Origin of the sequence: Ornithinibacillus proteolyticus (genome assembly GCF_039581225.1) — a bacterium.
GTDB lineage: Bacteria > Bacillota > Bacilli > Bacillales > Amphibacillaceae > Ornithinibacillus > Ornithinibacillus massiliensis.
In genome coordinates, this window is sequence record NZ_JBCPXV010000003.1 from 1 (window position 1) to 113,931 (window position 113,931).

The window sequence follows — 113,931 nt, forward strand, 5'->3', positions numbered from 1 at the left end:
CACTTCTTAAATCATTCCCATTTAAATATACTTTACGTCCTACATAATCAATCTCTAGCATGTCACCAGCAATAAAGTTATAGTTTAGTAGGATATAAAGTCCGTTTGATGATTCCAGTGTAAATCTCGACTGCGGTACAGTAAAATTCACTCTTACTTTCCATGGGGTTTCAGTTTGACCTGTGATTACATGCGATGTTACTTCTGTTGTTATGGGTTGTTGTTTTGTTTGTCCCCTTTTAGCTGACTCTGGGATGATAAATCTTATCATGCCATAACCATGAGTAACAATTTCATCCGGATTAAAACTTCCATCGACAATGGCCATGTAGCGCCTGTCTCTTTCATCATCAAAGATTAATTCTTCTACATTCTCTGTTAATAACCAACTAGATAAATCCTCTGCGTGTTTTCTTAATTCAGAGGTACTATCTGCTGAAACCTCAACAGATACTTCTTCTACCCTAACCCCTCTTTTCACCCGCCTTAGCTTGGAGCCGGTTTTTCTCTTTTCGGTCAAAACAAGGTTTCTAGGAGCCCAGTAAGTTCTTCTACGGTGCGTAACCATGAGATAATCTTTCCTTAACCCTCTAAATGTGAGGCTCTGACCCATAATCTATCACCTCTTTACTAGATTTTTTCTGTGTTTATCTCGTTTTTGCTTTTTTGTTACATGAGGTTCGACAAGTGACCCAACTTTGTGTGAATCCATTAAAATACTAATATCCTTACCCTCACGTATACCCTCGGCAACCTCTTCCAATAGCCTTATCACTTGTGACCAGTGTTCCCCATTTCCTTGAGGTTTTAGCACACCAGACTCAATAATTCGCCATAGATTTGCTTGTTGCCCCTTAGTAAGTACCATCTCATCTCTGAGGAGTCGTACATCAATTTCGTTATGCAGCGGTAAAGACTCAAGCTGATTAATATGCAAGTCCGGTGTACCGCCAGTGTGTAGTTTAGGTTTTTCAACAATTCCACCCGTGTGATAAGACGGAAGTGGAGTCGCACCTCTTAGATGTGGAGGAGGCGTTGTTCCATTCCAAATTATCGATACATTTTTATTTATAGGCCTAGACATCTGTTCGTTCATACTAGACGTACTACGAGTAATATCTAGTATTTGATTTTCTACACCTTTCAATCTTTCAATCTTTGTATCGATAGCCTTTTTTGCCTCTTTGTACTCATCCGTATTTTTCCTCGCTGCGTCTGTGTTTTCAATAAGACGATCCCGTTCTTCTCTCAAAGCTTTTAGTTCATCTTGTACAACAGCAAGTCCTTGTCCTCTTTCGGCAGTGAGTCCTTCTTGTTTTAACAGGATATCGATCATCTGAAAACGAATTTCCTCGTAACCCTGAATTTCTTCACGAATTTGAGCTAACTCCGTGTCGTTACCTTGAATTTTAGTTGCTTGATCGGCTATTTGTTGCTCATTTTTATCTAACAGCCTTTCTGCTTCTTTAACAATCGACCGCTGATTTTGAATTTCAACCTCATGATACAGCTGTTTGTTCGCAAGCATACCCTCAAGTTTTTCTTCTTCCCTTGTAACACCCTGCTGCAATTCGACTCTTTTATCTTGCAACTCATTCAGCTTATTCAGTGCTTTCTGTTGATCGTTTATTATCTTTGCTTCTTTTTCCAGTGTTTCTTTATACTCGACCTCTGTAGCCAGTCTTGTAAGTTCAAGATCCGTATAAAGTGATTCTAACTTCTCTTTACTGTAATTCTTTAATGCATCTGTAGAGCCGATAATGGCATTACCTTGATCCGTGATTTTACTTGTCGCTTCCGGCATTACCTTTACTAGGTCATTGTTAAGCTCAACCATACGATCAAGCTCACCATTCTGAAAGCCTGACCTTTTCTCTAGTTCAGCCATTTCGTCTTTAATCGCAGCAATGACCTCTGGGTCACTTGTTTTCTGCAATTCAGTCTGTAAGTCTATATATCTAGCAAACTCGTCATTCGTTAACCTAGACATCATTTGTAGATTATCAAACTCACTTATAGTAGCATCTAAAGACTCTAGCTCATCAAATTCTTGTGATAAACGTTCTATTTTCGATTGCAGATCTTCGGTGCTAAACGCAGCTCCTGCCAGGGCTCCTCCTAGTAAAGATACTCCTGTAATTAACCATCCAGCAGGACCCATTGATAGCATCAAACCACGAATTGCTAATACCAGTTTCCCGATTGTCGTGATAGTTAGTGCAATAGCAGCCGTTGTTCCAGCAAAGGCTAGTCCTGATTTGATAGTTGAAGAATCTAATTCTGTGATTGTTCTAACGACCTCTATACCGGTTTCAACTATATCTTTAAAGATAGGTAAAAACTCGTTTCCAATTTTAATACCAAGCTCTTCCATCGCAGACTGGAATTCTTTAAAAGAGCCAATTAAGGTATCGTTCTGTACTGCAGCGATTCTTTCTGCAGTACCTGCTGAATTCTCTAATTCCTTCGTATAATCTCGTAAGCCATCTTCTCCAACTTTTAGTAAGGCAAGGAAACCTGCCGCTGCCTCCGTTCCAACAAGCTGAGCTGCTGTTTGTGTTCTTTGAGCTTCTTCCATCCCTTCCATTTTCTCAGAGATGTGACCAATTAACTCTGGAAAGGACTTCATCTTGCCATCAGCATCAGTAACCTCTATTTTCAGTCTTTCCATCGCTTTAGCTGTTTGCCCTGTCGGATTAGCCAGCGATAACAAAGCAGCACGTAAGACGGTACCCGATTGACTACCTTGTATACCTGCATCACTCAAACGCCCAATCGCCGCAGCTGTCTCTTCTATAGACAATCCTAAGCTGGACGCAACGGGAGCCACGTACTTCATCCCTTGAGCAAGCATTGGTAAATCCGTGTTTGCCGTAGTCATCGTTTTTACGAGCACATCTACAGCCTGATTTGTGTTATCAGCTGATATACCGAAACCAGTCATGATATTTGACACTAAGTCTGCAGACTCTGCTAAACCAATTTGACCGGCAGCTGCAGCGTTTAAAACAGAGGGTAATGCAGCTATTTGTTGGTTAACATCAAATCCGGCCATAGCAAGATAGGATAAAGCGTCACTCGCCTGACTAGCACTAAATACGGTAGTTGCACCTGCACCACGAGCCGCATTTTCTAATAGCTTAAACTCTTCGCCGGTAGCTCCAGAAATAGCTTTAACTCGTGCCATTGATTGTTCAAAATCCATAGCAACTTTCGCGCTTGATCCAATACCTGCTACAACTGCCGTACCAACTGCAAGGGAGGCTTTTTGTATAGCATCAAAATCACTTTTCATCTGTTTAGCCGATAGACGTGTGCTTTTCATATCTTCACGAGCTTCGTTCATTTTCCGTTTAAATTCGTCATTACTTAAAACTAAACGTGCTCTTATTTCTCCACCTTTTGCTGCCATACGTATTACCCCCCTCTCGTTCGATTAGCGCCTTGATTCGTCATCAAACGAAGCGCCTCGAGCTTCTGACGATCTAGTTTGTTCTGCTCCGTTTTGTTTTCTTCTTCAAGAATCTTCGTTAAATTACGAACTAAGTTGTGATAATCTTCTTCTTCCATCACTCGATTGTTCGATGCAATTGATAATTGTAGTTGCATAAAGTAATCAGCTAATTGCTCTTTACGCTTTTTTTCAATTAACTTCGGAATGTCTACCATGTAGTACTCCGTTTCCAAAACCCGTTGACTTACTCCAAGTACAGAGCTAACTTCTGTTAAAAAATCATCTAATGACAAAGAGCCTTCTTCCTTTTTTACTCTCTCTTGGGAAGAAGGCTCTTTACGTTTTTTACTGTCGTATCTAATCTATTAAGCTTTACAGTGCGTTGTAGGTATTCGAGCAGTTCGTCTAAACCTACATTTTTACGGATATAGTCAACTTCTATGTCTGTTAATACAGACACAATTTCTACCACTTCGTCTAACGCAAGATTAAGCGCCTCGACGATATAGGCATAAAAGTCACTTTTAGGTGCAGACATTACTTGAACGACTAATCCTGGAATCATGTCCACTTTACTAAAAAGCTTTTTCCACTTTTCAGGTGTAAGCTTTGGAATCTCTACACGTTTTTTATTCAAATACATTTCGTTCTTATTTGTTTTCAATAGATCTCTTAACAAGTATTTCACCCCACAAAAAATAGGACGTCCCGAAAGACGTCCATAATATTAAGATCCTGTTGATTCTACAAAATCGTCACCCATTACGTATAACAAACCCTCTTGTGATAAATCCGGATAAGCGACAAAAGTAACATTCGTTACTCGCTCGTTATCACTGTTATACGTATAGTTTGGATCTGCAATCGCACCAGCAAGTGGAATAGTAATCCAATCGTCAGGAGTAGCATCAGGATCCGTTGGTTTGATAACCAATGGCTTAGCATTTTTCAACATGTCGTACCCAGCACCAGAATATACTTTCAATTTCTTCTTACCTGTAGTTATATCCTCTATCAATTTACTACCAGGCATAACTGCAGCAAGTCTTTTCAAGTCATGTAATGCAAAAGGTACTGTCGCTTGTGCAGTAGAGCCTTTTACGATGGACTTAACCACAGTATCTCCATGTTGATCAACTGTAGTGTCTTGCTTCGTAGTTGTAGCTGAAAAGACGATTCCGCCTTTCGTTATGTCAAAGATAACCTGGTCAGCACCTTCTCCATACTCTACAATTGCAGGGCCAATAGGTACGTTAATTCCTTGAGTCATCTTCATTCCTCCTCTTCAAATTAAAAAAGTCCGTCATCTAGGACGGACAACACAATCGAAATTCATCGAAAATATAATTCTATTATTCTCATCTTCACCAATCATCAAGGGATCGCTACTCATTGCCCGAATAATGACAATAGAGTCATCCCCTATTTTTACATTTTTTAAATTGGTTAACGCTTTATGAATAGCGTAGGCACGTTCCTCACATTCTTGATCATCAACGCCCCGAACCCGAACTTGGAATGACGGCTGTCTTTTTCCAGTCCATTGATCCGGTGGAAAACCGCCTGTAAGTTTCACAGCTGAACAGTTGTCGGGAGCATTACTACTAACAGGAAATCGGTTGGAGTAATATTCTCCTGGAACAATAGACTTGATAAAGTTCTTTAACTCATTTACTCTCATTTTCCATCCATCACCCCTGCTATCCCGTCTGCTAACCATTTAATATATTTTTCCGATTCGCCTTTTAATGGGCGTTCCAAATATTTATTGCCAACCTCATATCCATCTGTACCAGGACTCTTTGCTGATTGTTCACCAAGTTCATAATCCATCTCGTGCGTCCATAACGCATAATTAAATCGACCCTTACTAGACGATTCACTTGCACTAAAAGCAACTTCTCCTACTACTCCAGTTCCTTCAACCTTTACTGTTTTCTCCATTGTTTTTCTCAACACAGAGGACTTAATTGGAGCGATTTCGCTGGATATACGACCTAAGTCATCTACTGCATCACCCATAGATTTTTTCTCTCCATCAATAACGTTTAGCTCTTTAACAGATAAATGACTTAAAAAATCAGAGTCATCAAATTCAAAACTCATATGAAAACCTCCGTTAAGATAGGCTTCCCACTTAGATGACGTCTTACGTTAATCTTTTTTGGTTTCCCTTTTATCGTTTCGTTGAGCTCATTCGTATAGGAGATAGTGTCTTCATACCGGACATCCTGAAGCTTGTCTAATAGAATTTTAGCTTTGGCCACAACCTCTTTTGACGTTACATTAGAGCTTGCACGATACTCTACTAAGAATGTACCTTCATCTACACGTGCCTTATGTTCAATAATTTGATCGGGTATAGTTTTACCATAGTCATTAATTGTTTCTCCACGTTCAATGATGATATCTTGTTTCATTGGTACTACTGGCATAAACTATCTCACCGACCTTCCGATACGTCGCCTTCGAAGGTCAATCCCGTTTTCTTCACCGATTAACTCGAAAACTTCATCTGGTATTAATGACGCTAAAGGAGTACCGCTAGATTTTACGTTGTTTTCTTTAAACGTAAATGAAGCCACACCTGTAATCGCATATCCAGCTACACCTTGCTGCTGATAGCGATTAGTATCGTTAAACACGATAGCTAACCATGCAGCAAAGTAATAAACCGCACTGTCCGGGATGGTATACCGCTTGAATCTTCTTTTCAGGGTAGTTTCTGCAGCATTTAAAATACGTTGCTTTTTGCTGTCATCAGATTCTTGCCAATCCTCAATATCGATAATATGAGCTTCGATATACTCGTCTGCAGCTGGGGTTGTAATCATAAAGACAACCCCTTATTCCTCAAGGTTGTCTTTTGGTTATTGGTTATCGTTATCGTCTTCCTCGATGTTCTTCTCCTCGTTGTTTGCCTCCTTAGAAGTAAACTCCTCTTGTTTACCTTCATCATCTTCAGAGGTAGATTCACCATTAATTAAGGCAATCAATTCATCCCTAGTTAACTTACTAAATCCAGATAGCTTTAACCCTTTAGCTTTTTCCTTTAACTCTGCAACTGTCATATCTTCGATCGGCTTTTCTGCTTCTACCTCTATTGCTTCTGCAACTTCTGAGATATCAGCATATTTATAATCATTTATTAACACATTACGGATATTAAGATCGTCTGTATACCCGATACCTTTAGCAAATGCTACGCCCTCCGTTACCCCATTGTACTGTGGGTTAGGTGTTTGAATTTTATAGACCATTAAAATTACCTCCCTAAATTATAAAGAGGGTGTTAAAATAACACCCTCAATGAAAGTCTTAAGCCCCTGTTGGTTCTGTAGATTCTTGTAATACCACAGCTTTGTTAAAGTCTGTAAGTAATTCTTCTTTTGTACGTTTACGAACACCTTTTAATCGTGCAGCAGCTCGTGGGTGGAATACAGCTAATCCGTTATACCATTCAATACGAGTACGGAATACAGGTTTTTCATCAATTTCACCTAAATCACGGACGTCAATGCCTCCGTTTTGTAGCCCAGAAGTATACTCTTCCTCGCCAAATTTCACAGCATATAGGGATGCTGTTTGATCGTTCGTACCCTGAGTCTCGTTGAATCCTAAAATAGGTAAACCTTGAGCATTATCTTCAATAGGACGGATAGGAATTCCACCATAAGTCATTACTTTACGACCGTAAGCGTCATAACTACCTTCATCATAACCGTGGTGCCCTTGAATCAATGCTTTAATCTCACGACGCATGGATTTAGAACAGAAAATAACATCCGGTTCTCCTTCGACAGAATCGATAAGTTCATCTAACATCATGATTGTGAGCTTATCGCCATCTTCACCTGCTGGAATAACTTGATCACCTGTTAAACGTTTTTTCAAACCATCAAAAGCTTTAGCGTTAGTTCCAATGTCCCCATTGAAGAAGTAATCAGTCCAAGTTAAAGCAAGGGACTTAACCTTCATTCTGGTTTGAATAGCACGTTGATCATTTACGTTACCACGTGTTTGAACGATAAAACGGTCCACGTCAACGTCTCCACCAGCAATTACAAGGCCTTCAGATTGTTGATTCACTACGCCAGTGCTTTCTTCGTATGCTTCGTTAACTCCACGGAATCCTACACCTGGTAATGTTTGTTCTTGATTGTACTTGTAAGAGTTACCTGCAATTTCCATAAACGGTAGTAACTCTAAAACTGCACTGTTACGTGCATATAGTTCAATAACCCCACGTTGTAATGTATCTGTAGACAATTTTGCTGCTTCTGGTAATGTTAATGCCATAATTTCATTTCTCCTCTATTAATTATTTTTTACTTTTTACTTCCATAACCCGCTGCTAATAATTGCATTGGATTCATATCTTCAAAGTTTGTTTTACTTGTAGATGGGTTTGTAAGCCCACCAACAGGGTCATCTGATTTCTTTGTACCAAATAACCCTTTTGTCTCTGCCTTTGTAATCCAATCCAGTTTTTGTTCCGGACTTAAGTTATCCGGAATTAAATCGTGAAACTCTTCAGGAATACTCTCTAATTTTGTGTTGAGCATGTTAGTAATAATTCCTTCTAAGGTCTCAGCACGAGTTTTAGTAGATTCAAAATCTTGTTTGTAGGTTTGCAATTGCTCATTTGCTTGTTCGTAAAGCGATTGATATTCGCCTTGCTGCTCTTTCTCTTTACGTTCTTCCTCTTTTTTCTCCTCTAAAAGTTGATCCAATTGTTCTTTTACAGACTTATAATTGTTGTTAACCTCATCAAACCTGGACTTTGGAATCATGATGTCATCCGGTTTTGGGTCAACTGATGGATCCTGTTTCGGCGGATCAGCCGGAGGGTCTGCAGGTGGGTCTTGTGGGTCACCTGGGTCTGCAAAGAACTGTAGATCCAATGGTAAAAGTCTTGGTGATTTAGAGACTTCTTTGTCCCTAGCAAATAAGCCCAGAATTAATGCTTTTAGATAAACAAATAATATTTTCATTTTGTTTCCTCCCGATTTTCGTGTTTTACGAGCAACGCCTCGAAATTTTGACAATAAAAAACAAGCCTGTTTAACGTCTAGTGCTCAAAGACGAAGATTAATCTTTTATATTTTTGTAATCCTTGAAACATACTAAATTGGGCGTAACAGTTACAAATTCATCGTTACCTGCAGTAATCGTAATTCCTTTCGTCCCCTTAATTTCTTTTCCATCAACAAATAATCTAAAGGCACGACCATCCTCACTATAAAATACTACTTTACTAGTTTCGACTAAATTTTCATCCAATTTTAGGATTCCTCCCTCCTGCGGCAATAGCCTCATTACCTCGTTCCGCTTGTTCTTGAGCGTGTTTGAGTACTGACTGCGGTAATTTACTTAAATCTCGTAACGTATTAACCTGATGTTTACAACGTACATGAAAAATCTGTTTAGTAGCTTTTAATTGATCAATTGTAGGATAGTCTCCTGGAGCATTATCTACAAGTTTCACTATTCTACCTTCGTGATATCTACAGGCATCTGTTGCACCATGACTTGATATGACTCCGTAGACAGCCCCTCTACTAATCGATTCATTAATGTTTGCTTCAAAGTAAGCTTGATTCATTTTTTCTAAAGTAATAGTTTCCACATACGTTTCAGGTTTCCATTTGCGACCTGCTGCATCAATAATTCCAGTGTTTACGAGACCTTCCATCTCTTTATACATGCGATTAAGTGCCTCTCTTTTAATCGTCCGGACACCCATAACTCCTTGTGTATACTGTTCTCGCATGGTTTCGGAAAATATACGACGTAATCCGGCTTTCGTCTTTCGATCCATGTTCTGTGTTACATTTGCTAAATCCTGATAAGTATCCTGGACTGCAGCTCGTACCATCTCACGATTGATTTTATTAAAATTGACTATTTTCTCAGCTTCTTGAAGCGTGTCTACTACTCCAAGGGTAAGAAATGAACGAGCAACTCCTTTTCTAGCAGACTCCGGGATATTTTGTTTTACCCATTCCTCTGAGCTTTTGTCTAAGTCTACAATGATATCTGCTATATCAGATAATGCAGCTCGAGCGTTAGCACCGTAAAGGGAAGTTACTTCGCGCCTTTCAATCTCTCTCATAATATCCTCGGCTGCTCTTTTATACTGTTTTACAAGTATCGCAACATTAATATCAAAGTTAGGACTACTAGGATTACGCATCAACAATTACCTCTCGATTGAAAACCTCAGAGTCAACAAAACCATCGGCTTTTTCTTCATCGCGTATACGCTGAATTTCTTTCTCAGCTTGCTCTTCCGTCAGCTTGTAGTCTTCCATGAGGATAGACTTAAGTGATTTGGTCGGTTTACCACCAGAACGAATTTGAGCAACAGTTGCTTTTTCCATCTCATCATCTGCTAGTCTCTCATTGAACAGGACTCTAGGGTTCTCTACTACCTTGTAATCGACTTTATCTGCTTTTGCATGTTCTAGCATTTGAGCAATAATAAGCACCTGTTTTAATCCAACTTCAAAATACTGCCGTTTCCGTTTGATTTTTAAGAGTAAACTGTTCATACGTTGCTTGATTCCGGATCCGGAAGAACCACTTGTACCAGAATTATCCTTACCCAGTACAACAGGAGGAATTTCTGCAGCCATTAACAAGTAATCTAATAGTTTGTCTAATTCTTTGAACGCTGCTTCCAGTTGTCCATTCCAGGTAATATACTTCGGTTCAGCGTCGCCTTTTTCATACTCAAATATCTTATCTCGAGCTGTATGGAAAATAGGATTTCCATGTTCATCTTCCCCAAGAGAACCCAACGGAACCGCCATTGCAGGGTCTGAGTGCTTATCTAAAATTTCCGCAATTAAAGAAAGGCGCATGTTTATCTCATCAAAAATACTGTGATGTTCAGATAGATCGTCAATCCCTTCCCAACTATCGTCAATCGCAAAGTTCGGGACATGTACCACAAGAGAGAAAGGTACGTGAGTCTCTGTTTCTTTGAATGAGTCTATTACTTCCGCGTAAATTCTGTACTGCAGGATGTTCCCTTCTGTATCTAGCTTTGTCGGATTCATTCGGTACTCTCTATTCACGATTTTACCTGGATAATGGGATTCAACCTTTAGAATAAATTCCTGCTTATTAGTATTTGGAACCTCAACTGGAAAAGCAATATGATAAATAAAAATGTTCTTCGCATCACCTGGTAACGTCTCAGGGAATACATATTCCGGATTTTGCGCTTCGATAAAGACACGGAAAGGATCCAATTTCTTATCTATCATCCCGTTCCATCGTTGACCCCAACGAATCTTGTAAAAGGCATCTCCACGGAAAGCATTTCCTAACGCAGATTCATAGTTTGTAATGTTCATATTGTTTTGTGACCCAAAACGTTCTAAAGCTTTTTGTTCATTGGAATTTTCCTGGACACCCGCATCAAAAGAAGCAGGTTCTCCAAATAAAAAATCAGCACTCTTTTTACAGATAAGTGCGGGAAGATTTGCTGTAATGTACAACAGATTTTTTTGATCCTTACTTAGATGATTTCGTTTTTTCTGAAATACATCATAGTGGAATCCTTTAAACAATTTTTTATTATCCCGATACCGCTGAATACGTTCTGCATGATCCGGGTGCGGATAATACTGTCCAATTTGAAATAACGTCATACCTCTCACCTCCTATACACCTGCAGGTTTTTTCCTATACGTCCTACGAGTTCTACGAGCCCCACCCGACAGATTAACCGCACCTGCTAATGCATCAGGTAAGTCATCATGTGAGGCTGTTGGGAACTCTTCTAATTGACTAATAAGTAATTTATGTTGTTTCCTAAAACGCAAAAAACCACTCTCAACGAGTGGTTCCATATTCTCAATACGTTTTTCCTTATTCTTCTCGGAGTGAGAAGATACGGCCTTGATGATTGTTCCGTAAATACGTTCTTTCATCAATCTAGACTTAATTTGGTTATATTGGTCATGACCTACACCGATAGTTTCTACACCAAACATTTTATGACCAAATTGTTCTATTTTCTTGATAACCATATCTTGTGCTTCTTTTATCGGACACTTTTTAGCCCAAGCATCCACAATAAACATTGCACCAGTGACTCGATTACGGGCAATAGTTACAATCGCATTGTAATCTGTACGTTTTGATTTACCTGTTGCAACGTCCCAAAAGCCATAATAATCTAATGGTAACGGCCTACCAGTTGAATCTACTAAGTCTTCGTCAGTGAAGTAATAAAAGTTATCCGGATTAAACGTCATAGACTCTTCATCTCGAGGGACGTTTTGCATTTCCGTGTTAAATGCTTTTGAACCGTTGTCCCATTTCCAAAGCATTAGCTCGAAAATAGGTTTCGCCTCTGGCCACAACACAACGGCACCCTTGTCCATCTCTTCTTTGTGAGCTTGATAAAAGGCCGTTGCTCTTTCCAAACGCTCTTCTTTTTCCAAATTGATGTCTTTGTAAATCGACTCACATTGTTCCCAAAGATCCATACGCTCCGGTTCTTCAATCAACGCTTTGTATAAGCGAGATTTAAAATCTGAACGATTATGAATAACGTCATTGAGTAACGATTCTCGATGTACGATAGTCCCCATGTAGATATACGCGGTACGCTTCCCCATCGGACCGCCCAAGGCCATGACAATCTGTGTAAACCAGTCTTTTAACTTGGCACGTGCTTCAGCTGTTGAAGCATTACCTCCAGGACGAGAATCTTCCAAATCATCCGCAATAACCAAGTCAGGACGTTTTCCATTCCAGTTCCTGCCTCGTAGGGCTTGACCTGTAGACGCAGCTTGAACCAGTGTTAGCTGTTTCTCATGACTTGGTGCCCCTTCTTCATTCGGTTCTGCAGCAATGAATTCATTATCATTATCCTTGATGTTCATTTGTTGTTTCGGATGTAGTAAAGGTCCAAAATCTTCACGTAGTTTTCTGTTAGTTTTCAGCTGTCCGGATATCCAGTCTAAGTTCGATTTTGCTACCGTAGGAGTCTCTGAAATCATAATTATATAGTTTCTAAGTCTATAAACAACTTCTCTTAAAGGCTCCGCTCGAGACAAGTAAGTTGACTTCGCATGTGAACGAGGTGCAGCTGTCGCGTCCTTCGCATTCTTTTCAAACTGCGAAATTTCATCCATCCTAGAGCATATCTCTTTGTGAAAATCAGGTGCTTGTTCTGCAGATTCAACGTCAAAATCTTCCCAATTCCCCTGATTTCCTGGATTGTAACGTTCCGAGAAATACTCGATCGAGAAGTACAATAAATCAACTTCACCTCTATGAATTCGCTCGAGCCTCTCAAGCTCTTTTATATAATTGTCTAATTCGATGGTTTCATCATACGTAAGGTTGTCAGCATCTAACATGACATCAATTATTTCTTTCGTCGTGTTAATTAATTCCTGCCTCTCCTCGCGCGTTAACCATTTATTGTTCACCCATGCCATAACATCAGTCCTGGTTCAATAGAACTCTGACAGGACCCTCTACGGAATACGTAGTAGGAACATCCCCTGTTAGAATTTCAAGCACTATTTCTTGATGAGGGTCAATGATAAATTCCTTAACACCTTCACGCTTCACTAGTTCCTCATGTAATTCCTTTGTTGAGTATACAGATAAAGAAGGTTCTACCCCGATACCATGCTCCTTCTTAATTTCATCTATCGTAACCTGTAATTCGTGGCTATATTCTCCATCGTGATTCACAGACCGCAGTGTTTCTAAATACTTGTTCAGTTTTTCAACTCGATTCATGTTTTACCTCCTCATACAAAAAGGACACCCAAATGGGTGCCCTTATAATTTAAATTTTGATTTTAGTCTTGCTGCTACTCTATTACGTTTTTTCTCTAGCTCGTCATAGCGTTCAAATGCCTCTTCTATCTCTTTTAGATCTTTTAATTGTCTAATTTTCGAATAGGCTTGCTTTGTCTCCCGTATTAACTTTCGAAGTTCGTCATTCTCAACAAGTGTGGTGTATTTCGTTTTGCAGCTTGGACAGGAAAAGTAATGAATGGTTACCTCTCCTTCTAGTCCGTCTTTCTTTTTCGTTTTTAGGATTTTCTTGATTTTAAATTCTTTGCTGCAATTATCGCACCTTACCTTCTTTAAATTCATTCGATTTACTCCTTTTTAACACGATTTTCGAAAGTCCAAACGTTTTTTCGATACGCGGATTTAAGATGCACTAGATTCCGCCCTATTTTGGGGGTGCCCCCCGGGGGTGGGGGTTCTGCTAATCTTCGACCCTTTCCCGTTTATGCAAAATTCTCGGGAAATAAATTGTCAGACAACTGTTGAAACACTTGATAAATCAACAATGTATAAAATCTTGCATATTTCATAAAATAAGACATTCTAAAAACGTTGATTTAACAATGTTTATAAATTCAATTAACTTCCCAAAAGAAACATTATGTCAACTAAAATTGAATACTCTATGCAGCTATATGCATAATGCGGGTATCGGTATTCGACCCATGCACCCCAAAATTTTTACCCCGGTCTCCATTAGAGGTTGGCAGTGGGTGAAATTATACATTTGTGTAACAGTGTAAACAACATACCACCAAACCCTACTTATTTATAAGGCAAAAAAGACTATACTACTCAGATGAGTTACCATTTCTTTTCTTGTATGCAGCTATGCGTTCTTGCATAGCATCAATATCCGTAGCAGTCTCCAGCTTATCACTCACATTCACAGCATCTGTCAGCATGTCATTCATTTGAAGAACTAGTTTAGCCATTGCTGCGTTATGATCCTCTGTTACTGCTGCAACCATAGCCTCAGTAACTTCAGGTAACTTATTCCTTGTATTCCGTATAATACGTTTTTTCAATTCCTTATCAAACAAACGGTCATCTAACCAGTTATATAATGTTTTTCGGGTTACTCCACATTCATCTGCAATCTGCTGCATGGTTTTGCCGCCGCGTTTAGGCAGGGCCAAGTAATTTATTGCAATATAATGTTCCGCGCCTAGTCTTGTTAATGCCAATATTGACCACTCCCTTCTAAATAGAAAAAGGACCAGGAAATTATCTCCCCAGTCCTTTACGTACACTTGTTCCAATCTACCATAATTTTACCTTTTTGCTGATAAATAGTCAAGAACGAATTTTATCTAGTAATTTTCTAACACCAATCATACTTCCATTTAACTCATCGTGTATTAAATCCACAGCTTGTCTACAGTTATAATCATACTGATTTCTAGTAATCCCAATGATCTTTAAAGTTTTATTTCTTGGTACTCTATAGATCCACCGCGCCTTACAACAAGCTTTAATCTCATCTGGTAGATCCTCGATAGCTTTATCTAACATCACTTTATTTAGCTGACTCATTCGAATTCCGTCATATTCCTTAGGACCACTGTTACCAGGAATCGCATCTATCGGCTTGTCTCCTGCAGCTAGTGATTCATAATTCTCCAACCAATATCGAATTGCTTTTTTACTGACATACCCTTCCAGTCTCATAAAGCATCATCTCCAAAAGCAAAATTCCTTAAATAACTCTTATATACTATTAATAAATAATAGTATTAATAATAAATATATATAATAATAATATTTATTTATAATATATATATATATTTATATATAGTAATAGTAATTTATTAGGGGGGTTAAAAATTATTAAAGACATTACTAGCTGTAAATTTTAAAATTTAACCCCCCTCTAAAAAAATCGTAATTATATATTTTTTCTTCCAGCAGCTGTAACCTCGAAATTCGTCACTCACCGATAGTAAATACAACACCATTTTCATCCGGAGTAAGGGTAATTTCAATTTCAACACCCCTATATGGTAATACAATCACATAGTACGATCCTGTTAGCCTGTATTTTTCTTCCCGTACAAACATTGGTTCATCTATTAGATCCCCAGTTCTCTTTTTAATTACACCCATACCAATTATCTCTAATGCTTCTAGTGGTCCTACTTTGTACCGGTGTATTACTTGGTTTATTAATACGTCTGATGTGTTTCTTGTTAGTAAATACCCTCTCACACGTAAGCGGCCTTTTTCTAAATATATGTTGCTATCTTTTACCTTGTTGTTTAATTGATTCACAAAAGTATTGTTATCTCTTATCAATTTCGCACGTGCAGCGTAAGGTAATACACACGCTGTGTACCATTTCTTGAAATCCGGATGACTCCTATCTTTTATCGCGTCTATGATGTGCGTAGGACGTTTTCCGTTAAACTGTAAGCCTACCGTTTGTTGTCTGGACGAGAATACTTGAACCTTAACATTATTGCTGTTACTTTTACGGAATATAGCGTTCAGCTCGTCTGCATCTTTCCCATTGTCTACTAAAATCACTACATAAGATACGTCATTCATTGTTTTCAGCTCCTATCCTGGATAAACAATCCCATTTACCTTGTAGTCATTTTCATGACCCTTAAGTATAAGGTCTACATGCGTTTTTTCCTTTTCTGTCATTCTATCCTCGTATATTACGCTTCCCTTATCTGCAAAGAGAGGATCCAGTTCCCCTTCCTCTACTGGCAGAAAACTGATATGGTCTTCATCTACCTTGAAAATCATAAAATTTCGATACACGTACATCAACTGAAGAACATCCCCATCAAGTAAAACAGTTGTATCAACAAACATATAGTTATTATTAGGATTGTATTTCATAGGCTATAGCTTCCCTTCTGTTGGAATAGGACGTTCTCCATGTTCGAATCTTGCTTGTCGTGCTTTGTTATATGCATTTACTAAACGGGGTGTCGCTGTGTTATATGTTTTATCTCCGTTCATGTACTCTTCATGCCCCTTACAACTACATTCTAACCTTGCTGCCCTTCCATCGAATTCACAGCCTATCTTTCCGCAGAAAGGACATTCACAAAATACATACGGGTGGTCTCTTCCTTGAAGTCCAGTTATTATGTCCCCTTTATAGTCACTCGTATAAGCAAAAGTATTGCCGTCATCATAGGTAGGTGTTCCGTCTGAAAAATACCATACGTCTATATTTTCTGGGTCAATGTACGGTATATTCCCTACAACGAAAACTGAGCTTCCTGTTCTTTCCGCTAGAAGGCTAGCTTTTATATCCTCTTCTTCTGTAATGTCATTACCTTTTACTTCGACCCACAGATTCAAATCTGGAAGCCAGAAGTCAGGTAAATAATATAACGTTTTCCCCATCCACTTTTTCCTTAAATCTTGCCAGTCCTCTTGAGACTCAAATAGATCACTATCTTTTTCAGTAAGGAGTAACTCAAATCCTTCTGGCTCATACTCCCACTTTATACCTAAAGAATCAAAGAAAACCGCCCAACGTGCTTCGAGTCTTGACCTAAACCGGTAACCTTTGTAAATCGTCTCGATAGCTTTAATTGTCAATATAAATCACATCCTTGGTTTATAATGAAGCACTCTAAAATATCTGTATTAAGCGCAGCAAGTATAACACCATCTTTACCATAAAAAATAACAAAACCGTTTATGTTATTTTCCATAAGTTCAACCTTAACAACATTATCTAAAAGAAGCAGTTCCTCTATACCCTTAGCTTTTATCGCGTAACTCTTCATGCTCCATTCTCCTTTCGATACGCTCTCTTCAACTCCCGAACCTCGTCCCTCTCATAAAGAGCTTCGACCTTATGCAGATAACTCTGCTTCAGATATACTGCAGCTTGAAATAACTCGTGCTGATATCCGAATGAAAAGGATCCGTACTTATGAATCTTTCTTTCTACTATCTTCACACGACATTCATAGTACTTTCTTCTTAGTTTCGACAATAGAGATAGTTTGACGACTCGTTTAATCGATTCTTCGTGATACACGTTACGACCTACTTGTTTAGGCATTGGTATCACCTTTAATAGCTTGACGCGCTTTAAACCCTCTATCGATATCTACATTAGATTTTTTTAGACCTGAATCCTTGCCATAATCAACTTCTCTATCATGGTTTTCTGGGTCTGCATAAAACTCTAGCACTTGTTTATAGCGTTGATTTTTTGCTCTTAACTTTTCATTGGCTTTAAATAATTGTTCTTTTGTCCAAGGAATATTACTCACTCTCTTCCCCTCCTTCTAGGGCTTGACGCGCTATTAACTTTGCTACTCGTACGTCTGTTTCAATAACTTCTTCTAGCGCTTGTTTGTAGCGTCTGTTTTCTATCTCTAACTTCGCCATAGACTTTCCACAATTCTCTAAGTTTACAATGTGTTCTTGATTTTCTTCTGCTTGTTGAATTAACCACCTACGTTGAGATGCATCTTCCTCAAACTCTGCTAAATCCTCGCTTGGTACCATTCCATCATGCATTTCCACCCATTCGCGGTATTCAATCTTAGCCTTTTCCAACCTCTCCTGATTAGTCACGTGAATCACTCCCTAGAAATTCTAAATTGTGTTATAATTATTTGTAGTTATTCTTTATCCCAGGCCCCGCTCCCAAGGGCTACTCAGGCTCACACCCTAGCAAAAATAGTTAAGAAGGGAGCTGGTATGATGAAAAATCTACTTAAATGGGTAAAAGCTATCAAATTAAACCTACTAATTGTTACTGTTGTGTTTGAGAGACCAAATTCAGATACCATTGCTAGGGTGTCTGGGAAAGAGAATAGCTTATATCCTTCCATGTTTACCTGAACTGTTCATTAAGCTCCTTGAATAACCTTAATAGCTTTATCAAGTGGTATTTTTTTAAGATAGCATTGATAACCTAACTCCAAAGTGTAGACTGTGCCTTCACTTAAGTGGTTTTCACTTTGAATTTCTTCAATTGACTTACCTCTTTCTCTCATTTTTAAATATTTTTCAATCGGCATTAAAATTCCTCACCTTTCTTATTGCACTTTGTCTCATAGCCTCACCAAGCACAAAGATCATTCTGACATTCGACACACAAATATATATCTTTAACTAGACGAGCCTTATCCTTCCCACAACGATCACAGCATGTTTTCTCTTGTGTCTTTTTACCCACTACCTCATCCCCTAAAAGTAATGATTTGAATCACTTTCAATTTTGACTTTCATTGCTCGTATTTTAGCTAACGTTTGCTTTAATTCTTGTTCCGACTTACCTTCTGTTTCCATGTACCCTTCTTTATGCAGCTGTTCTATTACGTGATTTTCTACTAGATTTAGTTCCGATACTTTCACAGTCTCACCCCTCTATTGCAACAGCGTACATGCTTTTTCCCTGGTCAATTCGTGAAAGTCGTTCTTCGGATGCATACTTGTGAATCGTACTAACTCGGACATCTAAAAATGCTGCACACTCTATGGCTGTTCCGACAAAAAGAAGTTCGTCACCCTTATATAATGCATATTCCACCTTATCCCGTTTTCTACGAATCTTTTGGGTCGAAGCACGTTCTTTGCTCCAACCCAAGCTAACTCGTTTATAGAATAAACCTGCAGGGATTCCGTTTTCCTCTGCTTGTCTAACCCACTTACTATCATAATTCCTTATGGGTTCCGTAATTGCTCTTTCGATTGGCCACTTTTCCTTGCGTACACGACCGTTTACTCTCTCCCGAGGGATTCCGTTTTTAGCGGCTATATCATATTGCTCAGGTGTAATATAAATGTTCAACTAGATCACCTTCTGTTGTTTCCATATCGACGTACCCAACAATAGTGTTTTGTCCCCAGTTACCGCGTCTATTGCGTTTTTGCATGGTATATTCGACCTTACTTCCGACAAAAGTAAATTGTGTACAGCGCCAACGATTCGACAGATTGAATTTGCTTCGTCCTAGTTCGGTAAAGATATTCGCTAGCGTTTTATCATGGAGTGTGATTGTGTTCATGCCTCATAACCTCACTTTCCTTGCGGATCATAAACATAACGTTTTCCATCTACCATCAGTACTGATGGTACCCCTTTTCTGTGCTTCACGACTTCCACTTCAGCTATTCGTGTTCTGTTATTCGATTGATAGTCATACTCGTTTACTACCATTTCGATTAGCTCTAATCGTTCTGCAGCTGGTAAATGATCTTGTTTTAACAGAAATTGAACATGATAGAGTTTCTGTTCTAGATTAGTGTCATTCATGTTGTTCACTTTCTTTGTTGTTTAAAATAATGTACTCAGGTTTATCTGGTACCACATAAGGGAAAGTGACAGGAACATTACTTTCTCGGCTGGAATACCATGTCTCGCCTCCGTCATCCGAAAATACCTTTCCATACAAGTAGTGAGCAGTAGAGTTGTCAAAGTTCTCTCTAAAAACTGCGTAGCAACGTTTGTTTTGCTGAGTATTGTCACTTCCGTAAGATTCTCCCCATTCGTCATCTTCACCTGTTAATGGAGTAATCGGCTTCCAATCTAATAATCTTTTGATAAGATTTAATGCGTAACTAGCACTGAATCCGCTATGACCTTGCTCGGAAAATACTTTTACAATCTCGAGAATGTCTTTGTTAATTTCGAGCTGCATTTCATCCCCATTTTCAACTAAACGATTTAATTCCTTTTCAGCCCAATTTACTAAATTACTCATTTTCAACATCCTTCCTTTTCATGTTATAAACTTGAACATACGCTCCGATTGACGCAATAAATAGGACACTTAAAAAAGTAAAAACTGTGATAATAACTCCCATTAGATATACTCCTTTACTTGATATAATGCTGTAGGTCTGGCCGTTCTCTCATCCGATAGGTCCTTTTACCCTGTAATTCGATTCTCGAACGGACACTTCCGAGTATCTTACTGATTGTTTTTTCATTCGGTTTTGGTTGATTAATAAACTCTTTTACAATCTCTAATATCTCAAGCTCGTTTTTGAGTTCCCGTCTCTTCTTCCGGAGGATTTTTAGTTCGTTCACCATTTTCACCCTAGCTACAGCATCCAAAGTCCCTAACTCAATTACGTGCATGATATCTTGAATTTCATTGTTAATCTTTGTTAAATAGTCATTAGTTAAGCCATATCGCTTTGGACAATCGACAAAGATATTTCGAACATGTATTAAGGATTCTTCAATCTCTTTCATCGGCTCACTTCCTCGAACACAGCGGTAGGGATGTGTTGAAGCTTGGTATAGGCTGTTGATATATCAAATAGTTCTAATTTACCTGTAGCTGGCCCGTCCTTGTATGAAATTACTAGTTTCCAATCAACTAGCTTTTCTGTATAATGTGCACGCTTTAGCTTTTTGATGAAAGCCGTATAAAGTTTGTAATTAATCACGATATGATCAATTCGAACGGGAGTACATTTGGTGAATGAATACTTTTCTACAAGTTTCTCAGCTTCTGCTACCTTCTTAGACAGAACCGAGTTCCCCTTATATTCTTTTTTCACAAAGCGAACGTTATCTTGCTGTTGTTTCTTATAATGATCCATTTCTTTTCGTAATTCTGGTAAACTACCTCTGATGATGGTTAACATGATTAATACCTCCTAACTGGTAGAATGATAACTTGCAAGTTTGCACCTTCTAGTAAAATAGGACGTACACCTGAGTAGATTTTTAAAGTGATAGTTTCACAATCTGCAGCTTGAAATAACTTCACAGCGTCGAATAGGTACTTTGCATTTAGTAAGAGTGGAACCTCGAATTTTATGTCCTGTTTTATTGCGATTTGAACCTCATTAGAATCAAACAAGATAACATCTTCTGTTAAATCGATAAGTGGAATTTTGGTTACCAGTTTTCCTATTGAATACATAATATCTGCTATTTTATACAGGTCTTTTACGTTCATTCGTATTTCCTGTTTCGGTTCATTGTATGGAAGCAGTCTATCCACTTCCGGATAACGTCCTTCTACTAATTTTCCTGTTGGATTAAGAACTGCTCCGTCTGTTCTACTGTGTACTCCATTTGCAATATACAACCGGTGACTGTCTGTTACTGCGAGTCGACCATCTTCATAATGCTTAATCCCTTTTAAAACAGGTCGTTGTTCGGACGCATTCTTCGTAACAACTGCTGCGTGCTTCATAAAATCGTTATACGTAATCAAATGTCTACCCCTTTCCTCCGGAGGAATTCTTTTGCTGGTTCTGTTAGCTTGTAATAAAAGATGTTGTCATCATCACGAGATTCTTGTTCTAGCAACTGTGCATTTACTAGTTGACCTAACCAGTTCTCTATCTGCACCGCAGGTATCCCCCCTCCTGCAGACGCTATGGCCCGCAGGAGGGCTTCACTACCTTTCATCTTTGCTAGATTCCTTTTGAAGTTCGTCTTTCAAGATATCCCGAAAACAATCTTCACAGAAACTACTTCTCCAGTGCCGAGCAGATCGTTTTCCGCACTCGATACAAATTTTAGTCTCGTTCATTCGTGTTCACCCCCGCCGTAACAAAATAGTTTCCCCAGCTGTCTCGATGTGGAAATCCTTCTTTTGTTGCGGGAATCTTCTGAATCTCTTCGTCGCACGAATGACATATAACGTATTGATAATCCTCTGGTAGATATCGTGTTCCTTTGTTACCACACTCCGGACATTGATATCTTGTTTTATAGTGTTTTTCACCATCAATAACCTTGATGCCTGTTCTCCAATGGTCTGGTTCATCCTGACTTACTTTTGCTATATCTCTGATTGGGAAGGAAGTAGTACCACCTGAACTAAGTAATGGTAAACGCCTTGGCCTTGATGGTGCCTTTTCCTCCTTTTTCCTATCGTCTGATTCACTTATTGGCGCAGATGACAAAGGAACTTGTTGGTAAACAGCTTCTTTAGGTTCTGTTGCGAGTAGTTTTATTAGCTTACTAGATGTAGAGCTGTTTTGCGTTTCGTGTGCATTATTTTCAGGCTGCAAGAAGCTTAGATTGTTTCGAGTGAGAAAATCGTATAAAGCAGCACTTAATCGATCGACGAAGTCCTCTTTGTTGTGTTTCACCATTCCATATTCTTCAAGGATTCCGTGAGTTATTTCATGTATAAGTACCTTGATCAATTTTTCTTCACTTAATTTGCCAGATACTTCGATTAGCTGTTCATCATACCGAATTTGGCCTTGAAGAATTTCTGTTCGATTTTCTTCAATCCATCCTTTTACAACTTTTATTTCATAAGGAATATTTCCTATTAGTAACGTTTTAGGTATCATGCTTCCACCTCCCGTTTAGTCTCTGAACCAGTAAATATCTTCCGACAATAGATCAACATATAAACCCTCAGAATAAGAATCCCACCCCATAATTCCATTCCAGTGAGCAGGGGCTATAAAACGGTCTATACCGTCAGGAACTACCCATAGCTCATTCTCATCATTTATCCGTGTTATTTTAGCTGGTTGATTTTGGTACCAAATTTTTCGTCCGATAGCATTTTCTTTCCATTTTCGTTCTGCAAGCCATAGAGGGCATTCTTCTAAAAGTTTAACTAGAAGGTATTGTGCTTTAGCTAGTCCATAATCTAGGTATCTTGCTGGAACCCGATAGAAATTCTTACCGTTACGCGTAATCCAACAATTTCCATTTGCTTCGACAGACTTTTCACCCCACTTGTTTTTAGTGTAATTAACTCTATCGAATATGACTCCCCATGTTGGTGCATCTCCATTAAACTCTATTAGATTGTAGTAACTAGGATTTGCACCTGCGGGACAAGCCCAGTAACAATTCTCTCCGAACTTACCGCCAATGGTATGGATGTAACCATCTACACGATAAACATCATAAGGTACACCTTTTATTTCTAGATCCCAACCAACTGGGTTCTTTAATTTAGATAGGTCTGTGTTTTCATCAATTAATTTAATTTGAGCCATCTTTATTCCTCCTCTATAATCCAAACTGCACGTTCTTGCCTACCCCATGCAGTAGCATCTGATAGACTCTCCATATAAATATCAAGTTTCATCCCTGTAATTGCTCCGCCACGATCTTCTACGATGTATGTACCTTCTAGCCCTTCAATTTTGACTTTTGTACCAGAAGGGAGAACGTCCCAATCTGCAGCAATCGTTCTACCTTCTTCTACGTAAGTCCCAGACGCTGTTTTGCCATAATCGGGATGTCCGGGGTGTTTCCCAGTGCTCTCAACCCCTGCTGTATAAGCTGTGATAGTAAACTCTCCTAAATAGGTATCATTCTGAACTACTTGGGAACTGACTTTTGTTTCTTCAGCTTCCATGTAGACTTCTTCGTACAAGGAGATGTCTGCCCCATCGTAGCCTACACATAGAGGCAACAAGCTGATTAATAATGCTATAAAATTCATAATCTACTCCTATCTAACTACCAATTTTTAAAACAAGATTCATAGAGTGATTGTTGGTAGTTTGATAGACTACCCTTTTTCTTACCTTGTTCCAAAACCACTTCTAAATCTGTTCTGTACGGATTTACACAGAAGTACAACATTAATGGATTGTACTCTGCTTCCTCGTCCTGTAAGTCTTTGGGTTTTACTGCAATCACGCCTACAGGCTTTCCAGGTAAATGCTTATACTTACCCTTGGGTGTCATGGAAGCGTGAATGATAGACATTCGAATCGGTGAGTCAATACTAATTCCCTTTGGCATCAGAGTTACCCCCTCTACGCTTGCTACGAATAGAAGCTACCCAACTAATAGCAACTGCAGCTGTTTGGATTAACTCTTTTTCAATATCATCTGCATCAGAATTCTTATAGGCCTCACTACCGACTTGTAATGCTTGGCATACTTCTCCAAACTCTTCACCTAAAATAGGAAGCCACCCATGGTTCGAATGACGTTGTACACCATACAAACTTCTTTGTCGTACTAGTTCATCCTTTACGTCTGCAATAACATGATCTGCGATTGCTATATCTACTGCTACTTCTTTAATTGCTTTTGAACTATAGGCTACCTGTTCTTCACTCACGCTTACTGCTCCTCTCGTTGTTCTCGTTGTTCTCGTTGTTCTCGTTGTTCTCGTTGTTCACGTTCTTTTAGCCAATCCTCGATATCCATCTTGTCGCCCCAGGTGTATCCAACACTTTCTTCCGCAATAATTGGGACAGGAAAGTTTTTAATGGGTGGCTGTTGCATGATATTTTTAATAACGTCACGAGCCTTAAGTACTAATTCTGGGTCGTCATCCATTTCAAAAATAATCTCATCATGAATCTGTGCAATCATGTCCACGGATCCGTGTGCAATTAGTTGAAAATCACCATCGACAGAAATTCCGTTCCGTTTGTAGTACGTCCCCCAACCAATTTGGTCATAGACAAGACTCTGACTTCGTTTCATGATATCCGCTGCGCTGCCTTGAATAGGTGTATTTCCTGCACGTCTTTCGTCCTTTTGACGTTCGTAACGATTAGGTCCATTTATCTCTGGCAACAATCGTTTATAGCCGTAAATCGTCTCTGCGTAGCCTTTTTCCCTAGCTTCTAGTACAATCTCACGTTGATATCTCGAGATACCTGGATACGTTTCTTTAACAGCTCGTACTACTTCTGCACACTCGTCCAACGTTTTGCGAATTCCGTAGTCAACTTTAAACGTTGTTTGGAGACTATGTTCAGTTCCCATGTATGTGATACCAAAGTTACCTGCTTTTGCGTTTCGTCGCTCTTCTTTGGTCACATCGTTAGGCTCTTTACCTGTTAACGTGACAGCTGTACGTTTGTGCATGTCACCGCCCGTATTGAACAATTCAATCATGGTCTCGTCTTTTGATCTCCACGATAGAATCCGTAATTCAAATCCTGCGAAATCTATCAAAAACAAAACCTTGCCAGGACTTGCCTGATAAAACCTCCTTATTTTAAGTGTGTCCTTATCCGGTCGTGGAACATTCTGAGCGTTCGGACTAAAACTGTTACATCTTCCTGTGTCCGTAAATGTGCTGTATCCCGAATGAATTCGTTGACTGACAGAATTCAGATACTTTTCACGACCGACGATGTGTGAACTAACAAGTGTCGTATATTTTTGAATCAATCCCATTTGCTCAAGAAGTTTTATCCCAGCTTCTTTATAGGGGTGATCTTCACGTTTCTTAATTCGAATAGCGCCACGTTCTTCTTTTGACAAATGAGGATCATTTTCTTCATCGATCTCTTGCCAATTTTCGGGTAATTTAACATTCAAGTATTTTTCTTCTGATAAGTCTAAAAGCTTGTTCTCGAGCATAAACTTAATATCAATTAATGCTTCCTTGTCCAGGGATGGGCCCGTCTTACCCATACCTGCTGTTGGTAACTTCATCTTGTTAAAGAGAACGTTCTTAACGTCATTCGTCTTTCCTGTTTTACCTGGATTCACATCAATTCCAGTAGCTTCTTTAATGATTCGTTTTATCTCATCTGCCGCGTTTGCCTGCGCTTGAATTGCCTCTTCATACTTCTGTTTGGCCAAGTCTTTGTTCCAGCGCATACCCCAATATTCCATAATTCCTATTGCCCTCATAAACGGCATTTCCACATGATGTAACCATTTATCATAACCAGGAATTTGTTCTGCTATTGGTTTCCAGTACAAGTAATGCTGCAGGCCATAATCCGCATCCTCTGCAGAGTAGACAAGTCCTTCTTTAGATGAAGCGTCTATCTCATCAAAGAAGTTGACGCCTTTTTCTTCTAGCAATTTACTAAAGTCTTGCATAGTGACTCCAAATATTCGTTTTGTAGCAGGTTTTAAGCCCCAACCACTTGCGGGCTTATGTGGATTTTTAAGTCGTCCTGGTGCTATGATTTGCATACAACGTACCCACATCATGAGTGGATCTGCTACAGGTCCTAAAATGTACCGCTCATACTTTGCTGCGTACTTCGTCTCAAAGGCAAGGTTTACAGCGATTTTAAGCATGTCTTTGTTTGTTAAGATGTATTTATCCATCAAGTCTAAAACTGCCTCACGTGCCTCATATCTGGTTAGATGAGAGGCGATATTCTTACCTTCTTTGTGACTAATTGGTACGACAATCGCCTCATGTGGTTCAGCTGAGAAGGACACGGTACAAATTTCGCCTTTCCAAGGGTCAAGTGGTGTTCTAAGGAATTCTTCCTTTAATTCCTTGTATTCTTTCTCATATTTTTTTAGAAAAGCTGTTTGTTTTTTGTACGTGATTTTTTCTTCTTCAGTTAGCTTTTTTAAATCCTTATCATCGAACCATTCAAGTTCTCTTTTAAACCAAGAAATAGCACCCTCTAATTCTTCCAATTTACGTTCATAATAAGCTCTCGTTTCTTCACTAGGAGCAGTCTCCCAGTCAAAAGAACAGTAACCCGTTTCCTGGCATTTCTTGAGATATTCTTCTAATTCTTCTAGCTGCAGAACCGCTCTATAATTCTTCGCCTGTTGTGTAGGGACCTTGCCCCAATCAATATTGAATTCACCTGGCTTCGGTTTTTCAGCTAGTACATTAGCTACATTTCTAGTAGTCTCTTGCTTTGCAGCTGGTTTCTCTTTCTTAGATTCTGATTTTTTAGGAGCTCGTGCGAGTGGACGACTTGTCCCAAACATGTTACTTAACCTCATTTACTCCCCTACTTTCTTTTCCTGTCGGTAATTTTATTCATCAGATCAGCTATGACTATTCCTGTCTTTGTTAATTCCGCATCACCTTGAATTAAACTATTTCTATTCATCGTTAGTAGTTGCCTGTTAGATACTAGAATTAGATTTTCGAGTGTAATGTTCTCCTTGTTTCCATCTGCAAAAATAAGTTTATAACCTCGTGGTACAGGACCATTTACTTCCTCCCAAAGGATCTTGTGTTTATGTCTCCATCGTTTATTCCAAGGACCATCTTCTTGAACCTTCACTAATAAATAGCCATCATTATCAACACGTTCTGATCCAACTGGTTTATAATTAGCGGGCTTTTGTCCTTTTTTAAACGACGTTTTATTACCTCCGACATTGTGCAGCCCTTTCGTTCCTTTATTAGGTGGAGTCAATCCTTCTGAACCTTTTAATCCACTGGATAAACCATGATTTCTCTTCCAGTTTTTCATCTGCAATGCAGTGATAGATAAGTTAAACTTCTCATTAACTAAGTCAGCTAGTTCCTGGTTGCGTAATCCTTTGACATGCTTCTGAATAAATTCTTTTTGTTCCTTCGTGAATAACCCTTCGTCATCCTTAACTCTTCTCTTTGGAACATTGCTTTTTATCTTGTGCCTAGATTTATAAGACCTAATATATTCAGCTGTGTAACTAGTACCAAACTTCTTATTGACTAGTTGAGCAATCTCGTCATTGTATTTTCCTGGTGCTACCTCACAGATAAATTCATGTATTTCTTTTATCATTTTTCACCCGTAAGTAGTCTAGGCACTTTCGTGTCAGCATTCATAGGGTCTTCACGTAGTTTTACCGCATCAAGAACTAGTGCACCATTTTCTATTATTTTGGAAGCAACTTGAGATACTGCCCTTGCCCTGTCAATCTCTTCTTCTAGCTTTTCACCTTCCAAATCCTCGTCATTTAATCGTTCAAGTTGTGCAAATAAATGATTATTTAGATCCTCTAGTGTATTTCTCATGCGTAAACCTCCCTACACTTTTTAAAGATTGAATTAATTTGGTACCAAACACTAGCACTAGAGATACGCTTCTTTGCAGCTATTTCTGTTTGAGTGAATCCATTTAAATACGCTGTTAGCATTTCTGATTTATGTTCCGGTAGTTGATCTAACACTTCACGAACTAAGATTCTTTTCATAGCCTCTTCTGAAATAGAGCTGTTGCTATCGATAAAACTAATTAGTTCATCATCTTCATCTAGCTGTCTATTTAAACTAGTAATCTCTTTTATTTGAGAAGTATGTCTGTTGTATTTCGATTTAAATTTGTTATGGAAACTTAGAATCTCCATGTCCATATATTTGGTGGCCATTCCAAGGAATGGTGTCTTGCCATGGCTTAAATCGTAATCTTGATATGCCTTCCACAATGCGATAGAGACTGTCTGAAATAGATCATCATACTCGTAAGTGTTGGCCCATGACTGAATCTTCTTATGCATCAATCGGTTATATTTATGAAAAACTTCCTCAAAGGAAAGTTCTAAGATTTCATTCCCATGAATGATTTTCTTTTTGGTATCCACATTCTTTGACCTCCTTCTTATTCATCTTCTACAATCCAACCATTCAGTCTGGCGTATTTATATTTTCTAGAATACCTGCGCTTCCATTCACCCCAATCTTTTCGTGTTTGTCCACTACACAATGGTCCACTGTATTGATTTTGTCTGCGTAATTTATCTCTTTCTAAGATTTCAGCAACCCATTTAGGGACTACAGGTTTATATATCTCTTCACTCATACATAACACCTACCAGATTAGTAATAGTCATCATCTTCTAACTCATCAAACACACCTTGTTGCATAGCAAACGCTATATAAGCGTTAAATCTAGGGGTCTTTCTATAACCGCCAGATGTATTTATAATCATCCTCATTCGTGTAAGCTGATTGATTATAGCCTTCGCTTCGTCCTTTTCAATAGACAACATTGCTTCAATATCACTCAGTCTTAAATAACGTTGTTGAGCGAACAGTTTGATAAACTCGAAGAACTTATTTTCGCCTTTCAATGTGTCTACCTTTTTCAAGTCAGTAGTAATTCGTTCGTAGCGTTCTTGTGTCATATCCTCTTCTTTAATCGCAAGTCGAGAATAGTAATTCAACCCACAACCAGGCGCGTTGTATAACGCTTTTAGATATTCATAGATATAAGTCACATGTCCTGGTAAAACTCTGATACGTTCCCCGGACTCGTCAATCGAATGTGTTAGAGCTGCAAGAGAAACTGCAAGTCGTGCTACTTTGTTACGTTGATCACTCGGACTTACGAGTGGAATGTCATTCGCTTTTCCATAAATCTTACTGAGTGATGTTGATACAGAAAGAATCTCTTGTAATGCGTCATCTGTGAAAAGAACATCTTCCGGTTTTCTACTCCAAGCGAATAAGATATTATTTTTAAGTGCTTCGCTATCCACGATGGATGGGAACGTTGATAATTCTCGGTTGTACAGTTCCGGATCTACATCTGCAGCTCGCATAAAGATAGCGAAGTCAAATCGACGAATATCTTCGTTGTTAAAAATGTCTTTTAAGCTTTCTACCCCTTGGGAATAGTCTGCGATACGTTTACCTTTTGGAACGTTTCCGGAAAGAATAGCACGTACTCTGCATGGTGTCTCAGCTGTTACTGCTCGTTTTACTTCCAATCGTCCATCACTTCGAGCAAGAGTCATTTCTCCGTATTCTTCTTTCGTAATTCCTGTATCCTCATCAATCCAAATCAGCTCTTTATCTGCTAATGGCCAAGCGCCCCAAACAATGTACCAAGCGCCTCCTGTTCCCGACTGCTCCATCTTGTACGTTAATCCTGTACGAGAAGTTGATTCTGCATTCACTCGATTACCTAGACCTGCAAACTTCTGTAGGTTTTCTAAAAGCTCACTTTTACCAGTACCCGTATCTCCGACGATTTTTAATTCGAGCCACCCTCTAATTGGATCGTTGGCCCACGGAACTTTGAATCTTAATACACTGTGATATGTCAATAAGGCACCAAGTAATGTGTCATCACGCTCAACGATTTTCGTAACGTTGTAAGTGAGGTCATCACAGATAGCAGATAGTTTTTCATTGATTGCTTCCGGACTATAATCCGATGGTTGAAATACAGTTAACTGATCCTTGATTTCATCCGTATATTCAAACTTCTCCACTACGTCTTGAAGTGGTTTTGCCTGTTTAATCATCAACGTACTTTCTTGATTCTTAGGATGTGGGACCACATAGCCTGTAATTTCGTAATATTTATTTTCCTCTAAGTTGCTTTCACCAATTGAATATATCCGTCTAAGTACGTATCTACCTTCTTGTTCGTCCTCTGAATCTTCGTTTTCTGCCATTGGAATGACGAGTAACTCCTCTACGTTTGTTGTCTCGAGCACTTCGTAGCTGTAACCCTTACATTTCCGAATGAAGCTTACTGTGTCTTTTAGGATCCCTTTGATGTTGTCATCACCGACACCTGACATTTGAATTAGCTCTCTATCTTTTACCGTTAATGTTTTGATGTATGAACTATTCGGCATGTGATGAAGCGTACATCCCTTCTTCTTACAAGCGTCTAAGCCCCAACAGGTGTATTCAATTTGTTGCGGAACAATGTAAGGCGAACTACGTTTTCCGACTACCATGACACGTGTTTTGACTAACTTATTCGTGTACTTTGCTTCTCCCGTTTGTGACAAATGAAGTGACTCAATTTCATGTTCGTCTTCTTCGTCTTTCTGATACTTGAGGAGATCCATGGCATACGCTGCTCGTTTTTCCTTGTTCAAAACAGACAGAATAGCAGCTGTACTAAATCGGTACTCATTTTCCTTAGAAAAAATAGCGTCTACCACGCTTCGTGTATTCGCTACTCGTTGTTGTTTTTGATAATTACTACTTGCGGAAGTGTGTTGAACAACCCAATCCTCTAGTACATCTAATGTCTCTTGTTTGTTGTATCCTGCTTCTTTGTAATAACAAGCAAGCTGTACGGTTGCCTGGTTACGACCACCTTCAGATGACCATCCGTTTTCTAACAAATCTTTAATTGCTGCAGGTGGTTTATCCTTTTGAAACTTAAATTCCTCTTGTTCGTACTGATTAACAGTTGCTGCAGCTTCCAGGTATTCTTCCTGTTTATGTCGAAAGAACTTAGCTGATTCTCGTCGTAAGTTAGATTCTTTTTTCCGATCTTGATTTGAAAATAGCACTTCATCCTCACGTCTAGGTTGTTCTGCTAATGCCTTAATTTCTTCTAAGGATTGGTTTTTTAGCTCACTAATACTTAACTCAATCTTATGAAGTCTCGTCTTATGATGAATGCTATTTGGAAGGCGAATCATGCGTTTCTCGGTATATACAACTAGGTCTAACGATTTTAGATCCAATCTGTGAATAAGGTACCCAGCGATATGCTTGAATATTTTGTGTAGATCATTCCTAGGCACAATCCCTAAAGCTTCTGAGTTTATTAAAATGTGAAATCCTTTGCTCCCGGAGAAGTACACCCAAATGTCTGATTCCTTTAAATCTAGTTCGTTCATAAAGAAATCAATCAGTTTTACTGCATCTGCCTGGCTTACTTGTGGGTCCGGTTCGTAATCCAGGTCAAAGTATAGGGGAGCCATAAATGACTCGCCCTTTACTTTTTTTGGATTTGCAAAACGTTGAACAGTAGAGAAGCAGTTAAAGTTTATTGCCTCTTCTTGTTGAAACGTTTTGACTTTGGTTGTTTCAATCCTACGCCATGGAATCGGCTTACCCTTATCGTTGGAATACCAGGCATCTACGTATTTATAATCTGCTATTGTTAACTCTTCTTTTTGCTTGGCCATGCTACTTGATGCCTCCTGACATTCTTATTACTCGGTTACTCGGTTACGATTCCATAGTCTGCAGGGTTGAATACGCCTACTGGTTCACAGTCAATTCCTAACCAACTTTGTGCAGCGTTAGTACGAGACTTTCTTTCAACTGACTTCAAACGAGTGACGATATTGTTTACTGCAGTACGTGGTGGAATTCCGACTCTCTTGTATTTTCCTTGGTAAACACGCATCGCCCATTTACCGAATAGAATCGTGTCTGTTGGACTAAATGACAACAGGTAAATCTGTGGGAAGTCATCCGGCTTTAAGGAATCAACTGGAATGACAGATGCCATATAACGTAAGCGAATATCGTCATAGGTATAACGTTCTTGCGCATCGGGATTCAATTTGAAGTACTCCGCTAGTGCTTCTATCGCATCTTCTTGCTTTGCTTCAGCAACGATCAATTGACCTTCTTCTGGAGTATCATCTGCTCCCCATAGAGACCAACGTTGTTCCCCATATCCGATAACAACGTCAATGGAATCACCGAATGAAACTTCCTCATCTTCTTTCTCCACGAAGTTACCTTTTTTGTTAACTGTTAACCAATCTCCCATACGGACAAAATCAAAGTCCATACCTTGGTTCGCTTCCAGGAAACCTTGCTTTGTTTCTTCTAAAATTGCTGTGATATAAGACTTATTCGTTGCAGCAACTTCATTCTTTTGAGTAGTAGCTACTTCGTTCTTAACTTCTTCTTGTTTAACTTCCTCTGTATTTTCAACCGTTTCATTTACGTTTTGATTTTCAGTAGTCATATTTTGTATCTCCTCTTCATAGTTATTAGATAAATAGATTTGTTTTGGACAAGAAGTCTGCAATCTCGTCCTGATCCCTACGTGGTTTGGCTTTTAACTTAATCCCTAATCGCTTGTATACTTTCCTACGACTGTAGTATTGCGAGTTAAGGACACCCACTTTATGGTCTACATAGTCGAACCACGTAGCTTGTTTATTAGGGTTGTTTGGATCCCGACGCATGATACGACCAATCTCTTGTTCTACTGCAGATCCATTTTTACTTTTACCGTCATCCCCACGCTTAGGCATCACCATGTGACCAACCGTTAGGTGAGGCATGTCGAGTCCCTCTCGAGCGAGCTGTGTAGCAAAGAGAACATCAATCTCTTTGTTGTTCGCTTTCTCCATAATCTCTTCACGCTGCTTTTTTGATACTTGCCACGCTTTGAATTCTTCTTCGGTGTAATTTTCAACTTTGTAGCGCATTCCTGCAGCTGATTTCTTTTCCTCTAGAATCAAATCCTCCGGAGGACGTTTGGTTACCCACTTAGTTCGAGTGATACCTCCGTGTACTACAGCTGATTTAAAAGGTTTACTATACTTATTTTGGTAAATCATTCTGCATAGTGACTCTAAGAGATAGCAGTAACGTACACTTTCACCGATAACTATTGCTGGACCAAGATGTATGTTTTCTACGATGTTGTTTGCTATTAACATTGCGCGGTCTTCATCTGCTATTAATCGCTGCAGTAGTTCGGAATAATCTAGATCATCCCCACCAGCATCCACGCTATCAATCGCATTTCTATCGGATGCATACTCGTAATCGAAGTTCGTATAAACAAATTCAACTTTCGGGAGAATTAAACTACCTTCGTCATACAAATTATCCCTACTAACTTGGTGAACCAATGGACCAACTCCGCGATACATATACATGTCTAGACCGTCTTTTCTGTTTGGTGTGGCCGTTAAACCAATCATGTTCTTTGCTTTGAATAACCCCGCTGTATCAACAAATTGAGTACTAGGGAAGTGATGTGCCTCATCAATTACGACAGTTCCGACAAATTCATTCATAGCCTCAATTAGGTGAGGGTTCGCCTGTAAGGTTTGAACAGTAGCAACAATGAGTTTCCCGTCTCCCCAATCTTGTTTTCCTCCACCAAATTGACCAATCTTCCCGACACCTGTTAAGAGCTTCTCAGCATTCTTTTTTGTTTGATTTAATAAGTCAACCGTGTGCGTTAACCAGACTGCAGATACTCCCTTTTCAAAGATGTAACGGAGTCCCATAACCGTCTTTCCGGATCCTGCAGGAGCAACTCCAATTCCATTGTTATTCTGTAACATATTAACCATTGGTTTCTGGTAATCTCGTAGAATGAAAGATTCATTCCATAGACCAAAGTCTACTTCTTTTCCTTCTGTTTGTTTCCTTATAACCTTGGTTTCTGAGCCTTTAATCAAAAGGAGAATCTCATTTAAGTACCCTCGCGGAACGACCAAATCCTCACGATCATAGATAAACAACTCTAGGTTTGGTGGAATACCCCAGGCGCGTTTCCCCATTCGTTTTGCCTTTTCATAAGCTGGGTTTTTATAGGTTAATGCTTTGGTTATCACTGCCTTTATAGGAGTTGGTGCACCTTGTATTCGTATGTTATTGCTTATAATGATTTGCAATGTAAGTTGTTCACCTCCTGAAGGTCATAAATATCGTTCTGTCTTGGTAGATAAAGTGTCGAAATAGCTCCCTCTTGTAACTCTTTTAAGTCGATATAGAGCCGATCCTTACGCTGCATATATTGCAGAGCTGTTGTGAGTCGGAATACGTATGTTTCATCTAACGTTTTTTTAGGGTTGTGGAAGCTTACAAACACCAAACCAAGATTTCTCTCAATTACCTGGTCAAAATCTACCAAACCTTGTAGCTGATTTGTCCGAAGAAAGCTAAGATAAAATCTTTGTCCCTCTGTTCTTTTCAACTCAGCTAATATATTTATTTTTTCAGTAAGAATGATTCTATCCGCTGGACGTGACCCCCCTGGACCGTCTTTGATGTGAATAGTCCAGACATTCGGTACAAATCTTAAGCTTTCAAGGATCTCTTCCTGGAAATCATGACCACGTTGTCTTCGTTCTCGCTGCTTATTGTTTAATGCTTGTTGTTTAGGATTCAACTACAGCACTCCTATCTTAAGAACTGAAGTAAGCTAGCTTGCACATTAGCGCGTGATTTGATTAAATCTGCACTGAGCTTCGCTTCTTCCCAACGATCCTTCGCCTTAAAAATATCTATCTCGATAGCCTTAAGCTCTGATTCAAAATTTGCGAGTGTACTTCTACCCTCTCGACTTACGTACTTGCGGTACATATCACGTAGTTTGTCATTTGATAAAGTTACTTTCTTGCCATCTACAACTGCATGATTACCATCAAGTTGCATAAACGCCTCTGCTTCTGTTAACTCAATAGCTGTTTTAACTTGCTCAATTTGTCTAACTAAATTACGTTTTTCTCCGTAGGCTTCTTCTACAGCTTTCCCAGCATCTGCTACATCCTGAAGAGCACTTTCAATATAGCCAACCGTGTCCTCAATCTTTTCTGGTTGCACTAAACTGTCATAACCTGCGGGTACTTTTCGATTCAGATTCTTAATGAGAAGTTGCTCTGCGGCTTTTAATACATTGTCTTTTCCATGATCGTCTATTAAACTTTTAATCTCGTTTTCTAGCAATTGAATTCCTCCTAATCTTCTAAGAAAAATATTTTTTCAACTTGCCAGGTGACTGGTTCACCTTCTGCATGAAATGTCGGGAAACGAGATGAAACAAATTCTTTCATCTGTTCTTCCGTAGGGTAGTTATCAAATAATCTACTTTGAAAAATCCCTAGGATGACAATTCGATATTTAAAACGAACGACACCTTGCCTCATACTTTTAGCTCATCCCTAGCTTCAGCAATCTTATCCAGGGCAATCTTTACTACTTCTGGTTTATAACCTTCTTTTTCAGCAATTGCCTCGACAATCGCATTTACATCTACTAATGCTTGTTCTCCACCTGATCCTTTAATTAATGTAGAGAACTCTTCCATGGCATATGCACGTTTTTGTTCTGCTTCAATCTTGCTCCTGTCGAGTACTTCATCTCCTGCTTTTGCAGACTGTAAAGGTATTAACTCAATGTCCTTTAAGGTGTTGTTTTCTACCTTGATAAGAGCAACCTCTACAGTCCTTTCAATCTCCGACTCACTTGCTGAAAGTCTGCAGATTGCACCGCAGTTTAAGAATGTCTTTCCGTCTGCTCGATCATATCGTCCAAACCCTACATGATCATGGCCACAAAGTACGAGGTCGGCTTTCGTCTTTACACTTCCGACATACGTGTATCGGTCAAAGACTTTCGGGTCATGGTCTAAGAGCATTCCGTGTGCTGTATGAATTTTGAATCCTTTATACGGATTACCTGGACTATAACCGTAACCGTCTTTATCGATTTCGTGATTGTACGGCATGAAACTTAGTGATACAGCATTTTGTGAGTCCTTATCGTCTATCAAGAAGATATTCTCATTAGGGTCATTAATAACATTCAGCTGAGGAACAATAAGCTCTAATATTCTTAAGCTTGTCCTGTTGTATGTATCTAAGTTGTATGAATAAATGTCATGATTCCCGGCTGTTGTGTATATTGGAACTGGACTCTCTTTGAACACTTCTGCAAATTCTAGAAGTACTCCGTTTGTTACCTCCGGACGGTCGAAAATATCTCCGGCACAAATTAACGCTGTAACACTTTTGTATTTTGCTAGAGCAAAAATTTCCCTTAACTTTGCTTTTAGTGCTTCTGGATAACTGTCTTTCCTGTTTCGTGGATTCGTACCTCGGATGTGTACGTCTCCGAAATAAAGAAGTTTTATTGTAAACACCCCTAATCTGTATAAGGTTCTCGAATCTTGACTGTATAAACGCTACCGTCGTGATTCGGTCTGCATAAATCTAATTTGTTTTCCCACCATTTATCACCTACATGGAACCGCTCGCGTATTGCAGACTTAATCTCTTCTTCCGACATCCCTGCGAGTTCCGTAGGTCGAACTAAGTAGGTTTTAATGGTATCTTGATATGGTCCTGATTGAACCGAAATACCTTCCACTTCCAACCGATTCCATCCTATATGACAGAGACCTTACTCTGTCCTTTGTGTTGAGAAACGCCTAAACTATAATCCGCTACTTCCGCAAGACTAGCGTTATGTGTGATCAAAACGATTTGTCTGTTAAACTGTTCACTATATTGTTTTAAGAAGTAGGCTACATTTGGTGCATACTCCTGTGACACGTGTTTCCCTACCTCGTCCAGGAACATAGTACCTTGCACTCCACTAAGTTCAGCGACTGCTAGTTTAAGAGATAACGAAACTACATCTGCAACCCCACCGCCTCGGTCGTAATCTGGTGGCTTTAACTGCGTAACGACTCCTTCCGACTCAAGATAATATTCTGCAACAGGCTGATTCGCTTTTACAGCTATTTCAATCTTGAAGCTGTAGTCCTTTCCGAATACGACTGATAAGGCACTCGTTACAATTTCCTCGATTCTTGATTTCGCCTGTTGTCTAGCAAACTCAGATGTAGCTTGTAACAGAATTTGAACCAGGTCATATTCTAATAATTGTTTGTCAGCTATCTTTTTTCGGTTATCCGCTTCTTCTAGTTGTTTATGGAGAAGGTCTCGTTCAGCTAATTTTTTGGTGATTTTCTGATCCGCATCTCGGATGTCTGCTTTGATTTTCATGAGTTGATACATGAGACACCCTCCTTAAATTTCCCGTGGAATCAACCGTTCGACCTTTGTTAGATCCTCTTGGATTTTATATTCCAATTTTGAAATTTCATCACTGATTGTTTCCGAAGAAACCCCCGCAGCTGTCATCTTTTCTTCAACTTCTTTTAGCTGTTGTTCAGCGTTCGCTTTCTGAGTTTCAGCCACCGTCTTAGCGTTTTCCGCTTTTCGTAAGTTTGCTTTTGCAACTTCAATACGATTTTTAATTTCCGTCATTTATCGTTTCCTCCTCATTTATTGAATAATGTTTTGGATGATACTGAAGCGCTAGTTCAATACGATGCTTGTTCCCTTTACTATCCTCAAAGTAGTGGTACATTTTTACATCAATTCCACATGTTGTACAATGTGCGACTCCATGCTGTATACCCCACTCCACAATTAATCGATTTTCACATTGCCAGCATTTCCCTTCCGGCTTTACAAAGTCTTTTAGGTATGTGTTGAGTTTTTTCTTTGTAATACCTTGTGGAATGTTCTGTAAATCATCTGCAGTAGCTACTGGAAGTTTTTGCGCTTCTTCTAAACGTTTACGTGCTTCTTCTTTGTTCATATCTGCCCTCCTAGTGCGTGTGACTTTCTGATAAAGGTTGCTCGCATAGAGGGCAAATGCCTCCTGTTTCTTCCCAGGCTTGCTGTAATTGTTTGCTAAATCCTTCTACAGATTGGACAGCTCGGTTTAACTGAATAGAAGTACTGTCATAGGTTGCCTTGATGTAGGAAAAAGCACTTTGTAAATTATTGAGTTCAGTGAGTCGTTCAGCTTTCTTATCCATGTCTGTTAGGATTTCCTCCACAGCTTCAATTGATTTGAAGTTCTCCAGTCTAGACTCTGCGTTTCGAACATTGATAAACGCCTGGTTATATTCAGCTTTCAATGTACGTAATTCTATTAATCTACCTAAATTGCGTTCTGATTCTGTTAGCCCTTCTGCAGCTGTATCAATTTCTCTTGTTACCTGCTGAACATCCGTTGCCCTCTTTACGTCATTTGTATATTTCTGGTATGATTGACGTAATATATTTAGTAAGGACAGCCTCTCTTCACAGCTAGAGACACTTTCAACAAGATTTGAGGCTTCTGGAAGTCCCTCAAACTTCCATAATTCCTGGTCCAGCTGATTGATTCGTTCCTGCAAGCGATGGCCGTCGCTATAAAATTGCAGTAGCATATCATATCGTTGCTGGGCCTTTTCTATATTTTGTAAATCAACTTCTAAAGCTGGTACATGAGCTAATCGATCTATCGTTAAAACATAGTTTGTAACTCTCTCCCTAGCTAATTCATATAGATGCTTGTACTCTTTAAGATTTTCGAACTTATCATTCGAAACCTCGACCTGTTCTAGAAGCATTTCCGCGGTCTCAAGCATTTGTTTTGCGTCATCGATACCCTGGTACTCTAGTAAACTACCGGTAATACGCTCCATATCTTTCTCTGCCTGTGTTCTAAGCTGTCTTGCAGCGTATGTATCCTTAGACACTCCTTTAATTGCCAGGTCTACGCTTTCTGTGCCTGCTAACTTCCCAAGTACCTTTGCTCCAGCTGAAGCTGTTTCACTGATTAAGAATGGCGCATCTAACTGAAATGAAAAATTTAAAGCTGACTCGAAATCTCCAAAGCTATGTTTCTCAATTCCTAGTAATTTCTTAACCTCTAGGGGTACTTCTGATTTTTCAAAGACGCTACCTTCATCATCTGGATCCAGTTGAACAACATAAGTTGTTTTTCCTTTTCGTCGTGTTTTAGTAATAACAGCGTTATTCGCTAAAGTGATTTTGACTTCTGCTTCTCCTACAGCTTCATTTAGAAAAGATTCTCCTTGAGGATCATTAAATGCTACCCAACGTACTGCCCGAATGATTGCTGTCTTTCCTGCGTCACTAGGACCAGTAACAACATTTAAACCTTGTCCTAAATTAAATACGCTGTTAACGTGCGACTGGAAACCTTTTAAACTGACTTGTGTGATCATTAACTTTGTTCACCTTCTTCCCTTATGGTTACGTGTTTAGAGTTAAAGCGTTCGTAACCTTTACCAAACCATTCCTTGAATGATTTAACTCCACCGCCATTATATTGTGGTTGGAAAGTTGTTTTATTCTTACGAGCTTCTGCACGTCTTTCCTTGCGTGATTTCATCATCTTTCTCACCCCCTCTCAAGTACTCAGTACCCCCGAAGTCCCTCGCATTACTTACTTCGCGATACAGCTTCATTTCCTCCGGATAAGCTCGTTTAAAAGCTGCTATTCTTTCTGGACCAACCAAAGGAATTTCAAATGTCGATTCCATATCTGTGAGTAATGCAGCTAATCGAACGCTCTTGATATTGCGACTACTTGAAGAATTAATAATTTCTTCAAAACGCTGTTTAAATAAATTTAGTGTGTTTAATTCAGCTACTACGTTTGACATTCTGATTCACCTCTTTTCTTTTTTCTATGAGTCTAGGTACGGAGGTGCGCATAAAGAACTTTGCCATTTCAAGTTTTGTAGATTCGCTAATGTTAACTTCTTTAGTTGATTTGTTCATCAGCTGCATCCTCCTCCTCTTCTTGTTGCTCATCAACATAAAACAAATACTCAATGCTTAAATGTGGGAAGAATTTTTGTTTTATTTTGTATGCTTCATCAAAATAGAACCTGGATTTTCCGTTAAGCTTGTCTAACACTGTTGCATAACGCAGCTTTAAAAACCGCGCTAATTCTGCTTTTGTGACACCATGCCTAACCATTTCCGCATTCAAATTATCATACATAAGTCCACCTCCTAAAACGCAATTGCGTATGTGTTGGTTTTTAGTATAAACGCAATTTCGTACTGAGTCAATAAGATTTCAAAAAAATAATTCGCAACTTCGTATATTTTTTTGTTTACAAACGCAATTGAATATTGTAAGATTGTCTTGTATACGGAAAAGCGTATATTATGTCATTTTTTGGAAGGAGGGAAAATGAGATGAAAAAAGCTAAAATAATAGAACAACTTATTAAAGAACGTGGGTCAGTTAAAGAATTTGCTGATCGTATAGGTATGGCTCCTACTACGCTTCACTCTATGTTAAAACGGGGTGTGAGCAAGGCATCTGTCGATAATGTGATAAAAGTATGCCGAGGGTTAGGGATTACAGTTGAAGATTTAGAAGTAATGGCTAACACAACTTTAAGCGATGACTCAAATGAAGATCTTCAAATTAAAGAGTCATCTGGTTTATATGTACTTAATAATACGAATCATAATTCAGAAGTTATGTTACCTCTATTTGGTAGTATCGCAGCTGGAGCTCTAGCAAGAGTTGAGGGTATTACAGAAGATGAGCTTGATTATATCAAGATTCCCAAAAGCTTTTTAGGTAAATACGAAAATAGTAAAAATCTATTTGCCATGAAAGTAAATGGCGAAAGTATGAACCTATTGATACCGAATGGGTCTTATGTTGTAGCAAAAGCCATTGAAAATTCGGAGCTAAAAGATGATGATATTGTTATTTATAGTCATGATGGAGACTACAGTATGAAGCGTTTCCGTAGAGATAATGAAGACCAGGTACTTATCTTCAGTCCGGAGTCATCTGATAAAAAATTCCGTGATATTGTAATACCTTTCTCAACACAGAACGACTTAAAAATACATGGAAAAGTTATATTTTATTCAGTAGCTCTAGATTAATGTTTAACTTACATTGATTTCTTGGCCAGGAAATTAATAGAGGGTGACTATTTTTAGTCACCCTAATTCTTATGTAGGAGGTCTCACTATGGTCAACAACAACAAGATTATAGCAATCTATATACGTGTATCAACTCATGAACAAGCGAAAGAAGGTTATTCCATCGCAGCTCAAAAAGAACGATTAACTGCTTACTGTAAAGCACAAGGATGGGATGATTATAAATTCTATATTGATGAGGGTGTATCAGCAAAAGATACTAACCGTCCTGAATTAAATAAATTATTCGAAGATATGCGTGACGGAAAAATAAATATGATTCTAGTTTATAGATTAGACCGATTTACCCGTAGAGTTATCGATCTCCATAAAATGCTTGAAGAGATGAAAAAATACAATTGTGCCTTTAAATCAGCAACGGAAATCTATGATACCTCCAGTGCAATGGGTCGAATGTTCATAACGATTGTCGCAGCCTTAGCTCAGTGGGAAGCAGAAAACCTCTCTGAAAGAATCAAAATGGCCTTAGAAGAAAAAGTTTCTAGCGGAGAACGTGTGGGTGGTATTCCCTATGGATTCGATCTAGATGAAAATGAAAAACTCGTTAAAAACGAAAAAGCCAAAATAGTTTTAGACATGGTTGAAAAAATAAAGTCAGGTATGTCAGCGACAGCAGTAGCTGATTTTTTAAGTAAAACAAATAAAGACAAGCCTGTTTGGAGGGCTTCAGCAGTTTTACGAATACTACAAAATCCTGCTCTCTATGGTGCAACTAGATGGAATGATAAAGTATATGAAAATACCCATGAAGGGATTATATCAAAGGAAGAATATCTTAAACTGCAAACGATCCTAAAAGATCGTAGTAAACATCATAGGAGAGAAATAAAAAGCATCCATTTATTCCAGGGAGTTCTAGCGTGCCCTAGCTGTGGAAGATATTTGTCCGTAAACAGGTTTATTAACAAAAGAAAAGATGGAAGTCAGTATCAAGGTGCGGTTTATCGCTGTCAACCTTGCGAAAAAGAAGGAACTTTTAATAAACGTATTGGTGAAAATCATTTCTTGAAGGCGTTATATAGGTTCATGGAAGATGTAGAACTCGAACAAATCGAACAATTAGAGCCCACTAACAATCAAAATAAGGACGAACCTATATTTATACAGCAGTTGAGGGAAATTGAAAGGAAAAGGGAAAAGTACCAGAGGGCATGGGCTAGCGACCTTATGACAGATGACGAATTCTCAAGATTGATGGAGGAAACAAGACGTCCATACGAAGAACTCAAAAGAAAGGCTGAAGAATACACTCCAGCTACTCCTCTTGACATGGAAGAGATAAAAGATGTGGTAATCAATTTTAATACTAACTTTAAAATACTGACACAAGAAGAGAAAAAAACATTTATCGCTATGTTCTTTCGAAAAATACATTTTGAAATTCACCCACAGCCACCATTAAGACCTGATAAACACAAAAAAGGAAAGGATCTTATCGTAATTACAAAAATTGATTTTTACTAATTGTGTTTATATACCGTTACCAACCGGGAGCGGGAAAACGACAACATTATATGCATTACTAGAGTCCGCTTTAAAGGATGAATCCTTCCAGACCATTACACTTGAAGACCCAATTGAGAAAAATATCCAAGACATTTTACAAGTACAAGTAAATGAAAAAGCAGGTATTACATACCAAACAGGACTGAAAGCCGCACTACGTCATGATCCAGATATTATCATGGTTGGAGAAATTCGAGATAGGGAAACAGCTAAATTTGCCTTTGAAGCATCCTTAACAGGACACTTAGTGCTGAGTACCATTCATGCTAAGAATACCCAAGGGACAATTCATCGTTTACTCGAAATGGGGATAACCCCTTCTGAATTAGAACAATCGCTAATTGGGATTGCGTCGATTCAGTTATTATCCATATTAACGTGTAACCCAACACAAAAACGCGCAGCTATCTTAGAAATATTAAATGGAGACTTATTAAGTCAGGTTATCCATGGCAAAGTAATCAATCTTCATGAGTCTAAGCATTCATTTGAATATCTACGAAGGAAGGCTTATATCTATGGATTTATCTCTAAAGATACCTTTGAGACGTTTTAATAAGAAGCTAAATATAGCTACTCAATTAACCTTTTTAAAACGATTATCCAGAGCATTAACCAATGGGTACCCATTATTAGCAGCATTAGAAACATTAAAATGGGACAAGAACTTATATCACCTAGCAGAAGATATCATCTACCATATCAAACGTGGCTACACCTTAGATCAATCACTAGAAAAACTCTCTTTTCATCCCATTATCACGTCTTATCTCTTTTTCGCAAAGGAACATGGGGATTTAGATGCCAGTATAACGAAATGTCTTGCTATCTTTGAAAAGAGAATCCATCACCTGAAAAAATTCACCCAAGTGATCCGTTATCCAATTATACTGCTAATTGTATTTTCGATTGCATTTTTGTTTATTCAACATTCTGTTGTACCGAATCTCCTTACGCTATTTCAGCAACATGAACAAGATTCGTTTATTATTCATTCGGCCATTGGATTGTCTTCCCTGCTATACTATAGCACCATCCTAATTCTAATAGCTCTATTCATCATGTATTGGATTTGGAAACGAATAAAAGCTACTATACCTATTGGGCTACAAATAAAGATTTATCGTTCTATCCCCTTGTACCGAAGCTATTTAACATTAAATACTTCCTTCTTATTTGCAACTCATGTGGAATCCCTGTTAAAAACCGGACTACCAATAAAGGATGTCCTTACGATTCTTTCCAAACAAGAAAAACTGCCATTGCTTTCCTATTATGCAACGCAATTAACCAATGGTCTCAATCATGGTGTACCTATTTCACAGCTTATGACTGAGCTAACATTCATCAGCCCACAACTTGCCTCGATATTTCAACAGAATAGCAATGCGGATACTTTAGAGAAAGATCTCGGTACGTACTCTGCTTATATCACAGAAGAAATAAACGAAAAAATAGTTAAGTTCATCACCTATATCCAGCCAGTCTTTTTCATCTTGTTAGGGCTAGTGATTATTCTGATTTACTTATCCTTATTAGTACCAATGTATCAATTTATTGAAACCATCTAAAGGAGCGATTTAAATGTTTAAAAACCAAAAAGCGTTTACCTTAATCGAAATGCTTGTCGTATTAATGATAGTCTCTGTTTTGATGATTCTTATCATTCCTAATCTGGGAAACAAGAGCCAAGAAGCACAAGGTAAAGGGTGTGATGCATTAGTCTCTGTCGTACAAACTCAAATCGATGCATTTTATTTAGACACTCATACGTTTCCAACTAGCCTCAATGAACTGGTGAACAAAGGTTATATTCGTGAAAATCAAACGCAATGCTCCAATAATGAGCTTGTGTATAATTCTGTAACTGGAACCGTGTCGGCACCAGAAAATGAATGATAAACAATTAGGATTTTCCCTTTTGGAAACGTTAGTTGCCCTAGCTATTTTGGCAATTATTCTTTCGATTAGTGTGCCGGTAAGTCATGCTTTATTAGGAAAGCTAACAGAAGAAAAAATTCTAGCGCAATTCCAATACGATGTTCTCTTCTTACAAAATCAATCGATGGTTACAAACGACTATTTACGAATCAAGCTAGAGAAAAACAGCTATACTTTAATTGGCGATAGTATAGAGCCAATCGAACGAAAGCTTCCAAATGGCTGGAGCATTGATCAGCGCACACTCCAAAGCATTTCCTTTAATGAAAACGGAACGATTAGATATGCAGGTACCATACAAATTTCCTCACCAACGAATAGCTACATCATTGTCTTTCCAATTGGTAAAGGACGTGGTTATATTGAGAAACAGTAAAGGATTTACTATGACGGAGGCATTAGTCTCTTTAGCAGTGCTAATCGTCATTAGCACTGCTCTCCTTCCTCTAACTTCATTCATTTCCCTTGAAAGAGAAGCACTTAGTCTTAAAAGGGCCATCACTTATCATTTACATGACGAATTACAATCTGTATTGTGGTACGGTGTCCCTGCCGATACGTACTATGAATCAATAGAACAGGTAGAGATAGAAATGACATTTACTGTGATGGAAGATGATATTATTCAAGGCTGTGCAAATTGGATAAATATAAACAACAGACAGGAAGAGGTATGTCTTTATGGTGCTCAAGAATAATGAAAAAGGATTTACATTACTAAATCAATTATTCAGTTTACTAATTCTAATGATCTGTATACCGATACAAGGGGCAATTTTAAATACATTACACCACCAAGACTCCTACTACGAAGAATTATCCATTCAACAGTTTTTTAATTTGATTCAAAAAGAGGTCAATCAATCCATTGCTTGTACTACTCACTCGAATAAAATCGTACTTCATTTATATAATGATGATGTTGTCACCATCGAGTTATATCGACAATTAGTTCGAAGACAATTGAATGGCAAAGGTCATGAAATATATTTACGCGATATCGAAAGTTTTCAAATTAATTCGTTACCATTTGGATTTACAATTCACGTCACATCCTTAAAGGGAGATTACTATGAAAAGACGATTGGATTTTGTCCATAAGGAAAAAGGTTTTATCCTCCCCTCGGTCCTATTATTGACTACCTTCGTATTACTAAACTTCTCATCAAATTTGTTAGCCTATCAACATGATTTAAAGATAACCTATAATGTAATCGAACAAATCAATGCCCAAACACTATTCCAAATGGGTTATATAGCGTATAAAAAAGACTACGTTCCCCAAAATAAGGATGAAAACCTAAACTATCAATTTCCTAACGGGAAAGTAAATGTACGGTCTAAGGGATATGGAGAGTTTATTCAATTACGCTTTAACATAGAAACGAATCAATCGAAAGTCTTATTCGTCTCGGAAATGGTAAAACCAGCACCTAATTCCAATCCATTCCAAGAGATAGAATAATTTTAACACTCTTTTTATTTGTTAATAAATTTCAAACAAATAATATGTATCGTTTACATTATGGTCTGACTTGTATATAATAACATTGATGACGTCACCGAAAAGGAGGGGAAATGATGGACAGAATGTTTAGAGTCCTTGCCTTTTGGACTGGTATTTTTACGGTAATGTTTTATGTTGGTGGTATGGTCAACACTTCTTTACTATTCCTAGTTCAAACGGTATTTTTCCTAACAGTAAGTTATTTGAAATTATCTGAGCGTATGTACATGTACTTGTTCGGAGCTTATTGTACTGTTTTCATGATAGGTTTTACATGGTATTCAGAATTTATTTTAGTGCCAGGTTTCGGGCATTAAGAAACAAAAACCCTGCTTACATATGGATTCATCGCAGGGTTTTTGTTTTATCTATTTTTGGGGTATAAATGGGTTATACCTTTTCTCCTCACCAATGGTCGTTGTTGGGCCATGCCCCGGATATACCGTAATGTCATTGGTTAATGTATATAACGTATTCCATATTGTATCTTGTAAGGTAGCAAAATCACCACCAGGTAGATCTGTCCTACCAATTCCACGATTAAATAATACATCCCCACTGAAAATTACCTTTTCCGCTTGCAATAAAAAACTTATACTTCCTGGCGAATGTCCTGGGGTATACAATACGTCGAATTCAAATGGACCAATAGAAAAATTACCGGGCCCTAGAAGGACATCTGGTGCGGAGGTGATGATTTCCTCACCAATAAAAGCTAGAGAACGATTAAGGCTAGGATCCTCTAACCATGTCGCTTCTTCCTTATGCATATAGACCTTTATGTTGTAATGGGTACGTAACAGCTCAACCGCTCCAATATGATCAAAATGAGCATGGGTTAACAGGATTGCAATCGGCTCCAGATTATTTTCTGTCAACCAATTCATTAATCGCTTTCCATCCCCACCTGGATCAATTATGATGACTTGTTCCGTATTATGTACAAGATAACAATTCGTACCAAGTGGCCCTAATTGGAATTGCTTAATTTCCATTGATTGTCTCCTCCTATCTTGAATGTGAAGAAATTAGAAATATTTTGTGATATTCTCGACAAAACCATCATTTTATACTAGAATAAATGTGGTAGTATGATACATATTAATATAAATAACGTAATGAAACAAACAAAGATGATTAGCTTAGTATAAGGAGGTTTATTGTAACGATGTCACTACATATAGTATTAGGTATTATCTTTTTAGTAGTTGCAATTGTAGCAGTTGTTTCTTTTGTAAGACAGCTAAAATATCGTAATGTTTTAGCGCTAATCTTTTCCGCACTAACTGTTTTAGCATTTGGATTTTTCTCTATTGGCACCATTATTTCTGCTATAAAGGAATCACTATAATAAGAAGAAAAAACTACACATTCCGTTTCTGATGTGTAGTTTTTCTTTATTCATGAGACATATTAAGCTTTCTATATACCTCTATTGCGTTATGACATGTTATCTAGAGTCAATAAAACGAAACAAATCTCCGTAGATAATACTATCTGAATACTCCAGTTCTTTCTTGATTGTTTCGCTAAGCTCAAAGCATGTATCCGCCTCTTCTAGAATCTCACCACTAGTAAAGTCATAGCAGCTATCATTCGTATAGATATAGTCTTCCGTGATAACGTCCCCATTTCGAAGCGCAATATAATCCTTTCGATCATCTACAAATAAATCATTACCAAAATAAATATCGTCTTTATGTTCGATACCTAAAAGACTGAGGATTGTCGGCTTCAAATCAATTTGTCCGCTAATGGTTGACCTTACTTCGCCTTTTCCATGACCAGGGATGTGAATGAATAAAGGTACACGCTGTAATTGTACATGGTCATATGGTGTTATTTCGTCCTTCTCTAAATACATGCTCATCGCCTTATTATGATTAGAACTAATGCCATAATGATCACCCATTATTATGATAATCGACTTATCGTAGATACCTGAATCTTTAAGCATCTGGAAGAATTCCTCAATAGATTCATCCATATAACGAACTGTTGGAAAATAATTATTCAGTGTATTAGAATTGGAATCATATCGTTCGATTGATTTATCCATCTCATCGAGTTCGAATGGGAAATGATTGGTTAAGGTTATAAATTTTGCGTAATACGGTTCCGTAAGCGTAGTCAGGTATTTCATTGACTGCTCAAAGAATGGCTTATCCTTTAATCCCCAACCAACACTATTATAATCATTTACTTCATATGCATCGACATCATAGAAATGATCGAAACCTAAACTCGGATACATTTGATCCCGATTATAAAAGCTATCATTATTCGCATGGAATACTGTCGTATAATACCCTTCATTCCCAAGCATTTCAGGTAATGCATAATAATCATTTTGGGCATGGGTATAGAACACAGCACCTCTTGGAAGCGGATATAGTGAGTTTTCTGTTAAAAACTCAGAGTCAGATGTCTTCCCTTGCTCTGTTTGGTGATAGAAATTCTCAAAATAATACGTGTCCTCATCTTCAACTAAACGATTAAGAAAAGGTGTAACTTCTTGACCATTCACCGTGTTATTGATAACAAAGGATTGTAATGATTCAGCAGAAATAAATATCACGTTCTTATCTTTTGCTACCCCGAATAATTCTGATTCCGCATTCGTTTCAATGACATTATCTACATACTCCTTGATAGTGGGTAACTCACTACCGTCAGCAAATACATGCTGTGTTTTTACCTTTGAATGTAATACAACATCATAAACATGGTAATTAAATAACCCAATATATTTCACTAGGTATTCCCTATCAAATGCCCTTGTAAATAGCTGTGGTCGCTCCATTTCTGCAAGGAAGAAATTCCCAACTAAAAGAGCTAATGATAATGCTAATGCACATACCTTACCACTTCTTGGGTATTTCGTTACCACAAGTTCTTGATGTTTCTTACTCAAATACCAAATGATAATCACATCAAGAAAAAGTAAAATGTCATACACCTTAATGAGAGATAAAATGCTAGATCCTAAATCTCCCATCGTTCCGCCTTGGATTAATTGTGGAACTGTAATGAAATCAGAGAAAGATCGGTAGAATACTAGATTGGCAAAAATAATGAACGTGCCGATCAAGATCATATAACGCACATACTTCATTTGTCTTTCCGGCTTCGTAATCCAAACGCTCAAGCCAAATATTAAAAAGGCTGAAACAAATGGGTTAATAAATAAGATAAACTCTTGCATGGAATTCTCTAAATCCAATGAAAATAAAAAACGATAGACAATATATGTTTTTAAACCGAATAATAGAGTTGCTAAAACATATAAAGGAAGCCTTATTCCTTTACTTTTCATCCTATTTCCTCCTAAGAAATTACTGCTTTACTATATGTTTTTCAAGCTAGTATTGTTAGGACATAAAAGTCAATCACGAAAAACATGCTATCCTATTAGACGTTTTAGTTAACAAAAAAGTTTCAAAATAATGACATTTCATAGGAGAAAAATTAATTACTAGTTACTATTTTCTATTACTAAATACGCTGCACCAATGATTCCAGCATCATTACCTAGTTCTGCTATTCGAATTTCACATGCTCTACTTGTTCTTGCTAAAGCATATTTTGTAAACGATTTCTTAACAGGTTGTAATAATTGATCTCCAGCCTTTGACACGCCTCCACCAATTAATATTTTGGATGGATTTACTGTTACAGCTAAATTAGCTAACACAAGGCCTAATATGTCTGCTGTATGGTTAACGATTTGAATACTATTCTCATCACCATTAGCGGCTAGTTCAAATATATGCTTAGCCGTGATCGCTCCGTACTGGTTCTGTATATGAGCTAGTTTGCAGCTTGGATCGTCTTCGATAAACTTCTCAGCTTGACGAACAATTCCGGTAGCAGAAGCAATCGTCTCCAAACATCCCTTACGACCACAATTACAAGGATAGCCATTTGGATCAACCGTAATATGTCCAATTTCCCCTGCAGTCCCATTAACACCATTTATAATCTTGCCACCAGCTATTACTCCTCCACCTACGCCTGTTCCTAGAGTAACAGCAAGAATATCATTGGATTGGTTACCCGCACCTAACCAATTTTCACCTAAAACAGCAATATTGGCATCATTTTCCACATATACTGGTAAACCTGTTTTACTAGACATATAGTCAGCAAGATTAAAATCTTTCCAACCAAGATTTACTGCTTCATACACATACCCTTTTTCGCCATCAATAAAACCTGGCGCTCCAATTCCTATTCCAAGAACATCATGCAAATCAATAGCTAATTCTGTCAATCTACCTAAGACAGATTCCCAGATGTCGTTCATAACAGCGGTATCGTCAGAAGATTTATTTGTTTCAATTTCCCATTTTTTCATGATTTCACCGCTAGCTTTGAGGATACCGATTTTGACGGTAGTACCTCCTATATCTACTCCAACAATAATTGATTTATTCATTATTTCTCACCTTTTTCAGAATGAAGTTTGTTGATTTCTTGACGGATAATTAATAGAGATAGTCTATAGTCCTCTACATCAATAAGTCCATATGAATATAGTTCTTTTATCTCTGTTTGCATTAATTCCAAATCTGCTAACCGATTACCCGTATAGATAAACGTGCCAAAACGCTTAAGTAGTTGTAGTACATCATACAAAGTATTCATTTAAATCACCAAACTTTATTATACCAAATGAAGGAAAAAGGATATAGTCATAACAACAAAAGACCCAGCCGAAATTATCGATCTGGGTCTTGGGGATGTAAAATGGTTGGTCTTTTTCGTTTAAGAGGGATTGGCGTTCGAATAAATACATCTCGAAATGCTCGAAACGAAAATGGTAATACAGGCCAGTAATAAGGTATTTCGAAAGATTTCATCCGCACTGTATATAAAATCCATAATAGTGTTCCTACCATATAACCATTCACACCAAAGGCCGCTGTTACCATTAACAAATATAAGCGAACTAGACGATTTGCAAGGCTCATTTCATAGCTAGGTGTCGCATAAGTACCAATGGCAGCTATTGCTAAATACAAGATAACTTCATAGGAAAATAATCCTACTTCTATAGCGACTTGCCCTATTAGTATAGCTGCAACTAAACCAATTGCTGTAGCTAAGGATGAAGGAGTATGGATGGCAGCCATTCTTAGCATATCAATTCCGATTTCAGCGATGATAAACTGTATTAAGATTGGTACTGCCCCCACATCACTCAAACCAATAAATCCTAGTTCTACTGGTAGTAGCTCTGGTTGGGTCGAGAATAAAAAATATAACGGTAAAATAAAGATGGATGCCCATACTGCAATAAACCTTACAAAACGAAGATATGCTCCAACAATAGGCTTTTGACGATATTCCTCTGCATGCTGTAAATGATGCCAATAGGTAGTCGGTGTAATAATTACGCTTGGTGATCCGTCAATAATAATTAAAACATGACCTTCATATAAATGCGTTGCAGCTGTGTCTGGTCTTTCTGTATACCTTACTGTTGGGAAAGGATTCCAGTGTCTTCCACTAATATATTCTTCCACCGTCTTCTCCGCCATCGGAAGACCATCCGTGTCAATTTCTTTTAATTTATTCTTAATGTCCGCCACTCTCTTCTGGTCGGCGATATCTTCTAAATAACAAATGCAGATATCCGTTTGCGACCTTCTTCCGATTTGCATATACTCCATCCGTAATGAGCGATCACGTACTCTCCTTCTCGTCAGAGCAGTGTTAAACACGATTGTCTCTACATAACCATCTCTTGACCCTCTTACTACCCTTTCTAAATCAGGCTCGCCAGGTGAACGTACAGGGTAAGTTCTAGCATCAATAATAATAACCTTATTGACACCCTCAACAAGTAAGGCGGTCGGTCCACCAAGAATAGTATCGGCAGCCTGATTTAAGTCATCAACCTCATCTAATTCTACATAAGGAAGATATCGTTTTAATAATTTCGTCAGTGCATCTGGCTCTAAACTATCTGGTTCGAGTTTAGCTAAAAATTTCATAATCAGATGCAATATGTCATCTTTTACAAACCCATCAATAAAGAACATGGACATGTTTCTTCCTGCATATTCTAAATCTAGATGGACAATATCGAAGTTTTTATCTACTTGTAATCGTTCTTGGATATAAGCATTGTTCTGTTCATAATTTGAGAATAGTGGTTGTTTGTCGTTTTCCATAGTTCCTCCATGAAAACCATTGATAAGAATAGTTTTCGCTTGCCATGCAATTCTATTCATAACGGCCCTCATACTTACCTGTACACGAGGACATGGAGAAACTATAATTGTTAGGTTGATTTGGATAGATTCATCCAAAATAGAATCTAACGTTTCTTATACACTTTGTATGCCCTTTATACGCAGAAGAGGCTGGGACAAAACAAAAAAAAAAGTAATAAAAAACGAACAATCACTATCATTACCCGGAAATATACGGAGACTCCTGTGGGAGGACAGGGCACTGCCTGAGACCCCGGAAGAGCTTTAGCTCTGAGGAGGCTCACCAGCCGCCCACGGACGCGTAGTATATTTCCGGGGCGGGTCTGATGCGCTAACTCTAATGTTCGGTTTATCCTTTGTTAGAAATAGTTTTGTCTCATCCTCTTCCTGTACACCCTCTCTCTCCGGAGGCTATGTACAGGGAAGAAGCTATAGAAACGGGTATTCCATATTAATCCTATAAGCAGGAAATTAATCTTTTGAGAGTTTTTCATACATTTCCTTAATTTTATCATCTGTTGGACTTGCTTGATAAGCTGCTTCAATCATCTCTCCTGCACGTTCATCCCCTATTTGATCATACAGAATTGCCAAGTTGTAATACGCCTCTGGTACATCACTTGGTTTATCTAATAGTTGGATGCATTTTTCTAAATCGGCAATTGCTGAATCAATTTCGTTTAAGTGGATATACGCATAAGAACGTTGAAATAAAAACATAGCTTCAAATTCCTCGGGATTTTCCAATCCTTTAGTAGCACTTGTTACAACATCTTCATACCGTTCTTCCTGGATTGATTGCTCCATATTTTGGAGGAGATAGATAGGATTCGCTTCATTCTGATGCATTCCATATATAAACATTCCGATGCACAGTGCAACATAAATAACTAAGGCACCAAGCTGCAATGGAACATTTTTTTTCTTTGGAAAATGTACGATACCAGCTACTATAAAACCAGCAACTAATCCTCCCATATGTGCCGAAACATCTAACTGTGGCATAGCAAATCCTAATAAAATGTTAATGCCTAACAGAATCAAGATATCTCTGCCAATTGTTTGTAGAAAAATACGTCGATGAAATAAGCCAAAATATATAAACGCACCAAATAATCCATACAAAGCTCCAGATGCTCCAGCGGATAAGTTAGTTACAAAGGTAAAACTAGCGATACCCCCACCTATTCCTGCAAGCATATAGATAACGAAAAATCTTGCAGAACCAAATATCCTCTCTGCTAAAGAACCAAAAAAATAAAGGAATAACATATTGGAGGCAAAGTGTAAGAGGCCAATGTGTAAAAACATGGAGGAAATAATCCGCCACCATTCCCCATCCATAATTAACGGGTTATATTTTGCCCCATATTCCATCAATGTAACATTATTTTGACTACCTCCATTTAATTCTAATAAAAGAAAGAAAATAGCATTTATCGCAATAAGAAAATACGTAATAAACGGCTTTCCATAATTAAAAACATTACGCTCTTGTTTTTGTTTTTCCTGAACTTTATGAAACAATTCAACTTTATATTGCTGAGTAGTTGTTTCCATCAGCTCCTCACTTATAAGATCTTCATCGTTTGTAAACGTGACTCCAATATTCTGTCCTAATCTATTTCGTTCTGTTTCTATTTCATCCCCAGATAAGTAATATATCTTCATTTGAATCGGATTTTTATCCTGAACCGTCAATGGTTTTTTCAGTATTTCCCAGCTGTCAATTGGTGAATGTGGGGAAATATAAACATTATGTATTTGAATATCTTTACCTTTTAACAATTTTCTCAGTGCACCAGCCTTTTGAAATACGATGCCGATGTCTTTCTTGAGATGGTTTTTCCAATCAAATCCGTTCGCAGATAACCGAACTACTGTAGAGGTCTTATTTTCATACTTCTCTAACCATATTTCCTCCACTTTATTGTTAAGGTATAACACATCATAACGATGTTCCTTAACCAATTGCTGGGCTATTGAGTACATTAGATAAATTTCGTTGTGCTCCATTCTTTCCCCTCCCCTTACATCATATCAAATTCAACGAATAAATGCTGAATCTAAAATTTGCCTCTATTTATCGTTCTAGTCGTTGATTATATGTTATGACAAAAAAAGAAGCTGTATAAAACCAGCTCCTTTTACGTGGTTGAATCGGTTGATTCCTTGAAAAAGCTTGGGAGAATATTCTTCCGGATAGATGGTAAATTCATGGATATGGAAACAGCTATTTTTCTTAAGAAACTCACCGCTAACATGGCGTTCATGATCTTATAGCGCCATTTATAAACGACAGAAATCATGGTTATAAATATTGTTAATATCATCAATACTCTCATCTAAACACCCCTTCAAAACTGTGGTGTTTATAGTCTTATCCTTCTAGTCAAAAATATTCTATTTAATCAACCCATGCTCAGATAACAAATGCTTTACTGCAATATCATGCGCTTCAACCGATATCCTTTCCACAAGTTGTATATTACTCAGGATAGCAATGGTATTACCTTGATAGGAAGCTAAAAATCGGTCATAGTACCCGCCTCCAAATCCAATTCGAAACCCATGTGAATCAAATACTACCCCTGGAACTAAAATTAGATCCATTTGATGCTTGGAAAGGAATTTTTCTTCAATTGGCTTAGGTTCTAAAAGATTGGAATACACGGTTTCTAACTCTGAGAAGCTATGTAATCGATAGAAGGCCATTTCTTTCTCCTCTGGATAGCATTTCGGAACAGCCATTACTTTTCCCTGTCTCCAGCCCTCTTCAATGATTTCTTTTGTATCCCATTCAAATCCCCTTGATATAGTGACACCAATAATATTGGCTTCCTTCCAGTAGTCAGATTGGAATAAGTTGGTTTGAAGTTTTTTCTCTATCTGGTTTCTTTCCTGGTCAGTTATAGCTTGCAGACGTTGAATGACTTGTTTACGGAGTTGTTCTTTTTGCATGAATCACATCTCCTACTTTTGTCGTATTTAGTAGAAAAAAAGCTTGCTCCTAGCCATTGGTAAGAGCAAGCTTTTCCGTGAATCATTATTTTGTTTCACGGTGTAAAGTATGTTTTTTAAGACGTGGACAATATTTCATAAGCTCAATACGCTCAGGATTCGTACGCTTATTTTTTGTTGTAATGTAATTACGATCTCCCGTTTCAGTACAAGCTAAAGTAATGTTTACGCGCATGTTTTTCCCTCCAAACTTATAGTAAACTTGCATTAATCGCATCTATTAGTTCTTTTCAGACTTATTAATAATAGCAGATGTTTAGCAATCAATCAAGTACATGGAAAAAATTTATGGTTCCCTCGTGTCGAAATGTGTGATATAACTAATAATGTATATGAATGGAGGTTATAGAATGATTATTGCGGGAGTAACCATTGTTGTTGTTGCTGTTGTACTATTTGTACTTTCCTTTTTCTTAAATGACCGCTTTGAGAAAATTGAAAGTGAATTAGAGCAACTATCCATTTCGACAATGCAAGATACGTATCAGCTTAAGAAAAAAGTAAAAGTATTAGAAGAAGAATTACTTACAGAAGATTATCAAGAAACTGATGTTAATTAATCTATTAAAGTAAGGTGGAAAATATGAAGCAGACCATACGTGCATTTGCAGTAGGACTATGTACAGCAGCAATCATTATGCTAGTAGTCTCTTATTTTTCAGATGGCTCGAGTCAAGATTTATCTGACATGCCAATTGAAGATGTATTAAAACATGTAAAAGAACAAGGATATCATGTACTATCTGAAGAGGATTACATATCCTTATCCATGAACCACAAAGTGGAAAAGGAAGAAACCGAGAATTCTTCAGAGTCAGAAGAAGCTAATGAGAACGACAAAGAGGAAGCTAGTGATGAAGAGAAATCCGATGAAAGTGCTAGCGATTCAGACGAAAGTTCTTCTGAGGAATCTTCTAATAATGAGCCAGAAGAGGAACAAGAAGAAGCGGTTAAATCATATACGTTAACTATAGAATCCGGTATGCCATCCTCTGCGATTAGTAATCAACTTGAGGAGAATGGGATTATCGATAATGCAAGAGATTTCAGTAACTATTTAGAAGATAAGGGCTATGCTAATCGAGTTCAACTTGGTGAATTCACGCTGACTAGTGATATGAGTCATTACGAAATAGCAGAAGCACTAACTAGATAAAAGGAAGAGGATTTTAGGTATTAGCCTAATTCCTCTTCCTTTTCTTTAATCATTTAGATCTACTATTTCGCCTTTAACCAGAAATAAAATACTTTCCCCGATATTTGTAATATGATCCGCAAAACGTTCAATATATCGAGCACTGAAAGCGATTTGCATTACATATTGAACCTCTTCGGAGTTGATGGCCGTTTTACTCAACATATCCGTCACTACTTGTTTATAATGTTTATCTACTTTATCATCCATCTGTGCCAATTTGTGTGCAACGGTAATATCTTCTTGTTGAAATGCCATGATCGCTGTATCTAACATTGCTAAAGCAGTATCACGCATCGTCTTTAATTCCTTTGGTAGTTCTTCTAAATAGTGATCTCCTAAGCGTATCGTTGCTTTTGCTATATTCTTAGCATTATCACCCATCCGTTCTATATCGGTGACCACTCGTAACGCAATAATTAAACGTCTTAGATCAGTTGCAACGGGTTGTTGCTTAGCAATTAATAGAATTGCTTTATCATTAATTGCTGCTTCTTCTTTATCAATTACTTTATCATCTTCTACAACTTGTTTTGCTAGCTCTATATCTTGATTAAATAACGCATCCATACATTTAATTAATGCATTTTTAGCCAAATTTGCTAATTGGATGATATCTTGATTCAGTGTATCAATCTCGGAATGGAACTGTCCCCTACTAAGCATAAAATCGCTCTCCCCTAATTAAAGTACACCTATCATAGTCCTTCAATATAAAGGCTATATTAACTATATGTAAAGTTATTGTAAAAAATGTTTCCATGATAAAAACCCTAAGACTTTGGTACTGTCTTAGGGTCTGTGTTATTCGCTTTGATCTTCTTCTATTTCATCATTTTCAGTTGCTGAATTTTCATCGTTTGTACCTTTATCGCGTTGCTCTTTAAGTGTAAAATAAGCCTCCATTATTCTACGAGTAATATTTTGGTTAATTTGGTAATCCGTATTTGTATCTAAGTTGGGTACAATTACTGATAAGGCAATCTCAGGATTATCATATGGAGCATATGCTACCATCGTTAGATTAATGGTTTTGTATAACGTACCGTTTATCGTAATATCATTCTGAGCTGTACCAGTTTTCCCGGCTGCTTTAAAATTAGTGCCTCTAAAATAGCTATATGACGTCCCACCTGGCTCCTGATATACTTGACGGAAGCCTTCTTGAACTCTTGCAATTAGACTGTCATCCATTACGATTTTATTTAATACTTTTGGATTTACACTTTTATAAATGGATCCCATGTTCTCATCATTCGTCGATGGATTACGAACTTCCTTCAAGAAATGTGGTTGTACACGGTAACCACCATTAGCAATAGTAGACACATATTGAGCAAGCTGCATGGCACTAAACGTATCATACTGACCAATCGCATAGTCCATTAGTAAGCCGGCTTCTTTTTTAGGTCCCGTATAGCCAGTTGTTTCATTTGGATAATCAACACCGGTTTCTACACCTAAGCCGAATTGTTTAAAATAATTTCTCATTTGTTCAAATGCAGCCGGATCAAAACTAATCTTCTTATTTTCGTAATAATTATATTCTCCACCCATTTTCATCGCTATATAGAACATGTATACGTTGGAAGAACGTCTAAGCGCATCTAAATCATTAACATGTCCTAAATTTGTCCAAGAACCCTTTTGTGGGGTTCCGAGGATTTTAATTGGTGTATCATATACGCTATTGCCAGGACTGATAACACCTGATTCATATCCTGCAAGGACGGTAGCCCCTTTAACAGTGGATCCAGGTCGATAGCCGTCCGTCATTGTTCGAAAGGCTGAATCTACAATTTCATCTTGCTCAATCACACTAGTTTCTGGATCATCTAAATAACTCTGACCAGCAACTGATAATAACTCACCAGTATGTGGATTCATCACTACCGCTAAAGCATGTTGAAGGTATTTATTTTTCCCACCTTGTGTAGCAGCTTTAAGTTCTGATCTTAGTATTTCATCTACCATTTCTTGAAATTCCATGTCAATACTAAGAACTAAGTCCTTACCACTTTCACCAGGTACCACTACTTCCGAATCAAGAATGACACCACTTTTACTCATCGTATATTTAACCTGTTCTTTCCTACCTCTTAACAGGTCTTCATATTGCTTTTCTAATCCAGTATCACCAACTCGATCATTACGATTATAGCCCTTGGCTAAATAGGTATCAATCGATTCGGCCGGTATCCCCTCTTTTTCGGTTGTCACATTTCCTAAAAGATTTCGTAAAGTTTGTTCAAAAGGATATTCACGTACCCAATCTGTTGTGGCATTAATACCAGGTAAGGACGCTAAGTGTTCTGCAACTTTTGCATATTCCTCCGGCGTCACATTTTCACTTTTTACAATTTGAGGTGATAATGAATAGGCACGGTCAAGCTCTTTTTTAATGAGGATAATTTCAAGATCCTGCTCAGTAAGATCTTCATATTCTTCTTCCGTGATTCGCTTAAGTACCGTATTATATTGTTCCGCTGGATCCATTTCAGCAGCTTCCTCTGTAGTTAACTTCTCCTTTACCTCTTCATCATGTAAAAGGTACCAATACTCTTTTTTATCCCGTTCAGTTATTCTGTTAATTTGTTTTTTTCTTTTTTCAGGATCCGGGTCGAACATATCAATATATTTCGAAAGTTCCTGTGCAACCTTCAACCGATCATTTGCCTGTACACCTTTAGGTGGCGTATACGTAATGGCATACATCGGCTTGTTTTTTACTATTACATTGTAGTTCCGATCATATATCTCTCCACGCGGTACCGGTATCTTCGTTATATCTTCTGTTGTTTTATTTATTTCTTCCTGAAAGCTTTCCCCATTAAGTATCTGGACTATTCCAAGCTGTAAAATAAGCACCGCAAACAATAAAAATACTATAAAAAATAATATATTTAATCGAAAGGGAAGTTGGGCTTTTTGTTTTTTTTCCTTCTTCATATTTCTCCCCCATTATAAGCAAAATTTAGATTCTCTCTATCTCTATATTATAGCATTAATGATTGAAAAATTTAACGGTTTTTTTCATCAGTCACCTGATCTTTTATGAGTACGTCCTTTTTGTTTGAACTAGTTAAATAAATATTTCTGCCATAGAGATAAACACCTAAGTGCATAGCCCCAAATACAACAAGTAGAATAGGAATTATTTTCTCTGTTTCAAATATGGTGATACTTAAGATGAAGGTCATAATAGAGATAACTCGGCCAATATTCGTAAATAATTCTCTAACTACGATATATTCAATGCGTAATTCGCCTGCTTTCCATGCCTTTCCAATGACATCATATGTCATGGATGCATAGGGTACATTTACAATAGGGTATGCAATACCAATAATAATACCGTAGATGATTAACGTACTATAGCTAGCATGGATTAAAATAACGAATAATGCGAGGTATAGCATCAAACTACCAATCAGGATAGCCTTTTTACGCTTGGAAGGCTTTATAAATTTCGTAGCTAGAAAATAAAAAACAAAGGAAAAACCAGAGAAGCACAGATTAAACATACCAAGTGAAAGTTCACTTTGTGTCACGATATATACCCAGATAGTAATGACAAATAGGAAAATTCCCTCACGTAATCCCTGAAATAAATGAGCCTTCAGTATTCGATCCCAATTTTTATTATGATTCTTCTCTATAACGACACGCTTAAATAGATAATCACCTTTTGCAGGTCTTCTAATCAAAAAGAAGCTACAGGCTACCGCACAAATGAATAAAATGAAGGAAGCTGTAAATATAGTACTATACCCAATATTAGCTGGCATCTTGGAAATAATAAATCCAGCTGTAATTGGACCAATCATGCCACCTAAAGATTGTAAAACACCTAAAAAACCGTTAAAAAGATCCCGAGTCTCCGGTTCAGTAATCTCAAATGTTAGTACATTAAACGCTAACCAATAAAAGCCATAACCAATACCTAATAAACTTCCTAATAATAGGTTAAAATATGCTGCTTTCTCTCCTATCATAAGTACCGTTAAAAAAAACAACGATAAAAATATAACACCTAATCTTAAAACAATGACGCGATCCACCTTTTTCGCTATTTTTCCAGCTACTATAAAGGTAATCGGTTGAAACACAAAGATAGCAAGATTATAAAAGGCTATCGTGTAATAATTTCCTTCTGCTTGCTTCCATAAGTAAATATTTACAAATGTATTGGATAAATATATACCTAATGAATATAGTCCACCTATTACTAATAATAGGATCAAATCTCGATTGATTTCTGTTTTGCCGAAAACAAATTGTAAGCTTTTATGCATAGTGAATTGCCCCTTTTCTCTCTTTCCTTAGTGTGAGCAATTCAAATAGAGATATACGAAAAGAAAAAAGGATGTCACAAAGAGACTTATCTCTCTGTGACATCCTATTATCTATAAAAAACATTATTTAGCTTCACTGTAGTTTTTCGCAACTTGATCCCAGTTAACAACGTTCCAGAATGCTGAAACATAGTCAGGACGTTTGTTTTGGTAGTTTAAGTAGTAAGCATGCTCCCAAACATCAAGACCTAATACTGGTGTTTTCCCTTCCATTAAAGGAGAATCTTGGTTTGGAGTACTTGTTACTTCTAGTTCACCATTGTTTACTACTAACCATGCCCAACCTGAACCAAAGCGAGTTTTTGCAGCATTTTCAAATTCCTCTTTGAATTTTTCAAAGCTACCAAATTTAGCATTAATCTTGTCAGCTAGTTCACCAGTTGGTTCTCCACCACCATTTGGAGAAAGAACTTTCCAGAATAAGCTATGGTTATGGTGACCTCCACCATTGTTACGTACAGCAGTACGGATGCTTTCTGGTACTGCATCCAGATTGCTAATTAACTCTTCAAGGGATTTACCTGCTAAATCGGATTTTCCTTCAAGCGCAGCATTTAAGTTTGTAACATAAGTATTATGATGCTTTGTATGATGGATGTTCATTGTTTCTTTATCAATAGTTGGCTCTAATGCATCATATGCATAAGGTAATTCTGGTAATTCAAATTTTGCCATAATGAAATCCTCCTTCAATAATCTATTAGTTAGGGATAAAATACCCTTCACATGAAAGATTATCAGAGGTTTCCAGTTCTTGCAAATTATTTGCCCTTGTAACGTTATCTGTTGAGGAGATAGAAAAAAACCCAATAAAAAAAACAAGCGATTTGCTTGTACAAAATGGTGGCTTGGGACGGAATCGAACCGCCGACACATGGATTTTCAGTCCATTGCTCTACCGACTGAGCTACCAAGCCTTGCTATATTTCATAAAAAAACATAATAAAATTTTCTTGCCATGTTTTGACCCCTGCATCTTCTAGATTATTCAAGGATGTTTATGCTTCGGGGTTACTCGTAGGTTATTCGGTGGGTGTGTTGCTCGTTGCTCTACCGACTGAGCTACCAAGCCTTGCTATATTTCATAAAAAAACACAATAAAATTTTCTTGCCATGTTTTGACCCCTGCATCTTCTAGATTATTCAAAGATGTTTATGCTTCGGGGTTACTCGTAGTTAATTCGGTGGATGTGTTGCTCGTTGCTCTACCGATTGAGCTACCAAGCCTTACGCTATGATGTAAAAAAAGTATCATTGATTATGTATGGAGGAGGTAGAGGGATTCGAACCCCCGCGCGGTTTGACCCGCCTGTCGGTTTTCAAGACCGATCCCTTCAGCCAGACTTGGGTATACCTCCGAGTTATATGGTGGACCCTGCAGGACTCGAACCTGCGACCGATCGGTTATGAGCCGATAGCTCTAACCAACTGAGCTAAGGGTCCTTCGTTATATGGGGCGACCGGTGGGAATCGAACCCACGAGTGCCGGAGCCACAATCCGGTGCGTTAACCACTTCGCCACGGCCGCCATGATGTTTAAACTAAGATAAGTAATGGTAGCGGCGGAGGGGATCGAACCCACGACCTCACGGGTATGAACCGTACGCTCTCGCCAGCTGAGCTACGCCGCCATGTTGTTGGCTCCACAGGTAGGATTCGAACCTACGACCGATCGGTTAACAGCCGATTGCTCTACCACTGAGCTACTGTGGAAAATTATCAATCTTGTAAGTAAGAAGAAGATGTCTTCTCTTTAAGTGGCACGAGATATAATATAACATGTTCAATCTTTCGTGTCAACTATTATTCTAATTTAATTTATGTAAATCTTACTTTCTGTCGAAAACGACAATAATTACTATATCACCTTTATATAAAAATAGCAACAAAAATTTACAAAAAAAATAAAAAGAGAGGAAAAAACCTCTCTCTTTATATATTTAATGGTCCTCTAACACCGCTTCTGCAATGTTAACTGCATGATCACCGATACGTTCTAAGTTCGATATAATATCAACAAAGACGATACCTGCTGATACAGAACAATCCCCTTCATTCATACGGATAATATGCTTTTTACGATAGCTTCGTTCCATTTTGTCGATTTGATCCTCTTTTTGAACAACTGCCAATGCCTCTTCACGATTCCCCGTATCAAGCGCCTTAATCGCTTGCTTAACGGTTGACATGGTTAAGTCAAACATATTATTTAAATCCTCTTGTGCCCTATCCGTAATCACTACTTTATTAGATATTTTATAATCAATTAACTCCACTACATTTTCAAAATGGTCGCCAATTCGTTCAATATCTCGCACTGTATCCATTAATACCGTGTGCTTTGCACTTTCAAATTCAGACAATGAACCACCAGAAATGTCAATAAGATAATCGGTTATACTTCGATCTAAACTGTTTAGTGCGCCTTCAATCTGTAAAGCCATTTCAGCATGTTTCGTTTGGTTCGTTGATAAATACAAGCTTGTCTCTTCCATGCCTTGATATGCATATTCACCCATCCGAACTATTTCAGCCTTTGCTTGGTCAAGTGCTAGTGCTGAAGATTGTTGAATGAAAATCGGGTCTAAATGCTTCGGTTTGTACTCGATTGTAGTATCCTTTCCTGGTACAAGCTTCGTTACCATCCATGCTAGTAAGCCAATGAATGGGAACTGAACTATTGTATTTAGTATATTAAAGCTACCATGTGCAAAAGCAATGGTCATTTCAGCGTTTAACATCAGTTTCTCTTGTAAAAACATCACATATTGTGTGAATGGATGTAGTAATAATAAAAAGACAGTCGTACCTACTAAGTTAAAGATGACATGTACTGCAGCTGCACGGCGAGCAGCAACAGTAGCACCTAAAGATGCTATAACAGCTGTAATAGTTGTCCCAATATTATCACCAAAAAGGACTGGTAATGCAGCATCTAATCGGATGGCTCCTTCAGAATAAAGCCCCTGCAAAATACCAATTGTCGCACTAGAGCTTTGGACGATAACAGTAAACAGTACCCCAATAACAACCCCTAATACGGAATGCTCACTCATACTTAAGGTTAATTCTTGGAATGCTTCTAATGAACTTAAAGGCTTCATACCACTACTCATTAATTCTAACCCATAAAATAATGAGCCAAAACCAAACACGACTTGACCAATAGCAGTAACCTTTTGATGTTTAAAGAAAAAGATCATTAAGGCACCAATTGCAAGAATCGGTAATGAATACGCACCGACATCGATACCGATGATAAATGCTGTAACCGTAGTACCAATATTCGCACCCATAATAACACCGATGGCTTGTCTAAGTGTCATAAATCCGGCACTAACTAAACCTACAGTCAGTACGGTCGTACCTGAACTACTTTGGATTAAAATAGTCACTACTATACCCGCAAGTACTCCAAGAAACGGATTACTCGTAAAACGGTCTAAAATTTCTCGCAAACGATCTCCGGCAGATTTTTGTAATCCATCTCCCATATATTTAATACCTAGAAGAAAAATACCTAAACCACCGATGAATTCAAAAATCAGCGTCTGCACGTCTATTTCCAATGGATATTCGCCCCTTTAATTATGTTGTCTTATGTAACCCTTATTGGCACACCTTAATCATTATTGAAAAAAGAATCCATTTTGTAAAGTAATTATTAAAAACTTTACACAAAATTTACATTGAAATTCCGACAAGAAAGTACAAATTCATCCAATAAACGTATTGTGTGTAAAAGGCAAAAAAAAATTCTTAGGAGGCTTCTAAGAATTTTTTTTACGTTCTACTAATATTTTTGTTCCATCTACTTCCGTTACGACAACCTCTGTTCCTTTTGGTATCCATTGACCATTCGAAATAGCACTATAATCTTTATTTCCAAGTCGTATCGTACCAACCGGACGTAAATCATTTAATGTAACCGCTTCTTGATTTAATAACGTTTTATATTCAGCATTGATAGAATTATATCCAGCCTCACTAGTCAATTTATCCTTTAAGGTAATCTTATTCCACATATCTCTACGTTTAAATACTTTTAAGAATAACAGTGATCCTGCTGCCCCTAGTATTACCCCTAATACCGCATATGCTCCGGCGGCAAAATTTGGTGCCGGTAACGCAACCGCTGCGATCATGGCAGCCGTTCCAATAGTTGCTAAGGTTCCATCATTTAATACTTTACCATCTATAATGATAAGTGCAATTCCAATAAAATAAATGACAAGCATAAGAATAAGGGAGTCCGTTTCCAAATATACTGAAAAATAAACCGTTATAAATCCTATACCTAATAAAGCAAATATACCACGCATATTTACTAATATTTCTCCAATTAAAAATAATGTTGCTAAGCCAGTGATGATAATAGCAATCCACTCTTGAGAAAATATTTCCATATTCTTCTCCCTCTCCAAATTAATCTTACTTTATATACGTTTGTAAATAATAAATGGTTTCATAATAAGGAGTAACTCATGAAAAAATTTATTCTTACTGTATGTATTATACTATTATTGATTAGTATCTATAAAGACTTAAACACCGGAACTAACATATCAAAGCAAAATGAAAGTCAGGATTCTTCCCTAACTGAAAACACCGCTTTTGAACCAATCAAAATAAAAACAGAACGAGGTGACACAGTGCTCAGCGTCACCGAACGACTTAACCCAACGATACACAATATAAATATAGAACAAATACGCATAGATTTTTCTACATTGAATCCAACAGTAGACCCTGATCAACTGCAAGTGAACCGCTATTATTTCTTTCCAAAATATAATGGTTATGGAAATAATTAGTCGAAATATAAAAGAGGCCAGGTAGCGAACCTAGCCTCCTCGTCTATACGAAAGGTAATATAAACAGTGTAATGATAATGGAGATTGCGCCTGCTACGATTGCAATATTACCAAGGGTATTTGCATGGCGATTCTTTGCCATAAACCCTACAACAATCCCAGCACCGCCTAAAAGAATTGGTGCCCAGAAGAATGAGGCAATAGATAACACTAAGGCTATCCAACCGATTGAAGTATTCGCTTCACTTTTTTCCTCGTCAAGGGCTACATTTCTGTAGTCATCTGCTGTTAATTCAGCAGCTGTTTCCTCATCACGGCTACTGTAATAAAGTCCATCCACGTGACGTGATGAAATATCGTCTTCACCATGCTTCGGAGCGTTCTCCACATTATTGGTACGAATTTTATCGTCCATGATTGACCTCCTTCTATAAAATGATGAGGTGCAATTATAGTTTATGATGAAAAACGAATCTTATAATGTTACTTTTTACCACCGGGAGAATTAACCATTTTCCATAAAACGGTGAGAACAAGTTGATAAAAGTAGCTGGTAAGCATATAGTGGTAAACAAAGAGAGGTGTATGTTATGTCAGTGTTTATAAAACAAATTATTCTCAATAAAATGAGACAAATTACTGGGGAAGATATTTTACAATATTCAGGGGAATACGGGTTTACGATTACGAGACAGCAGGCCGAGGAAATTGCCAATTATGTTCATACTAAAAAAATTGATCCATTTGACAAAAGAGAGCGAGAAAAGATGCTCCACGATCTAAGTGAAATTACCGATCGCCAAACCGCCTTAAAAGCTGATAGACTTTTTCATGAATTAATAAAATCATACGGACTAGAGCATTTATTTAATTAAAAAAAGCTACCTAGGTAAGAAATTTACCTTCTAGGTAGCTTATCTATTTACGCATGATAAAACAAGTTTAAGTAAAGAACAAGAGGCTGAGACAGCGATACTCGAACCGTATCCCAACCTCTATGGCTTAATAATCGAATTAAACCGGACACTAAACATCATGATAAACTTGCTAATCATCGTCTTGGCATCTCGTTAATTTATTGATTCATAATTAATTCTTGTAATTCCGGGTTAAATGACCCATTTCGAATCATTTCTATTTCAAATTTATATGGCGCTTTTTTACTCTTCTTGTCTAAACCTACATAAGGTGTTTCCAATATTTTAGGTAGTGTCGCTAATTGCGGGTGATGGATAATATAATGTAGTGCATCAAACCCAATATGGCCAAACCCTATGTTTTCATGACGATCCTTATGTGCTCCTCGCTCATTTTTAGAATCATTTACATGGACGACCTTTATTCTATCCACACCAATAATTTTATCAAACTGTTCTAGAACACCATCAAAATCATTCACAATATCGTAACCAGCATCATGAACATGACAGGTGTCAAAACATACGGATAACTTATCGTTATGGGTAACACCCTCTATAATCTGGGCAATTTCTTCAAATGTTCTACCTATTTCTGAACCTTTTCCAGCCATTGTTTCTAACGCAATCTGAACTTTATCATCTTTCTCTAATACTTCATTCAAACCCTCAATTATCTTTTGAATTCCTTCTTCTGGTCCAGCACCTACATGGGCACCTGGATGAAGTACAATCTGTTTTGCACCAATAGCTTCCGTACGATCGATTTCACTTCTTAAGAAGTTAACTCCTAATTCAAAGGTTTCTGGTTTCGTTGTATTTCCAATATTAATAATGTACGGTGCATGGACAACAATATCCTGAATACCGTTTTCCGCCATATGCTTAAGCCCTGCTTCAATATTTAATTCTTCGATTGGCTTTCTCCTCGTATTCTGTGGTGCACCAGTATAGATCATCAACGCATTTGCGCCATAAGAGACCGCTTCTTCACTTGAAGCTAGCAACATTTTTTTGCCGCTCATTGAGACATGCGAACCAATTTTTAACATAACGACTTTACTCCCCCATTATTTCTTTCTATTTTTACTTTTAATCATATTTTTCTTAATGGATTCCTGTTGTCTTTTCATCTTTTTCTTATAGCCCGGTTTTACCTTCTTAGGCTTACGAACCTGCTTCCATGCTTCTTTTTCAACCTCTGTTGTTGTCTTCAGACGCAGATTTCGTTCATTCCATGCTTTTGCATCTTTCCACTCGCCATTTCTTACATCATAAAAAACAAATTCTAATCCTTTTTGTTCAAGCTTTTCGATTAGCTTGATATCTTCTTCTCGATATAGGCTAATAGCAGTTCCTTCCATTCCAGCCCGTGCTGTTCTACCTACACGGTGAATATAGAACTCTTCCTCTTTCGGAAGTTGTGCATTTATGACATGACTTACTCCTTTAATATCAATTCCTCTTGATGCTAAATCAGTAGCAACTAAATATTGATATTTAAGACTTTGAATCTCTTTTAAAATCCGCTTTCTTTCCCGAGGTGTAAGCCCACCATGAATAATCCCTACATTAAGACCTTTTTCTAACAGTTTTTCATGAAGTTTATCTGCATTCTCTTTACCGTTAGTAAAAATAATGGCTAGATAAGGATTGATTGCCTCGGATAGTTGATAAATGATTTCATCTTCTGCACGATGCTTAACAGCAACTAAACGGTGCTCCATTGTTTCAGGAGATAATTCATTAGCAATCTTAACATGTAGTGGATTTTCTAAATACTTTTTAAAGAAGTGTTCTAATCGTTGTGGAATGGTTGCAGAGAATACCATTAATTGTATATCTTGCTTACAACGAATTAATAATTGATCTAATGTCTCAATAAAACCTAAATCAAGCATTAAATCCGCTTCATCAATGACAAAGGAAGTAGCAGAATAAATCGATATCGCTTCTTCTTTTACTAAGTCTAAAATACGACCAGGGGTACCTACAATAATATGTGGAGGCTCTTTCAATTTATCAATCATCTTTTGTTTATCGGTTCCTCCAACTAACAGCTTCGTTTTCCACTCCTCTTCTTTACCGGCTAATTTGATAATTTTTTTCACTTCATCATATAGCTGTGTCGCAAGTTCGCGTGTTGGTGCTGTGATTACACTTTGTACTTCTTTTTTACTCGCGTCTAATTGATTAAAGATTGGAAGTAAAAAAGAGTGTGTTTTTCCTGAACCAGTATGGGATTGTCCAATGACACTTTGCCCTTTTAAAATAGCAGGAATTATTTTCTGCTGGATTTCTGTTGGTTGCTTAAATTCCAAGCTTTCAATTACACCCAGTATAATTGGGTTGAATGATATTGATTTAAATGTCTTATTCATACGATTACTCCTTTAAGTGCCTTACCAAACTAAATTACTATCGATATTGAAAAGGGTCTGTATTCGTCTCCGAAACAATTATTTCAAGTGATTTATCTAAGGTTGCATCTTCTTTGATTTGTTGTTCTAAATATTGTTTCGTAGCAGACTTCATGACTTTTTCTATATAATGCCCAGCATCAATAACAGAAATTCCCATTTCAATCGCTTCTTGTGCTACATGGAATGTCATATCCCCAGTAATGTAAACATCTGCCTTCTTTTGTAATGCAGCGTGAATATAATTTTCACCACTTCCACCTAACACAGCTACTCTTTTAACTTTACGGTTATAATCTCCAGATACTCTTAAGTGATCCACCTCTAGTACTTGCTTTACTTTTGTCACAAATTCATCTAATGACGTTACTTCCTTTATATTTCCAACTCGGCCAATTCCAAACTTCTCACCTTCATTTTCTAATGAAATGACATCATATGCCACTTCTTCATATGGATGAGCAGCAATCATTTCTTTTAATACATTGGAAAGAATTGTATGCTGGACGATTGTTTCCACTTTCACCTCTGGAACCATCTCAAGTTGATTCTTTTTCCCGATAAAAGGATTCGCTTCATCTAAAGGCATAAATGTGCCCGTCCCTTTGGTCTGGAATGTACAATGACTATAATGACCAATGTGGCCAGCCCCTGCATTAGCTAGTGCATTTGTCACAACTTCTATATGGGTTTCTGGTATATAGACAACAACTTTACATAATGAATCTTCATTCGTTTCTATTAATACTTCCTTATCTTCAAGACCAAGTAAATCAGCTAATAAATCATTTACGCCACCTTTTGCAACATCAAGGTTCGTATGTGCTGCATACACGGTAATATCATGCTGAATTAGCTTTCTAATCATTCTTCCACGCCAGTTGTCAATATTAATTTGTTTTAGGGGTTTGAATAATAATGGGTGATGTGCAATGATTAAATCGACCTTATTTTCAATTGCCTCATCTACTACAGACTCTAGTACATCTAATGTAACCATGATTTTTTTTACTGGTTTATTGTATGAACCTACCTGTAAGCCTATATTATCCCAATCGTATGCGAAAGCTTTTGGAGCCCATTTCTCCATAAGGTTAAAGATATGTGCGTTAGTTGTCTTGGTCATAACGTAGCACCTCCTCAATCCAACTTAATTGCTCCTCAAATTTCCCTATTTTCATGGTATCTTGTACTTTAGCTTGCTTCATCTGACGAATAACGTTTGTTAATTTATCTCGTTCAGACTTCCATTTTTTAAAGAACAATGCATCTCGTCGGTTTAATAAAATCGGGCCAAAAAGTAATTGTTGCTCGGATAGTGTTTCCTTATCATTTGACCGTTTCCCAACAATAATTTCATAGATATGTCCATTTTCTTCTAGTATAGCTTCATCCCCAATAATAAAACCATTCTCTATGTACCAACTACGTACATTTTTTTCATCGACATTTGGCTGGGCAATAATTAAATTGACATTATTGAGCTTGTCCTTCCCATTTTCTAGGATCGAACGGATTAACGCTCCACCCATACCAGCAATAACTACCTGATTCACTTCTCCTTGTTGTAGAACAGCCAAACCATTACCTAATCTTGCTTCAATAACATCCTGTAGCTGGTAGGTGTTAATCGTATCGATTGCACTAGATAGTGGTCCTTCATTTACTTCTCCAGCAATTGCTCTTGCGGTCGAATCATTACTGCATACATAACAAGGCAAGTACGCATGATCAGATCCAATATCGGCAAAATGTGCTCCTTTTGGTAAATAAGAAGCGACCTTTCGCAGTCTATTAGATAACTTTATTTCCTCTGCCATAACTAGCCTCCTCTTTCAAATACATAATAAAAGAAAAGCTTTCTGTATTATATCAGAAAGCTTTCCCCGACACTATTTATTTCTTCTCACTTAACCATTCAGAAATAATTGCAATTTCTTCTTCAGCAAGCTGCCCTTGTTGAGCTGGCATTCCGCCTTCTGTACCATTGGTAATGATATCTTTAATTTCATCTAAAGATAATTCAGAACCAACTGCATCTAAAGCAGGTCCCATACCACCAGAAAGGTCTGCCCCATGACAATGTAAGCAACTCGTTTCATAAATCTCTTCCGGATCTTCCATGATTACGTTATCAGCTTGTCCTTCGTCCCCTTCAGCAATCTGTGTCCTTTGATGATTACCCACAAAAGAAATAACAATTACTGCTAGTACCCCGACAATGGCAATCATTGCAAAGGGGATTAATGGGTTTCGTTTCATTAGTATTTCCTCCTTATGTATCCCCAGAATAAAAAATTATTCCACATAGCTATATCTATTCTATATGAAAAATGCTTTAGTTGAAAGAAAAAAGATGTGAAAAATTTACGAACAATAACAAAATAATAGCTAAAACACTTGACAACATTAAATAACGATAGCGAAGTTTTTTCCCTAACCAATACCAAAATACAAAAATTAGCAGAAATATCGTTATGGTAACATATGGGTTTATTTGAAGTGCATTCGTAATTAAATCTGTAGTCATTAATAATATAACTAGTGGAACAATAACTGAAATATGTACATAGTTTATCTTATTCCTATAAAAATAACGAAACACCCAAATAGAATATCCCAAAAAAAGAACTAAAATACTCAGTTGCAAAATGAAACTAAATTGAGTAAAATAAACTACAAGAAATGAAAACGGTACCATTAACACTAAAAGGATTAGCTGAATATAAAGGAAAGGTTTATACTTTTCCTTCTTTATATCCGATAACGAATTATCGTTCCCTTGTGTATATAATGCTAACAAGAAATCACACTGTGATTCAGGAAGTAATTTATGCTCCTTCCAATACAGGATTTCTTTTACAATGGTACTAGTACGATCATCTGCCAATTTCATCACCCCGATGCAGATTTAACGACATACAAAAAAGAAAGAAGGAAAGTCATTGCTCTTATACGACCAATGACCAACCCAATTAATCTAAAAAGTCTTTTAAACGTTTACTACGACTAGGGTGTCTTAGCTTACGAAGTGCTTTTGCTTCAATCTGACGAATTCTTTCACGAGTTACACCAAATACTTTACCGACTTCTTCTAAGGTACGAGTGCGACCATCATCTAGACCAAATCGTAATCGAAGAACATTTTCTTCTCTGTCGGTTAATGTATCTAATACATCTTCTAATTGCTCTTTTAATAATTCATAAGCAGCATGATCAGAAGGTGAGATTGCTTCCTGGTCTTCAATAAAGTCACCTAAGTGTGAATCGTCCTCTTCACCAATCGGTGTTTCTAATGAAACAGGTTCTTGTGCAATTTTTAGGATTTCACGAACTTTATCAGGCGTTAAATCCATTTCTTCACCAATTTCTTCTGGTGTTGGTTCACGACCTAGATCCTGTAATAACTGTCTTTGAACACGAATAAGTTTATTAATCGTTTCAACCATGTGTACAGGTATACGAATCGTTCTTGCTTGGTCAGCAATAGCACGAGTAATGGCTTGGCGAATCCACCAAGTTGCGTACGTACTAAATTTAAAGCCTTTACGATAATCAAATTTTTCAACAGCTTTAATAAGACCCATATTACCTTCTTGGATTAGGTCAAGGAATAGCATTCCTCTACCGACATATCGCTTAGCAATACTTACTACTAAACGTAAGTTAGCTTCTGCTAGTCGTTTCTTAGCTTCCTCATCACCTTGTTCAATACGAGTAGCTAACTCAATTTCTTCTGTAGCAGATAATAAATCCACACGACCGATTTCTTTTAAGTACATTCGTACCGGATCATTAATTTTAATCCCTAGTGGTACGCTTAAGTCATTGATATCAAATTCTTCTTCTTTTTCGATTTCTTTCATTTTCGGGTCATCATCAGACTCACCAATTACATCAATACCTTGATCAGCAAGATTTTCATAGAATTCATCCATTTGATCTGGCTCGATTACAAAGCTAGATAGGCGATCTGCGATTTCCTCGTAGGCAAGTACACCACGTTTCTTACCAATCTCTACAAGCTGTTCTTTCGCTTGTTCTAAAGTTAACTCAGGCTCATTTTCTTTTGTTTGTGAAGTATTATTGTCAGCCATGAGTCCCCCTCCTTCCATACTACTTAAATCAATTTAAATGCTTAACTTGTCTTTGTAATTCTATTATCTTTAGTGCAATTTGCGCTGCTTTAATTGGGTCATTCTGCTGTTCAGCTAATCGTTGTTCGGCTTTCAGCTGCTTAATGCTTACCCCTGCACTACTTTCATTACGAATAATCTGTATATAATCATTAATTTCTCTATCACTAATTTCCGTCTGGGTAGGAATTAACGCAAGTTCAATAACCAATTTCCTTAATTTCTCATCTACGATACGTTCAATGAATAGGCTAACATCTTCCAAGTTATCCTCTTCATAAAACGCATATAAGTGTGTAGCGATGATTTTGTGATCATCAATATTGAAGGAAACGCCAATATCCTCCTGGACCTTATCAGCGATGGACCGATTCTGAAGCATGTAAGCCAAGAGCTGTCTTTCAGCATTATGGAAAGCTGGTAATAATTTACCTCTTGACTTTTCTACCCTATTAGTATATCTGTCTTTTTCCCTCTTATCCTTACTGGTACCGAGTTTTTGTCGGTATTGTTCTATTTCTCCTAATAAGGATTCCATTGAAATATTATATTCTGTACTTAGTTCTTTTACGTAAAATTCTCTTTCAACAGAACTATCTAGGTGAGCAATTTCTTTAAGAACTTCTTCTAGATACTGGAGGCGATCACCTTCAAGACTTAAGTTAAAGTCTTTTTTTAAATACTGCATGTAAAAACTCATAAAGGTTTTACTTGCTCCAATAATCTCTCGCTTAAAGGCTTCTCCACCAAATTTTTGAATGTAACTATCGGGATCAAGTTTATCCTTTAAGCTCGCAATTTTCACTTGACAGCCAATCTCCTGAAGTAATTTCGCCGCTTTATAAGTAGCTTCCACTCCAGCATTATCACCGTCATAACAAATTACAATAGTTTCCGCGTATCTTCTAAGAAGCTTCGCTTGTACTTCGGTAAGCGCTGTCCCCATGGTAGCTACCACATTTTGGACACCAGATTGAAATGCCGTTATAACATCCATATATCCTTCAAACAAGACTACCTCATTTTGTTTTCGGATATATTTCTTTGCTAAATCAAAGTTGTATAACATTTTACCTTTTTGAAACATATCGGATTCAGGACTATTTAAGTATTTTGGTTCCTGTCCCTCCATTGCCCTTGCACCGAATGCAACCGTTCTACCTAGATGATTTCGAATCGGGAATATAACCCTTCCTCTAAATCGATCTATAACGGAATCATCTTGTCCCCTGGTAAGAAGGCCATATTTTACTAGCATTTGCTGATGAAAGCCTTTCTTCTGCAAGAATGTAGCTGTAAAATCCTTCGTATTAGGTGCATACCCAAGTTGAAACGTATCTATCGCTTCATTAGTAATACCCCTCTCCTGAAGATAATCCAAACCTACTTTTCCATCCTTGGTATAACGTATTAGATGGTGATACAGTTTCGTTAACCATTCATGTGCAGAAAGTACTTGTTGACTTTCTTTGGATAATGAAGATTCTTGTTTAATGGCATGTTCGGGAAGCTCAATACCAGAACGATCTGCAAGATGCTTAATTGCTTCAAAAAAGTTAAAACTTTCCATCTCCATTAAGAAGGTCACTACATTCCCTCCCTTTCCACAACCAAAGCAATGAAAGATTTGCTTTTCTTGTGTTACAGAGAAGGATGGTGATTTTTCACCATGAAAAGGACAAAGTCCAAAATAATTCCTACCTTGTTTCTTTAATTGGACATATTCACCAATCACATCCACGATGTCATTAGCATTACGAATTTGTTCAATTAATTCATCAGATATTTGGTTCGCCATATAAACCACCAGATTTCAGGATTTCATATACTATTTATTCGATATCCTCCTAATAAAATCCTTCATATTTCGACAAGTTTTTTGAGATAGTCGAAAAAAATTCCTTCTATTATGAAAAACGCTTAGAAGGATATAGAAGTCATCTTGATTTGCATTAGGTTTGTTTTACTGTATAATCCTAAAATTTATAGCCTAGACTGTTTTTGATAAGTCTAATAATACTATTCTACAAAAAAATGCAGATTCCTTCTTTAAAATGAATGTTTTATTTTTCAGAATATCTCCTAAAGTTTCTTTGTACTATTCTATACAATATCAAGTATTTTTACACAAAAATTTATTATAATACATTTCCTTTAAAATTACTATTAATTAAATTAAAATATGCAAGTTTTTTTATTACTTTTTTTAAAACCGTAGTAAAGAGGCCGGGACAAAAGAATTTATCTAAAAGGAAAAACCAAATGATACGCAAAGACCTCGCTCCGGAAATATACTTGCGGTTGCTTCCAGCACAGGGGCGACATCTGCTCGAAAAAACCTCGCAGTGTCTACTTTACCGCCGGGCGGCTGCCTTAGCCTCCTCGTGCTACTTCTTTAGGGGTCTCAACCTTGCCCTTTCCTCCCGCAGGAGTCTACGTATATTTCCGGAGCTAGTATCCTGTATCATTCGGTTTTACATTTAATTCTTTTCGTTTTGTCCCAGCCTCTAACAAACTAATTATTCTTTTATTAAACGTAAAATGTGGTTGGCTGTTTCTTCTACAGCTTTATTGGATACATCAACAACTCTACATCCAATTCTTTCCACAATTTTATCAAAATAATCTAATTCTTGATGGATTCTTTGAATGTTGGCGTAGGTTGCCTGATCTCCCAAACCTAACGCCTTCAATCTTTCTTTTCGAATATCATTTAGCTTAGTAGGTTCAATGCGTAATCCGATACATTTCTTTGGATCTACCATAAATAATTCCTCAGGAGGTTCCACTTCCGGCACGATTGGTATGTTGGCTACTTTCAATCGCTTATGTGCAAGAAACTGAGACAATGGTGTTTTAGATGTTCTGGAGACACCAATTAATATGATATCCGCTCTAGAAATTCCTCTTGGATCACGTCCATCGTCATATTTCACGGCAAACTCAATTGCTTCCACCTTTTTGAAATAGTCTTCATCTAATTTATGAACTAATCCTGGCTCTTGACGAGGCTTTTTGTCAAAGAAACGTTCCATCGCTTGAAGCATTGGCCCCATAATATCAATTGCCTCTATATTTAATTCAATTGCTTTTTGATTCAAATAATCACGCAACATTGGATCTACTAGCGTAAACCCTATGATACTTTCCGCATCCTTTGCCCGAAATAAAACTTCGTCAATTGTTTTCGTATCTTCAACATACGGTACACGTTGAATATCATAATGATGTGTAAATTGACTTAATCCCGCTTTTATCACTAGTTCTGCCGTCTCGCCCACAGAATCGGATAGGATAAAAACATGCTTTTTACTATTCATTCGCATCATCCCCCTAGGGTTAGATATGATTATCTGTAATTAATTCGACAAAGACATTGGTAATTGTCGTTTTCGTTACCCGTCCAACTACCTCTAGACCTTTTGGTGTGTCCTTTACGACAGGAACCCCATCAATTTGTTTATTAATAAGACTCTTCGCTACATCAATTAATAAGTCTTCTTTTCTGCACACGGTAATATTGGGCATCCTTGTCATAATAATATGGACCGGTAAGGCACTTAAATCTTGCTTCCCAATGGCCGCACGTAGTAAATCTTTTCTCGATACAACGCCAATTAGACATGAATGTTCATCCACGATAAACAATGTGCCAACATCCTCTAGGAACATGGTCGAGATGGCATCATATACCGAAGCACTTTCTTGCACCACAATCGGTATCGAATGATATTCATGAACCTTAAACTTTTTAATCTTCTCTGTTAATAATTCCGATCCAGTTTTTCCAGTGTAAAAATAACCAACACGAGGCCTTGCATCTAAAAATCCAGCCATTGTTAATATTGCAAGATCAGGCCGTAATGTCGCTCTAGTCAAGTTTAATTGTTCCGCAATATGCTCACCAGTAATTGGACCATTATTTTTAACAATTTCTATTATTTTTTCTTGTCGATTGGATAATTCCACTATTTCACACCACCCAACGGTTTTAGAAAAACCTGCATTTTCTAAGTGAATGCAATTAGTTTTCCTTATGCAGGTAGCCTGCTTCGTAATACTTCACTACCCGCCAAATAAGACATACTATTTAATAATATTATAGCCCACTTACACTGGAAAGAGAAATTAGTATGTCTACTTTTTTTAAAAATGCTGTTTCCACTCGATTGCATTTAAGTTTGCAAAGCTATTTAGTAATATGGCAATACGATTTAATAATGCCAATCGATTTGTTTTTAATCGCTCATCCTCTGCCATTACCATATTGTTATCAAAGAATTGATGGATAGGCTCTGCTAGCTTCTCTAGTTGAGCAAATGCTTCCTGATAATTATCTTTCTCTATCCATGATTGATAGCTCTGTTCTATTTTCTCATATGCTTCATATAATGCTCTTTCGGAATCTGTTTCAAAATAAGTAGCATGTACTTCTGTTTCATCTGTTTTCGAAGCTAAGTTTAATACCCGTACCAAAGCTTCTTGAATCGGTTTAAAGCTTTCATCATTACGTTTTGATGATAAAATGCTAGCCTTCTGAATGATAGCTGACATAACACCAATTTCCTCACCAGTTATTGCCTGAATAATGTCTTGTTCAATGCCTCTTTCTTTTAATACAAAGGCAACTCTTTGTTGTACAAAATCATGTAATTCTTGCTGTACCAATTCTAGATTAACATGTTCTAGATTCAAGGATTCATAAAGCTCAACGGCTATGTTAAATAGTTGATCAACTTTAATTTCCCAGCCCCGTTCATTCGCTATACGTAAGATTCCAGTTGCTTGACGGCGCAATCCGTATGGATCCTGGGACCCTGAAGGCTTCAGGCCGACACCAAGGCATCCTACTATTGTGTCTAATTTTTCCGCAACACTTACGACTGAACCAATCAATGTCTCTGGTAATTGTCCACCTGCACTTGTCGGCATATAATGTTCTTTAATTGCAACTGCAACAGCTTCATCTTCTCCAAATATCCGAGCATATTTTTCACCCATTATACCTTGAAGCTTGGTAAATTCACTTACCATATTCGTCATTAAATCAAATTTAGAGATTTCAGCAGCACGCATAATCTGGTTCTTTTCATTCTCATTAATAGCGATTGCCTCTGCTATCTTCTTAGAAATACTGATTACGCGATTAACTTTATCATAAATAGTTCCTAGTTTTTCCTGGAAAACAACATTCTTTAATTTTTCCTGGTAAAAATTGATTGTCTGCTTCTGATCCTCTTCATAGAAAAATTGCGCATCAGACAATCTGGCTCTCAATACTTTTTCATTTCCTTTAATTACTGTTTCAATAGCATGGCTATCTCCATTACGGACCCCTACAAAGTAAGGTAGCAATTCCCCAGAATTAGATTTAACTGGGAAATAACGTTGATGTTCCTTCATGGACGTTACTAACACTTGTTCAGGTAATGGAAGAAATTCCTTTTCAAATGATCCAACAAATACTGTTGGATATTCAACTAGGTTCTTTACTTCCTCTAATAGATCTTGTTCGATAGGCACTTGAAAGTCATGCTCATTCTCTATTTGTTTAATCCCATCAAGAATCATTTTCTCTCTCTCATCTGCATCGACAATGACAAAGCTATCTTTCATTTTTTCCTTATACTCTAAAGGAAGTTGAATCGTAATTTTATCACCTAAGAAACGATGTCCAAATGTTTCATTATTAGTTTGCACTTGTGCAATAGTAAACGGTATGATTTCCTTATCATAAAGCGCTACTAACCAGCGAATTGGTCTAGCATATCTCATGGATTGCTCGCCCCAACGCATGTTTTTGCCAAATTGGATAGACTCAATGATACGCTTAAACTCTGGTAATATTTCCTTTGTTGGTTTCCCTTCAATTACTTTCTTAACAAATATATAAGTAGTACCCTTTATATCCTTTGTATAAATATCATCTACTGATTTACCTTGTCCTTTAGTAAAACCAATAGCAGCCTTCGTCCAATTACCAGCTTCATCTTTGGCAATTTTAATAGCGGGTCCCTTTGCTTCTTCCTCAATAGTAGCTTGATTTTCATCCATATCTTGAATAAAAATTGCTAGCCTTCTAGGGGTTGAATAGGTTTCGATTCCTGTATAAGTAATCCGTTGTTCCTCTAACCAGCTTCTTGTTTTATCTTCCAATTGCTTTTCAGCATCATCAATAAATCGTGCTGGAAGTTCTTCTAGACCTATTTCAAACAACACATTCTTAGCCATTATTTTTCCTCCTTCTTAAGCATAGGGAATCCTAAACGTTCTCGTTCAGCAACATAAGCTTTTGAAATGTTACGTGCTAGATTTCGAATTCTTGAAATGTATCCAGTTCGTTCTGTTACTGAGATTACACCTCTTGCATCTAACAGGTTAAACGTATGGGAACATTTCAGTACGTAATCATAAGCAGGGAAAATAAGTCCTTTTTCCATCGTTTTTTGTGCCTCTTCTTCATACATTGTAAATAAGGTAAATAGCATATCAACATTAGATTCTTCAAATGTATAAGTTGAATGCTCAAATTCTGGTTGTTTAAAGATATCTTTGTAAGTAAAGCCCTCTGTCCATTCTAAATCAAATACATTCTCTTTATCTTGAATATACGATGCTAGTCGCTCAATTCCATACGTTAATTCAACGGTTACCGGATTCGCTTCTAACCCGCCAATTTGTTGGAAATACGTAAATTGCGTAATTTCCATTCCATCAAGCCATACTTCCCAGCCAAGGCCAGCTGCTCCAAGAGTTGGATTTTCCCAGTTATCTTCTACAAATCGAATATCATGTTCTAGTGGATTGATCCCTAAAGCCTTTAAAGAATCTAAATATAGTTCCTGGATATTATCTGGAGAAGGCTTAATCACAACCTGGAATTGATGATGCTGATACAGACGGTTTGGGTTTTCCCCATATCGTCCGTCATCTGGTCTACGGGACGGCTCTACATAAGCAACTCTCCATGGCTCTGGACCAAGACTACGTAGTAATGTCATCGGGGACATTGTGCCAGCACCTTTTTCAACATCATAAGCCTGCATTAAAATACAGTTCTGTTCTGACCAAAACTTTTGCAATGTTAAGATCATATTTTGAATATTCATGAATACTACCTCCGTTTAGTTTTTTTAGGATAATCTAATAAAAAAGAGAGTGACATAAGCGTTCCTATCGCTTTACTCATAAAACACGAATCTCCATCGTAAGGATAAACAACCGGTACTATGGCCGGGAACCACTTACTCTAAATCAAAAAACCCGTCCCTATGCCTATAAATAGCTTATAGACATAGGGACGGGTTTAAATCCGCGGTTCCACCCTATTTGCTTTATTGATTCATAAAGCCACTTTACTCGTTCATGCTCCAGAGCGCCATTCCTAACTGCCCCAATACCCAGCTCTCACCACCCTGGATTCGCTACTAATGGTAAACAGAAAGTACTCTTCTCTTTCATCACAATCTATCAAATATGTATCATATTACTTTATTCATGTGGTATTTGTCAATATAAAGGTCATTATTGCAGCTTATCAAGCTGATTAAGAAATTTTCTAGTCTTTAAATAATACCCTCCATAGCGGTCATAGTAATTATCTAACAACCCTCGTAACAATAGCTTGTTTTCTTCTTTAACCGATACATTGCCTACTCTTTCTAATCCAACACTGGAGAAAATATATAATAGCTTTACGACCGAATTCGATAACGGAACAGACTCCGGATCGAAATGACGACATTTCGAACAAAGTAAGCCACCTTCTATCATAGAAAAGGTAAAGGGAGGATTTTTCTCACCACAATGTGCACAACAGTCCACCGTAGGAGCAAAACCTCCGACCCGATATAACTTCATTTCATACATCATGAGTGGTATATCGACGTCATGATGATTACTTATCCATTCCAACGTCTCCGTTAATTGTGTATAAATCTCTAAATTAGGTACATGTTCATCAAGCAGCTTATCTGTCAGCTCCATTAAATAGGCAGCATAGGCCGTCTTTATAATGTCCTCTCGAATAGTTCGGTATGAATCAATAATTTCTCCCTGTTGTATATTGCTTAAACCTTTATTAAGATAAAGAAAAAATTGACCATAAATGAATGGCTGCGTAACAGCAGCCATCCTGCTTTTAGGTTTCTTTGCACCTCTTGCAATTGCAGAAAATTTACCTATTTTTTTACTGAATATCGTAACAATTTTATGTGTTTCACCATAGTCTTTTGTTTTTATTATGATACCATCTATTTTCTCTAGCATACATAGTCCCCTTTATTCACTGCATGCTACATATTTGAATCAACCGGTAAGTTCTCCAGATTATTTTCTGAGCCATTTTCTAAATTTAGCTCTTGAGGTTCACTTTCTAACTCTTTCATCAATAAATAGGTCTCAATATTTCCTGTTTGACTAAATAATTTCCATACTAAGTCGATCACAAGAAAACACACCTTTCTTTATACTTTTCTACAAGTATCTTTTCTAAGTTAGAATACTGCTTACTTCCTAAATTAATCTGGATACATAGGTTGCATGACAGGCAATCCATGTTCCGGATATGCTTATCTTCTCCACTCTAAGAGAAAGAATGAGTTATAATTTTTTCCAACTTTAATACTCATCTTGGCGGAATCCATATTCAAATAATTGGCTTTGCTTATTTCTCCAGTCTTTTTGTACTTTTACCCAGAGTTCGAGATAAACTTTAGAACCTAATAACGCTTCAATATCCTTGCGTGCTTCTTTCCCGATATTCTTCAGCATGCTTCCTTGTTTACCAATTAATATCCCTTTTTGTGATTTCCTTTCTGTCACAATTACTGCTTGTATAAAAATGGCATTTGATTCACGTTTCTCGATGTTTTCTATTACAACAGCGATAGAATGTGGTACTTCTTCTCTTGTTAAATGAAGTACCTTCTCTCGAATTAATTCACTAATGATAAACCTCTCCGGATGGTCCGTTACTTGATCCGCCGGGTAAAATTGTGGCCCCTCTGGTAGATGGTTTTTAAGTACGTCCAAAAGATGGGTAACATTATTCCCTTGCAATGCTGAAATAGGAATAATTTCTTCAAAATCATATTTTTCTTTATACAATTCAATTAGTGGTAATAGCTTATCCGGATGTACTAGATCGATTTTATTTACGACAAGGAAGACTGGACTTTTTACACGTTCAAGGCGATCCATAATAAATTGATCCCCTTTACCATATCCCTCATCGGCATTTATCATAAACAGTACTGCATCAACTTCATTCAAGGTATTTTCAGCAATTTTAACCATAAAGTCACCTAGACGATGCTTTGGCTTATGTATTCCTGGGGTATCGATAAATATAAATTGTGCATCTGATTGGGTTAATACACCTTGAATTTTATTTCTAGTTGTTTGTGGTTTATCACTCATAATGGCTATCTTTTGACCAATTACTTTATTCATAAATGTTGACTTCCCAACATTTGGTCTACCAATAATAGCTATAAATCCTGATTTGTAGTTGTTTTCCATGTATGAAATTCCTCCAAGAAGTTTATTGTTTACGATTTTCGTTTCTATTTTTCGTTTCTATGTTTGGTCTATTATACTACAAATTCTTCCTTGTTTCATGTTATCGACAAAACCTTTAAAAAGATTATATGCTTCGATAAGTCTCATTATGAAAAGATCATATTTACTCGTTTTTTAGCGAATTTGCGAGTTAAGTCACCAATCATCTTATTCTTTACTTTATGATGATTCAGCAAGGTAAGTGCCATACTTATCCCTTTCTCCAAATACTTGTTGTAAAGGAACAGCCACAAGTAAGCAATCTAATTGTGATGGAATCTTTACCATTAGGAATGCCTATATCTATCGAGACAAAAAACAGACCTATTGAAGAATATCCAATAGGCCTGAATTTTTCCTAAGTAAGTTCGTTACTGCTTTGTATCCTTAAAATATTTTCGGAATAAAGATGACAACCCCCACGATTAGAGCGGTGAGAGAAGCGATTAGAACCGCGCCTGCTGCTATATCTTTTATCTTCTTAGCCGCTGGGTGGATCTCAGGTTTAACATAGTTGATTATTTCTTCAATTGCTGTGTTTACCATTTCAGTGGTAACCACGAGACCCATTACAATGATAACAGCCAACCACTCTATAGTGTCAATATCGAAATAACATCCAGCAATGACCACTAGAACAATCGATAGCATATGCAAGCGAAAGTTATGTTCTGATTGGAACACTTCCTTTAACCCATTTAAAGCATAGGTAAAGCCGATAGATTTCCTTTTACCTTCCAAGGTTAAATTCACCTAGTATTTCCTCTTGTTTTTGAAACATAACCTTCTCATCTTCTTTCGTCATATGATCATAACCTAATAGATGTAGAAAACCATGCACAGCTAAAAAGCCTAATTCTCTTTCATAGGAATGATTGTAATCTGCCGCTTGTTCTTTTGCTCTTTCAACTGAAATGATAATATCACCTAGCACAACTGGTAAATCTTCTCCAACGATCTCTACTTCGTCATCTACAGTTTCTTCTAATGCGAATGAGATAACATCGGTTGGCTTATCTAAGTTACGATAATCTCGATTAATCTCTTGTATTTCCTCGTTATTCACAAACGTAACCGAAACCTCAGCATGATTCGGTACGGCTTCCTTTTTAGCAGCAATTTCTAGTAATCCTGTAATTAATTTAATTTCATCTTCTAACACCGAATTGGTATTATCTTGAAAATCTATATCCATTATTTTGCCTCCTTTGTTGGATATTGAATTCTAGAGTGAAAGATTCCTTTTAATGTTTCACAAATGGTTTGATGGACAATTTTCACTTCTTTAATTGTTAGCGGACATTCATCTAATTGTCCATCCATTAATCGCTCATTTACAATATTGGATACGATTTCTTCAATTTTTTCTTCAGTAGGTTCCTGTAATGAACGTACCGCCGCTTCTACAGAATCACAAATAGATATGACAGCAGCCTCTTTAGTTTGCGGTTTCGGACCGGGGTACCGGAAATCTGCTTCTCTTGTTGTTGGGTTCTGTTCTTTCTCTTTGAAATAAAAATACTTTAACAATGTCGTACCATGATGTTGCATTGCGACATCGATAATCTCCTTAGGCATACGATGCTTCTTGAGTAGTTCTGCACCATCATAAGGATGGCGTATAATAATTTCAGCACTCTGCTCAGGTGAAATCACGTCATGTGGATTTTTAATAGACAATTGATTTTCAATAAAATAATGCGGTCTTACGGTTTTGCCAATATCATGATAATAAGCAGCTACTCTAGCTAATAAACCATTTGCCCCAATAGCATCACATGCGGTTTCACTTAAATTAGCAACCATAATGGAGTGATGGTACGTTCCTGGAGCTTCTGTTAAGATTTTTTTGAGTAATGGTTGATTCGGACTCGATAATTGTAATAGCTTTATATCAGATAGTATACCAAGACCTGTTTCAAAAAATGGCAGTAAGCCGATGGTTAAGACAGCTGATAAAAAAGCAGAAGCTAAACCATATCCAGATAATAGTAATAAATCAGCTAATGAATATTTTTCAAAGGACAAGAATACAAATAATAGTATCGTAACAATATTCGCAATGGACATTCCAATACCAGATCGAACAATCGATAATCGATCCTTAACATTCATCAAGCATACGATTGCTGCAAATTGTGAGAAAAAGAAATAGACAACCGCTTCTATGTTAAGTGTACCTGGTATTTGCCCATTAAATATAATACCACCAAGAATAGCATATAATGCGGTTAACACGATAGCTAATCGTTCATTGATTAGCTGCTTAACTAAGAGAACCCCAGTTGCTACAGGCACAATAAAGAAGAGCTCATTAGCATGTGTCGTAAATAGACTAATCGTTTTCATTAAAGAAACAACGAAAAAGCTGATTAATAAGATTGAAGCAATTGCTCCTTTATCCAGTCTCTTATAATTATCGATTCGGTTCATCTCATAAAAAATGATCGATCCAATCAATATAATGAGAATGGCTAATCCGATAACTGGAAATACATTACGGTCTTCATTTAAAAGTCCAACTAATTGAAGTTTTTCATAAACTTCATTTGTTATGGTCTCTCCTTCTCTAACAATTACTTCACCAGCATTAATCATAACTGGCTCGACCGTACTAGCTGCCTGTTTTCTTGCCTCTTCTGTCTTATCAGCATCGTAGAAAGAGTTCTCAACAATAACAAATTCGGTCAGTTCTTGTAACGCCTCAATTAAATTATCATCTAATGTAGAATAGCGAATATTTTCTTTAATACTTTCGATAGCACTATTCATATTCGCTGTTCGTACACCAGTCTCGTATACCTCTTGAACATAGGTAATGAACAGTTCTTCCCCTTGTTCTCTTTCCTCAGGTGATACATCAATTAACCTAAGAAATACACTGTCATCCACTTTTTCCGTTATACTGTTGGATAGTAATTGTTTTAATCGCTCTACTTTTTCGCGATTGTTTAAAGGAGCTGGTACGTCGCTTTCATCCTCCTTCATGGATTCCGCTTCTAATTTATCTACAGCATTAAAAATCTCTTCTATGTATCCAATCTGTTCCTGGGCAATTTCTGTTGAAATATCAAATCGATCCTGCACGGACTGATAAACTTCTCTAGTCTTTCTCTTCGTCTCTTGTTGATTTTCTATGGTGATTGGTGAACGAATCGTTTCTCTTGCTGTTGTCAGAGGTTCAATATCATATGTTTCCGTGTATACATTATTAAAGGATAATAGAAAAAAATAAAGGCTTAATGCGATAATCGGTACAACAATACGTAGAAATTTGCTTCTTATTTTCATGATATATTCTATAATATTCTTAAACGAATTCATGATTTCACCTCTTTATCTTCATATTTCCCATCAAGTAATTCATTATTTCGAAAAATAAAGAAATAAGACCCTCCAAACGGGTCTCCTAGACTAATCAATCTTGTTGCTTTTTTCGTATGCATCTATGATTCGCTGTACCAATGGATGTCTCACTACGTCTGTTTGTGTGAGATGGACAAAAGAAATTCCTGTTATAGCGCCTAACATTTTCTCTGCCACATGTAGTCCAGATTTTTTCCCTTTTGGTAAGTCAATTTGTGTTACATCACCAGTTATAACCATTTTCGAACCAAAACCTAGTCGAGTCAGGAACATCTTCATTTGTTCTGGCGTTGTATTCTGCGCTTCATCTAATATAACAAAGGCATCATCTAGTGTGCGTCCTCTCATATAGGCTAGAGGAGCAATCTCAATTGTCTCTCTTTCGATTAACCGCAGTGTATGCTCTGCTCCTAATACATCATTTAATGCATCATACAATGGTCTTAAGTAAGGATCAACCTTCTCCTTCAAATCACCAGGTAAAAATCCTAAGCTTTCACCTGCTTCAACAGCTGGTCTAGTTAAAATGATTCGCTTTACTTGACCATTCTTAAGAGCTTGAACAGCCATAACAACGGCAAGATATGTTTTACCTGTACCTGCAGGACCGATACCAAATACTAAATCATTCTCTCTTATGGCTGCTATATAGCTTTTTTGTCCAAGGGTTTTAATTCGAATGGACTTTCCTTTAACATTTTTTGTGATGACATCCTCAAATAGCGTTTCAAATTGATTGATTCTTCCTTCCTTTGCAAGCTCAATCGCATAAACAATATCACGCTCAGCTATTGTTATTCCCTTACGAACCACGTTTAGAAGGGTTAAAAGGATATCCTGTACAATTGCAATATCACTATCAGTTCCAGAAACACTAATTTTCTCTCCTCTTGTTATAATAGAGACGTTAAGTTTTTCTTCAATATGTTTTAAGTATCTGTCATTATTCCCAAAAAGCTCGAGAGCCTCTTCTGGATTGGTTAGTTCAATATCAATTGCGTTTAAGTTATCAGGCATATTCAATCTCCTTGAGTTATAGGTTGTGCTTTAGCAATATTTTCCTCAACTGTCATATATAATTCTAATTTAACTTTACCATTCTCTACAGATTCATGCAAAACTTTTTCTGATACAATCTTAGCCTCCGGTCCAAGCTGTAGTTGAAGCTCCTCTTTCGCTTGTTCGATACCTGCTTTTCTTGCCTGTTCCTTCGTTCGTTCTAACTCGTGATACTGTTTTTCACTTAAAGTTGTTTCTATTATTTTTAACGGTAAATCCCATTTTATAAATTTTATTGGCGTTTCGATGCTTTCATAGTGAATTGCCTCATATTCTGGTGTTCCGAATCCCCATACTGGTAATTTAAAGTCACGAATGCCTATATAATATTTTTTCTCCTGTTGACCAGTAACAAGTTCATAATTTTGATTTAATGGAATACTAACATTCATTTCGTACCATGTTCTAGCAATAATTTCACCTTCTGCTGGTACGACTATCGAATCATTTTTCTTTTCTTCCTCATCATCCTGATTCTGTGCTACTTCATTTAATGTACCCGAAACTAGAACTTGTCCAGGCTGCACGTAATCATTAATTTCCACTTTTGGTAAGCCTTTCGCGACATACATTTTCTTGATAACACCCTTCTTTGTCGCCACCAAATCTCTCGGTCCCCCTATTTCTTCCTCTTTAACAACAATTTTTTCTACTCCTTCTAATTGAAAGGTTGTCCCTTTTTGCCTGACACCAACCCAAAGCAATTCAGGAATGTCATTGGTTAGTTTCTGCTGGATAATTCCCGGTGAATCTAATGTAAAAATCCAAGCACCTGGATGAATACCATACTCATCTAGTTGTTTGGCGATTTTTTCTTCAATTTCGATAGGTAAATCACCCGTAACCTCTACTTTCCAAATGATATTGGACATAAAAAGAATCATTAATATGCTCATCACAAGCGATAGAACAAATTCTCTTCTTTTTATAAAGCGACTTATTATAAATGGGTAACCTTTCCGCTGTTCAAACGTAATCTTATATTTTTTTTCACGTCTTAATTGTTTCACTCTAGCTATATCAGATAGCTTAACATTACCACTACACGTTTCGTTACCTTCTCTTTTAATATTCCATACGGTAATACCACGATTGGCACATGCTTGGAAAAAATGATCTGGCAAACGACCTTTTACCACAATTCTTACATATCCCTTGAAATATGACCCCTGTATCTGTTTCATTTCGTCCTCCCATTTACTAACGTTTATCCTGGAATAAACTTAACATCTGTTATGTTTCCTTCCAGTAATATTTCTTCTGGTAACATCATCTTTAATACAAATGACGATCCTTTTATTTGGATATAGCCCTTTGTTGTTTTTAACCTTAATTCGTCGTCCGTGAATACGGCGAGTCCTTTATGATTTTCAATGTATACATGTATTTGGCCAATAATCGTTATTCTTGGTAGTTCCATTACAACATCAGAAGGCAATGCGAGGTATTTTACTAGCCATGGTCGTAATCGTTGTTGTAATTTCTTCACAGATGCGAGCCCCCTCTCACATACATATTTATGAGAAACTAAAACAGTTAAGAACTAAAAAACCCAAAAGCATCATAAGGATGCTTTTGGGTTTCATTATCGTGATATATGTCTTTTTCTCTCTGTTATTACATTTTGGTAAGGCTTCCTTGCTCTTGGTGGGCCTAGCACCTCCGACATAATGATGCCTTGTACTAATCCACGTCGATTAAGGCCAGTCTTTACCTCTTTCTTAAATTTCTCTTTATTTTCAGCTACCTTGTTCGTAGCCTGATGCTTAATCGCATCCTGTATACTAGATCCTAATCCTACATCCTGTTGACTTATGTCATCAAGATTCACCTTAGATCCAGTATTCATTCTGCTTTTTAACTGTTCCATTTGCTGCTTTTGCTGTTCTTCAATAGAAGGTTGCACTGGAGCAGTTCTTTGAGTCGTACTCCGCGTTCTCTCTTGACCTCCTGAAGGGGTAGGATTTGGTCTAGGTACATTCGTTGGTCGACTTGGTGTTCGTTGCTTTTTCTCATTTTGCTCATTGTTCCCAATCGTTCCTTTAATAATCCCAAAGAGGATAATGGCAATGAGAGGTAAAAAATTTAATATTTCTTCCATCATGTCCCCCCTTCCTGTTAATAGCAACTAAATTACTTGTTCTCATCATTGTTTTCTTTAGATAATTTTCCAATAGAATCACGCATATCAGTGTCTGCATTAATATTTTCGTAATTCAAATAATCCATCACACCTAATTTTCCAGAACGTAATGCCTCTGCAAGTGCAAGTGGTACTTCCGCTTCTGCTTCCACCACTTTCGCACGCATTTCTTGTACACGCGCTACCATTTCTTGTTCTTGTGCTACCGCCATTGCACGACGTTCTTCGGCTTTCGCCTGAGCAATATTTTTATCTGCCTCTGCTTGGTCAGTTTGTAAAATCGCTCCAATGTTCTTACCGATATCAACATCTGCAATATCAATCGATAGAATTTCGAATGCTGTACCAGCATCTAAGCCTTTAGAAAGAACAGTATGTGAAATAGAATCTGGGTTTTCTAAAACTTTTGCATGTGTTTCTGAACTACCTATTGTACTTACGACACCTTCCCCAACACGGGCGATGATGGTTTCTTCACCAGCACCCCCTACTAGGCGGTCGATGTTAGCACGTACTGTAATTCTTGCTTTTGCTTTTACCTCGATACCATCCATGGCAATACCAGCAATAAATGGTGTCTCAATTACTTCAGGATTAACACTCATTTGTACTGCTTCTAATACATCACGACCAGCAAGGTCAATAGCCGCAGCACGTTCAAATGATAACTCAATATTCGCACGATGTGCAGCGATTAAAGCATTTACCACTCTATCAACATTACCACCAGCTAAGTAGTGACTTTCCAGTTGATTTGTTTTAACATCAAGTCCTGCCTTGTGTGCTTTAATTAATGGGTTAATTACTCGACTAGGTACCACTCGGCGTAGACGCATTCCGATTAATTGAAGTATACCTACTCGAACACCAGCAGCTAATGCACTAATCCAGAGTGTAACAGGTATAAAAGTAAATAGGATTGCAATTGCAATCAAGATCACAGCGATTAAAATCACCGGAAAAATGTATTCTTGTGGATCCATATAAATTTCCTCCTAAAGTTTATTTATCTTATAGGTTATTAATTAACCTTATAATTCCCTAACAAGTATACGTGCTCCTTCAACTTTTACTACTTTAACTGGTACATTCGCTTGAATAAAACTACCTTCCGATACAACATCCACTCTGTCTTTCCCGAAGATAGCCACTCCAGAAGGTCTCAGAGCTGTCGCTGTGACACCTACCATACCAATTAATTCAAGCCGATTTTCATTAGAAACATAGCCTAACTCTGTAGTTGTGCGGTCCCGAAGTATGACATGACGAAACACGCCTTTATCCAGACCTACTCTTCTAAATAAGATAACAGATGCAATAATGACAACTAGTAAAGCAATTGCAACACTTATCGTCATATGTCCAATATTAGCACCTGACATAAAGATTGAACCAATTATGGCACCAACTCCTAATAAGCCTAATATACCACCTGGAACAAAAAATTCAGCAATGAGAAGTGCTATACCGATAACTAAGATAATAATTGCCTCCATCCCGGCAAGTCCTGCGACCACATGACCATAGAAAAATAATACTAATGAGATTATTCCTATACTACCTGGCACACCAAATCCTGGGGAATACAGTTCAACAATTAATCCCAATCCTGCTAGTGATAATAGGATGGAAATAACGATTGGGTTCGTTATAAATCTAGCTATGTTCTCTGCAAGAGTAGTTTCTGTTTGAATAATAGTTGCATTCGATAATCCTAGCTCATGCAGCAATTCAGTACGGTGGGATACAATTCCTTCAGCATATCCGACTTCCACCGCTTCTTGTGGTGTTAAGGTTAAAAATTCTCCCTCCGGTGCATCTAGTTCAGGTAAATCAATACTAGAATCTGCCATGGCAGCTGCATATAGAGGGTCTCTTCCACCAGCCTCAGCGGCACTAGTCATGGCCTTTAGCCAAGCTGACTGTGCTTTCTTGTCAGCCGCAGTCCCATCTGAATTAATAACGCCACTTGCTCCCATCGTAGCTCTTGGAGTCATATATATGTTATCGGTATGAAGCGCTATATAAGATCCAGCAGATAGGGCTTGACTAATAATAAATGATGTTGTTGGAATATCTAAATCAGCAATAATCGTTCCAATATTATCAGCCGCTTGCACGCTTCCACCTGGAGTATTAATCTCAAAAATAATGTGATCTGCACCAGCTTCTACAGCCTCTTTAGTTGTTCTAGATAGAAAGGCTTCTAATCCCCGTTCCACATCATTTTCAATCGGGATGACATAGATAAGCTTACCCCCACCCTGTTCATCCGCATGTGCTACTTCTCCAGTATTAGGTGAAAATACCGATAAAAACAAAGTAGCGAATATGGCAATATAGAGTATCAATCGTTTTTTCGGCAATGATGGCACCTCCTTTATACACCTATTCATACGTTGTGAGTCTAAGTAAGGTTTCAAAAAAGATTTAAAAATGTTATTAACTATAGTAAATAGTATCATAATTTGATGGTGGAACGGTAGGGATATGAGAAAGGATAGGATATAAAATTCATACCTACCATTATGTATAAGGAAAAAAAGACGGTCTTAAGCAAAATCCAATAACACTTTACATTTTAAAGTTCCCATTTAAGTAAAAAACCCTTGCCTATCAGCAAGGGTTTCTAGGGTATACTAATTCAAGAATTCTTGAACTAATTTATTAATTTTAGAGCCATCAGCTTTACCTTTTACTTTTGGCATAACCGCACTCATCACTTTACCCATATCTTTTTTTGAAGATGCACCAGTTTCTTGAATCGTTTCTTGAATAATAGCCGAAAGCTCTTCATCTGAAAGTTGTTTAGGCATATATTCTTGAATGATTTTGATTTCCGTTTCAAGTTTTTCAACAAGATCATCGCGTCCAGCTGATTTAAATTCTTGGAGGGAATCTTTTCTTTGTTTCATTTCTCTTGATAAAATTGATAATTCTTCGTCTTCCGATAAATCACTTTTACCAAGCTTTATCGATTCGTTCTGTAATGAAGCTTTAACCATGCGAATCACACTAAGTTTTTCTTTGTCCTTACTCTTCATCGCTTGCTTCATATCATCGTTCAACTGTGTAAGTAATGACATCTTCTAGCACCTTCTTTAGAATTTACGCTTTCTAGCAGCTTCAGATTTCTTTTTACGACGAACGCTAGGTTTTTCATAGTGTTCACGCTTACGATATTCTTGTAGTGTCCCACTTTTTGCAACACTACGTTTAAAGCGACGAAGAGCATCCTCAAGAGACTCGTTTTTACGAACGCGAGTTGTATTTGACATGCTAATTTCCCTCCCTCCGAAGCATAAAACAGATTATAAAGACGAATGACATATCACACGCCTTTTGTAATTATAATATAACACGAAACATCGGTCAACTGATTATTTCTTGTTCGTGTTTTTTTCTTTCTCTTTCAGTTTGTGACTACTATTATTTAGGCAATACCATTAATAATCAGAAGTCCCTTGATTACCATTGATAATGTCTACTCCTGCACTAGCACCAATTCTTGTCGCACCCGCACTAATCATGGCTTCTGCTCCAGCTAAGTCACGTACTCCACCAGATGCTTTTACTCCCATATCCGGTCCGACTGTTTTACGCATTAACGTAATATCTTCAACGGTTGCGCCTCCTCCAGAGAAACCTGTTGAAGTTTTTACAAAGTCAGCTCCAGCTTCTTTAGCTAGTTTACAAGCACGTACTTTTTCATCATCTGATAGTAGTGATGTTTCGATGATTACTTTCGTTAATGCTTGTCCTTTAGCAGCCTCAACTACAGCTTGAATATCTTGCTTAACTAATTCATCATTACCTGATTTCAATTCTCCAATGTTAATGACCATATCTACTTCAGTAGCACCATCAGAAATGGCTTGTTTTGTTTCAAATACTTTTACTTCAGTAGATGTTGCTCCTAATGGAAAACCGATTACTGTACATACTTTTACTTCCGTATCTTTTAAATACTCATAACATAAGGATACCCAATGTGGATTAACACAAACGGATGCAAATTTGTATTCTTTCGCTTCTTCTACAATCTTTAGAATACTGTTTTTTGTTGTATCTGGCTTTAAAAGCGTATGATCAATATATTTTTCTAAATTTTGTATCATGGTTAACTCCCCTTTATCAGTTGTACGTACCTCTTTGGTATCATAGCATTTTCTAAAATAAAAAGCTATTTATTTTCGGTTATTCGCTAAATAAAATGCCCAGTCTTATGACTAGGCATTCATTTTTATTTTACCATGGGTGGCATGTTCCATAATTCTTACAAAAGTACCCTCGTTATATGGATAACCTGATTTTGTTATTTTTACACGGACAATTTTTCCGATCATATCAGGTGTACCTTCAAACTTCACTTTAAGATAGTTATCCGTATAGCCGACTAACATATTCGGATTATCCTCTTCTGGTGCACGTTCTTCTGGAATTACTTCAAGTACTTCGTTTTCATATCGAGATGCATATGCTTTTGCTAGTTCCTCTGATAGGTCTATCATCCGTTGAACTCGCTCATTTTTCACATCTTCGTCCACTTGGTCTTCCATTCTAGCAGCAGGCGTCCCTGTTCTGCGAGAAAACGGGAATACATGTAGCTCGGAATAACCAACTTTTTTAATAAAATTATAAGTTTCCATAAACTCTTCTTCTGTTTCTCCAGGGAATCCAACAATAACATCAGAAGTAATCGCGAGATCTGGTAAAGCACGACGTATTTTCTCTACTTTTTGATAATAATAATCTGTTGAATACTTTCTTCTCATCCGTTTTAAAACAGAGTCAGAACCAGATTGTAATGGGATATGTAAATGACGCACGATCTTCTCCGATTGGTCTAATACATCAATGACTTCATCGGTAATCTGACTCGCTTCAATTGAAGATACCCTTATCCGTTGTAATCCTTCAACTTTAGACTCTAAATCACGTAAAAGCATTGCAAAGTTGTAGTCATTTAAATCTTCCCCGTAGCCAGCAGTATGAATTCCTGTCAATACAATCTCTTTATAGCCAGCATCTACTAATTTTTGAGCTTGATCTAATACACTCTCAGGGTCTCTTGAACGTAATAACCCTCTAGACCATGGAATAATACAGAATGTACAAAAGTTATTACAACCTTCTTGAATTTTCAATGAGGCACGTGTTCTATCAGAGAATTCTGGAACGTCCATTTCCTCAAATACGCGATTTTTCATGATGTTTGACACACCATTAATTGGCTCTTTCGTTTTCTTATGATCTTCAATATATTGAATCATATTTTTACGATCTTGCGTACCGACTACAACATCCACACCAGGTATTTCTAATATCTCACCAGGTGACGTTTGTGCATAGCATCCTGTAACACAGACAATACCATCGGGATTTTTACGAACAGCTCTTCTAATAATTTGTCTACTTTTTTTGTCTCCTGAGTTCGTTACGGTACACGTATTAATAACATAGACATCGGAATCATGGTCAAAATCGACACGTTCATAACCTTGCTCCTTAAACATCCGCCATATTCCTTCTGTTTCATAATGATTTACCTTACACCCTAATGTGTGAAATGCAACTGTTGGCATTACTAGTCCTCCAATTCTTCCAAATGGTATGAAATACTAGCCAGTGCGTATAAAGCAGCTGTCTCGGTCCTTAAAATTCTAGGACCTAATCGAACAGGGAGAAAGTGATGTTCTTTCAATATATCAACTTCATCAGTTGAAAAGCCACCCTCTGGACCAATACATATTATAACTCGGTCTCCCTTGTTTAGCTTACTTACAACACTTGCAAATGATTGGAAAGAAGCCGTTTTTGCCTCTTCTTCATATGCGAAAAGTCGTACATGATAGGTGTTACTTTCCTCAATAAGCTGCTTCAACTTCATTGCTGGCTTAATTTCTGGTAAATGATTGCGGTGGGATTGCTCACTTGCTTCTTTTATAATTTTACGGTAACGTGTTAATTTCTTTTCTTCTTTCTTAGCATCCCATTTTACAACAGTTCTATCAGCCTGAAAAGGGATAAAAGCACTTGCACCGAGTTCGGTTCCCTTTTGTAGCACCAAATCCATTTTATCGCCCTTCGGTAAGCCTTGGGCAATGGTTACATAGACAGGTAGCTCGCTATCCCTTTCTAACCACTCTACAACTTCTGCAGTTACGGAATCCGTATCCATTTGTACAATTTTACAAATAGCTCCCTTTGAATCTGGTGGATTACATATTATCCGGTCATCTACCTGCATACGCATTACTCTTACTATGTGGTGAGCATCATCACCAGCAATTACTACAGTATCATTTCTCCAATTTTCTGTTGGAACAAAGTACCTTTGCATAAAAAAGCACCTACTTTTTCTTCGCTACTACAGAAACCCAGTCTTCCAGTTCATTAATTTCGATTATTTCAAACCCCTGATCCTCTAGCTGCTCTAAGACCATTTCCTTTTTCGCTTGAATGATGCCAGAAGTAATAAAATAACCACCCTGAATGAGATTATCCCATGCTTCCTTAATAAATCGAACAATGATTTCTGCTAATATGTTAGAAACAATGACATCCACCTTCATATGAACATCCTGCAACAAATTATTTTGTTTCGTATGGATTAATTGATCAACTTGATTGACTTTTGCATTCATTGTCGTACTAGTCACAGCAATTTCGTCTAAATCATACGCATAAATTTCCTTAGCACCTAGAAATGCAGAGGCAATACTAAGTACACCCGAACCACATCCAACATCGATTACCGTTTCATCGCCTTTAAGGTATTTCTCTAATGCACGAATACTTAAAATCGTGGTTGGATGTGTCCCCGTACCAAATGCCATCCCAGGATCTAATTCAATAACAATTTCTTCTTTAGACTTTGGTGTATATTCTTCCCATGTTGGCGTAATGGTAATTTTATCGGAAATGTGCACTGGTTTATAATATTTCTTCCATGCTGTTGACCAATCCTCTTCATCTACTTCGCTCAATGTAATCTGATTTTCACCAAGATCAATGTCAAAGGTTCTCAAATTATTTACTGCTAACTTGATTGCATCAACTGTCTCACCTAAAGAGCTATTAGTAGGTAAATAAGCCTTTATATATACACCCTCTTCTGGATAATCATTCGCATCAAGCTCAAAAATCTCACCATACATCGTGTCCTTCTCAATGATTAAGTCTAGCGGGTCCTCAATAACGACACCACTTGCTCCCAAATCATGTAGGATATTGGAAATCGGTTCGATAGCTTCATTTGTGGTATGGATACAAATCTCTGACCATTTCAAGCAAATCTCACTCTTTTCTTTTTCATTATAGTCTTGTATTCCGGTTCCTATCATCGTTATGTATTAGGGAATTAGGTTAAAATCCTATTCCCCTTTAAATGCTCTTTTGAATTTCTGGAAAAGTGAATCCTCTTGTTCCTCTGCTTTTCCATTACCAGAAATCTCATTAAATTCTCGTAATAATTCTTTCTGACGATCGGTTAATTTAGTAGGTGTTACAACACGAACTTTAATATGTTGATCTCCTTGTCCATAACCTCTTACATTAGGTGCTCCCTTACCTTTTAGACGAAATACCTTACCAGTCTGAGTACCAGCAGGGACTTTTAGCTTCACCTTACCATGGACAGTTGGAACCTCTACTTCATCACCAAGAGCTGCTTGTGCAAAGTTTAATGGTAGCTCACAGTAAATATGATCTCCTTCACGAGTAAAGAATTCATGGCTACGTACTTGAATAACAACGTATAAATCACCACTAGGACCACCGTTCTTACCTGGTTCCCCTTTTCCTGCTACACGAATTTGTTGTCCATCATCAATACCAGCAGGAATGGTAATGTGGATTTTTTTGTTCTTTTTAACAGTACCTTTGCCACTACATGTTGTACATTTTTCCTTAATAACCTTTCCAGATCCATCACAATAATGACAAACTCGGCGGTTTACTACACGACCAAATGGCGTATTCTGTTCGGTATTTAATTGACCTGAACCATGACAGTGAGAACATGTTTCTGGCTTAGTACCAGGCTTTGCTCCAGAACCATGACATGTAGCACATTGTTCATCTTTAGGTATCGTAATATCTGCTTCTTTTCCGAAGATAGCTTCCTCGAAATCTAATATCATCGTATATTGTAAGTCTGCACCTTGTTGTGGGGCGTTCGGATCTCTTCTACGTCCCCCTCCACCAAAGAACATGTCAAATATATCGCCAAATCCACCAAAATCCTGAGAACCACCGAAGCCACCAAAGCCTTGGCCTCCATTCATTCCGGCATGGCCGAATTGATCATATTGTGCACGTTTTTGATCATTGGATAATGTCTCGTATGCTTCCTTCACTTCTTTAAATTTATCAGCAGCATCTGGCTCTTTGTTTACGTCTGGATGGTATTTACGAGCTAATTTGCGGTATGCCTTTTTGATTTCTTCTTTAGATGCGCTTTTGTCTATACCTAAGACTTCATAATAATCTCGTTTTGACACTCTGTATCACTCTCCCGAATCACTTTCACATAGAGTAAATCATAACATTAACAACATTATGATGGCAAATGGTTCATTGCTTGTGCTTTAGTAGATTTAGTTAATAAACCATATCGTCCAATCGATTAACACACTGGATACTTACAAATAAGGATAGCTTCCTATATTCTGCTCGTACTCAACTAGTGGCCTCATTATCCGTAAGAAATTTGTGTGTGACCGACGAAGCATCTTGCCAACTATTGGGGTGAACCAACTTAACTTAAAAAAGTCAAAGTCAAGAAGGTCCTGACTTTGACTTTTTTTGTGCACGTATTTACTTATTTTTTCTCTTCGTCATCGACTTCTTGGTAATCAGCGTCAACTACATCATCTGACGTGTTTTGAGCTGCATCTTCTTGACCAGCTTGGTTTGCTTGAGCCATTTGTTCATATAGCTTTACAGATAACTGTTGTACTTGTTCTTGTAACGCTTCTTTTTTCGCTTTAATTTCATCGAGGTCATTACCTTCTACAGCTTTTTTCAACTCTTCTTTAGCTGCTTCTGCTTTTTGTTTTTCCTCATCCGAAACTTTATCCGCTAAATCTTTTAGCGTTTTATCGGTTGTAAAGATTAATTGTTCTGCTTCATTACGAAGCTCCACTTCTTCACGACGCTTCTTATCAGCTTCCGCATTTTCCTCTGCTTCTTGTACCATACGTTCTACTTCTTCATCTGATAAGCCGGAAGAAGATTTAATCGTAATGGATTGTTCTTTATTCGTACCCATGTCTTTTGCACGTACATTAACGATACCGTTAGCATCGATATCAAAGGATACCTCAATTTGTGGTACTCCTCTTGGTGCTGGTGGGATATCCGTTAATTGGAAGCGACCAAGTGTTTTATTGTCTGCTGCCATCTCACGTTCCCCTTGAAGAACATGAATATCTACAGCGGTCTGATTATCAGCTGCTGTTGAGAACACTTGTGAATGACTAGTAGGGATTGTTGTATTACGTTCAATAAGTTTCGTAAATACGCCACCCATAGTCTCAATACCAAGTGAAAGTGGTGTTACATCAAGTAATACAACATCTTTCACATCACCTTGTAAGACACCACCTTGAATAGCAGCACCTAATGCTACTACTTCGTCTGGGTTTACCCCTTTAGATGGTTCTTTACCAATTTCACGTTTGATTGCTTCTTGTACTGCTGGAATACGTGTTGAACCACCAACTAAAATAACTTTATCAATATCATTTGCAGTTAAATCTGCATCGCGTAATGCTTTACGAGTTGGGATCATTGTACGTTCAACTAGGTCAGAAGATAACTCTTCGAACTTAGAACGAGTTAGGTTCATCTCTAAATGTAATGGACCAGCTTCTCCTGCAGTAATGAATGGTAATGAGATTTGTGTTTGGGAAACACCTGATAAATCTTTCTTAGCTTTTTCAGCTGCATCTTTTAGACGTTGCATAGCCATTTTATCTTTTGCAAGGTCAATTCCGTTTTCTTTTTTGAATTCTGCAACTAGATGCTCGATGATAACTTCGTCAAAATCATCTCCACCTAGTCGGTTATCCCCTGCAGTTGCAATTACTTCAAATGTACCTTCACCAATATCTAGGATGGATACATCAAAAGTACCTCCACCAAGGTCGTAAACAAGGATAGTTTGGTCTTCATTTGACTTTTCAATTCCATATGCTAAAGCAGCTGCTGTTGGTTCGTTAATAATACGCTCTACTTCTAAACCAGCAATTTTACCAGCATCTTTCGTAGCTTGGCGTTCAGCGTCATTAAAGTATGCAGGTACTGTAATAACTGCCTTATCCACTTTTTCACCAATATAATCTTCTGCGTAAGATTTTAAATGTTGAAGAATAATAGCAGATACTTCTTGAGGTGTATATTCTTTATCTTCAACTTTTACTTTATAATCTGTACCCATATGACGTTTAATAGAAAGAATCGTATTCGGGTTAGTAATAGATTGGCGTTTTGCTACTTCCCCTACCTGTCTTTCTCCATTTTTAAACGCTACAGCTGATGGTGTCGTACGGTTCCCTTCAGGATTAGGGATAACAACCGCTTCTCCACCTTCCATAACTGCAACACAAGAGTTTGTTGTTCCTAAATCAATTCCGATGATTTTACCCATGAATTATTTCCTCCTTGACAAGATAGCCTTCTTTAAATTATTGGTTTACTTTTACCATTGCAGGACGGATTACACGATCCTTCATCATGTACCCCTTTTGTAGTTCCTCTACTACCGTATTCGGTTCAAAGCCTTCTTCCTCAACCTGCATAACGGCTTGATGAATATTGGGATCAAATTCTTTCCCAACAGCTTCGATAGGTTCAACACCTTGTGATTTTAATGCATCCACAAGCTGTCTATATACCATCGAAATTCCATCTAACAAGTTCTTGTTAGCATCTGTCGTTTCTACTTGTAAAGCACGCTCGAAATTATCGATTGCAGGTAAAAGCTCTGTAGCAAGATCCTGTGCTTTATACTTGCGCTCCGCTTCCCGTTCTTTAATGGAACGTTTTTTGTAGTTATCAAATTCAGCTTGTGTTCTTAATAGTCGTTGGTATAACTCTTCTTTTTCTTGTTGAACTTTCGCCAACTCTGCTTCTAGCTCGGTTGTTTCTGAATCAGGTTCAGTACCTTCTTCTTCAGTTGTCACTTCGGAGTCGGCAGTTTGCTCTTCCTTTTCATCTTGTTCGTCAAGATTCTTCTCATCTTCGACCCCTGTAACATCTTTTTCTTCCATGATTCGCACCTCCAAAATACAACTCAGAAAGACATGCTCTTCCCATGCCTTTACCCGTTGTTTTTATACCATAAGTATAAAGCATCTGTCATTTCATTTGATAGCGCATTTAATAATGTAATTACTTTGCGGTATTCCATCCGTGTAGGTCCAATTAGTGCAATAGTTCCCATTTGTTCACTTCCTAATTGATAGGAAGCAGTAATCAAACTGAAATCCTTGATTTCGTCAACCTTATTTTCATTTCCAATGGTCACCTTTATTCCATGTTGTGGTGTCTTTAATAAATTTACAACCTGATTCTCGTTTTCCATCATTTGATAGAATGACCGAACTTTATTAATATCATTAAATTCTGGTTGTGTTAATAAATTTGTTTTTCCACCTATATAGAGCTTTACCGGTTGATCACGGAAGAAGGCAGACGCTAAATATTGAAAGGATTTTTCAAAATCACGAACGTACATCCTCATTAATGATACTACTTCCGTTGTTATAACATCTGGTAATCGTGCCAGTGAAACGCCCTTTAATCGTTCATTTAAAATATTGACGATTTTTTCCAAGTCAGATGGGCTAATTTCTCCAGGGATCGTGAAAGAACGATGTTCAACATGACCGGAATCTGTAACCAGTATTGCAACTGCCGTATGATCCGACAGTGGAACAATTTGCAACTGTTTTACTTTTGTTTCGAATATTTCTGGACCTAAAATGATGGACGTATAATTTGTTAAATCAGACAATACCTCAGCCGATTTTTGTACGAGCTTTTCAAAGTCAATAAATTCATCCCGAATTAAATCCTTCATTATATTTAAATTACTTTTATCAATAGACGGTGCAATGACATGGTCTACATAATAACGATATCCTTTTTCTGATGGCACACGGCCTGAAGAAGAATGCGTTTTTTCGATAAAACCCATTTCTTCCAAATCCGCCATCACATTACGGATAGTTGCAGCACTGAAGGATATTTCATCTTTTTTTGAAATCGCACGTGAACCAACTGGGTGGGCTGATTCAATAAAATCATCAATAATAACTTGCAAAATCATTAATTGCCTATCCGTTAACATTAATGATCACCCCTGTTAGCACTCTCTTACCTCGAGTGCTAATACTACTAATAAATTATCAAATCACGATTTTTTTGTCAATGCTATTGCCTCTAGATCTTCTTCTTCCAACAGAAAATACTCAAATACATCATTTCCAAATAGTAACCCTTGCTGTGAAAGATGGATGGTCTCTTTATCATTAATTAACCAACCCTTTTGAACTAGGTGTTCAATTTGTTGTTTATACAGTAATTCATGTGAAAACCCAAACTTGTCCTGGAAGACTTTCTTATGGACCCCACACAGTTTTCGTAACCCTAAGAACCATTCTTCCTCAATTTGCTCTTTTAAACCTATCGTTTCAACCTTTAGAATTGGTTTTCCATCCTCATTTGCTTGTTTGATATATGCCGGTAATGGTCGAATATTCATGGTACGTTTTCCTGGTAAGTAACCACTCGCACCGGCTCCAAAACCATAGTAATAATCATTATTCCAATAGGTCAAATTATGTTTACTTTCAAAACCGGACTTGGCAAAGTTACTTATTTCATATTGTATTAGTCCACTTTGCCGCATTTTTGATTGCAGGATGTCATACATTTCTACCTCTTCTTCTTGAGCAGGTCGATGTAATTGTCCTTTTTTATAACGGTTATAAAAAATCGTTTTTGGTTCGATCTGTAAGGAATAAGCTGAATAATGTGGTAAACCAAAGGAAAGTGCCTCAGTAACCGTTTTTTCAAAATGCTTAGGTGTTTGATTCGGTAAAGAGTAAATCATATCTAAACTAATATTAGTTAAGCCAGCCGTGTTTAATAGTTCAACCGTTTTATATACATCTTTTACGCGATGGGCTCTTCCAAGTTCCGCTAACATCACATCATCAAACACTTGAACACCAAGTGACACACGATTTATACCGTATTCCTTTAAGAGTTTCGCCTTATCTGCATCAAAGTCTCCTGGATTAGCTTCAATGGTATATTCTTCACAATTCCAAACGTCAAATTTTTCTGCCACGAACATTAGTAATTTTTTTAATTGGGAATAGGTTAAAGCAGTCGGGGTTCCTCCGCCAATAAAAATCGTTTTGACGGGATGCTTACTGCCTTGAATTTGTGTGTTTATTTCGTTTTCTAGTGCTTCTAAATATTCCGTTGCCAATTGTTCATTATAAAAGAACTTTGTAAAATCGCAATAATGACAGATGTGCTGACAGAACGGGATATGGATATATACTGATTGAATCATATTATGTCTCCTAACCATCCTAAAACTTTTCTTGGATTGACATCTTCTGAAAAATTGTAGGCTCTATAATTAAAAAAGAAAAAAGGCTGGAACAAAAGAATTTATCTCAAAGGAAAAACCGAATAACGAGCAAAGACCCAGCTCCGGAAATATACTTGCGGTTGCTTCCAGTACAGGGGCGACATCTGCTCGAAAAAACCCTGGCAGCGTCTACCTTGCACTTTATCACAGCATAAGCGCGACATCTGCTCGAGAGAACCTCGCAGTGTCTTCTTTACCGCCGGGCAGCTGGTGAGCCTCCTCGTGCTACTTCTTTAGGGGTCTCAGGCAGTGCCCTTTCCTCCCGCAGGAGTCTACGTATATTTTCGGAGCTAGCATCGTGTATCATTCGGTTATACATTTAATTCTTTTCGTTATGTCCTAGCCTCGTTCTCTTACTATTATTCATCATCCATTTTTAATACGGCCATAAATGCTTCTTGTGGTACTTCTACTGAACCAACCATCTTCATTCGTTTTTTTCCTTCTTTTTGCTTCTCTAGAAGTTTTCTCTTACGGGATATATCCCCACCATAACATTTTGCTAATACGTTTTTACGCATTGCTTTGATGGTTGATCTAGCAACTATTTTATTTCCAACTGCTGCTTGTACCGGAACTTCGAATTGTTGTCTAGGAATTAATTCTTTTAATTTCTCTACGATTTGCTTCCCGCGATCATATGAAAAATCTTTATGCACAATAAACGATAACGCATCGATTGTCTCCCCATTTAGCAGGATATCCATTTTCACTAGTTTCGATGCTTGATAACCTAATAATTCATAATCAAATGATGCATACCCTTTTGTATTGGATTTCAATTGATCAAAGAAATCGTACACAATTTCAGAAAGTGGGATATGATAAATCACATTGACTCGAATATCATCGAGATATTCCATGTCAATAAACTGACCACGCTTCTTTTGAGCGATTTCCATTACTGGTCCTACGTATTCATTCGGTACCATAATAGTAGCTTTCACATACGGTTCACGAATTTCTTGAATCTTCTGCGGATCTGGCATGACAGATGGATTATCAATCGTTAAAACTTCTCCGTCTGTTTGCTCTACTTCATAGATTACACTAGGAGCAGTAGTTATAAGATCAATTTTAAATTCACGTTCAATACGTTCTTGAATTATTTCCATGTGTAATAATCCTAAAAACCCACAACGGAAGCCAAATCCTAACGCTTGTGACGTCTCTGCTTCATATTGTAAAGCTGAGTCATTCAATTCTAATCGTTCGAGCGCCTCACGTAAATCGTTATATTTACTGGAATCTACTGGGTAAAGTCCACAATAAACCATAGGATTTAAGCGTCGATATCCTGGTAATGGCTCTTTTGCTGGATTATCTGCTAGTGTAATGGTATCTCCTACACGTGTATCTCCAACATTCTTAATGGACGCGGTAATATAGCCAACGTCTCCAACATTTAGCTCTTTAAGTGGCAATTGTTTTGGTGTAAACACACCAACCTCGTTTACCTCAAATTCTTTACCGGTTGCCATCATTTTAATACGATCGCCAACTTTTACAGATCCTTCTTTCACACAGACATACGCGACAACACCACGATAGGAATCATATAATGAATCAAAAATAAGTGCTTTTAAAGGCTCATCTGGATCTCCAGCCGGTGGTGGGACGGCCTCCGTAATTCGCTCAAGAATGTCTTCGATACCAATATTCGCTTTAGCAGATGCTAAAATAACGTCATCAGGATCAATTCCGATTACTTCCTCCAGTTCTTTCTTTACACGTTCTGGGTCAGCACTAGGTAGGTCAATCTTATTAATAACTGGAATAATCTCTAATTCATTATCTAATGCGAGATAAACATTCGCAAGTGTTTGCGCTTCAATTCCTTGTGCTGCATCAACTACTAAAATGGCACCTTCACAAGCCGCCAAACTTCTAGATACTTCATATGTAAAATCAACATGTCCTGGGGTATCAATTAAATGGAACGTAAAATCTTCCCCACTTTTACTCTTATATTGTAATTGTACTGCATTCAATTTAATCGTTATGCCACGTTCTCGTTCCAAATCCATTGCATCAAGAATTTGGTCTTTCATTTCACGTTTTGTAACGGTTTGTGTATTCTCTAAAATACGATCAGCCAAAGTCGACTTACCATGGTCAATATGGGCTATGATAGAAAAATTACGTACATTCTCTTGGTTTCTTACCATACGTGATGTTCACTCCTACTTGCCTTTACCCATTTTCGGTAAAGTACATATTTAATACATCCTAGTATTAGAAAAACTCGCATTCGCACATCTTTTGCGAATATGTTGTTTTTTCTTATGCTGGTTAGGAAAGCTAATTGTCCTTTCCTATCTGCCAACAATTCGATGATTGCTAGGATGATTATAGCAATTGGAGTCTATTGTTTCAAGAAAGAGTTGCCATAATCATACATAAAGACGCAATATCTCGATTTAGTAGAATGATTTACTTTCAACCACGATATCTAATCTAACGCAAGAAGTGGCTCAACTACGCGGGAAACATCGCATATTCGAGCCACATCTAGTACAGATTTAGTTAGAAAAATAATTGGGAAATCTGATATAAGATTTCAACAACCAGATCATAAAAACCTTGAACCACAACTTCTAAAAAGGATGCTGTCTTCTGGCTTAGCTGGTCAGGATTCGAAACAGAAAGCTCCTCGGTAATTGTTGTTTGATTAACGATTTCCGGATTTTCCGACTTATCATTAGTAGTTTGTTGGATCTGTGAGGATGCTTCCACAACTTCACTACCAGTCCTTGTATCGGTCGCTGGTACTTGTTTTCCAGTATGGTCAACACCTACGATAGCACCTACTAGAAAACAAATAACGAGTAGTAGCACCACAGATATAAACTTAAACATCCTGATCTACCTCCCTATTCCGAACTAACCTTTTCCGCATCCCAGTATAATTCACTAAACACTTCTGCCAATGCGTCTGCAGATCGATATAATTCCTCTAAATTATTATCTATTCCACCTATTTCTACTGTTAAAGCATTCTCATGTAAGTCTTGATTAAATACCCCGTCGGTCCCTGCGCCTTTTTTAGGAGGTAATACTCCCCTACTTAGACCCGGGTATTTCTCTTGCATTAGCTTATGAAGTCTACTTGCAAACTCCAGATTCTTCTCATAATTTTCATTATCTCCACCTATTACAAACGCAATCTTAGCGTATGCTTCTCCATCGATTTCTTTTGTAGTTGCTTCTCTTCTTAATGAATCCCGATGAATATCAAATACATATTGTATATCTTGATTATTAGCAAAAACCTCCTGGACAGTACCCCGAATCGAAGTGTAAGATTGCCAGTACTCCATGTTGTTCTGCTCCAATAATTTCATGTTATCTGTATCATCAAGCTTATTACCAATACCATATTTTTTTAGGGCATTAGAGAGGCGCTCACTTACTAATGTGACATTCACTTCACTATGCTGTGCTAAATTAGGATTGTTTACGCCTGGTAAATGAGGTAAAAATGATTCATAGTTATGTGTATTATAAATATAAACAACTTCTCTATCTCCAGTTGATGGCGTTCCTTCTGGTGAATCCTCTGGAGTTTCCACTTCAACCTCTTCATCGATTACGGCTTCCCTATCTTTTAACACTTCTTCTAGCGGAGGTGATGATTCCACTGGAAGATTCGTATAATTCGTTCCTTCCCCAGCAATGAAAATCTCACTATCATAAATCGAAAAACCAGGAAGTTCATTTCCAAGTAAACTTCTCGGATCATCCGGCCTGACACTGGTTGCTATTTGAAATAGAGTTGAGGATAAATTTGGCAATTCTGTTTCTGGCGGAAGTCCCTTCATAAAAATGCGATTTTCCATTCCTAATAAATACATAAAGGTAGAGCTCTCAATTTCACTTGTCCAATTTGTTAATGTATTGGACGATAATCGAAAAGCAGGTGAAATAGTGGTAAAAAGTCCGATAAAGAGAAACAAAATAATCACACTGACAACATATAAAACACTTTTTTTAACATATTGAGGTAATCTATTTTCACGTTTAAAACGATGAGGTCCTAGCATCATGTTCCACCTTCCTAGTTCGTCTTTAGTAAAATCTATGACGAATCCTTGGAAGGTAGAACTGTTATCTCTTATTTTTCACAAAATTTAATAGATTTATACGCATTTCTTATCGAGAGTAGGAAGCAATATTATTCACATCTACCGCCTCATGAAGGGCAGCGTTTATACCATTGGCCAAAACATGTGACATATCAACCATAAAACCATCTACTTCTTTTGGCGTTACCATCATATTATAGCCTGTTGGTGTTAGCACCTCTGAAATAAGCTTTCTTTTTTCTTCTTCAGATAGATTCCCTACAATCCCCATAAAGGTCTGTCTCTTTTCTGAATCTGGCAAATCTTCTTCGTTATACTCCTTACCACCAAAAGACATACTCGCTGGGGCAAGTGCTTTAGATGGGCGATCCTTTTCTCGCCATTCCCTACCGAAATGCTTCAGTATAAAATCGATAGTATCACTAGTTATCGTTACAGCATCAACAACTGTCGGTACCCCAATCGCCAATACAGGAACACCTAGTGTTTCCTTACTAAGCTCCTTACGCTTATTCCCCACTCCCGAACCAGGATGGATACCAGAATCAGATAATTGAATGGTTTCATTAACCCGTTCTATCGATCTGGATGCTAAGGCATCAACCGCTAACACAAAATCAGGCTTAAACTTTTCTACAATCCCAAAAATAATATTGCTTGTCTCTATCCCAGTAATCCCCATTACTCCAGGGGTTACGGCTCCAACTGGTCTATAGCCATCTGAGACAGATTCATGTTCTAACTTAAATAAATGACTCGTTACAAGCACTTTCTCCACTGTCATAGGACCAAGAGCATCTGGTGTTACATTCCAGTTTCCTAATCCAACTATAAGTCCAGTTGCATTTTTCTTGATATTGTTTTTCTCAAGTAAATTCTCAATTTCTCGTGCCAGAATCTTTGCTGCATTTTCTTGGCGTTTCGTATCCTGTTTCTTCACCCCATCTGCATAGATAGTTACATAGGACCCTGGTTTCTTACCTAAGAGTTGAGCACCCTCATCATCTATTTCAACATAGGATATTTTAATACCATTTTCTTCGATATCCTTCAGTTTAACTCCTTTTATATGCTCTTCAGAGGGAGTTTCCTTCTCAACGTACATATCCTTCGCTTCCACTGCTAAATCCGTACGAACTTGAAATTGGTTTTCCATCATATCCTTTTTATCCAAAATAAATCTCATCCTTTCAACTTGATAACTACACAAATCTATAGAATTATCCTTCGCATTTTCACTAAAAACATACAAATTACCATGAATAAAGGATAATAGTTATTGAAAACACGCTCCAACTTTGGTACAATGTCTCTTGTTCAATGTAATGAACGTTTGTGTTTTTTAGGAGGTGAAATCATGGCTAATATTAAATCCGCAATTAAACGTGTTGAAGTAAACAATAAAAAACGTGCTCAAAATCAATCAGACAAATCTGAAATGCGTTCACAAATAAAGATTTTAGAAAAATTTGTTGAAGCAAACGATGTAGAAAATGCTAAAACTGCATTAACTGCAACCATTAAAAAAATTGATAAAGCAGTACAAAAAGGTCTTATCCATAAAAATGCTGGCGCTCGTCAAAAGAGTCGTCTAGCTAAAAAAGTTAACGGTCTTGGTGCCTAAACAATAAAAAACGATCCTATTCGGGATCGTTTTTTATTGTTATTAACATTATATTTTAATCAGATTATATAATAATATTTCAAAAGCTAACGACTTTTCCATTTTTCCTTGCTTAATTATCGCATCTGTTTCGGTAAGCTGATGAATAATATATTCCAGCTTTTGTACAGTAAACTTCGCTTCTCGGTTTAATGCAACTTTTATTACATAGGGATGAACACCTAGTTGCTTTTGCATCTGACCAGAGCTATATCCCTTTTGCTTTAAAAGCTTTACTCGCAGAATGGTCCTAAACTGAAAGGCCAATAACCCAATTAATGCAATCGGTTCTTCCTTCATGATTTCTAGATCTTTATAGATGGTTATAGCTTTTGCAAGATTACCTTCTATCACCGTGTCCACAAGTCGAATACCAGAGCTAGTAATCGTATGGGATACTAGATCTTCCGCCACTTGCTTCGTCACCGTACCCCCATCACCAACATATAATGCTATTTTCTCTAGCTCACTTTCAATGATATTTAAGTCGGTAGAAAGTTCATTTTCGAATATTTCAAATGCATCCTCATCAATCGTTACATGTAATTGTTTAGCTAAATTTACTATCCAATTTTTTAATTCGTACTCTTTAACCGGATTACATTCCGCTACCAACCCTTTATTTTTCAGAAGTTTACTGATTTTTTTCCGTTCATCGATTTTTTCATAAGGTGCGATGAGAACCAATACAGAATAATCTACAGGCATTTCTAAATATTGTTCGAGTACTGACAAGTCATGTTCAAATGGCAACTTGTCCGACTTCGCCTTGAGAAAAAGTGCATTTGTAGCAATGACCAATTTCTTTTCACCAAAAAAAGGATATGTCTCGACATCTGCAATGACTTCTTGGATGGATGTTTCCGTTAAATCATATGTAGATAAGTTTTCTTCATCGTCTAGAACACCTTTAACCAGTAAATCCCTTATTTTCTGGATAAAATAGTTTTCTGTACCATATAATAAAATGACTTCTGGGATTTGCTTTTTTTTTATTTGTTTCACTACGTCTGTGTAAGTCATGCTATTCACTCCAAATTCGTATATTCTTTATGGTAATCGGTCGAATGATGAATAGCAAGAAAAACCTGAGAGGGAAATTAGGGACAGGAATTTCCCTCTCTATCTATATGAACGTTTAACATAAAGCCCTAGGAACAGTATGTTAAACGATGTTTTTCTTTCACCTATAGCATGACCCTTCTCACTAAAAGTATAGTTGTTAAGTCTTTCTAATTTTGGCTATGTATAATTAATATTTGACATTTTTGTATCTTTGGTGGATTTTTTTAAGTAATTAATTTATACTAAAGGTTGATATGGGAGGGTTAGCTATGAATGAATTTGAAAAGGATCCACAATCAAAAAATAATGATGTAGTTGATTCCATTAAAGGGTTTGGCTTTTCTTTAGTTTTCTTTCTTTTAATCTTTTTTATCGGAGTAACCATTAGCGTAATTGGTCAATAAGTACATAAGTGTTTTTTCGTAACAAAAGAGACTGGGCTTTCTCCGGTCTCTTTTGTTTTTTGGTCTAGTTTAGATTATGGCTTGAATTGATAAAACGTTCCATCATTTTCGTTGAATCGATAAATAATAGCCCCCGCTTGATCTGTTCTTAAAACAAGAACCTGTTCATTATTCAAGGTTTCTAAAACATCACGAGTTGGGTGGCCATATCGATTATTTTTACCGACTGAGATTAGCGCGTAATTGGGTTTAATCGCTGAAATAAATTCTGGATCGGTTGAAGTATTACTACCGTGATGTGCTACCTTCAATACATCTACAGACAGATCGGGGAAAGTCTTTATTATATCTTTCTCGGTTTCCTTATCAATATCTCCAGTAAATAGCCAATCTCGACCACCTAGACTAATGGAAAATACGAGAGAATTTTCGTTACTGCCTTTTTTATCTACCCAAGGTGCAAGAATATTAAACCTTTTCCCCTTCATTTCCACCCTTTGTCCCGCTCTTACTCGTAAGATCTCCCCATCTGTCAGCTTATGAGTAAGCTCCTCTTCAAGCTGGTAATATTCACTTATCATTATCCTGTTCACACGATAATCATCCATAATATATTTCACACTACCCGCATGGTCTATATCCTCATGACTGATGATAATGGCATCTATCTCATATATTCCTTGATACTGAAGAAAGGGTTGAATGACTCTAGTGTAATTTCGATTCGTAGCTTCCATACTTTCGAACGAAATCGCAGCCCCCGCATCGACGATAAACACCCCCTTACGAAATGGAAGTTCAATTACTATTGCGTCCCCTTGTCCTATATCTAACATGGTGACACTCCCATATGGAGATACATATGGTCGAAGCATCAACGATACCAATAACATCGTTAATAACGTTCCATAAGCAAATGCTCTCGTTAACTTCTCACGTAGAATCATCGCTAACATGAAAATGAGCAGCACATAATAAATTACGATATAACTAGTAGGAAATTGTCCATTCCACCACGGATAATAAAGAATATTATCTACCCCTTGTAATAAGCGTAGAAAAATCTCCTGCACGAATGAAAATAGCTTGTCCATAAATACATGTAGGAATGGAATCGGCGAAATCAACAGAAGCAAAAACATAAGTGGGATTACAAAGAAAGTAAAATACGGAACGACGAAGACATTCAGTAATATGGATAGCGGATTAAAATGGTAAAAATAAATCATCTGTATGGGGAGAATAACAAGCTGTGAGATAAAACTTAATTTCAACATCTGAAATAATAAAGAATCACTACTTACCAGCCATTTTTTAGATAATATGATGGCAAAAGTAACCAAAAAAGAAAATTGAAATCCAATATGATAGATAATGTATTTATCGAAAATAATCAGCATGATGAAGACAATACTAATAACATCGGTTATCATGAGCTTCCATTTCAGTTTTTGAATAAATATAACGAGTAAAACCATCGAACTCGCTCGCAGTATAGAAGGCGCTCCACCAGCAAGAAAAGCGTATATCGGTAAAAATATCATCATAAGATATTGTGCTTTCTCAATGGTTAGCAATTGAAGCTTTACCGTAAAGAAATACAGTAGCCCCACGACTAATCCAATATGAAGACCAGAAATAGCTAACAAATGAGACAAACTCCACCGTTGAAACAACGCCGTTATATCCTTAGAGATTAAACTATCATCTCCTAGAACAAGTGCAAGTATCCAAGCACCTGTCTCTTCAGAAAATTTACTATAAACATATTCCTTGATATTCTCTCTCATCTTATAGAGAACATTCCAGCTATCACTACCATGACAACGAATATCCTCTATCGAATTAATTACGAGTTCATATTGTATTCCATTTGCTGCTAAATAGGCTTGATAATCAAATTGCCCAGGATTACTACTGCTTTCTGGTATGTTAAGCTCACCATGAATTTGACAGGATGCACCAGATTGAATAGTGGCAATAGTAGGATTTTGTCTATCAGGATTAAATAGCCTAACTTTCATCCTATTCTGGGTATCATCAGCTTTAAAATCAAATTGTAGCATCGTTTCCGTTACAACGGGAGAACGTATTACTTTCCCGGATAATGTGACATCAGAACGGTCCGTGTCGGGCTTGAGAGAATCAATCGAAGGGATATAAAGGAGGAAGGTAAGATAAACGACTAGGGAGACCGTGATGGGAAACTTACCTAGTCGTTGTTGTTTAAACAATATGAATAGCCAAATGATAAAAGCTAAAAAAAATAGGATTGAATCAAACGTGACAGATAATGCACTACAAACAACTGCAAAAGCAGGTATGTACCAATTACCATTCATATAACGTCTACCTTACGATGCGGAATAATTCCTGTGCCTTCTCTTTAAGCTGATTAAACTCGCTCGAATCAGCATCCTCCACTATCTTTAATAATTCTTCGACAACAGAGGCTTTCTCTTTGTAGTTTATATCTAATGCTAAGTAGTCTAATTCTACTTTTTCCGTTCTTACTCCGGCTTCCTTAAACAACTCAATTGCATATGGATGATTCTTATAATCCTCTGCATAATATACTGTTTTAATACCACTTTGAATCAGTTGCTTCGTACATTGTAAACACGGAAAATGGGTAACATAGATATCAGCATTTTCTGTAGGAACTCCAAACTTCGCACATTGAAGAAGAGCATTAGCTTCTGCATGAACAGTTCGAACACAATGTCCATCAATAACATAGCAACCTTCATCTACACAATGGACATCGCCAGATACACTACCATTATAACCACCAGCTATTATTCGTTTATCGCGAACAATCGTCGCTCCTACCATAAGTCTTGTACAAGTACTTCGCAACGATAGTAAATGACTTTGTGCCATAAAATATTGATTCCATGAGATTCTTTCCATGATCAGTCCCCTCTCTATTAAATTAGTTTACCTTGTGAGTCCTACTATCGTCAATCGGTTAAGGAACTTGAAGCTCATCCTTGATTGCCTCTAATGTCTTCTCACCAATCCCTGTAACCCCTAGTAAATCCTCTACTTGTTGAAAATAACCATTCGCATCCCGATACTCAACAATTGCATTTGCTTTAGACGGTCCTATCCCTGGTAGTTTTTGGATTTCCTCGACCGTCGCATAGTTTATTCTTATCTTTTCGCTTTGTGATTCTCCAACATTAATCGAACCCTCATGTCCTATTTCAGGAACAAGGATTACCATTTCATCAAACACCTTTTGGGCAAGATTAATAGAATTTTGATCAGCAGAATTGGTAAAACCTCCTGCTAATTGTACGACATCGCGAACACGGGAACTCTCTTCAATTTCATAGACACCTGGATGTTGAACCTCTCCTTTGATATCTACGACTACCAGGCCAGAAATTGGTTCAGTAATGGCTTCAGCCTCAATTATTGAGGATTCATCAACTGTAACTAGAGCCGTCGGCGGGTCTTCCTCCCCTATCTTAAACATAATAAACACAACTATTATCCCTATTACCATAAAGATTACAAATACGTTTTTTCGTAACCATTCTAGCAAGACATTCACATCCTATTACTAGTTGTCCTACTATGATACAAGACGAAAATCTTTCTGGCAAAATAAGAAAAGGACAAGAAAAATAACTTATCTTGTCCTTTTTTGCGCTATAATAAATATTCGATCCGCTTCTTTTTCAGAAAAATCCGTTTCTATAGAAAAATCACCATGAACAGCC

Annotated in this window: 139 protein-coding genes, 6 tRNA genes, 1 pseudogene and 1 other annotated feature (1 of these 147 only partly in view); of the genes and pseudogenes, 18 read left to right on the forward strand and 128 right to left on the reverse strand. The window is 37.4% G+C overall.

Annotated features, from left to right (window positions below; translation table 11 throughout):
• The 27 genes from AAIB49_RS02435 to AAIB49_RS02565 form a co-directional block, all read right to left on the reverse strand.
• The coding region (locus AAIB49_RS02435) for a distal tail protein Dit (RefSeq protein ID WP_343457094.1) at positions 1-613 on the reverse strand (613 nt) is incomplete at its 3' end.
• 6 nt (positions 614-619) lie between these two features.
• Positions 620-3,412, reverse strand: coding sequence for a phage tail tape measure protein (locus AAIB49_RS02440; protein WP_343457095.1), 2,793 nt, complete (start codon positions 3,410-3,412; stop codon positions 620-622).
• Between the two features lie 5 nt (positions 3,413-3,417).
• Positions 3,418-3,747, reverse strand: coding sequence for a hypothetical protein (locus AAIB49_RS02445; RefSeq protein WP_343457096.1), 330 nt, complete (start codon positions 3,745-3,747; stop codon positions 3,418-3,420).
• Positions 3,748-3,764: 17 nt separating this feature from the next.
• Positions 3,765-4,133 (reverse strand): hypothetical protein, encoded by a 369-nt coding sequence (locus AAIB49_RS02450; RefSeq protein WP_343457097.1) that lies wholly within the window; start codon positions 4,131-4,133, stop codon positions 3,765-3,767.
• Between the two features lie 48 nt (positions 4,134-4,181).
• On the reverse strand, positions 4,182-4,724 hold the full coding sequence (locus AAIB49_RS02455; RefSeq protein ID WP_481857830.1) for a hypothetical protein: 543 nt from the start codon (positions 4,722-4,724) through the stop codon (positions 4,182-4,184).
• A 33-nt stretch (positions 4,725-4,757) separates the two neighbouring features.
• Complete coding sequence (locus tag AAIB49_RS02460) at positions 4,758-5,135, reverse strand: minor capsid protein (protein WP_343457099.1); 378 nt, start codon at positions 5,133-5,135, stop codon at positions 4,758-4,760.
• Positions 5,132-5,560, reverse strand: a complete 429-nt coding sequence (locus AAIB49_RS02465) for a hypothetical protein (RefSeq protein ID WP_343457100.1) — start codon at positions 5,558-5,560, stop codon at positions 5,132-5,134. Before AAIB49_RS02465 ends, AAIB49_RS02460 begins: the two co-directional genes overlap by 4 nt.
• A complete protein-coding gene (locus AAIB49_RS02470) occupies positions 5,557-5,889 on the reverse strand; it encodes a hypothetical protein (RefSeq protein WP_343457101.1) in 333 nt (110 codons plus the stop codon). The genes AAIB49_RS02465 and AAIB49_RS02470 overlap by 4 nt, the downstream gene beginning before the upstream one ends.
• 3 nt (positions 5,890-5,892) lie before the next feature.
• On the reverse strand, positions 5,893-6,288 hold the full coding sequence (locus tag AAIB49_RS02475) for a hypothetical protein (RefSeq protein ID WP_343457102.1): 396 nt from the start codon (positions 6,286-6,288) through the stop codon (positions 5,893-5,895).
• 36 nt (positions 6,289-6,324) lie between these two features.
• Entirely contained in the window at positions 6,325-6,714 is a 390-nt protein-coding gene (locus tag AAIB49_RS02480) for a Rho termination factor N-terminal domain-containing protein (protein ID WP_343457103.1), read from the reverse strand.
• Between the two features lie 58 nt (positions 6,715-6,772).
• Positions 6,773-7,753, reverse strand: coding sequence for a major capsid protein (locus tag AAIB49_RS02485; protein WP_343457104.1), 981 nt, complete (start codon positions 7,751-7,753; stop codon positions 6,773-6,775).
• 29 nt (positions 7,754-7,782) lie between these two features.
• Positions 7,783-8,448 (reverse strand): hypothetical protein, encoded by a 666-nt coding sequence (locus AAIB49_RS02490; protein WP_343457106.1) that lies wholly within the window; start codon positions 8,446-8,448, stop codon positions 7,783-7,785.
• Between the two features lie 97 nt (positions 8,449-8,545).
• Complete coding sequence (locus AAIB49_RS02495) at positions 8,546-8,737, reverse strand: hypothetical protein (RefSeq protein ID WP_343457107.1); 192 nt, start codon at positions 8,735-8,737, stop codon at positions 8,546-8,548.
• Complete coding sequence (locus AAIB49_RS02500; RefSeq protein ID WP_343457108.1) at positions 8,730-9,650, reverse strand: phage minor capsid protein; 921 nt, start codon at positions 9,648-9,650, stop codon at positions 8,730-8,732. Before AAIB49_RS02500 ends, AAIB49_RS02495 begins: the two co-directional genes overlap by 8 nt.
• Positions 9,643-11,115, reverse strand: a complete 1,473-nt coding sequence (locus tag AAIB49_RS02505) for a phage portal protein (RefSeq protein ID WP_343457109.1) — start codon at positions 11,113-11,115, stop codon at positions 9,643-9,645. The genes AAIB49_RS02500 and AAIB49_RS02505 overlap by 8 nt, the downstream gene beginning before the upstream one ends.
• Before the next feature lie 12 nt (positions 11,116-11,127).
• A complete protein-coding gene (terL, locus tag AAIB49_RS02510; protein ID WP_343457110.1) occupies positions 11,128-12,918 on the reverse strand; it encodes a phage terminase large subunit in 1,791 nt (596 codons plus the stop codon).
• Positions 12,919-12,922: 4 nt separating this feature from the next.
• Positions 12,923-13,228, reverse strand: a complete 306-nt coding sequence (locus AAIB49_RS02515) for a BC1881 family protein (protein WP_343457112.1) — start codon at positions 13,226-13,228, stop codon at positions 12,923-12,925.
• A gap of 42 nt (positions 13,229-13,270) precedes the next feature.
• A complete protein-coding gene (locus tag AAIB49_RS02520) occupies positions 13,271-13,591 on the reverse strand; it encodes a hypothetical protein (protein ID WP_343457113.1) in 321 nt (106 codons plus the stop codon).
• Positions 13,592-14,079: 488 nt separating this feature from the next.
• Positions 14,080-14,541: a phBC6A51 family helix-turn-helix protein gene (locus AAIB49_RS02525; RefSeq protein ID WP_481857833.1), complete on the reverse strand. Its 462-nt coding sequence runs from the start codon at positions 14,539-14,541 to the stop codon at positions 14,080-14,082.
• 43 nt (positions 14,542-14,584) lie between these two features.
• Positions 14,585-14,959, reverse strand: coding sequence for a hypothetical protein (locus AAIB49_RS02530; RefSeq protein WP_343457116.1), 375 nt, complete (start codon positions 14,957-14,959; stop codon positions 14,585-14,587).
• 258 nt (positions 14,960-15,217) lie between these two features.
• Positions 15,218-15,835 carry a hypothetical protein gene (locus AAIB49_RS02535; protein ID WP_343457117.1) on the reverse strand — a complete coding sequence of 206 codons (618 nt, stop codon included), beginning with the start codon at positions 15,833-15,835 and terminating at the stop codon, positions 15,218-15,220.
• A gap of 12 nt (positions 15,836-15,847) precedes the next feature.
• Complete coding sequence (locus AAIB49_RS02540; protein WP_343457118.1) at positions 15,848-16,138, reverse strand: hypothetical protein; 291 nt, start codon at positions 16,136-16,138, stop codon at positions 15,848-15,850.
• 3 nt (positions 16,139-16,141) lie between these two features.
• The gene (locus tag AAIB49_RS02545) at positions 16,142-16,852 is read right to left on the reverse strand and encodes a PDDEXK family nuclease (RefSeq protein ID WP_343457119.1); all 711 of its coding nucleotides are present in this window, start codon (positions 16,850-16,852) and stop codon (positions 16,142-16,144) included.
• The gene (locus tag AAIB49_RS02550) at positions 16,849-17,043 is read right to left on the reverse strand and encodes a hypothetical protein (protein WP_343457120.1); all 195 of its coding nucleotides are present in this window, start codon (positions 17,041-17,043) and stop codon (positions 16,849-16,851) included. Before AAIB49_RS02550 ends, AAIB49_RS02545 begins: the two co-directional genes overlap by 4 nt.
• Entirely contained in the window at positions 17,040-17,324 is a 285-nt protein-coding gene (locus AAIB49_RS02555) for a hypothetical protein (protein WP_343457121.1), read from the reverse strand. Before AAIB49_RS02555 ends, AAIB49_RS02550 begins: the two co-directional genes overlap by 4 nt.
• Positions 17,317-17,538 carry a hypothetical protein gene (locus AAIB49_RS02560; RefSeq protein ID WP_343457122.1) on the reverse strand — a complete coding sequence of 74 codons (222 nt, stop codon included), beginning with the start codon at positions 17,536-17,538 and terminating at the stop codon, positions 17,317-17,319. Before AAIB49_RS02560 ends, AAIB49_RS02555 begins: the two co-directional genes overlap by 8 nt.
• Entirely contained in the window at positions 17,531-17,845 is a 315-nt protein-coding gene (locus tag AAIB49_RS02565) for a hypothetical protein (RefSeq protein ID WP_343457123.1), read from the reverse strand. Before AAIB49_RS02565 ends, AAIB49_RS02560 begins: the two co-directional genes overlap by 8 nt.
• A gap of 126 nt (positions 17,846-17,971) precedes the next feature.
• Between AAIB49_RS02565 and AAIB49_RS02570 the strand changes: the two genes are divergently transcribed.
• Positions 17,972-18,115, forward strand: a complete 144-nt coding sequence (locus AAIB49_RS02570; RefSeq protein ID WP_343457124.1) for a hypothetical protein — start codon at positions 17,972-17,974, stop codon at positions 18,113-18,115.
• An 8-nt stretch (positions 18,116-18,123) separates the two neighbouring features.
• Here the strand turns inward: AAIB49_RS02570 and AAIB49_RS02575 are convergent, their stop codons facing one another.
• From AAIB49_RS02575 to AAIB49_RS02745, 35 genes are all read right to left on the reverse strand, one after another.
• The gene (locus tag AAIB49_RS02575; protein WP_343457125.1) at positions 18,124-18,294 is read right to left on the reverse strand and encodes a hypothetical protein; all 171 of its coding nucleotides are present in this window, start codon (positions 18,292-18,294) and stop codon (positions 18,124-18,126) included.
• 169 nt (positions 18,295-18,463) lie between these two features.
• Entirely contained in the window at positions 18,464-18,631 is a 168-nt protein-coding gene (locus tag AAIB49_RS02580; protein WP_343457126.1) for a hypothetical protein, read from the reverse strand.
• Between the two features lie 4 nt (positions 18,632-18,635).
• Positions 18,636-19,067, reverse strand: coding sequence for a hypothetical protein (locus tag AAIB49_RS02585; protein WP_343457127.1), 432 nt, complete (start codon positions 19,065-19,067; stop codon positions 18,636-18,638).
• Entirely contained in the window at positions 19,045-19,284 is a 240-nt protein-coding gene (locus AAIB49_RS02590; protein ID WP_343457129.1) for a hypothetical protein, read from the reverse strand. The genes AAIB49_RS02585 and AAIB49_RS02590 overlap by 23 nt, the downstream gene beginning before the upstream one ends.
• 11 nt (positions 19,285-19,295) lie before the next feature.
• Positions 19,296-19,532, reverse strand: coding sequence for a hypothetical protein (locus tag AAIB49_RS02595; RefSeq protein WP_343457131.1), 237 nt, complete (start codon positions 19,530-19,532; stop codon positions 19,296-19,298).
• On the reverse strand, positions 19,525-19,980 hold the full coding sequence (locus tag AAIB49_RS02600) for a hypothetical protein (RefSeq protein ID WP_343457132.1): 456 nt from the start codon (positions 19,978-19,980) through the stop codon (positions 19,525-19,527). Before AAIB49_RS02600 ends, AAIB49_RS02595 begins: the two co-directional genes overlap by 8 nt.
• 116 nt (positions 19,981-20,096) lie before the next feature.
• Positions 20,097-20,477 carry a hypothetical protein gene (locus AAIB49_RS02605; protein WP_343457133.1) on the reverse strand — a complete coding sequence of 127 codons (381 nt, stop codon included), beginning with the start codon at positions 20,475-20,477 and terminating at the stop codon, positions 20,097-20,099.
• Positions 20,474-20,875 (reverse strand): hypothetical protein, encoded by a 402-nt coding sequence (locus AAIB49_RS02610; RefSeq protein ID WP_343457135.1) that lies wholly within the window; start codon positions 20,873-20,875, stop codon positions 20,474-20,476. The genes AAIB49_RS02605 and AAIB49_RS02610 overlap by 4 nt, the downstream gene beginning before the upstream one ends.
• Positions 20,876-20,877: 2 nt before the next feature.
• Positions 20,878-21,453, reverse strand: coding sequence for a hypothetical protein (locus tag AAIB49_RS02615; protein ID WP_343457136.1), 576 nt, complete (start codon positions 21,451-21,453; stop codon positions 20,878-20,880).
• On the reverse strand, positions 21,450-21,590 hold the full coding sequence (locus tag AAIB49_RS02620; RefSeq protein ID WP_343457137.1) for a hypothetical protein: 141 nt from the start codon (positions 21,588-21,590) through the stop codon (positions 21,450-21,452). Before AAIB49_RS02620 ends, AAIB49_RS02615 begins: the two co-directional genes overlap by 4 nt.
• A gap of 170 nt (positions 21,591-21,760) precedes the next feature.
• A complete protein-coding gene (locus AAIB49_RS02625) occupies positions 21,761-22,549 on the reverse strand; it encodes a putative metallopeptidase (protein ID WP_343457138.1) in 789 nt (262 codons plus the stop codon).
• A 15-nt stretch (positions 22,550-22,564) separates the two neighbouring features.
• Entirely contained in the window at positions 22,565-23,212 is a 648-nt protein-coding gene (locus AAIB49_RS02630; RefSeq protein WP_343457139.1) for a hypothetical protein, read from the reverse strand.
• A gap of 2 nt (positions 23,213-23,214) precedes the next feature.
• The gene (locus tag AAIB49_RS02635; RefSeq protein WP_343457140.1) at positions 23,215-23,664 is read right to left on the reverse strand and encodes a 3D domain-containing protein; all 450 of its coding nucleotides are present in this window, start codon (positions 23,662-23,664) and stop codon (positions 23,215-23,217) included.
• 17 nt (positions 23,665-23,681) lie between these two features.
• Positions 23,682-23,969 carry a hypothetical protein gene (locus AAIB49_RS02640; RefSeq protein WP_343457141.1) on the reverse strand — a complete coding sequence of 96 codons (288 nt, stop codon included), beginning with the start codon at positions 23,967-23,969 and terminating at the stop codon, positions 23,682-23,684.
• Positions 23,953-24,294 (reverse strand): MazG-like family protein, encoded by a 342-nt coding sequence (locus tag AAIB49_RS02645; protein WP_343457142.1) that lies wholly within the window; start codon positions 24,292-24,294, stop codon positions 23,953-23,955. The genes AAIB49_RS02640 and AAIB49_RS02645 overlap by 17 nt, the downstream gene beginning before the upstream one ends.
• A 2-nt stretch (positions 24,295-24,296) precedes the next feature.
• The gene (locus tag AAIB49_RS02650; protein ID WP_343457143.1) at positions 24,297-26,900 is read right to left on the reverse strand and encodes a bifunctional 3'-5' exonuclease/DNA polymerase; all 2,604 of its coding nucleotides are present in this window, start codon (positions 26,898-26,900) and stop codon (positions 24,297-24,299) included.
• An 8-nt stretch (positions 26,901-26,908) separates the two neighbouring features.
• Positions 26,909-27,676 carry an HNH endonuclease signature motif containing protein gene (locus AAIB49_RS02655; RefSeq protein ID WP_343457144.1) on the reverse strand — a complete coding sequence of 256 codons (768 nt, stop codon included), beginning with the start codon at positions 27,674-27,676 and terminating at the stop codon, positions 26,909-26,911.
• Positions 27,673-27,909, reverse strand: a complete 237-nt coding sequence (locus tag AAIB49_RS02660) for a hypothetical protein (RefSeq protein ID WP_343457145.1) — start codon at positions 27,907-27,909, stop codon at positions 27,673-27,675. The genes AAIB49_RS02655 and AAIB49_RS02660 overlap by 4 nt, the downstream gene beginning before the upstream one ends.
• Entirely contained in the window at positions 27,906-28,475 is a 570-nt protein-coding gene (locus AAIB49_RS02665) for a sigma-70 family RNA polymerase sigma factor (protein WP_343457146.1), read from the reverse strand. The genes AAIB49_RS02660 and AAIB49_RS02665 overlap by 4 nt, the downstream gene beginning before the upstream one ends.
• Before the next feature lie 17 nt (positions 28,476-28,492).
• On the reverse strand, positions 28,493-28,693 hold the full coding sequence (locus tag AAIB49_RS02670; RefSeq protein WP_343457148.1) for a hypothetical protein: 201 nt from the start codon (positions 28,691-28,693) through the stop codon (positions 28,493-28,495).
• A 17-nt stretch (positions 28,694-28,710) separates the two neighbouring features.
• The gene (locus AAIB49_RS02675) at positions 28,711-31,779 is read right to left on the reverse strand and encodes a DNA primase small subunit domain-containing protein (protein ID WP_343457149.1); all 3,069 of its coding nucleotides are present in this window, start codon (positions 31,777-31,779) and stop codon (positions 28,711-28,713) included.
• Between the two features lie 35 nt (positions 31,780-31,814).
• Positions 31,815-32,576, reverse strand: a complete 762-nt coding sequence (locus tag AAIB49_RS02680) for a hypothetical protein (RefSeq protein ID WP_343457150.1) — start codon at positions 32,574-32,576, stop codon at positions 31,815-31,817.
• A gap of 25 nt (positions 32,577-32,601) precedes the next feature.
• A complete protein-coding gene (locus tag AAIB49_RS02685; RefSeq protein WP_343457211.1) occupies positions 32,602-34,134 on the reverse strand; it encodes a DEAD/DEAH box helicase in 1,533 nt (510 codons plus the stop codon).
• Between the two features lie 98 nt (positions 34,135-34,232).
• Positions 34,233-34,745 carry a hypothetical protein gene (locus AAIB49_RS02690; RefSeq protein WP_343457151.1) on the reverse strand — a complete coding sequence of 171 codons (513 nt, stop codon included), beginning with the start codon at positions 34,743-34,745 and terminating at the stop codon, positions 34,233-34,235.
• 11 nt (positions 34,746-34,756) lie between these two features.
• Positions 34,757-35,302 (reverse strand): hypothetical protein, encoded by a 546-nt coding sequence (locus AAIB49_RS02695; RefSeq protein WP_343457152.1) that lies wholly within the window; start codon positions 35,300-35,302, stop codon positions 34,757-34,759.
• Positions 35,303-35,313: 11 nt separating this feature from the next.
• Entirely contained in the window at positions 35,314-35,502 is a 189-nt protein-coding gene (locus AAIB49_RS02700) for a hypothetical protein (RefSeq protein WP_343457153.1), read from the reverse strand.
• Positions 35,499-36,497 carry a metallophosphoesterase family protein gene (locus AAIB49_RS02705; RefSeq protein ID WP_343457154.1) on the reverse strand — a complete coding sequence of 333 codons (999 nt, stop codon included), beginning with the start codon at positions 36,495-36,497 and terminating at the stop codon, positions 35,499-35,501. The genes AAIB49_RS02700 and AAIB49_RS02705 overlap by 4 nt, the downstream gene beginning before the upstream one ends.
• A gap of 2 nt (positions 36,498-36,499) precedes the next feature.
• Positions 36,500-36,730, reverse strand: a complete 231-nt coding sequence (locus tag AAIB49_RS02710; protein WP_343457155.1) for a hypothetical protein — start codon at positions 36,728-36,730, stop codon at positions 36,500-36,502.
• Between the two features lie 11 nt (positions 36,731-36,741).
• Positions 36,742-37,377 (reverse strand): chromosome partitioning protein ParA, encoded by a 636-nt coding sequence (locus AAIB49_RS02715; RefSeq protein ID WP_343457156.1) that lies wholly within the window; start codon positions 37,375-37,377, stop codon positions 36,742-36,744.
• A gap of 12 nt (positions 37,378-37,389) precedes the next feature.
• Entirely contained in the window at positions 37,390-37,629 is a 240-nt protein-coding gene (locus tag AAIB49_RS02720; protein ID WP_343457157.1) for a hypothetical protein, read from the reverse strand.
• The gene (locus AAIB49_RS02725) at positions 37,616-37,966 is read right to left on the reverse strand and encodes a hypothetical protein (RefSeq protein ID WP_343457158.1); all 351 of its coding nucleotides are present in this window, start codon (positions 37,964-37,966) and stop codon (positions 37,616-37,618) included. Before AAIB49_RS02725 ends, AAIB49_RS02720 begins: the two co-directional genes overlap by 14 nt.
• A gap of 10 nt (positions 37,967-37,976) precedes the next feature.
• Entirely contained in the window at positions 37,977-39,389 is a 1,413-nt protein-coding gene (locus AAIB49_RS02730) for an AAA family ATPase (protein WP_343457159.1), read from the reverse strand.
• On the reverse strand, positions 39,389-39,559 hold the full coding sequence (locus AAIB49_RS02735) for a hypothetical protein (RefSeq protein ID WP_343457160.1): 171 nt from the start codon (positions 39,557-39,559) through the stop codon (positions 39,389-39,391). Before AAIB49_RS02735 ends, AAIB49_RS02730 begins: the two co-directional genes overlap by 1 nt.
• Entirely contained in the window at positions 39,519-39,830 is a 312-nt protein-coding gene (locus AAIB49_RS02740; RefSeq protein WP_343457161.1) for a hypothetical protein, read from the reverse strand. Before AAIB49_RS02740 ends, AAIB49_RS02735 begins: the two co-directional genes overlap by 41 nt.
• Before the next feature lie 101 nt (positions 39,831-39,931).
• Positions 39,932-40,174, reverse strand: coding sequence for an XRE family transcriptional regulator (locus AAIB49_RS02745; RefSeq protein WP_343457162.1), 243 nt, complete (start codon positions 40,172-40,174; stop codon positions 39,932-39,934).
• A gap of 200 nt (positions 40,175-40,374) precedes the next feature.
• Between AAIB49_RS02745 and AAIB49_RS02750 the strand changes: the two genes are divergently transcribed.
• From AAIB49_RS02750 to AAIB49_RS02795, 10 genes and pseudogenes are all read left to right on the forward strand, one after another.
• Positions 40,375-41,085, forward strand: a complete 711-nt coding sequence (locus tag AAIB49_RS02750) for a LexA family protein (protein WP_343457163.1) — start codon at positions 40,375-40,377, stop codon at positions 41,083-41,085.
• A gap of 43 nt (positions 41,086-41,128) precedes the next feature.
• A complete protein-coding gene (locus tag AAIB49_RS02755; protein WP_343457165.1) occupies positions 41,129-42,610 on the forward strand; it encodes a recombinase family protein in 1,482 nt (493 codons plus the stop codon).
• 19 nt (positions 42,611-42,629) lie between these two features.
• A pseudogene (locus AAIB49_RS02760) lies at positions 42,630-43,208 on the forward strand (ATPase, T2SS/T4P/T4SS family); the annotation flags it as partial.
• Complete coding sequence (locus AAIB49_RS02765; RefSeq protein ID WP_343457166.1) at positions 43,171-44,223, forward strand: type II secretion system F family protein; 1,053 nt, start codon at positions 43,171-43,173, stop codon at positions 44,221-44,223. The pseudogene AAIB49_RS02760 and the gene AAIB49_RS02765, both read left to right, overlap by 38 nt.
• Positions 44,224-44,236: 13 nt before the next feature.
• Positions 44,237-44,551, forward strand: a complete 315-nt coding sequence (gene comGC, locus AAIB49_RS02770; protein WP_343457167.1) for a competence type IV pilus major pilin ComGC — start codon at positions 44,237-44,239, stop codon at positions 44,549-44,551.
• Entirely contained in the window at positions 44,544-44,969 is a 426-nt protein-coding gene (comGD, locus tag AAIB49_RS02775) for a competence type IV pilus minor pilin ComGD (protein ID WP_343457168.1), read from the forward strand. Before comGC ends, comGD begins: the two co-directional genes overlap by 8 nt.
• Positions 44,956-45,291, forward strand: coding sequence for a prepilin-type N-terminal cleavage/methylation domain-containing protein (locus tag AAIB49_RS02780; RefSeq protein ID WP_343457169.1), 336 nt, complete (start codon positions 44,956-44,958; stop codon positions 45,289-45,291). The genes comGD and AAIB49_RS02780 overlap by 14 nt, the downstream gene beginning before the upstream one ends.
• Positions 45,275-45,694, forward strand: a complete 420-nt coding sequence (locus AAIB49_RS02785) for a competence type IV pilus minor pilin ComGF (RefSeq protein WP_343457170.1) — start codon at positions 45,275-45,277, stop codon at positions 45,692-45,694. The genes AAIB49_RS02780 and AAIB49_RS02785 overlap by 17 nt, the downstream gene beginning before the upstream one ends.
• On the forward strand, positions 45,666-46,058 hold the full coding sequence (locus AAIB49_RS02790) for a hypothetical protein (RefSeq protein ID WP_343457171.1): 393 nt from the start codon (positions 45,666-45,668) through the stop codon (positions 46,056-46,058). The genes AAIB49_RS02785 and AAIB49_RS02790 overlap by 29 nt, the downstream gene beginning before the upstream one ends.
• A 116-nt stretch (positions 46,059-46,174) precedes the next feature.
• Complete coding sequence (locus tag AAIB49_RS02795) at positions 46,175-46,417, forward strand: DUF2626 domain-containing protein (protein ID WP_186869909.1); 243 nt, start codon at positions 46,175-46,177, stop codon at positions 46,415-46,417.
• Positions 46,418-46,468: 51 nt separating this feature from the next.
• Here AAIB49_RS02795 and AAIB49_RS02800 read toward each other — a convergent pair whose 3' ends face one another.
• Positions 46,469-47,095: an MBL fold metallo-hydrolase gene (locus tag AAIB49_RS02800; RefSeq protein WP_339214669.1), complete on the reverse strand. Its 627-nt coding sequence runs from the start codon at positions 47,093-47,095 to the stop codon at positions 46,469-46,471.
• A 173-nt stretch (positions 47,096-47,268) separates the two neighbouring features.
• Here AAIB49_RS02800 and AAIB49_RS02805 point away from each other — a divergent pair, with 173 nt between their 5' ends.
• Positions 47,269-47,451: a DUF2759 family protein gene (locus AAIB49_RS02805; protein WP_343457172.1), complete on the forward strand. Its 183-nt coding sequence runs from the start codon at positions 47,269-47,271 to the stop codon at positions 47,449-47,451.
• A 99-nt stretch (positions 47,452-47,550) separates the two neighbouring features.
• On the opposite strand, the gene AAIB49_RS02810 is transcribed toward AAIB49_RS02805, so the two are convergent.
• From AAIB49_RS02810 to rpmG, 8 genes are all read right to left on the reverse strand, one after another.
• Complete coding sequence (locus AAIB49_RS02810) at positions 47,551-49,416, reverse strand: LTA synthase family protein (protein ID WP_343457173.1); 1,866 nt, start codon at positions 49,414-49,416, stop codon at positions 47,551-47,553.
• Between the two features lie 159 nt (positions 49,417-49,575).
• Positions 49,576-50,538 carry an ROK family glucokinase gene (locus tag AAIB49_RS02815; RefSeq protein WP_343457174.1) on the reverse strand — a complete coding sequence of 321 codons (963 nt, stop codon included), beginning with the start codon at positions 50,536-50,538 and terminating at the stop codon, positions 49,576-49,578.
• The gene (locus tag AAIB49_RS02820; protein WP_186869914.1) at positions 50,538-50,747 is read right to left on the reverse strand and encodes a YqgQ family protein; all 210 of its coding nucleotides are present in this window, start codon (positions 50,745-50,747) and stop codon (positions 50,538-50,540) included. Before AAIB49_RS02820 ends, AAIB49_RS02815 begins: the two co-directional genes overlap by 1 nt.
• Positions 50,748-50,821: 74 nt before the next feature.
• Positions 50,822-52,279, reverse strand: coding sequence for a spore germination protein (locus AAIB49_RS02825; RefSeq protein ID WP_343457212.1), 1,458 nt, complete (start codon positions 52,277-52,279; stop codon positions 50,822-50,824).
• A 513-nt stretch (positions 52,280-52,792) separates the two neighbouring features.
• Complete coding sequence (locus tag AAIB49_RS02830) at positions 52,793-54,337, reverse strand: rhomboid family intramembrane serine protease (protein ID WP_343457175.1); 1,545 nt, start codon at positions 54,335-54,337, stop codon at positions 52,793-52,795.
• Between the two features lie 131 nt (positions 54,338-54,468).
• Positions 54,469-54,666 (reverse strand): hypothetical protein, encoded by a 198-nt coding sequence (locus AAIB49_RS02835; protein WP_339214660.1) that lies wholly within the window; start codon positions 54,664-54,666, stop codon positions 54,469-54,471.
• Between the two features lie 58 nt (positions 54,667-54,724).
• A complete protein-coding gene (locus tag AAIB49_RS02840) occupies positions 54,725-55,282 on the reverse strand; it encodes a 5-formyltetrahydrofolate cyclo-ligase (protein WP_343457176.1) in 558 nt (185 codons plus the stop codon).
• 85 nt (positions 55,283-55,367) lie between these two features.
• Positions 55,368-55,517, reverse strand: a complete 150-nt coding sequence (rpmG, locus tag AAIB49_RS02845) for a 50S ribosomal protein L33 (RefSeq protein WP_026681152.1) — start codon at positions 55,515-55,517, stop codon at positions 55,368-55,370.
• Between the two features lie 175 nt (positions 55,518-55,692).
• Here rpmG and AAIB49_RS02850 point away from each other — a divergent pair, with 175 nt between their 5' ends.
• Entirely contained in the window at positions 55,693-55,902 is a 210-nt protein-coding gene (locus AAIB49_RS02850; RefSeq protein WP_186869919.1) for a hypothetical protein, read from the forward strand.
• 23 nt (positions 55,903-55,925) lie between these two features.
• On the forward strand, positions 55,926-56,498 hold the full coding sequence (locus tag AAIB49_RS02855; RefSeq protein ID WP_343457177.1) for a hypothetical protein: 573 nt from the start codon (positions 55,926-55,928) through the stop codon (positions 56,496-56,498).
• A gap of 45 nt (positions 56,499-56,543) precedes the next feature.
• Here the strand turns inward: AAIB49_RS02855 and phoU are convergent, their stop codons facing one another.
• The 12 genes from phoU to AAIB49_RS02915 all read right to left on the reverse strand — a co-directional run bounded on the left by phoU (position 56,544) and on the right by AAIB49_RS02915 (position 65,298).
• On the reverse strand, positions 56,544-57,203 hold the full coding sequence (phoU, locus tag AAIB49_RS02860) for a phosphate signaling complex protein PhoU (RefSeq protein WP_339214655.1): 660 nt from the start codon (positions 57,201-57,203) through the stop codon (positions 56,544-56,546).
• Positions 57,204-57,341: 138 nt separating this feature from the next.
• Positions 57,342-59,486 (reverse strand): peptidoglycan D,D-transpeptidase FtsI family protein, encoded by a 2,145-nt coding sequence (locus AAIB49_RS02865; RefSeq protein ID WP_339214653.1) that lies wholly within the window; start codon positions 59,484-59,486, stop codon positions 57,342-57,344.
• Positions 59,487-59,557: 71 nt separating this feature from the next.
• Positions 59,558-60,832: an MFS transporter gene (locus AAIB49_RS02870; RefSeq protein WP_339214651.1), complete on the reverse strand. Its 1,275-nt coding sequence runs from the start codon at positions 60,830-60,832 to the stop codon at positions 59,558-59,560.
• A 123-nt stretch (positions 60,833-60,955) separates the two neighbouring features.
• A complete protein-coding gene (gene sodA / locus AAIB49_RS02875; protein WP_339214649.1) occupies positions 60,956-61,567 on the reverse strand; it encodes a superoxide dismutase SodA in 612 nt (203 codons plus the stop codon).
• Positions 61,568-61,733: 166 nt separating this feature from the next.
• Positions 61,734-61,809: transfer RNA gene (locus tag AAIB49_RS02880), tRNA-Phe, on the reverse strand.
• A gap of 348 nt (positions 61,810-62,157) precedes the next feature.
• A tRNA-Ser gene (locus tag AAIB49_RS02885) sits at positions 62,158-62,250 on the reverse strand.
• An 8-nt stretch (positions 62,251-62,258) separates the two neighbouring features.
• Positions 62,259-62,335 (reverse strand) — tRNA-Ile (locus AAIB49_RS02890).
• Between the two features lie 9 nt (positions 62,336-62,344).
• Positions 62,345-62,420: transfer RNA gene (locus AAIB49_RS02895), tRNA-His, on the reverse strand.
• A gap of 26 nt (positions 62,421-62,446) precedes the next feature.
• Positions 62,447-62,523, reverse strand: a tRNA-Met gene (locus tag AAIB49_RS02900).
• Between the two features lie 7 nt (positions 62,524-62,530).
• A tRNA-Asn gene (locus tag AAIB49_RS02905) sits at positions 62,531-62,605 on the reverse strand.
• A gap of 227 nt (positions 62,606-62,832) precedes the next feature.
• The gene (locus AAIB49_RS02910; protein WP_343457178.1) at positions 62,833-64,461 is read right to left on the reverse strand and encodes a Na/Pi cotransporter family protein; all 1,629 of its coding nucleotides are present in this window, start codon (positions 64,459-64,461) and stop codon (positions 62,833-62,835) included.
• A 201-nt stretch (positions 64,462-64,662) separates the two neighbouring features.
• Positions 64,663-65,298: an NfeD family protein gene (locus tag AAIB49_RS02915; protein ID WP_343457179.1), complete on the reverse strand. Its 636-nt coding sequence runs from the start codon at positions 65,296-65,298 to the stop codon at positions 64,663-64,665.
• 78 nt (positions 65,299-65,376) lie between these two features.
• Here AAIB49_RS02915 and AAIB49_RS02920 point away from each other — a divergent pair, with 78 nt between their 5' ends.
• Complete coding sequence (locus AAIB49_RS02920) at positions 65,377-65,706, forward strand: hypothetical protein (RefSeq protein ID WP_339214646.1); 330 nt, start codon at positions 65,377-65,379, stop codon at positions 65,704-65,706.
• A 43-nt stretch (positions 65,707-65,749) separates the two neighbouring features.
• Here AAIB49_RS02920 and AAIB49_RS02925 read toward each other — a convergent pair whose 3' ends face one another.
• Positions 65,750-66,121 (reverse strand): hypothetical protein, encoded by a 372-nt coding sequence (locus AAIB49_RS02925; protein ID WP_339214645.1) that lies wholly within the window; start codon positions 66,119-66,121, stop codon positions 65,750-65,752.
• A 175-nt stretch (positions 66,122-66,296) separates the two neighbouring features.
• Between AAIB49_RS02925 and AAIB49_RS02930 the strand changes: the two genes are divergently transcribed.
• On the forward strand, positions 66,297-66,581 hold the full coding sequence (locus AAIB49_RS02930; RefSeq protein ID WP_343457180.1) for a DUF2624 domain-containing protein: 285 nt from the start codon (positions 66,297-66,299) through the stop codon (positions 66,579-66,581).
• Between the two features lie 200 nt (positions 66,582-66,781).
• Here AAIB49_RS02930 and AAIB49_RS02935 read toward each other — a convergent pair whose 3' ends face one another.
• From AAIB49_RS02935 to gpr, 39 genes are all read right to left on the reverse strand, one after another.
• Complete coding sequence (locus AAIB49_RS02935) at positions 66,782-67,675, reverse strand: deoxyribonuclease IV (protein WP_343457181.1); 894 nt, start codon at positions 67,673-67,675, stop codon at positions 66,782-66,784.
• A gap of 18 nt (positions 67,676-67,693) precedes the next feature.
• Positions 67,694-69,004 carry a DEAD/DEAH box helicase gene (locus AAIB49_RS02940; protein ID WP_339214642.1) on the reverse strand — a complete coding sequence of 437 codons (1,311 nt, stop codon included), beginning with the start codon at positions 69,002-69,004 and terminating at the stop codon, positions 67,694-67,696.
• A gap of 37 nt (positions 69,005-69,041) precedes the next feature.
• The gene (locus AAIB49_RS02945; RefSeq protein WP_339214641.1) at positions 69,042-70,169 is read right to left on the reverse strand and encodes a Nif3-like dinuclear metal center hexameric protein; all 1,128 of its coding nucleotides are present in this window, start codon (positions 70,167-70,169) and stop codon (positions 69,042-69,044) included.
• Positions 70,153-70,863: a tRNA (adenine(22)-N(1))-methyltransferase gene (locus AAIB49_RS02950; RefSeq protein WP_339214640.1), complete on the reverse strand. Its 711-nt coding sequence runs from the start codon at positions 70,861-70,863 to the stop codon at positions 70,153-70,155. Before AAIB49_RS02950 ends, AAIB49_RS02945 begins: the two co-directional genes overlap by 17 nt.
• Before the next feature lie 76 nt (positions 70,864-70,939).
• A complete protein-coding gene (gene cccA, locus AAIB49_RS02955; RefSeq protein WP_339214639.1) occupies positions 70,940-71,305 on the reverse strand; it encodes a cytochrome c550 in 366 nt (121 codons plus the stop codon).
• A 76-nt stretch (positions 71,306-71,381) separates the two neighbouring features.
• Entirely contained in the window at positions 71,382-71,933 is a 552-nt protein-coding gene (locus AAIB49_RS02960; RefSeq protein ID WP_339214637.1) for an LTA synthase family protein, read from the reverse strand.
• A gap of 85 nt (positions 71,934-72,018) precedes the next feature.
• A complete protein-coding gene (gene rpoD, locus AAIB49_RS02965) occupies positions 72,019-73,140 on the reverse strand; it encodes an RNA polymerase sigma factor RpoD (RefSeq protein ID WP_186869936.1) in 1,122 nt (373 codons plus the stop codon).
• Positions 73,141-73,168: 28 nt separating this feature from the next.
• Positions 73,169-74,977 (reverse strand): DNA primase, encoded by a 1,809-nt coding sequence (dnaG, locus tag AAIB49_RS02970; RefSeq protein WP_343457182.1) that lies wholly within the window; start codon positions 74,975-74,977, stop codon positions 73,169-73,171.
• A 721-nt stretch (positions 74,978-75,698) separates the two neighbouring features.
• The gene (locus tag AAIB49_RS02975) at positions 75,699-76,499 is read right to left on the reverse strand and encodes a pyruvate, water dikinase regulatory protein (RefSeq protein WP_343457183.1); all 801 of its coding nucleotides are present in this window, start codon (positions 76,497-76,499) and stop codon (positions 75,699-75,701) included.
• Between the two features lie 19 nt (positions 76,500-76,518).
• Positions 76,519-77,148, reverse strand: a complete 630-nt coding sequence (gene ccpN, locus AAIB49_RS02980; protein ID WP_343457184.1) for a transcriptional regulator CcpN — start codon at positions 77,146-77,148, stop codon at positions 76,519-76,521.
• A gap of 177 nt (positions 77,149-77,325) precedes the next feature.
• Entirely contained in the window at positions 77,326-79,410 is a 2,085-nt protein-coding gene (gene glyS / locus AAIB49_RS02985; protein ID WP_343457185.1) for a glycine--tRNA ligase subunit beta, read from the reverse strand.
• Complete coding sequence (glyQ, locus tag AAIB49_RS02990) at positions 79,410-80,288, reverse strand: glycine--tRNA ligase subunit alpha (protein ID WP_339214630.1); 879 nt, start codon at positions 80,286-80,288, stop codon at positions 79,410-79,412. Before glyQ ends, glyS begins: the two co-directional genes overlap by 1 nt.
• Before the next feature lie 184 nt (positions 80,289-80,472).
• Positions 80,473-80,649, reverse strand: a binding site (T-box leader).
• Between the two features lie 54 nt (positions 80,650-80,703).
• Complete coding sequence (gene recO, locus AAIB49_RS02995) at positions 80,704-81,447, reverse strand: DNA repair protein RecO (RefSeq protein WP_339214628.1); 744 nt, start codon at positions 81,445-81,447, stop codon at positions 80,704-80,706.
• 26 nt (positions 81,448-81,473) lie between these two features.
• Positions 81,474-81,626, reverse strand: coding sequence for a YqzL family protein (locus AAIB49_RS03000; RefSeq protein ID WP_186869943.1), 153 nt, complete (start codon positions 81,624-81,626; stop codon positions 81,474-81,476).
• A gap of 172 nt (positions 81,627-81,798) precedes the next feature.
• Positions 81,799-82,701, reverse strand: a complete 903-nt coding sequence (gene era, locus AAIB49_RS03005) for a GTPase Era (RefSeq protein ID WP_339214626.1) — start codon at positions 82,699-82,701, stop codon at positions 81,799-81,801.
• Between the two features lie 426 nt (positions 82,702-83,127).
• On the reverse strand, positions 83,128-83,493 hold the full coding sequence (locus AAIB49_RS03010) for a diacylglycerol kinase family protein (RefSeq protein WP_339214624.1): 366 nt from the start codon (positions 83,491-83,493) through the stop codon (positions 83,128-83,130).
• Positions 83,471-83,935, reverse strand: a complete 465-nt coding sequence (gene ybeY / locus AAIB49_RS03015) for an rRNA maturation RNase YbeY (RefSeq protein WP_339214622.1) — start codon at positions 83,933-83,935, stop codon at positions 83,471-83,473. Before ybeY ends, AAIB49_RS03010 begins: the two co-directional genes overlap by 23 nt.
• Positions 83,935-86,064: an HD family phosphohydrolase gene (locus AAIB49_RS03020; protein ID WP_339214620.1), complete on the reverse strand. Its 2,130-nt coding sequence runs from the start codon at positions 86,062-86,064 to the stop codon at positions 83,935-83,937. The genes ybeY and AAIB49_RS03020 overlap by 1 nt, the downstream gene beginning before the upstream one ends.
• 90 nt (positions 86,065-86,154) lie before the next feature.
• The gene (locus AAIB49_RS03025) at positions 86,155-87,123 is read right to left on the reverse strand and encodes a PhoH family protein (protein ID WP_339214618.1); all 969 of its coding nucleotides are present in this window, start codon (positions 87,121-87,123) and stop codon (positions 86,155-86,157) included.
• A gap of 2 nt (positions 87,124-87,125) precedes the next feature.
• Entirely contained in the window at positions 87,126-88,349 is a 1,224-nt protein-coding gene (gene yqfD / locus AAIB49_RS03030; RefSeq protein ID WP_339214617.1) for a sporulation protein YqfD, read from the reverse strand.
• Positions 88,350-88,372: 23 nt separating this feature from the next.
• Entirely contained in the window at positions 88,373-88,654 is a 282-nt protein-coding gene (gene yqfC / locus AAIB49_RS03035) for a sporulation protein YqfC (RefSeq protein WP_186869949.1), read from the reverse strand.
• A 96-nt stretch (positions 88,655-88,750) separates the two neighbouring features.
• On the reverse strand, positions 88,751-89,266 hold the full coding sequence (locus tag AAIB49_RS03040) for a hypothetical protein (protein ID WP_339214614.1): 516 nt from the start codon (positions 89,264-89,266) through the stop codon (positions 88,751-88,753).
• Positions 89,267-89,298: 32 nt separating this feature from the next.
• Positions 89,299-90,291 carry a flotillin-like protein FloA gene (gene floA, locus AAIB49_RS03045; protein ID WP_186869951.1) on the reverse strand — a complete coding sequence of 331 codons (993 nt, stop codon included), beginning with the start codon at positions 90,289-90,291 and terminating at the stop codon, positions 89,299-89,301.
• Between the two features lie 48 nt (positions 90,292-90,339).
• Positions 90,340-91,674: an NfeD family protein gene (locus tag AAIB49_RS03050; RefSeq protein WP_343457186.1), complete on the reverse strand. Its 1,335-nt coding sequence runs from the start codon at positions 91,672-91,674 to the stop codon at positions 90,340-90,342.
• Between the two features lie 273 nt (positions 91,675-91,947).
• Positions 91,948-92,394 (reverse strand): GatB/YqeY domain-containing protein, encoded by a 447-nt coding sequence (locus AAIB49_RS03055; protein WP_186869953.1) that lies wholly within the window; start codon positions 92,392-92,394, stop codon positions 91,948-91,950.
• A 15-nt stretch (positions 92,395-92,409) separates the two neighbouring features.
• On the reverse strand, positions 92,410-92,586 hold the full coding sequence (gene rpsU, locus AAIB49_RS03060) for a 30S ribosomal protein S21 (RefSeq protein ID WP_042145999.1): 177 nt from the start codon (positions 92,584-92,586) through the stop codon (positions 92,410-92,412).
• A 168-nt stretch (positions 92,587-92,754) separates the two neighbouring features.
• Positions 92,755-93,426, reverse strand: a complete 672-nt coding sequence (gene deoC / locus AAIB49_RS03065; protein WP_339214610.1) for a deoxyribose-phosphate aldolase — start codon at positions 93,424-93,426, stop codon at positions 92,755-92,757.
• A gap of 111 nt (positions 93,427-93,537) precedes the next feature.
• Positions 93,538-94,893 (reverse strand): tRNA (N(6)-L-threonylcarbamoyladenosine(37)-C(2))-methylthiotransferase MtaB, encoded by a 1,356-nt coding sequence (gene mtaB, locus AAIB49_RS03070; protein ID WP_339214608.1) that lies wholly within the window; start codon positions 94,891-94,893, stop codon positions 93,538-93,540.
• 2 nt (positions 94,894-94,895) lie between these two features.
• Complete coding sequence (locus AAIB49_RS03075) at positions 94,896-95,651, reverse strand: 16S rRNA (uracil(1498)-N(3))-methyltransferase (RefSeq protein WP_339214607.1); 756 nt, start codon at positions 95,649-95,651, stop codon at positions 94,896-94,898.
• 10 nt (positions 95,652-95,661) lie between these two features.
• Entirely contained in the window at positions 95,662-96,600 is a 939-nt protein-coding gene (gene prmA / locus AAIB49_RS03080) for a 50S ribosomal protein L11 methyltransferase (RefSeq protein WP_339217958.1), read from the reverse strand.
• An 84-nt stretch (positions 96,601-96,684) separates the two neighbouring features.
• Complete coding sequence (gene dnaJ / locus AAIB49_RS03085) at positions 96,685-97,812, reverse strand: molecular chaperone DnaJ (protein ID WP_339214606.1); 1,128 nt, start codon at positions 97,810-97,812, stop codon at positions 96,685-96,687.
• Positions 97,813-98,132: 320 nt separating this feature from the next.
• The gene (dnaK, locus tag AAIB49_RS03090; RefSeq protein ID WP_343457187.1) at positions 98,133-99,962 is read right to left on the reverse strand and encodes a molecular chaperone DnaK; all 1,830 of its coding nucleotides are present in this window, start codon (positions 99,960-99,962) and stop codon (positions 98,133-98,135) included.
• A 37-nt stretch (positions 99,963-99,999) separates the two neighbouring features.
• Entirely contained in the window at positions 100,000-100,584 is a 585-nt protein-coding gene (gene grpE / locus AAIB49_RS03095; RefSeq protein WP_339214604.1) for a nucleotide exchange factor GrpE, read from the reverse strand.
• A gap of 50 nt (positions 100,585-100,634) precedes the next feature.
• Positions 100,635-101,666, reverse strand: coding sequence for a heat-inducible transcriptional repressor HrcA (gene hrcA, locus AAIB49_RS03100; RefSeq protein ID WP_339214603.1), 1,032 nt, complete (start codon positions 101,664-101,666; stop codon positions 100,635-100,637).
• A 63-nt stretch (positions 101,667-101,729) separates the two neighbouring features.
• The gene (gene hemW, locus AAIB49_RS03105; RefSeq protein ID WP_343457189.1) at positions 101,730-102,902 is read right to left on the reverse strand and encodes a radical SAM family heme chaperone HemW; all 1,173 of its coding nucleotides are present in this window, start codon (positions 102,900-102,902) and stop codon (positions 101,730-101,732) included.
• Between the two features lie 440 nt (positions 102,903-103,342).
• Positions 103,343-105,151, reverse strand: coding sequence for a translation elongation factor 4 (gene lepA / locus AAIB49_RS03110; RefSeq protein ID WP_339214599.1), 1,809 nt, complete (start codon positions 105,149-105,151; stop codon positions 103,343-103,345).
• A gap of 358 nt (positions 105,152-105,509) precedes the next feature.
• Positions 105,510-105,842, reverse strand: a complete 333-nt coding sequence (locus tag AAIB49_RS03115) for a hypothetical protein (RefSeq protein ID WP_339214598.1) — start codon at positions 105,840-105,842, stop codon at positions 105,510-105,512.
• 14 nt (positions 105,843-105,856) lie between these two features.
• A complete protein-coding gene (gene spoIIP / locus AAIB49_RS03120; protein ID WP_339214597.1) occupies positions 105,857-107,029 on the reverse strand; it encodes a stage II sporulation protein P in 1,173 nt (390 codons plus the stop codon).
• Positions 107,030-107,135: 106 nt separating this feature from the next.
• Complete coding sequence (gene gpr, locus AAIB49_RS03125; RefSeq protein WP_339217956.1) at positions 107,136-108,224, reverse strand: GPR endopeptidase; 1,089 nt, start codon at positions 108,222-108,224, stop codon at positions 107,136-107,138.
• 201 nt (positions 108,225-108,425) lie between these two features.
• Between gpr and rpsT the strand changes: the two genes are divergently transcribed.
• Positions 108,426-108,692, forward strand: a complete 267-nt coding sequence (gene rpsT / locus AAIB49_RS03130; protein ID WP_339214596.1) for a 30S ribosomal protein S20 — start codon at positions 108,426-108,428, stop codon at positions 108,690-108,692.
• Between the two features lie 48 nt (positions 108,693-108,740).
• Here the strand turns inward: rpsT and holA are convergent, their stop codons facing one another.
• The gene (gene holA, locus AAIB49_RS03135) at positions 108,741-109,754 is read right to left on the reverse strand and encodes a DNA polymerase III subunit delta (protein ID WP_343457190.1); all 1,014 of its coding nucleotides are present in this window, start codon (positions 109,752-109,754) and stop codon (positions 108,741-108,743) included.
• 311 nt (positions 109,755-110,065) lie between these two features.
• Between holA and AAIB49_RS03140 the strand changes: the two genes are divergently transcribed.
• On the forward strand, positions 110,066-110,200 hold the full coding sequence (locus AAIB49_RS03140) for a YqzM family protein (protein ID WP_339214593.1): 135 nt from the start codon (positions 110,066-110,068) through the stop codon (positions 110,198-110,200).
• Positions 110,201-110,274: 74 nt separating this feature from the next.
• Here the strand turns inward: AAIB49_RS03140 and AAIB49_RS03145 are convergent, their stop codons facing one another.
• The 4 genes from AAIB49_RS03145 to AAIB49_RS03160 all read right to left on the reverse strand — a co-directional run.
• Positions 110,275-112,542, reverse strand: a complete 2,268-nt coding sequence (locus tag AAIB49_RS03145) for a DNA internalization-related competence protein ComEC/Rec2 (RefSeq protein ID WP_339214591.1) — start codon at positions 112,540-112,542, stop codon at positions 110,275-110,277.
• Positions 112,543-112,549: 7 nt separating this feature from the next.
• On the reverse strand, positions 112,550-113,113 hold the full coding sequence (locus AAIB49_RS03150; protein WP_343457191.1) for a ComE operon protein 2: 564 nt from the start codon (positions 113,111-113,113) through the stop codon (positions 112,550-112,552).
• Between the two features lie 58 nt (positions 113,114-113,171).
• On the reverse strand, positions 113,172-113,753 hold the full coding sequence (locus AAIB49_RS03155) for a helix-hairpin-helix domain-containing protein (RefSeq protein WP_343457192.1): 582 nt from the start codon (positions 113,751-113,753) through the stop codon (positions 113,172-113,174).
• Positions 113,754-113,840: 87 nt separating this feature from the next.
• Positions 113,841-113,931, reverse strand: the final stretch of a protein-coding gene (locus AAIB49_RS03160; RefSeq protein WP_343457193.1) for a class I SAM-dependent DNA methyltransferase. Its footprint extends 659 nt past the window's final position; only the last 91 of its 750 coding nucleotides appear in the window; its start codon lies beyond the right edge, outside the window; the stop codon is at positions 113,841-113,843.

What these genes read in the sequence shown, in the direction of transcription:
- AAIB49_RS02440 (WP_343457095.1), bottom strand. Translation starts at nt 3,412, where the DNA reads ATGGCAGCAAAAGGTGGAGAAATAAGAGCACGTTTAGTTTTAAGTAAT.
- AAIB49_RS02455 (WP_481857830.1), bottom strand. Translation starts at nt 4,724, where the DNA reads ATGACTCAAGGAATTAACGTACCTATTGGCCCTGCAATTGTAGAGTAT.
- AAIB49_RS02460 (WP_343457099.1), bottom strand. Translation starts at nt 5,135, where the DNA reads ATGAGAGTAAATGAGTTAAAGAACTTTATCAAGTCTATTGTTCCAGGA.
- AAIB49_RS02465 (WP_343457100.1), bottom strand. Translation starts at nt 5,560, where the DNA reads ATGAGTTTTGAATTTGATGACTCTGATTTTTTAAGTCATTTATCTGTT.
- AAIB49_RS02470 (WP_343457101.1), bottom strand. Translation starts at nt 5,889, where the DNA reads ATGCCAGTAGTACCAATGAAACAAGATATCATCATTGAACGTGGAGAA.
- AAIB49_RS02475 (WP_343457102.1), bottom strand. Translation starts at nt 6,288, where the DNA reads ATGATTACAACCCCAGCTGCAGACGAGTATATCGAAGCTCATATTATC.
- AAIB49_RS02480 (WP_343457103.1), bottom strand. Translation starts at nt 6,714, where the DNA reads ATGGTCTATAAAATTCAAACACCTAACCCACAGTACAATGGGGTAACG.
- AAIB49_RS02485 (WP_343457104.1), bottom strand. Translation starts at nt 7,753, where the DNA reads ATGGCATTAACATTACCAGAAGCAGCAAAATTGTCTACAGATACATTA.
- AAIB49_RS02490 (WP_343457106.1), bottom strand. Translation starts at nt 8,448, where the DNA reads ATGAAAATATTATTTGTTTATCTAAAAGCATTAATTCTGGGCTTATTT.
- AAIB49_RS02500 (WP_343457108.1), bottom strand. Translation starts at nt 9,650, where the DNA reads ATGCGTAATCCTAGTAGTCCTAACTTTGATATTAATGTTGCGATACTT.
- AAIB49_RS02505 (WP_343457109.1), bottom strand. Translation starts at nt 11,115, where the DNA reads ATGACGTTATTTCAAATTGGACAGTATTATCCGCACCCGGATCATGCA.
- terL (WP_343457110.1), bottom strand. Translation starts at nt 12,918, where the DNA reads ATGGCATGGGTGAACAATAAATGGTTAACGCGCGAGGAGAGGCAGGAA.
- AAIB49_RS02515 (WP_343457112.1), bottom strand. Translation starts at nt 13,228, where the DNA reads ATGAATCGAGTTGAAAAACTGAACAAGTATTTAGAAACACTGCGGTCT.
- AAIB49_RS02520 (WP_343457113.1), bottom strand. Translation starts at nt 13,591, where the DNA reads ATGAATTTAAAGAAGGTAAGGTGCGATAATTGCAGCAAAGAATTTAAA.
- AAIB49_RS02530 (WP_343457116.1), bottom strand. Translation starts at nt 14,959, where the DNA reads ATGAGACTGGAAGGGTATGTCAGTAAAAAAGCAATTCGATATTGGTTG.
- AAIB49_RS02535 (WP_343457117.1), bottom strand. Translation starts at nt 15,835, where the DNA reads ATGAATGACGTATCTTATGTAGTGATTTTAGTAGACAATGGGAAAGAT.
- AAIB49_RS02540 (WP_343457118.1), bottom strand. Translation starts at nt 16,138, where the DNA reads ATGAAATACAATCCTAATAATAACTATATGTTTGTTGATACAACTGTT.
- AAIB49_RS02550 (WP_343457120.1), bottom strand. Translation starts at nt 17,043, where the DNA reads ATGAAGAGTTACGCGATAAAAGCTAAGGGTATAGAGGAACTGCTTCTT.
- AAIB49_RS02555 (WP_343457121.1), bottom strand. Translation starts at nt 17,324, where the DNA reads ATGCCTAAACAAGTAGGTCGTAACGTGTATCACGAAGAATCGATTAAA.
- AAIB49_RS02570 (WP_343457124.1), top strand. Translation starts at nt 17,972, where the DNA reads ATGATGAAAAATCTACTTAAATGGGTAAAAGCTATCAAATTAAACCTA.
- AAIB49_RS02575 (WP_343457125.1), bottom strand. Translation starts at nt 18,294, where the DNA reads ATGCCGATTGAAAAATATTTAAAAATGAGAGAAAGAGGTAAGTCAATT.
- AAIB49_RS02590 (WP_343457129.1), bottom strand. Translation starts at nt 19,284, where the DNA reads ATGAACACAATCACACTCCATGATAAAACGCTAGCGAATATCTTTACC.
- AAIB49_RS02595 (WP_343457131.1), bottom strand. Translation starts at nt 19,532, where the DNA reads ATGAATGACACTAATCTAGAACAGAAACTCTATCATGTTCAATTTCTG.
- AAIB49_RS02600 (WP_343457132.1), bottom strand. Translation starts at nt 19,980, where the DNA reads ATGAGTAATTTAGTAAATTGGGCTGAAAAGGAATTAAATCGTTTAGTT.
- AAIB49_RS02605 (WP_343457133.1), bottom strand. Translation starts at nt 20,477, where the DNA reads ATGAAAGAGATTGAAGAATCCTTAATACATGTTCGAAATATCTTTGTC.
- AAIB49_RS02610 (WP_343457135.1), bottom strand. Translation starts at nt 20,875, where the DNA reads ATGTTAACCATCATCAGAGGTAGTTTACCAGAATTACGAAAAGAAATG.
- AAIB49_RS02625 (WP_343457138.1), bottom strand. Translation starts at nt 22,549, where the DNA reads ATGATACCTAAAACGTTACTAATAGGAAATATTCCTTATGAAATAAAA.
- AAIB49_RS02630 (WP_343457139.1), bottom strand. Translation starts at nt 23,212, where the DNA reads ATGGCTCAAATTAAATTAATTGATGAAAACACAGACCTATCTAAATTA.
- AAIB49_RS02635 (WP_343457140.1), bottom strand. Translation starts at nt 23,664, where the DNA reads ATGAATTTTATAGCATTATTAATCAGCTTGTTGCCTCTATGTGTAGGC.
- AAIB49_RS02640 (WP_343457141.1), bottom strand. Translation starts at nt 23,969, where the DNA reads ATGCCAAAGGGAATTAGTATTGACTCACCGATTCGAATGTCTATCATT.
- AAIB49_RS02650 (WP_343457143.1), bottom strand. Translation starts at nt 26,900, where the DNA reads ATGAGGTTAAGTAACATGTTTGGGACAAGTCGTCCACTCGCACGAGCT.
- AAIB49_RS02655 (WP_343457144.1), bottom strand. Translation starts at nt 27,676, where the DNA reads ATGATAAAAGAAATACATGAATTTATCTGTGAGGTAGCACCAGGAAAA.
- AAIB49_RS02660 (WP_343457145.1), bottom strand. Translation starts at nt 27,909, where the DNA reads ATGAGAAATACACTAGAGGATCTAAATAATCATTTATTTGCACAACTT.
- AAIB49_RS02670 (WP_343457148.1), bottom strand. Translation starts at nt 28,693, where the DNA reads ATGAGTGAAGAGATATATAAACCTGTAGTCCCTAAATGGGTTGCTGAA.
- AAIB49_RS02675 (WP_343457149.1), bottom strand. Translation starts at nt 31,779, where the DNA reads ATGGCCAAGCAAAAAGAAGAGTTAACAATAGCAGATTATAAATACGTA.
- AAIB49_RS02680 (WP_343457150.1), bottom strand. Translation starts at nt 32,576, where the DNA reads ATGACTACTGAAAATCAAAACGTAAATGAAACGGTTGAAAATACAGAG.
- AAIB49_RS02685 (WP_343457211.1), bottom strand. Translation starts at nt 34,134, where the DNA reads ATGGGGAAACGCGCCTGGGGTATTCCACCAAACCTAGAGTTGTTTATC.
- AAIB49_RS02700 (WP_343457153.1), bottom strand. Translation starts at nt 35,502, where the DNA reads ATGAGGCAAGGTGTCGTTCGTTTTAAATATCGAATTGTCATCCTAGGG.
- AAIB49_RS02715 (WP_343457156.1), bottom strand. Translation starts at nt 37,377, where the DNA reads ATGTATCAACTCATGAAAATCAAAGCAGACATCCGAGATGCGGATCAG.
- AAIB49_RS02720 (WP_343457157.1), bottom strand. Translation starts at nt 37,629, where the DNA reads ATGACGGAAATTAAAAATCGTATTGAAGTTGCAAAAGCAAACTTACGA.
- AAIB49_RS02725 (WP_343457158.1), bottom strand. Translation starts at nt 37,966, where the DNA reads ATGAACAAAGAAGAAGCACGTAAACGTTTAGAAGAAGCGCAAAAACTT.
- AAIB49_RS02730 (WP_343457159.1), bottom strand. Translation starts at nt 39,389, where the DNA reads ATGATCACACAAGTCAGTTTAAAAGGTTTCCAGTCGCACGTTAACAGC.
- AAIB49_RS02735 (WP_343457160.1), bottom strand. Translation starts at nt 39,559, where the DNA reads ATGATGAAATCACGCAAGGAAAGACGTGCAGAAGCTCGTAAGAATAAA.
- AAIB49_RS02740 (WP_343457161.1), bottom strand. Translation starts at nt 39,830, where the DNA reads ATGTCAAACGTAGTAGCTGAATTAAACACACTAAATTTATTTAAACAG.
- AAIB49_RS02745 (WP_343457162.1), bottom strand. Translation starts at nt 40,174, where the DNA reads ATGTATGATAATTTGAATGCGGAAATGGTTAGGCATGGTGTCACAAAA.
- AAIB49_RS02750 (WP_343457163.1), top strand. Translation starts at nt 40,375, where the DNA reads ATGAAAAAAGCTAAAATAATAGAACAACTTATTAAAGAACGTGGGTCA.
- AAIB49_RS02765 (WP_343457166.1), top strand. Translation starts at nt 43,171, where the DNA reads ATGGATTTATCTCTAAAGATACCTTTGAGACGTTTTAATAAGAAGCTA.
- comGC (WP_343457167.1), top strand. Translation starts at nt 44,237, where the DNA reads ATGTTTAAAAACCAAAAAGCGTTTACCTTAATCGAAATGCTTGTCGTA.
- comGD (WP_343457168.1), top strand. Translation starts at nt 44,544, where the DNA reads ATGAATGATAAACAATTAGGATTTTCCCTTTTGGAAACGTTAGTTGCC.
- AAIB49_RS02785 (WP_343457170.1), top strand. Translation starts at nt 45,275, where the DNA reads ATGGTGCTCAAGAATAATGAAAAAGGATTTACATTACTAAATCAATTA.
- AAIB49_RS02790 (WP_343457171.1), top strand. Translation starts at nt 45,666, where the DNA reads ATGAAAAGACGATTGGATTTTGTCCATAAGGAAAAAGGTTTTATCCTC.
- AAIB49_RS02795 (WP_186869909.1), top strand. Translation starts at nt 46,175, where the DNA reads ATGGACAGAATGTTTAGAGTCCTTGCCTTTTGGACTGGTATTTTTACG.
- AAIB49_RS02800 (WP_339214669.1), bottom strand. Translation starts at nt 47,095, where the DNA reads ATGGAAATTAAGCAATTCCAATTAGGGCCACTTGGTACGAATTGTTAT.
- AAIB49_RS02805 (WP_343457172.1), top strand. Translation starts at nt 47,269, where the DNA reads ATGTCACTACATATAGTATTAGGTATTATCTTTTTAGTAGTTGCAATT.
- AAIB49_RS02810 (WP_343457173.1), bottom strand. Translation starts at nt 49,416, where the DNA reads ATGAAAAGTAAAGGAATAAGGCTTCCTTTATATGTTTTAGCAACTCTA.
- AAIB49_RS02815 (WP_343457174.1), bottom strand. Translation starts at nt 50,538, where the DNA reads ATGAATAAATCAATTATTGTTGGAGTAGATATAGGAGGTACTACCGTC.
- AAIB49_RS02820 (WP_186869914.1), bottom strand. Translation starts at nt 50,747, where the DNA reads ATGAATACTTTGTATGATGTACTACAACTACTTAAGCGTTTTGGCACG.
- AAIB49_RS02825 (WP_343457212.1), bottom strand. Translation starts at nt 52,279, where the DNA reads ATGGAAAACGACAAACAACCACTATTCTCAAATTATGAACAGAACAAT.
- AAIB49_RS02830 (WP_343457175.1), bottom strand. Translation starts at nt 54,337, where the DNA reads ATGGAGCACAACGAAATTTATCTAATGTACTCAATAGCCCAGCAATTG.
- AAIB49_RS02835 (WP_339214660.1), bottom strand. Translation starts at nt 54,666, where the DNA reads ATGAGAGTATTGATGATATTAACAATATTTATAACCATGATTTCTGTC.
- AAIB49_RS02840 (WP_343457176.1), bottom strand. Translation starts at nt 55,282, where the DNA reads ATGCAAAAAGAACAACTCCGTAAACAAGTCATTCAACGTCTGCAAGCT.
- rpmG (WP_026681152.1), bottom strand. Translation starts at nt 55,517, where the DNA reads ATGCGCGTAAACATTACTTTAGCTTGTACTGAAACGGGAGATCGTAAT.
- AAIB49_RS02850 (WP_186869919.1), top strand. Translation starts at nt 55,693, where the DNA reads ATGATTATTGCGGGAGTAACCATTGTTGTTGTTGCTGTTGTACTATTT.
- AAIB49_RS02855 (WP_343457177.1), top strand. Translation starts at nt 55,926, where the DNA reads ATGAAGCAGACCATACGTGCATTTGCAGTAGGACTATGTACAGCAGCA.
- phoU (WP_339214655.1), bottom strand. Translation starts at nt 57,203, where the DNA reads ATGCTTAGTAGGGGACAGTTCCATTCCGAGATTGATACACTGAATCAA.
- AAIB49_RS02865 (WP_339214653.1), bottom strand. Translation starts at nt 59,486, where the DNA reads ATGAAGAAGGAAAAAAAACAAAAAGCCCAACTTCCCTTTCGATTAAAT.
- AAIB49_RS02870 (WP_339214651.1), bottom strand. Translation starts at nt 60,832, where the DNA reads ATGCATAAAAGCTTACAATTTGTTTTCGGCAAAACAGAAATCAATCGA.
- sodA (WP_339214649.1), bottom strand. Translation starts at nt 61,567, where the DNA reads ATGGCAAAATTTGAATTACCAGAATTACCTTATGCATATGATGCATTA.
- AAIB49_RS02915 (WP_343457179.1), bottom strand. Translation starts at nt 65,298, where the DNA reads ATGGAAATATTTTCTCAAGAGTGGATTGCTATTATCATCACTGGCTTA.
- AAIB49_RS02920 (WP_339214646.1), top strand. Translation starts at nt 65,377, where the DNA reads ATGAAAAAATTTATTCTTACTGTATGTATTATACTATTATTGATTAGT.
- AAIB49_RS02925 (WP_339214645.1), bottom strand. Translation starts at nt 66,121, where the DNA reads ATGGACGATAAAATTCGTACCAATAATGTGGAGAACGCTCCGAAGCAT.
- AAIB49_RS02930 (WP_343457180.1), top strand. Translation starts at nt 66,297, where the DNA reads ATGTCAGTGTTTATAAAACAAATTATTCTCAATAAAATGAGACAAATT.
- AAIB49_RS02935 (WP_343457181.1), bottom strand. Translation starts at nt 67,675, where the DNA reads ATGTTAAAAATTGGTTCGCATGTCTCAATGAGCGGCAAAAAAATGTTG.
- AAIB49_RS02940 (WP_339214642.1), bottom strand. Translation starts at nt 69,004, where the DNA reads ATGAATAAGACATTTAAATCAATATCATTCAACCCAATTATACTGGGT.
- AAIB49_RS02945 (WP_339214641.1), bottom strand. Translation starts at nt 70,169, where the DNA reads ATGACCAAGACAACTAACGCACATATCTTTAACCTTATGGAGAAATGG.
- AAIB49_RS02950 (WP_339214640.1), bottom strand. Translation starts at nt 70,863, where the DNA reads ATGGCAGAGGAAATAAAGTTATCTAATAGACTGCGAAAGGTCGCTTCT.
- cccA (WP_339214639.1), bottom strand. Translation starts at nt 71,305, where the DNA reads ATGAAACGAAACCCATTAATCCCCTTTGCAATGATTGCCATTGTCGGG.
- rpoD (WP_186869936.1), bottom strand. Translation starts at nt 73,140, where the DNA reads ATGGCTGACAATAATACTTCACAAACAAAAGAAAATGAGCCTGAGTTA.
- dnaG (WP_343457182.1), bottom strand. Translation starts at nt 74,977, where the DNA reads ATGGCGAACCAAATATCTGATGAATTAATTGAACAAATTCGTAATGCT.
- AAIB49_RS02975 (WP_343457183.1), bottom strand. Translation starts at nt 76,499, where the DNA reads ATGAATAGTAAAAAGCATGTTTTTATCCTATCCGATTCTGTGGGCGAG.
- glyS (WP_343457185.1), bottom strand. Translation starts at nt 79,410, where the DNA reads ATGGCTAAGAATGTGTTGTTTGAAATAGGTCTAGAAGAACTTCCAGCA.
- glyQ (WP_339214630.1), bottom strand. Translation starts at nt 80,288, where the DNA reads ATGAATATTCAAAATATGATCTTAACATTGCAAAAGTTTTGGTCAGAA.
- recO (WP_339214628.1), bottom strand. Translation starts at nt 81,447, where the DNA reads ATGCTAGAGAAAATAGATGGTATCATAATAAAAACAAAAGACTATGGT.
- era (WP_339214626.1), bottom strand. Translation starts at nt 82,701, where the DNA reads ATGGAAAACAACTACAAATCAGGATTTATAGCTATTATTGGTAGACCA.
- ybeY (WP_339214622.1), bottom strand. Translation starts at nt 83,935, where the DNA reads ATGGATATAGATTTTCAAGATAATACCAATTCGGTGTTAGAAGATGAA.
- AAIB49_RS03020 (WP_339214620.1), bottom strand. Translation starts at nt 86,064, where the DNA reads ATGAATTCGTTTAAGAATATTATAGAATATATCATGAAAATAAGAAGC.
- AAIB49_RS03025 (WP_339214618.1), bottom strand. Translation starts at nt 87,123, where the DNA reads ATGCCTGATAACTTAAACGCAATTGATATTGAACTAACCAATCCAGAA.
- yqfD (WP_339214617.1), bottom strand. Translation starts at nt 88,349, where the DNA reads ATGAAACAGATACAGGGGTCATATTTCAAGGGATATGTAAGAATTGTG.
- AAIB49_RS03040 (WP_339214614.1), bottom strand. Translation starts at nt 89,266, where the DNA reads ATGGAAGAAATATTAAATTTTTTACCTCTCATTGCCATTATCCTCTTT.
- floA (WP_186869951.1), bottom strand. Translation starts at nt 90,291, where the DNA reads ATGGATCCACAAGAATACATTTTTCCGGTGATTTTAATCGCTGTGATC.
- AAIB49_RS03055 (WP_186869953.1), bottom strand. Translation starts at nt 92,394, where the DNA reads ATGTCATTACTTACACAGTTGAACGATGATATGAAGCAAGCGATGAAG.
- rpsU (WP_042145999.1), bottom strand. Translation starts at nt 92,586, where the DNA reads ATGTCAAATACAACTCGCGTTCGTAAAAACGAGTCTCTTGAGGATGCT.
- deoC (WP_339214610.1), bottom strand. Translation starts at nt 93,426, where the DNA reads ATGATACAAAATTTAGAAAAATATATTGATCATACGCTTTTAAAGCCA.
- mtaB (WP_339214608.1), bottom strand. Translation starts at nt 94,893, where the DNA reads ATGCCAACAGTTGCATTTCACACATTAGGGTGTAAGGTAAATCATTAT.
- AAIB49_RS03075 (WP_339214607.1), bottom strand. Translation starts at nt 95,651, where the DNA reads ATGCAAAGGTACTTTGTTCCAACAGAAAATTGGAGAAATGATACTGTA.
- dnaK (WP_343457187.1), bottom strand. Translation starts at nt 99,962, where the DNA reads ATGGGTAAAATCATCGGAATTGATTTAGGAACAACAAACTCTTGTGTT.
- grpE (WP_339214604.1), bottom strand. Translation starts at nt 100,584, where the DNA reads ATGGAAGAAAAAGATGTTACAGGGGTCGAAGATGAGAAGAATCTTGAC.
- hrcA (WP_339214603.1), bottom strand. Translation starts at nt 101,666, where the DNA reads ATGTTAACGGATAGGCAATTAATGATTTTGCAAGTTATTATTGATGAT.
- hemW (WP_343457189.1), bottom strand. Translation starts at nt 102,902, where the DNA reads ATGATTCAATCAGTATATATCCATATCCCGTTCTGTCAGCACATCTGT.
- lepA (WP_339214599.1), bottom strand. Translation starts at nt 105,151, where the DNA reads ATGGTAAGAAACCAAGAGAATGTACGTAATTTTTCTATCATAGCCCAT.
- AAIB49_RS03115 (WP_339214598.1), bottom strand. Translation starts at nt 105,842, where the DNA reads ATGTTTAAGTTTATATCTGTGGTGCTACTACTCGTTATTTGTTTTCTA.
- spoIIP (WP_339214597.1), bottom strand. Translation starts at nt 107,029, where the DNA reads ATGATGCTAGGACCTCATCGTTTTAAACGTGAAAATAGATTACCTCAA.
- gpr (WP_339217956.1), bottom strand. Translation starts at nt 108,224, where the DNA reads ATGGAAAACCAATTTCAAGTTCGTACGGATTTAGCAGTGGAAGCGAAG.
- rpsT (WP_339214596.1), top strand. Translation starts at nt 108,426, where the DNA reads ATGGCTAATATTAAATCCGCAATTAAACGTGTTGAAGTAAACAATAAA.
- holA (WP_343457190.1), bottom strand. Translation starts at nt 109,754, where the DNA reads ATGACTTACACAGACGTAGTGAAACAAATAAAAAAAAAGCAAATCCCA.
- AAIB49_RS03140 (WP_339214593.1), top strand. Translation starts at nt 110,066, where the DNA reads ATGAATGAATTTGAAAAGGATCCACAATCAAAAAATAATGATGTAGTT.
- AAIB49_RS03145 (WP_339214591.1), bottom strand. Translation starts at nt 112,542, where the DNA reads ATGAATGGTAATTGGTACATACCTGCTTTTGCAGTTGTTTGTAGTGCA.
- AAIB49_RS03150 (WP_343457191.1), bottom strand. Translation starts at nt 113,113, where the DNA reads ATGGAAAGAATCTCATGGAATCAATATTTTATGGCACAAAGTCATTTA.